The sequence below is a fragment of the Mucilaginibacter sp. genome (genome assembly GCF_035492695.1).
In the GTDB taxonomy this organism is placed as follows: Bacteria; Bacteroidota; Bacteroidia; order Sphingobacteriales; family Sphingobacteriaceae; genus Mucilaginibacter.
The window spans coordinates 346,029-458,621 of sequence record NZ_DATJJC010000033.1 but is presented as its reverse complement, the minus strand read 5'-3'; the positions used below and the strand labels follow the sequence as shown (position 1 = coordinate 458,621).

Here is a 112,593-nt window from a genome sequence, read left to right as displayed (position 1 = left end):
GCAGTTACTGAAAGCGAAGCAGGAGGGATGCCGTGTAGATGGCTACTTTGTATGGACCCTGACCGATAACTTTGAATGGGCAGAAGGGTATCACCCCCGTTTTGGGTTGATCTATGTTGATTTTGAAACGCAAAAACGCATTATCAAAGCATCGGGGCATTGGTATGCCAATTTTTTGAAAGATGTTTAGTGACGGGCCAGTTCTTTACCGGCCGGCAATTGATCCTGGTCAATATCATCCTTTATGGATCGCGGCAGGCTAACATAAAAAGTCGTTCCCTTTTTAGGTTCGCTTTCAAACCAAATTTTACCGCGGTGTTTCTCGACTATCTGCTTGCTGATGGAAAGGCCCAAACCAAAGGATTTTTCGCCCATTGTACCCGGCCTTTTAGCATCAGTAAACATATTGAACACCTTGTCCTTCATATTATCCGGAATGCCAATACCGTGGTCGTTAATTGAAACAATAACTGTATCACCCTTCTGGAAAGTTTTAACTTTAATCGTCGCATCGACCGGGCTGAATTTTATAGCGTTGCTAATGAGGTTGCTGATAACCCGCCATATTTTTTCACGGTTTATGCTGAGTTCCACCGGGTGATCAAGTCCTTCGAGCACAATCTGCTGATGCTTTTCAGCCGCCTTAAACCGTAATAATTCCACGCTATTGGTTACCAGGGCATTCACATCAACCGATTGTTTTTTTAATTGGGACAAAGAGTTGTTGGTAGCTTCCAATATCTCGTTAATGAGTTCGAGCGTATCCGCAGCCGTTTGTTTGATAAGAACCAGCTGGCTTTGCAGGTCCTTGTCATGTTCGCTTTCTTCAACCATCATACTTGTAAGCGAAGCAATACCACCCAGCGGGTTTCGCAGATCGTGTGCAACCGCACGCAGGATGCGGTCCTTTTCGCGGCTGCTGAATTTTACTTCGTCAAGGGCTTTTTCAAGGTCGGCCTTTTGCTGGTTTATTTGCTTGTTGAGCATGATAACCATAGCTACGTCAAATTTCGATTGCCTCCAGTTTCTCCAAACAAGGAATACAATAGCAGCAAGCAGCACCGCGCTAACGATGGCGATATCGAGATACATACCCTGCATTTTATTATTATTACTGAGGTTTTCTATCTCATATTGTTTTTCAAGATTTGCCAGCTGCTGGTTTACGTCACTTTCTTTTAACAACGTGAGCCGTTTGATCGTCGAGTCCTTAAGGGCGTTATAATTTTGAGTGTAAACTATTGCCTTTGCCAGGTCGTTCTTTTTAAGATAATAATCCCCCATCAACCTATTCCAATCGGCTTCGGCGTCATCATTTTTTATAACATCCAGCTGTTTGCGTAAATCTGAAAGCAAAGACCTGAGGAGGCCGCTTTCGCCCTTTATTGAATATATCTGTGCAAGCTTAAGTTGGGCTAATTCGGCGTCACCGTTGTCAGCTCCTTTTTGAATATTAATAGCTATGCTTTTTTTAAGTAACTGTTCAGCTTCATCATATTCTTTTAGGGCTATCAGCGCCTGGGCCTTGTTGTTATAGATGACACCCCGCGCAATATCAATATACTGGCTCTTTACTTTGAATTTGCCGTCGTTTTCATTTACATACTTAAGTGCTTTATCAAAATAGCTTATCGCACTGTCAATATCACCGCTGTAGGTATAACTCTCTCCAATGTTATCCAGTAATTCCTGCCGGCGATAGAACCAAACGAAGCCGTGATCGTCCTTTACTAAAAGGCTTTTTGCATAGCTTTCTTTAAAATACCCCGCTGCAAGTTTGTAATGCCCTTGTTTGAACATGATCATGCCCATCCGGTAAGTATAGTCTGCCGCAGAAGCCTGGTTGAGATAGTTTTTACCCATCAGGTAGCCCTGGAAGTAACACTGGTAGGCATCGTTATATTGATTAAGGCTGAAATAAGTATCGCCTTTGGCGTAATTGGCCTCGGCGAAATTGGTTATATATTGTTCTTTGGTAACACTTTTATGCGCCATCATCAGCATGCTGTCGGCATACGGCATAGCTTTTTTATAATCCTGTTTAGCTTTTTGCCAATAAACGTAATGAAAGCCATAAAATCTGAACCGGTCGTTTATAGTTGGGTTATTAACGGTATGGAAAGACTCATCGAGGTAAGCTATCGCTTTATCGGGCTGGTTAATATCATAATAGTGAGTAACCGTTTTAGATACCACTTTGAAAGCCCCGGAGTAATCAGCCGAGGCATTATCCTTTTTGGCACATGAAGTTAAAATAAGAGGCAGGAGAAGAGATGGAAATATCTTTAAATATTTTAATTTAATATCGTAGGTGATGCTCAGCAAAAACTTCCAAAAAAGGCCCATAAACATTTGCTTTATACGATAATATATAAAACGATGTTATAGCGGGAAAATTCTTTTTTTGTAATATTTATGGTACTTATTTAAAGGCGTCTTCACCAGTGATATCCATGCCCGTTATCAGTAAATGAATATCGTGGGTACCCTCGTAAGTAATTACCGATTCCAGGTTCATCATGTGCCTCATGATAGGATATTCGCCGGTTATACCCATACCGCCAAGCATTTGACGAGCTTCGCGGGCTATCGTGATCGCGGTTTCGACGCTATTCCGTTTAGCCATGGAAATTTGTGCCGGAGTGGCCCTGTTCTCATTTTTTAAAGTACCCAAACGCCAAACCAATAATTGCGCTTTAGTTATTTCTGTAATCATTTCGGCCAGTTTCTTTTGCTGCAACTGGAAACCCGCTATTGGCCGGCCAAACTGCACACGTTCTTTGGAATAACGCAGGGCAGTATCATAGCAATCCATCGCTGCGCCTATGGCGCCCCATGCAATGCCGTACCGGGCCTGGTTCAAACAACCAAGCGGACCTTTTAATCCCGAAACGTTAGGAAAAATATTTTCTTTAGGAACTTTTACATTATCAAAAACCAGTTCGCCTGTGGCCGATGCGCGCAGCGACCACTTGTTGTGTGTCTCAGGTGTTGAAAAACCATCCATGCCACGTTCAACCACCAGGCCGCGTATTTTTCCGCTTTCATCTTTGGCCCATACTACAGCGATATCCGCAAAAGGAGAGTTTGAAATCCACATTTTAGCGCCGTTGAGAATGTAATGATCACCTGCATCTTTGATATTAGTGGTCATACCATTTGGGTTCGAACCATGGTCGGGTTCGGTCAGACCGAAGCATCCCATTAATTCACCACTCGCAAGCCCGGGCAGATATTTATGTTTTTGCTCTTCGGAACCGTAGGCATAAATAGGATACATCACCAATGAACCCTGAACAGAAGCTGTCGACCGTATGCCAGAATCGCCCCGCTCTATCTCCTGCATAATAATGCCGTAGGAAATGTAATCAAGGCCGGCGCCGCCATATTCAACAGGGATAGTAGGCCCGAAAGCGCCTATTTCGGCAAGGCCCTTTAGCAGCTGTTTCGGAAATTCAGCTTTTTGCGCATAGTCCTCTATGATCGGACTTACTTCTTTTTTCACCCAATCGCGCACACTTGCGCGTATCAGTTTATGCTCGTCAGTGAGCAGTTCATCTACTAAATAGTAATCAGGAGCTTCAAAGAGATCAGTTTTTGCCATTGAGAAAAATAATTGGTGCGGCAAAGATAGAAGTTTAGTCCGGAAGTCCGCGTAAGTCGGAAAGTCCGAAAGATGGCATTTTCATAGAAAGTCTTTCGGACTTATGCGGACTTTCCGACTAAAAAGACAACTCAATCAACTAAATTTGACCCATGATCAACGTAGCACTACACGGCGCCGAATTTTTTGGCAAACACGGCTTTTACCCGGAAGAGCAGTTATTGGGAAGCAAATTTGTAGTGGACATATCGGCTGATTTTGAGCCGCAGGGCGCTTTGCAAAATGATAAGCTGGCCGATACCGTAAATTACGAGCACCTGTACGAGCTTACTTTCACACAGATGCAGCATCCGCGAAAATTGATTGAAACGCTTTGCCAGGCCATTATTGACGATATTGTAAAGCATTATCCCTATGTAGCCGTCGTTTCCGTCACCATAAAAAAGCTAAACCCGCCATTGAGGGGTAAAGTAGATCATTCGAGCGTTACCATTACTTATAACAAACCTGAAAATGGAATTTAATAAAATCACAGGCGAGGTAGTATCAGCCATCAAGGCTATTGTTGGCGACAACTTTGTTGTGACCGACCATGCCGGGCTGGAAAAATACAGCCATGATGAAACCGAGGACCTTACTTATTACCCTGAAGTTGCCGTTAAGCCAAAATCTCCCGAGGAAATTTCGGCTTTAATGAAACTTTGCAATCAGCAGATGATCCCGGTAACGGTACGGGGAGCGGGCACGGGGTTAAGTGGCGGGGCCTTGCCGGTTATGGGCGGCTTGCTCATCTCGATGGAACGCTTTAACCATATCCTGGACATCGACGAAGATAATTTGCAGGCTACGGTAGAACCTGGCGTAATAACCGAGGTATTTATGGATACCGTTGCCGAAAAAGAGTTGCTGTACCCGGTAGACCCGGCAAGTAAAGGAAGCTGCTTTATCGGGGGCAATGTTTCTCATGGTTCCGGCGGGCCAAGAGTGGTGAAGTATGGCACGATAAGGGAATATATTTTAAACCTCGAGGTAGTTTTACCCGATGGCGACATTATATGGACAGGGGCTAATACGCTGAAATATGCAACAGGCTACAATTTGACCCAGTTGTTGATAGGGTCGGAGGGTACGTTAGGCATTATAACCAAGATCGTAACCAAGTTGATACCGCGCCCTACACAGGATGCGCTTTTGCTGGCATCCTTCGAAACACCTGACGCGGCTTGTGCTGCGGTTTCCGCTATTTTCAGGGCGGGTATTGTTCCTTCAGCTTTGGAATTTATGGAGCGGCGCGGACTGGAATGGGTGATTCAATACGATGGCCTGAACTTTGAATTGAAAGAGGGTATTGAAGCTTACCTGTTAATAGAAGTTGACGGTAATAATATGGATGTGATCTTTAGCGATTGTGAAAAGATCAACAGTGTATTGGAACGGTTTGATTGTAAGGATGTGCTGTTCGCAGATACTGCGGCCCAGAAAGAAGAACTGTGGCGGCTGCGCCGCACAATGGCTGTTTCCGTTAAATCCAATTCGATATTTAAAGAAGAGGACACGGTTGTTCCGCGGGCCAATCTGCCGCAATTGTTCAATGGTATTAAAGAAATTGGCGCCAGGTATAACTTCGATTCGGTTTGTTTTGGGCACGCCGGGGACGGCAACTTACATGTTAATATCCTCAAAGGCAATATGAGCGACGATGACTGGCATAATAAGCTGAAAGATGGCATCCGCGAAATATTTGAGCTAACTGTATCGCTTGGCGGAACACTCTCGGGCGAGCATGGCATCGGCCTGGTACAAAAGGAGTTTATGCCGATAAAATATTCCAACGTTCATTTTGAGCTTTGGCGGGGCGTAAAGAAGGTGTTTGATCCGAAGGGAATATTAAATCCCGGGAAGATATTTTGAATTGGATTGCATCGATTTATCTGATATGATTACACGGATTATAAATAAATATAAGTTGTAAATTTAATCTGCCGGACTAAATCAACAGCCATGCCTCTTGAATTCGGGATAGCCACCCACGATGTTATCAAAATACTGATTGCCGTTCTCTGCGGCGGCATCCTCGGTTTCGAGCGCCAGTATAAAAACAAAACAGCCGGTTTCCGCACGATTATCCTTATTTGCCTGGGCTCGACCATATTCACCATGATATCGCAACGGGCAGGGCAGGGTGTCAACATCAACCTGGTAACAGGCGTAGGTTTTATTGGTGCCGGCGTGATATTTAAGGATAAAATATCTGTTAATGGCTTAACTACCGCAGCGGTTATTTGGGTAGCGGCAGCAATTGGAATGGCTAATGGCGCCGGGAACTATATGCTGGCTATTGCATCAACGTTCCTGACGATCATCGTACTGGTATTATTTAACCTGTTCGAGAACTATCTTGATAAAATTCGCCATGAAAAACTGCTGAACCTGGTATTTGACAGTAATAATTTCGATGAATTACTGGACCTTGAAAATATCATCCGCAAACATAAACTCACTGTACAACGCAGGCTCGTCAACAAAAAGGATGGGGTTATGCATGCCGCCATTTTTGTGTCGGGTCATAAAAAGAATATTTCCAAATTGGATGAGCAGTTGCTTTCAATGCGAGGTATAAGGGCATTTTAATTTGCAAATGTGCTAATTTCAGATGTGCAAATGCTTGTCAATTCATTAATAGATACATGCATGCCTTATCATCCGCACATTTGAAATCTGCACGTCAATTCGTATTTAATATCATTCCCGGCTCATCATAGGCTATCATGCGCGCGCGCTGGTCGGCGGGAATTTTGACGGGTTTATTTATGCTGTAATCATAACTAATACAAACCGTTTTGCCGGTGGTGCATATTTCCTCACCGTTTTCGGTCACCTTTACCAGTACATGCATCACATCAAAGCTACTGTTGCCGATGCGTGTGGTACGGACGTAACAAGCTATCTCGTCGTTGCGGGTAATTGGTTTTAAATAATTCACTTCTGACCGGGCGAGGATGATCCCATTGTTATTCCAGTCCCACTTCACTACATCGCGCCAGTAGTTGGAACGGGCTATTTCAAAATAGGTGAGATAGATGGCGTTATTCACATGCCCGTAGAAATCCAGGTCCGAAAAGCGGATGGGGATAGGGGTACGGAACTTATAATCTGCTATATTTTCGCTCATTTGATGACATTGTGTCTGTAAGAATTTAAATCAAAAGGACAAATTGTCCGAAATAGGGGCTTTTTTCTCCTTGGTATAAGAGTTGATTTATACCTGCCGAAGTTAATAAAACAAAAAATATAAAACTCTGGAGGATATAAAAATGACATTGGTAAAATTTAACAACGGACAGAAAAGAGAAGTAAATCCCTGGTTTAATGATGTATTTGATTCATTGATCAATGATTCAAGACTGGCAGACAGGTTCGTAAACAAAATTCCTGCGGTAAACATCGCCGAAACTGAAAACGAATTTCATATCGAACTGGCTGTTCCCGGCCTGAAGAAGGAAGACTTCAAGATCAGCCTTGACAAAAACGTACTGAGCGTATCTGCTGAAAAGAAAACCGAAAATGTGGACGAAAGCAAGAAATACAGCAAACGCGAATACAGCTACAATTCATTTGCAAGATCGTTTACCTTGCCCGAAACAGCTGATTATGCCAAGATAGATGCCGAATATACCGACGGCGTGCTGAAGCTGAACGTGGCTAAGAAAGAAGAAGCTAAAATTCAATCGAGAGAGATCTCGGTAAAGTAATTTGACCGGGCGCCGAGAGCTGTGAGATTAAATATTGTGATTTGGTAAAGGCTCGAGGCCCCGGAAGAAATTAGTTAAGTCCGAAAGACCGGAAGTCGGAAAGTCCGAAAGGATCCGTCAGTTGATGGATGAAAATGAACATCCGAAATCCGAACTATAAAGACTGTTTTCATAATAAGTTGTTGGTTTAGTTTGATGAAGGCCTCCCGAATATCAGGGGGCCTTCTTTTTTATATATCTTTTGCCAACGGAAAATCGATAGGTATTTGTGTCAACCGGTAGGTATAGTTGGTAAAGCTCATCACATTGATGAGTACCATCAGGTCAATTAGCGCTGTTTTATCGTACCCCAGCGCGAAAAATTCATCCAGCAATCCGTCACTAACCAAACCTTTTTGTTCGATAACGGATTTGATCACTTTGTAAATGACCTGCCAGCGCGCATCAGGATAAGTACCTGCACGCAGGGACAGGGTTTCATCCTCCGTCCATTTATTTTTAATGGCCGATTGTGTATGCGATGCCAGGCAATACTCGCACCCATTAAATTGGGACACGATGAGGTAAATAGCCTCCCGTTCTTTTGCATGAAAAGTGCCGCGGGCCTGCTCGTTCACGTATTGCAAATAAGAGTTAAGCGCATTGGCCGAATAACCAATAGTGGCATAAAGGTTCGGCATTTTGCCTGTTAATTTAATAAAACGGTCGAAGGCTGGGCGTGCCTCTTCGGCAACCTGGTCATAGGAAGGTACTTCAAATGGTTTCATGGGTATTGGATTTGGAAGCGTAAATTTAGGAAATTTACCTGCCGGAAGCATAATTTAAACCAATAATTGAAACCATACACATCACCATAAACGCTGCGGTAAGCCAATCGATCCTGGTTTTTAAGTATAGTACATCCAGGCCGATAGTAAGCACCAGCGATACACCGCTCCATATCATCACAGCCACACCGAGCGGTATGATTTTGAGGGATGTTTTGAACATGATGATGCCGGTTATCATAAACAATATCCCCGGCCCCATAACTTTCCAGTCGGTAAAACCGGTTGATTTTTTCAGGCAAACGTTCCAGCACGATTCGGTAACAGCAGATAACAGGAGAAGCAGCATTGCAACGCGTGAGTTCATCATAATTTATTAGCGTAATACGACAAAAGAAATAGAGAGGCCCCAAGGAGGGTTATATCCTTGATCAGGAACGATCCGGTGTCGGAAGGTACCCACATACTGTCTACTTTAGCAACTATTCCAGGTGTGCTAAGTAAAAAAGTACAGGTGACCACAAAAATAATTACAGCCAAAGCGCTGCCATATAAACCTGCACGGGGATAAAATATACCTATCGTAAGGCCAACCGCCGATAATATTTCCAATACACCAATAATGCCCGACACTACGTTTAAGCTAAACAACTTGTACATCCAGCTCACTAACGGGCTATTACTTACCAGGCCTTCAATATTATGAGCTTCGGTTCCAGTAAATTTAAAAATGCCGAACCAAAGCAAAACAATGGCTAAACCTAAAGTGGTAACTACAACGGCAGGAGTATTGTTATATAATAAGTTAGATGTTTTCATTCTGTTATTTTTAAAGATAATTTCAATTTTTTCCGGTAGAACAGGTAGGAACCTGTAACCAGCACAAGGCCTATGAATGCAGGCATCCAAATGGTTGGCGGATCCCCATTCAACAGGTGTGATGAAAGCGCACCGGTCACATCAAAAGCGAGTCCGGCATAAGCCCATTCTTTAACTTTAGGTATGCCCGGGGTAAGTATCGCCGCTATGCCCAATATTTTCAGCACACCTATAAACTGCGGGAAATAATCCGGATAGCCCAGGTGTTTAAAAAACGCAAGTACATCTGGGCCTTTCAAAATATCCAGGATGGCCCCCGAAACAATAAATGCCGATAAAAGGACGGTGAACGTCCAGTAAATGATCTTGGTTGATTTCATGATTTGTCTATATCGTATGTTTTTTTAATGTCTATGCTTATTTCCTTCATCGCCTGGTCTATCCTTTCGTTTTGGATTTTGAACATTCTGCAGGGTTCGCAGATAAGCAGGTGATAAGCCAAAAAAAGCTTCCTTGAAAAGGAAAGGGCCTTGCCCTTGTTTTTTAAAATATACAGTGTAGCCTTGCGACAGCTTCCCCCGATTCTTTTCATGTAAAGTTCCGATCGATATAAAAGAATTTTTACCGGTTTGTCGTATGGAATGGGTTAACCTTACAGTTGGTCGGTAAAAAATGGTTATCCATCTTTATCCTCATCTTTTTCATCTATTACATTCGGTTTATTTCAATCAATTATATACCTTTAGTTTGTGTCATTATAACACAATAGATTTTAAACCGATTATCTATATTCTTTATGAAAAAACTGTTTACCCGCCCCGCGCTTTATTACGCTGCAGGCTCATTATCATTATTGGCCCTGGCTACGGCTGTTACCAGTAATAAGATAGACCACAAATGGACCGCCACCGATGAAGTCGATGGTATTACACTGGTAAAAAACGTGAACGGGGCCACGCTGGGCTACTCGTCCAAATCCGGCGTAAAAATATTGACGGTGGATGGGTTGGCCTTTAAAGACCTGGACAAGAACGGCAAACTGGACAAGTATGAAGACTGGCGCTTGCCGGTAGCCGAACGGGCGAAAGACCTTGCCTCGAAATTATCGGTTGAACAGATAGCAGGCTTGATGCTCTACAGCGCGCACCAAGCCCTTCCCGCTATGTCGCCGCGCGGATTTGGAGCAGGGACTTACGACGGTAAACCTTATGCTGACGGCATGGACGCATCGGAACCAACCGATCAGCAAAAGGATTTTTTGATCAAAGATAATTTGAGGCACGTGCTCATCACGTCGGTGCAAAGCCCGGAAGTTGCCGCTAAATGGAACAACAAAGTGCAGGCGCTGGTTGAGGGTGAAGGATTTGGCATACCAGCTAATAACAGCAGCGATCCGCGGCACAGCACCAATTCGGGTGTGGAATATACAGCAGGGGCAGGCGGCAAAATATCACAATGGCCCGACCAATTGGGTTTGGCGGCAACGTTTGATCCCGCAGTGGTACAGCAATTCGGCCATATAGCCGCGCAGGAATATCGTGCACTGGGTATATCCACGGCTTTATCACCACAGATAGACCTGGGTTCGGAACCGCGCTGGGTGCGTATTAACGGTACTTTTGGTGAAGACCCGCAACTGGCAGCAGCTATGGCAAGGGCCTATGTGGATGGTTTCCAAACTTCAACCGGCAGCAGCGAGATCAAAAATGGCTGGGGATATCATAGCGTTAACGCCATGATGAAGCACTGGCCCGGTGGTGGACCTGAAGAAGGTGGCAGGGATGCACACTTTGCTTATGGTAAGTTTGCAGTTTATCCGGGCAATAATTTTGATGAGCATTTGATCTCATTTGTTGACGGTGCATTGAAGCTGCACGGCAAAACGGGCATGTCGGCAGCGGTTATGCCTTATTATACAATTTCGTACGGAAGGGATACCAAAAATAAGGAGAACGAGGGCAACAGCTATAACAAATACCTGATAACCGACTTGTTGCGCACCAAATATCACTATGAAGGTGTTGTTTGTACCGATTGGGGCGTAACAGCTGACGAAGGTAAAACACCAGATATTTTCGCGGGGAAATCGTGGGGAATGGAGACGAAGAGTGTTGCTGAAAGGCATTACAAAGTACTGATGGCAGGGGTAGACCAGTTTGGTGGTAACAATGACTCAAAACCGGTTATTGAGGCTTACAATATGGGGGTAAAGGAACATGGTGAAGCTTTTATGCGAGCCCGGTTCGAAAAATCAGCGGTGAGGCTGTTGACGAATATCTTCAGGACAGGGCTTTTTGAGAACCCTTACCTGGATGTGGAGGCTTCCAAAGCAACTGTGGGCAAACCCGAATTTATGACTGCGGGCTACAACGCGCAATTAAAATCGATCGTGATGCTGAAGAACAGCAACCATGTTTTACCGTTGAAGAAGGATATCACCGTGTATCTGCCTAAAAAATACACGCCGTCGATGCAGGGCTTTTTCGGGCCGCCATCTAAAGAGCGTTGGGATGAAGCCGTGAAACCGGAATTGCTGAGCAAGTATTTTAAGTCGACCGATGATCCGTCCAAAGCGGATTGCGCTATTGTTTTTATCAGTAGTCCGTACGGAGGTGCAGGCTATGACAAGGATGATGTGGCCCGTGGAGGCAACGGCTATGTCCCGATCACGCTGCAATATGGAGAGTATAAAGCAACCCATGCCAGGGCACATAGCATAGCAGCCGGCGACCCTGTTGAACCGGGTATTGATAACCGATCCTACAAGGATAAAACGATCACGGCGGGGAATTACGCCGATCTGAAAGCCATCCGCGAAACCAGGGAAGCGATGAAAGGCAAACCGGTTATTGTGGTAATGGTGGCCAGTAAGCCTGCCATACCCGCTGAGTTTGAAAAGGACGCCAATGCCATTGTGGTCAGCTTTGGCGTGCAGAACCAGGCGATACTGGACATTATCACCGGCGCGGCAGAACCGTCGGGTTTATTGCCGTTCCAGATGCCGGCGAATATGAAAACGGTAGAACTGCAGGACGAGGACATCCCGCACGATATGACCTGTTATACCGATGCCGACCATCACACGTATGACTTCGGCTTCGGGATGAACTGGAAGGGTGTGATACATGATGCCCGCACGGCAAAATATGTAGGTATTGTAAAAAAACCAGCCATAAGCACTAATGGAGGCACTGTTACTATCGCCTGCGCTACCCCGGGAGCTAAGATATATTACACAACAGACGATTCGACGCCATCGTTTACGGCGGCACATTTGTACACCAAGCCGGTTGCTGTTGGAAAGGGGAAAGTGGTAAAGGCGATAGCGAAGATCTATGGGAAGGATAATAGCAGTTTGGCGGAGTTGGTTATAAAGTAAAACCCAAATTGCTTGCCGACGGTGAACGATACACTAAGGGGAATGCTGAATTTCCCTTAGTGTATCCATTTTCAAAAAATACCTATTCAAGTACCGCAGGTTTTTCCCACCTACAAGCAACAAAACGGGTATAGCTGCCTGGCAGGAGAAGATTATATTTGTCCATTTTGGGTTGTTTTCGTCTTTTTTGGCTTTTTTTGGCGTTTTGAAGATCTATACCGAAAAAAATGGCAGCAAAATGAGGGTACCCGTGAACAGTATAACCAATTGAAATACAGCGTAATAATCAAAATAGTGTTCACGGAAATGTTAAAAATGGGGCACTTTTTGCGATTTCTGACTTATGAATAGGTTGATAATGAATGACTTACAATTTTACGCGTTTGGCAAAGGGTGGCGGCGTGAACACTTAGTGTGTTGAGTTAAGATTCCTCCTCGTTAATGAGCGGGACTGAAATGATATTTTTGTTGATGATGTTATTTCTTTGATGATTTCGCCTTCGGATTATAATCCAGCGCCAGCTGGATCCAACGGTTAAAATCTTTTTGGTTGCGGAAGCGTTCTTCGCTGATATAAATAAAACCTTTCATGTGTTTACCACCGTGCACCATGGGGCGGGTACCGGGCTCTTCAACCAATTGTTCGGTCAGGCCGGGATCGAGGCGAAGCATCAATTCATCCCCGCTTACGCTAACGCACATTTTATCGTTTACCATAAAAGTAACACCGCGGAACATCTTCTTTTCTTCCACCCCTGGGATACCAGCTAATACTTCGCGGACACGGTCGGCAAGTTTTTCGTTGTAAGGCATAGAGCTAATTTATTAAAAATGTCATTTCGAACGAGCGGAGCGAGGAGAAATCTTAAACAGGCGGATGGGTCGGTACCGGGCGTTTAAGATCTCTCATTATCATTCGAGATGACATGGTTTTTTAAATCAAATTTTCAACTTCTCTATTTTCTTCCTGATCACATTTTTATCAGCGATGGGCTTAGTTAGTTTCAAAGCTAAATTAAAGTGATCAATGGCCTTTAGTTTGTCAATGTTAGTGTACAATTCACCTAATAAAATATGATATAAATGGCTATTAGTAAGGTGAAGTTTTTCAGCCTCGATGATAGCGGTTTCATTTCCGTATACTTTAGCCAATGCATAAGTGCGGTTAAGCGCTGCGATAGGCGAATACTCGACCATCAGCAGGCGATTATACAAACTGAGTATCTTTTCCCACTTTTCGCTGCTGTCTCTTTCGCCGGTATGCCAGTAGGCAATGGCCGCTTCAATATGGTATTTTGTGATCTCATCGCCCTTAGCTGAAAGATTAAGATAATATTCGCCTTTTTTTATTAACTCTTTGTCCCACAAATCAATATCCTGCTCATCATAAAGTATAAGTTCGCCATCTTTATTGGTGCGCGCATCAAAACGCGATGCGTGGAAACACATCAGGGATAATAACGCATTTACGCCTGGCTGGTTGGTACTTACGTTTTCGGTGAGCATGTGCGTAAGGCGCATTGCTTCCAGGCACAGATCCTTTTGCAACACGGTATTGCGGTTGGATGAATAATATCCCTCGTTGAAAAGCAGGTAAAGGGTGGTTAACACATTTTCTATCCGTTTGCCGATCTCCGTAACCGATGGCATCTCGATCTTTACTTTTACCTGCTTCAATTTTTCGCGTGCGCGGAACAGCCTTTTGTTAATGGTTTCTTTGTTGGTTAAAAAAGCATCTGCTATTTCGTCGATACTGAAACCGCAAAGGATGCGGAGCGATAAGCCTATCTGCGACTCCGGCGGAATATCCGGGTGGCAAATAGCAAACATCATTTGTAACTGGCTGTCCCTGATATTGGTGCTGGAAAGATCGACATCTATCTCAAACGATTCATCAGTATTGCACTGAAGTGCCGGCGATACTTTTTCGTTATATATCGTATTACGTTTAAGAAAATCCTTTGCTTTGTTTTTAGCAACGGTATACAACCAGGCGGGTGGGTTTTGCGGAACTCCTTTCAATCCCCAGGTTTCCGCAGCCAGCAGGAAAGTATCGCCTACAATGTCTTCGGCTATGCTGATATGCTCGATACCAAACAGGCGGCATAATACGGCTGCTATCTTTCGGAACTCGGTACGGTATAAGTGCGGTATCAGCTCTTTGTCCTGCATAAATAGAATAAACTTCTGCCGGGTATGTTTACCGGCAGAAGCATGGCATAAAATTAAATTTAACTGTTCATCGGAATGATCTCCCGAACTTCCACATTTCCGCCTACGTTCAGTATAGGGCAGTTTTTGGCAATTTCAGTAGCTTCCTCCATTGATTCGGCCCGGATGATACTGAGGCCGCCGAGTATCTCTTTTATTTCGGCATAAGGGCCATTGGTAACTACAATACCCGGCTTAAGGCTGCGCCCTTCGTTTCCTAAGCGTGCACCGTTGGATACCAGTTTATTTTGTGCGGCTATACCGCCCATCCAGTTTTCCCATTCTTTTGAAACGGCCATTGTGCCTTCGGGTGTCATTTTAATTTCTCCCAGGGGTTCCGACCGGTACAGTAATACAAACTCTTTCATTTTTTTTCAGTTTAACGGTTTATAATTAACGGCTCATAGGGACAATATCCCTTACTTCAACATTGCCACCAACGGTTAATATAGGGCAGCCTTTAGCTATATCAGCAGCTTCATCAATGGTATCTGCGCTTACAATAATATAACCGCCAACAATCTCTTTTATTTCGGCATAAGGTCCGTTGGTTACCAAATTGCCCGGTTTTATGGTTTTACCTTCGGCGCCAAGCCGGTTGCCTGTGCTGGCCAGTTTACCGTCAGCGGCTATACCACCCATCCAGGCCTGCCATTTTTGCATAATAGCCTGCATTTCATCCGGCGAAAATTTTAGCTCGGGCCGGAAGTCATTTCTGAAGATCAATACAAATTCGTTCATGTCTTTAATTTTTTGGTTTTATAACTGAATGACGACCGGCCGGGCGCTTATTGGACAGGTTACGGCATCTTTTTATTTATCACCCGCATAAATTCCCCGAACCTCGATGGTACCCTTGCCAACGATAGGCGCCTCTTTCACAATTTCGGCGGCTTCGTCAATCGAGTTTGCCCTGATAATGATATAGCCGCCGATGATCTCGCTCAATTCGACATAAGGCCCTTTGGTGATCAATTTTTTATCCCGGATAACACGGCTTTCTTTACTTAATCGGTTGCCCCGGCTAACCAGGATGTTTTTGGCGATGATGCCATTAACCCAATTTTCCCACACGCCCATTCGCACCTGCATTTCTTCGGGCGGGAAATTAGCTTCGGGTAATTCTTCCAGTCTGAAGATCAAAACAAATTCTTTCATAGCTTTTTAATTTTGGTTTTGACCGATTGACGAACTACTTAGGGTTTATTGGACAAATGGATATTTTTATTTGAATGAACAATTATCGGCAAACAATACTTTTATATAAACTTGATCTGGTAATAATTTATACTTTTATTTTCCAAACCGACTACTATGAGAAAATATGTCATTGTCCTGTTATTAACGATCATCAGTTTCCAGGTCGTATACGCCCGAAAAAAAGTTGACCGTGATTCTGTTCTGCGTATCATGGATAAAGTGGCCGGCTGGCAATTACGCGAATGGCAGGAGCATGGGCGCAAACACCCCAAATGGTATTGGACAATGGGCGCCGGTTATGCCGGGTATATGGCTCTGTATAAAATAGGGGATAACTCTATCTACCTGCATGAGATGAAAAACATTGGCGACAGCCTGAAATGGAACACAGGCCCCAACCGCTTTATGGCCGACGACTATTGTGTGGCGCAAATGTACTCGCAGGTTTACAGCAACTATAAAGAACCCGGGATGATAGCCCATTTTAAAGCACTGGCCGATAGTATTATAGCTAAACCGCATACCGAATCACTGGAATGGAAAAACAATATAGCAAGCCGGGAATGGGCCTGGTGCGACGCCCTGTTTATGGGCCCGCCCGCTTTGGCATATTTGTACACGGTTACCGGCGAGAAAAAATATCTTGATATAACCAGTAAATTGTGGTGGAAAACAACTGACTATCTTTTCGACAAGGACGAAAATCTTTACTATCGCGACAGCAGGTTCTTTACCCAGAAAGAAGCTAACGGCAAAAAGGTATTCTGGTCGCGCGGGAACGGTTGGGTAATGGGCGGCCTGGTGAGGGTGCTGGATAACATGCCTTCTGATTACCACGGGCGCGCGAAGTTTGTTGAGTTATATCAAAAAATGGCTGAAAAGATCGCTTCGCTGCAAAACCGGGACGGAACGTGGCACGCGGCGCTGCTTGATCCTAAAAGCTACCCGGTTAAAGAGGCCAGCGGTACAGGGTTCTACTGTTATGCTTTGGCCTATGGTATAAATAATGGGCTGTTGCCTTATGATAAATATCATAAAGTGGTTGAAAAAGCGTGGAAGGCGCTGATGGGCTGCGTTCAACCCGATGGCAAACTGGGGTATGTACAGCAAATAGGCGAAAAGCCCGAAAAGGTAACAGCCGAGGATACCGAAGTTTACGGGGTAGGCGCCTTTTTACTGGCCGGATCGGAAGTTGCTAAGATGGTGGCAGCGCATCATTGATCCCTCGTACAACAAGATAGCGTCACCATCTTACGGGCTCGATAGCCCTTTAATTTTTCCTATATTGTCCGGGTACATCTAAAGTTGCAAATGAACTTCAGTCAAATACTTGCTACGACAATCGTGCTTGCCGCGGTATTCGCCTACGTCAATCACAGGTTCATCAAATGGCCGCCGACCATAGGCATTATGATACTGTCGCTGGGAAGTTCGTTAATACTTGCGTTCGCCGGGCATTTATATCCTTCGCTCACATTGAGGGCAAAGCAACTTGCCGAATCGATCGATTTCCGTGATGTGCTGATGAATTTCATGCTTAGCTTCCTTCTTTTTGCCGGCGCAATACATATCGACGCCGCTAAATTAAAAAAAGAGGCCTGGCCTGTGCTGGCCCTGTCTACCATAGGTATATTGATCTCAACAACTATTGTAGGCGTCGTCATGTGGGAGGTGTTTCGCCTGTTTAATTTCCCTGTACCTTTTATCTATTGCCTGCTTTTTGGTGCAGTGATCTCACCGACTGATCCTATTGCTGTACTTGCCATATTGAAGGCAGCCAGGATACCTTCATCACTTGAAGTCAGGATATCCGGCGAGTCGTTATTTAACGATGGCGTAGCCGTTGTTATTTTCGTCACGCTGCTTGAGGCCGCTCAGCCGGGTTCGGCAAGTGTCAGCCTTATTTCGGTGGGTAAACTTTTCCTGCAGGAGGCCGTGGGTGGCCTGTTATTCGGGGCAATATTAGGTTATATAGGCTACTACGCCCTGCGGTCAATCGATGATTATAAAGTGGAAGTGCTGATTACACTTGCCATTGTATCCGGCGGTTATTTTCTTGCAGGCTACCTGCATATTTCCGGTCCGCTGGCAATGGTAGTTGCCGGACTAATAACCGGCAACAAAGCAAAAGCCGAGGCACTTTCAGAAACAAGCCGCGATTACCTGGGCAAATTTTGGGAGTTGATAGACGAAATATTAAATGCCATACTTTTCCTTCTTATCGGGCTCGAAATGCTGGTCATTAAAACGAATACAACTATCTTCGTTATAGGTATAATCGGCATTTGCGTAGCTTTATTTGCCCGATGGGTATCGGTGTTTTTACCGATCACGCTGCTGCGTTTCAAGATCAAGTTTGAAAAGAATACGATAGCCATATTAACGTGGGGCGGGTTAAGAGGAGGATTATCGGTAGCGCTTGCGCTTTCGCTAAGTTCTGAAATGTATCGGGATGAGTTTGTGCTGATAACTTATGTCATCGTAGTTTATTCTATTCTTGTTCACGGGCTTACCATAGGAGGGTTCGCCAAAAGGCTTCTTAAGAATGCAGATAATTAAAAAGAAATAATAACATTGCAGAAACTCAGCATAATCACAAACGCCAAACAACCTGATGTCATGACCAAAACCAGCCATACCGTACTGCGCGTTATCGCCTTATGTGCATTTGTATTTTGTTTTTCAAACGGTTTCGCACAAAATGCAAAACATAAAACCTTTCATGTCATTGCGTTCTATCACGAATATCACGACCTGGCGCACATCAGTTTTGTGCACGATGCCAATAAGTTTTTTCCGGAGATGGCTAAGAAATACAACTTCACCTACGATAGCACAAAGGACTGGACCAAACTGAATGCGGAATTTTTATCCAAATACCAGGTTATCCTGTTTTTAGATTCGCGCCCCGAGGACCCCGCGCAACGTAAGGCCTTTCAAACTTATATGAAAAACGGCGGCGGCTGGCTGGGGTTTCATTTTGCGGCGTTTGCATTGACGCCATCCGAATACAATGCTGACTGGGACTGGTACCATAACGAGTTTTTAGGTTCAGGACAATATGTGAGCAATACCTGGCACCCTACATCGGCCATATTAAGGAACGAAGGCGGAGACCACCCGGTAACTAAAGACATGCCGCCGACCATAAAAACCACCCCGAACGAATGGTACCGGTGGGAAAAGGACCTGACCAAAAACCCGGATATTAAAATACTTTTTTCTATCGACTCCAGCAGTTTCCCGCTCGGTAACGGGCCAAAGCAATCAGAAATATGGCACAGTGGTTATTACCCGGTTGTGTGGACCAACAAAAACTATAAGATGGTTTATTTTAACATGGGCCATAACGATATGGATTACGACGGGCATACCAACGCCACGCTGTCGCATACTTTTGACAGCCCTATGGAGGCTAAGCTGATACTGAATGCTTTGATGTGGGTGGCGAAATAGGGATTGGTGATTAGAGATTAGTTAACTGGTGAATAGTTAATTTGTAGTCGGCAGCCAGATTAAAAGAGTTTTTCCTGATCTCTAATCACGGATTAACTAATCTAAACCAACCTAACACTTTTTTTACAATTGCTATTGCGATTTGTAGAAATCAAAAAGTAACTTGGTAAATTAGTTCATTAAACCAACCATTTACCAAATTATGAAGGATCATAATATTTCGCGGCGCCGTTTTATCGGCAGCACCGCTTTGGCCGCAGCAGGCGTTGCGTTTGTGTCAAAATCGTCACTGGCCGCATCATTTTTCCAGGCAAAACCCAATTCAAAGATCAATGGTGTACAGATAGGCGTGATAACCTATTCGTTCAGGAGCATGCCGGGCAGCGCCGAACAGTTGCTGCAATATATCCTGCAATGCAATATCAATGCCATTGAACTGATGGGCGATGCTGCGGAAGCATATGCAGGCATACCAAAACGCGAAAGCGGCGAAGACTGGCCGACGCACTCGAAGAAAGTGGCGGAATGGCGTGCAAGCGTTTCGATGGATAAATTCAAAGAACTGCGTAAAATGTATAATGATGCAGGCGTTACTATTTATGCCTGGAAACCAAACGCATTGGGATCTAAAAATACCGATGCTGAAATAGATTATGCCTTTAATGCGGGCAAAGCGCTGGGTGTTACCCATGTTACGGTGGAACTGCCTACCGATGACGCGCAAACCAAACGCCTTGGAGAATTTGCTGAAAAGCACAAAATTTACGTGGGTTATCACGCCCATACACAAGCCACGCCAACTTTATGGGATACCGCGCTCAGCCAATCGAAGTATAATGCGATCAACCTGGACATCGGCCACTATACCGCCGGTACCAGCAGCAGCCCGGTTGACTTCATATTGAAAAATCACGAACGCATTATGAGTATGCACCTGAAAGACCGTAAATACCATGACGGTCCGAATGCGCCGTGGGGGCAGGGCGATACACCTATTGCCGAGGTGCTTAAGTTGATGAAAAAGAATAAATATAAATTCCCGGCCACTATTGAACTGGAGTACGACATACCGAAAGACTCGGATGCTGTAAAAGAAGTAATGAAATGCAGGGAGTTTGCGGTTAAAGCACTTGCTTAGCCGGTTGGCAGTTAATCAATGACCGCAGCAATAAAACCTGTAAATTACCATTTAACAACTGCCAGCTTTTACAAAGTGTTAACGTGACGCAATGATAGTTGATTGAACAATATTTTTTCTACATTAGTTTATCAAACCAATTATAAAATAAGATGTCAGATACCAATACATACGATGCCATTGTGATCGGCTCCGGAATATCAGGCGGTTGGGCAGCGAAAGAGCTTACGGAAAAGGGCCTCAAGACCATTATGCTGGAACGGGGTAGGGATATAGTACACGTTAAAGATTACGTAAATGCCAACAAGGGCCCATGGGAATTTCCGCACAGGGGAGGGAGAACGGTGCAGATGGAGAAGGACTACCCGGTGCTGAAACGCGATTACCCATTAAACGAAACCAACCTTGATTATTGGGTGAATGAAAAGGAAAGCCCTTATGTAGAGATCAAACGTTTTGATTGGTTTCGTGGCTATCATGTAGGTGGACGATCACTGATGTGGGGCAGGCAAAGCTATCGTTGGGCCGATGTGGATTTTGAAGCTAACTTAAAGGATGGCATCGCAGTAGATTGGCCCATCAGGTATAAAGACCTGGAACCATGGTATAGCTACGTTGAAGGCTTTGCCGGCATATCCGGCAATCGTGACGGGCTCGACATTCTTCCCGACGGCAATTTTATGCCGCCGATGGAAATGAACTGCGTCGAAAAGGATGTGGCAGCAAGGGTGAACAAATATTACAAAGGCTCGAGGCACATGGTTATTGGCCGTACGGCCAATATTACCAAGCCGCTTCCGGGTCGTACCAATTGCCAGTACCGTAATAAATGCTGGTTGGGTTGCCCTTTTGGCGCCTATTTTAGTACACAATCTTCCACCTTGCCGGCCGCTGTTGCAACCGGCAATCTGACGGTGAGACCCTGGTCGATAGTAACAAAAATCCTTTATGATAAAGATACCAAAAAGGCAAAAGGCGTTGAGGTGCTTGATGCTGAAACGAACAAAACCTACGAGTTTTATGCAAAGGTGATTTTCCTGAATGCTTCGACTTTGAATAGTGCGTGGGTATTGATGAACTCTGCGACGGATATCTGGCCTGATGGGTTGGGTAGCAGCAGCGGCGAACTTGGCCACAACCTGATGGACCACCACCTGGGTGTAGGTGCGAGCGGGGTAGTTGAAGGTTACGAGGACAAATATTATTTCGGCCGCAGGGCAAACGGCATTTACATACCACGCTACCGTAATCTGAACGGCGAAAAACGCGATTATATCCGCGGGTTTGGGTACCAGGGGCGTGCTTCGCGCCAGTCGTGGAGCAGGGATATTCCTGAACTTGCAATTGGCGCCGATTTTAAAGACTCGCTGAGCGAACCGGGCCACTGGTCGATGAATATCGGCGGCTTTGGCGAGACGTTGCCATATCACGAAAATAAGGCAACCCTTGATAAGAATACTAAAGATAAATGGGGATTACCAGTGCTGGCTATCGACGCCATTATCCGCGATAATGAACTGAAAATGCGCATTGACATGATGAACGATGCGAAGGAAATGCTGGAAGCGGCAGGGGTGAAGGATGTGAAAACCCGTACCATGGAAGGTGTATTAGGCCGTGGTATCCACGAAATGGGAACAGCACGCATGGGCCGCGACCCGAAAACATCGGTACTGAATGAATGGAACCAGGTTTGGGACGCGAAAAACGTGTTTGTGACCGATGGCGCGGCAATGGTGTCGACCGCCTGCCAGAACCCATCGCTTACTTATATGGCCATGACTGCCCGCGCTGTCGACCACGCCGTTAAGGAGTTGAAAAAGGGAACGCTGGCTTGAGATAGAGTTTAGTTAAAAAAAGGAATGTCATTTCGACGAATTGTCGGGTTAGCGCCGGACAATCAGGAGAGATCTTATACATTTTGCATGGTTCGCCTTGCATGTTCAAGATTTTTCACTATCGTTCGAATGACATTTTTTATTTATTATTATAATCATGATGAATCTCTTACCTAACAAAGTCAAAATATTGTTCGTATGCTTTTTCTTGCCTGGCTTTCTTTTTGCACAATCAGTCAAGATCGTAACCAATCATGTGGGTTATGAATCAGATGAGGCTAAAAAGGCCGTCATCGTGTCGGATGAGAAATTGGCATTTTCATCATTCTCATTGATCGACGCCAAAACTGACCAGCAGGTATTTAGCGGCCAGCCAATATCAACCGGAGGGGTAGATAAATGGAAGCATTGGCAATTCTGGACGATGGATTTCAGCGATTTTGCTATCAAAGGCAACTATAAATTAAGGGTACAAACGCCCAAAGGGTATATTTACTCATACCCGTTCGTTATTGGAAAAAATGTATTGGAGCAGGCTACGCTGTCTGATGTGATCTATTATTTCAAGGGGCAAAGAAGTTCAGGGCTATTGGATAAGGCGGACAGGCATTCTCATTTGCAGGGCCGGCCCGATACCGTGGATGCCCATGGCGGATGGTATGATGCTACCGGCGATTATGGCAAGCATCTCTCGCATCTGACATTTTCATCCTATTTCAATCCGCAGCAAATATCCTTTACAGCCTGGAGCCTGTTCAAAACGTATGAATTGCTAAGCAAACGCCCGGGTACAGACTTTCGCCAGTTCGACAGGCGGCTGCTGGACGAAGCGATGTACGGGGCCGATTACCTTTGCCGTATGCAGGCTAAGGGCGGCGCGTTCTACCGCTCGGTGGGCGCACCCGGCCCGGGGAAATTGCCGCAGGACCGCGCTATTGGCCCGGAAGGGAAAAGTTACCGTATCAAGGTATCGAAAAACGATGATTCGTTTAAAAACCATTCGTTGGATACCAATTGGCGCAGTTACCAGTGCAGTTATCGCTCAGGCGGGGGTGTAGCTATTGCCGCGTTAGCCATGGCTTCAACTTACAAGGTCTCCGGTGATTACACGAATGCCGACTATTTGAAAGCCGCAGAAAATGCCTTTGATTTTCTCGAAAGGAATAATATCGCGATGACAAATGACGGCAAGGAAAACATCCTGGATGATTATTGTGCCCTGATGGCAGCAACCGAATTGTACAAGGCTACCCAAAATGAAACGTATAAAGCCGCTGCCGAAAAAAGGGCGAGCAGCCTAATGGGCAGGTTCGTTTCATGGAAAAACTACAGGGACTACTGGCGTGCCGATGACAAGGACAGGCCATTCTTTCACCCGTCCGATGCCGGTTTGCCGGTTGTAAGTTTGCTCGAATATTACCCTTGCGCTTCGGAAGCGACAAAAAACCGCATCAAAAATTCGGTTAAAAGATCTTTTAAATTTGAGCTGGCAATAACATCAGAAGTAAATAATCCTTTCGGATATAGTCGCCAATTGACGCAGGACACATTGGGGAACCGTAAGAGCGCCTTCTTTTTTCCGCATGGCAGCGATGCTTCGCCCTGGTGGCAGGGAGAAAACGCCCGTTTAAGTTCGATGGCTGCGGCCGCACGAATGGCTGCGCCTTTATTTAACAATAATAAAATATTTCACGATCAGCTGGAACGCTTTGCAACCGACCAGCTGAACTGGATATTGGGGCTTAATCCATTCGATTCGTGCATGCTGGAAGGTGTGGGGCATAATAACCCGGCTTATGGTTTTTTCGGAACGTTTGAATATACTAATGCACCGGGTGGTATTGTCAACGGTATTACTTCAGGGTTGAACGATGAAGACGATATCGATCTTAATTTACCTTATTCCCAAACCGGCAAGGATAACGACTGGCGCTGGGCCGAACAATGGTTGCCACACGCATCGTGGTATATGGTGGCTGTGGCGCTAAGATAATAAACGGATTTTTCGTTATCATTGATAATCTAATTGAAAGCTATGCAGGAATTTACCCCGGTTGTTAATAAATCTCAAAAGCCCGCTATATTTAGCCCGATCGCTATTATTGGCGCGCTTTTTTTCATATTCGGGTTTGTGACCTGGCTCAATTCAGTTTTGGTGCCTTATCTGAAGATCGCCTGCCAGCTAAATAACCTGGAATCGTATTTGGTGGCATCTGCATTTTATATAGCTTACTTAGTTATGGCTGCGCCATCAACCTGGGTGTTGAAAGTGTTTGGGTTCAAAAAGGGCATGGCCATTGGGCTGCTCATTATGGCGGTGGGTGCGGTGATATTTATCCCGGCAGCTTTAACACGCACTTACATGTTTTTTCTCGCCGGCCTTTTCGTGCAGGGCGCCGGTCTTTCAATATTACAAACTGCTTCCAATCCTTATGTGGTGGTTTTAGGCCCAGTTGAAAGCGCGGCTAGGCGAATCAGCATTATGGGTATTTGCAATAAGTTTGCCGGTGCCATAGCGCCTATTGCACTGGGTTCTGTCGCCCTGAAAAACGTTGATCAACTTAAGATCACATTGACGACACTTAGTCCGGCCGGTAAAATTCCGCTGTTAAACGAACTTGCATCGCGTGTTATAGTACCCTATATCTGCATTATGGTGGCGCTGGTCGTGTTGGCGGTACTGATCTACTTTTCAACTTTACCCGAGATCAATACTGAAAAGGAGGATGAAAGCACAGCTTTAGCTAATACCAATAAAACCAGCATTTTCCAATTCCCGCATTTGCTTTTGGGAGTACTGGCCCTTTTCTTGTATGTAGGAGCCGAAGTACTGTCTGCGGATTCTATTATCGGTTATGGGTCGTCGCAGCATATCCTGTTATCGACAGCAAAGTTTTTTGCTACCTGCACTATGATATGTATGATAGCGGGTTATTTCGTGGGCATTTTCTGCATTCCCAAATATTTCAGCCAAAACGCCGCGTTGGTTGTTTCTGCCATATTAGGATTTGTTTTCAGCGTGTTGGCAATTGTTACCAATGGTTATGTATCTGTTTTCTGTATTGCTTTATTAGGGCTTGCCAATGCACTTATGTGGCCTGCTCTTTGGCCTTTAGCTTTGAACGGGTTGGGTAAGTTTACCAAAGTAGGTTCATCGCTGCTGGTGATGGGTATTGCCGGAGGCGCAGTTATCCCTTTGCTTTATGGGCATCTCATCGATGTTTTCACAGCCCGTACAGCTTATGTAATCCTGCTGCCCATCTATCTCTTTATTCTGTATTATGCGGCCTGGGGGCATAAGCTAAGACGATAATTCGATTTGAAAAAAGATGTATTATGCACGTAATCAGGTGCGTAATCATTAATTTTGTCTCGCCCTAACAATAACATCCACTATGACAGATATTACACACAGGGCACTGCCGCATGGCAGTGCTGTTTGCGATTCCATGTGCAATAAGCATACAGCCATAGGTGATCAGCGAAATCTCAGCTTTTTTGGACAAGTGAAGGAGTTCTTTGTTAAAATGTTCAGTACCATCGACTGGCCACCGCGATGGCATTGCGGTACCTGGACCGATTTTCATGGGTGGCTGTATATACTATCGGACCTTTCGATATGGGCGGCATATTTTGCCATTCCTTTCCTGCTTTACAGGATGGTAAAAAAACGAAAAGATATCCCATTTCATACCGTATTCTTTTTATTTATCGCCTTTATTTTGTTGTGCGGTACCACACATTTGTTAGATGCTATTATATTTTGGTGGCCAGCTTACCGCCTGAGTGCGTTTGTCAGGATGCTAACAGGGATCGTTTCTATTTTCACGGTGTATGCTTTGTATAAAATATTGCCAATGGTTTATAACCTGCGGACATTGAGTGACGTGGAGGCCGAAATAACCGAGCGGAAAAAGGCGGAACAGGAGGCCGAAACGCGGCTGATAATGCAACGTGCTGCAGAAGAACTAATGGCCCGGAAAGATGAGTTTATGAGTATTGCCAGCCACGAGTTGAAAACACCGATCACGAGCGTTAAGGCTTCACTGCAAATTATCGAGCGGATGGCAGATAAAAACGAAAACATGCTGGAGGCGGCTCCATTTATTGGCAAGGCGATAAAACAAGTAAACAAACTGACGGAGATAATTCATGATCTTATGGATGTAACCAGGATACAGGGAGGAAAACTTGAACTGGTAAAAACTGATTTCGATCTGATGGAAATGGTTGGCGAAGCGGTGGAACAATGCGCAGTGGATGACAGGCATGAGGTAAATATAGAAGGCGACAAAGTAGTGATGATACATGCCGACCGGAACAGGCTTGAACAGGTTGTATGCAATTTATTGACCAATGCTTTCAAGTACTCGGATGAAAGTAAGCCGGTTACAATTGCCGTTGCCAAACTGCGGGACGGCAGCGTAAAAGTAGAGGTGATAGACCGCGGGATTGGCATCCCAACGAATAAGATCGAACATATTTTTGATCGTTTTTATCGTGTGGATAATTCCTCAAAATATTTTACCGGTATAGGCCTTGGGCTGTATATCTCTTCGGAGATAATTAAGCGGCACAATGGGGAAATAGGTGTTAACAGTACCGAAGGAGAAGGATCAACGTTTTGGTTCATTGTATAGATTTATTCACCCAGGCCGTTATTATAATACTGCGCCGGTGACCGTAATTACGATGCTCGCAGAGGTAAATGCCTTGCCACGTACCGAGAGCCAAACGGCCATTGCGAATAGGAATGCTAACAGAGCTACCCAACAAAGCAGCTTTGAGGTGTGCGGGCATATCATCAGGACCCTCATCATCGTGCAGGTAATCCGGATCGCCTTCGGGCACAGCTTTATTAAAGTACATTTCAAAATCCTGCCTTACTGTAGGGTCGGCATTTTCGTTAATGCAAAGTGATGCCGAAGTGTGTTGAATAAAAATCTGGCACATACCTGTTTTGATCTCGACGACTTGCGGTAAAGCATTTATTACCTCAGTTGTTATTAAATGAAAACCCCGCCTGCGTTCGCGCAGACCGATCTCCTGTTGAAATATCTTCATTATTGTTTTATAATGCTTTTGTTGTAGCCGGTAATAAACCTTACCGACAGGCGAACATAGGGGTATTTTTTATCCGTATCGTCAAAATCAGCATAATTGCCGTGCAAATTGAAATAACCGGCCTCGGCAGCAAGGGAAAATCCATGCAGCAGGGTGTAAATAAATTCATTGGAAATAGCATGCAGGAAGTAATCGGACTTGTTACCGTTCAAGGTTTTCATCCAGCCGCCCCGATAATTAACGCCAAGCGAGATCCTGGAATCGAAACTTACCCTGCCACCGGCATTAACGGCAAAACCCGGGCCATAGTCATAATTACGGCCGTTATAAAGATGAGGATCGGGCACAGCGGCCAAAAGAACTGGCCCTAATCCAAAAGAAGTGTTAAGTACAAACTTGCCGGGAAGGTTGAACTGGGAATACAAATTCATTTTTACACTTTGCGCCCCGAAAAAAAATGCGGCATTATGGTAATAGTCATAATTTGCTGAAAGGATAGCGAGATGTGTATTGTTTTTGCCATATATTTTCCAACCGGTTAACGAGCCATAAACGCTTACGATGTTTAGTTTGGTGCTGTCATCCTGCCCAAATTCGGTAAGGACAGTAATATTGGTAAATGGCACTTTAAAATTTTCGTTAGCATCTCCATATAATAACTTGATACGGCCATACCAGCCAAAATGCCCATTCTGAAAGGGGCTTTTATTGTTCACACTAAAATTCCTTAAGCCTGCGTCAAATTCTACCTGGAGGCGTGAAGAATCATGATCGGTAGAATTGCCGTAGATTTTGCCCCATTTGCCGTCGAGCAGACGGTTGATACCATTTACCGGATTAACCAGCAATGCAAGTACTTCGCTGGCCTGACGCTTAAGTCCGCGCGAACGGTTATTGACAATTTTATTGGACAGGCGGTAGGTCATTTCGCCCAGGATTATTCCCCCAAAGCTGGTATTAATAAAATCATTGGGGGCAGGTGCCTGGTTTTCGGCAGTGGTTTCCCAAATATAACTCCCCACAAAGGCTGCCGGGGCCGACTGCCAGAAGCTGTAGCCATTTGTTCGAAATGTATTGAAAAAATAATTGCCATGATAAGGATGACCGAACTGGTTGGTTTGAAATTCATCGTTATCCCATGCCCAATTGTTAAGGCTCAAATTATGGCCCACCGTTTTGAAAGATATTTTTGCATAATCAGCTTTCCGGATATAACGATCAATTGTCCAGGGAACTATCTCAGCCAGCACCAATTCGGTAGCGGCGCGGCCAAAATGTTTTTTTGGAATATCGGGCTGCAGGTAGTGATAGGAGGAGTCTTTAAGGTGCGTGGGATACGGATTGAAATACCGCTGCGCGCCGCCGTTAAAAGGAAAGGCAAAGGTCATTAAAAGCACGAGGCTTAAATATGCATATAGCTTGAATTCAATTATATAGGACAGAGGATCAGCTTTCATCAACCGGTAATAATTCTTTTATAAAACAACTTTGCAGTAGGATGTTTTAATATACAGGATATAATTATAAATACAAAAGGGAATGAAAGTGCAGCAAAGCGAAAAGGGGAGCGCCGGCATGCAAGGCAAGCCGACTTCGGACAGGGGTTTCTCAAATCACGCAGAAGCCATGAAATCAAGAGGAATAAGTAACGGTGGCGGACAACGACCGGACCAAACCTCGAACCGCGATAATGACAGGAAAATCGCCAATAAGCGACGTTCCATTTTATAATACGGGATAGCCGCTATTGCGGCTATTTTTTTGACATAGCTTTTACCTCATTCTCCTGCATTCTTGCCCTCAAAATTTTCTCTATAAGTGTAACAGGCAACGACGCACCTGGTGGAAAATGAATAGTTGCGCCGGAAAGCTTTATTCCTTTCAGGTCATCCTTCATTTTTTTTACCAGCGGCGGGCTCATAGTATATAAACTGCAGAAATTTTTATTTACCCCAATACCGACGAGCATATAGTGATATTTAAAACACGGCACCTGGTAGCTGATCGATTCGATAACCTGTGGCGCCAGGGCCTTTATAATGGACCGAAGCTGATGCAGCGCCGGCTGAAAAGCTTCGGGCTGCATAGCTATGTATTCGTCAATGGTGTGAGGTGTAACCTCGTTATGCCTGCTCATAAGCCCGCTCTAATTTTGCTATGTCGAATTTAGTCATTTGCATCATAGCCTTCATTACAGAGCTCACCTTTTTAGGGTCCGGATCGTTGAGATACCTACCCATGATATTAGGCACCACCTGCCAGGTAACACCGAATTTATCATCGAGCCAGCCGCACTGATTGGTTTTGCCGCCATCACCCAATTTATCCCAATAATGATCAATTTCCTCCTGTGTTTCGCAATGAATAAAAAAAGATATGGCCGGCGAGAATTTAAATAAAGGTCCGCCGTTAAGCGCTGCGAAACCTACCCCGTTCAATTGAAATTCGACATACATTACATCGCCGGGCGTACCGGGTCCGGCTTCGCCGTATCGGTTTATCCGGGTAACTTTTGAGTCTTTAAATACGGAAAGATAAAAATTCATGGCTTCCTCGGCCTGGTTCTCAAACCAAAGGAAAGGAGTGATCTGTTGCATAATGTTTTCTTTTAAGTTTTTAACTGATGCTTTATATGGTCAAAGATACATGGCGTATACGGCCAGATGTATGGGCTGTTTGCGACATTCGCGGGGGGCGGATGAGGCAGGGTTATTCAGCCTTTTTAAATACCGAAGCTATCCTTAAATTTACGCTCATGAATGATAGTTTGCTTTTGCGTATCGTCCTGACGGACCCGCCGGCAGGTGTTGATTTTGGCCTGCAATCGGGTTCGGGCAACAATTATGAAACCGTACAAAAACAAGTGTCGGGCGGCGGCAACCTGCTGTTTGACTTTCCGGTCATGATAAGAAAAGACAAGAACGGCATTACCGACTTTGCCGGGCCTTTTGTACAGGGCAATAAAGGCGACCGGTTTATTTACCTTGACATTGGTACTTATGCCGGCAACCCGGAATCGGAATGGGGGCGGCGGCTAAAAATTCCGTTAAGAGAGATATCAGAAAGTGTTATTGAAAATGTAAGGTTTGACGATAAACTAATACTGGAAGCAAAGGTGCCAGGAAAGGGAAAGGACGGCGGACCGAACTGTGCGACGGTGAAACCTTTTGCAGGATGGCATCCAATGCCGGTATAGTTATAATGAACACAAAGATAGTACCCGTATTCAAGATTCGCAACCTTAAACAGGCCATGGCGTTTTATACAAAAGTGCTGGATTTTGAATTACCATACGCAGAAGAAGACGCCCATAGCTGGGGAGGTGCCGACCTGGTAAGAGGTGGCGCAGAACTACAACTAACCACTTATGAAAGCGAAAGCCTGTTTGGTTCAGTGGTAAATATTTGGGTGGATGATGTAGATGACCTGTTCCAAAAATATATTGGCCGGGGTCTTGATACATCCCGCAAAAAAGAATCGCCCGTGCACCAGGGGCCGCTTGACCAAACCTGGGGAACACGGGAGTTTTACGTAACCGACAGCGACGGCAACACACTGCGGTTTTGTAAGGTATTGTAATTAACCCTTAATTATTTCCTGGCCGGTTTTGCGGCGCCATTTTTAGCTGCTTTTGGCACAGCAGGTTTTACGGTATTTTTTGGTGCGGGTTCGACCTTTGCAGGGGCGGGTTTTGTAACAGCTGCCTTAGCAAGAGTTTTTTTAGTTGCACGCGCCGGTTTTGACACTTTGGTTGGCTTTGCGGCCGCATCAGGCGCCGCGTTAGCAATTGCTTCTTTAACAGGCGCAGCCTTAACCGGTTTAGAAGCTTCTTTCAAAGCCAAACCCTTAACCAGCTTTTTAGCCAGTTTTTTGGATTCCTTTTCAATGTCGATATGTGTTTTGTCGCCGAGTTCACCTGCTATTGTCGTGAGGAATTTTTCGAGGCGATTTTGAATGGATTCTTTAATCTGTTTTTTGGCGCCTTTTCCCTGTGCCTGAGATTTTTCTTTTTTCATAACGGAGTTTGATGTCAAATGTAAGTTACATAAATATAAATCAAATATTATCTTTATGTTAAGTGTTTTAAACTGTGTCGGTTGGAATAAACATCAGATTAAACAACAAAAGCCGTAAAATCAACTATCTCCCATTAAATGGCGGAGATACGCAGCTGGGTTATCAAGAAACGATTTCGTGAGATAAAAATGCTCAGTATCCTGATAATTTGTTTCGCGCACGCCGGTTTCATCAAACTGATAAACAGTTGCGCCGGGATAACAGATAAGCATGGGCGAATGGGTTGCTATCAGAAATTGGGCGCGGCCGCCGCGGTCAAGCTGGTTCATAACCGACATAAAAGCAAGTATCCGGGCCGGTGACAATGCAGCCTCCGGTTCGTCAAGGATATAGATACCGGATTCAAATTGATTGTTGAACAGGGAAAGGAACGACTCACCATGTGATTGCTGATGCAGCGACCGCCCGCCGTAAGCCTGGTAGATGCGTCCATCCTCAACCGCCAATTCATCAATGTAGGACGCGAAATTGAAAAAGCTTTCGGCCCGCATAAAAAAGCCCTCGGTGATCCTTTTTGGTGTCCAGGACAATTGCAGGTGTGCTGCCAGTGCCGATTCATAACCTTCAAACCGGTAGCCGGTATTCCTGTTATGGTTACGGTTGCCCCCGCGGAGATTGAACCCGCATTGTTCAGCTATACCTTCGAGCATGGTAGATTTACCCGATCCGTTCTCGCCTACAAAAAAAGTAACATTGTTTTTTAAAGTGAGCTGCAGGCCTTTGGCAAGGCTCGGAATATGCTGTACGTAACCGCCATTCTGCATAGGAGGAAGCGATATGCGCGATAAAAATGGCATGTAGCGGGTTTGTTTTTCATAACAAACTTAATACCTATTTTTCATAATTTTAGAAAATGAACCATAACGCTAAATCAATAAGGCCGTTTATCGGCGCAGAGAATTTTGAGCTTTCGCGCAGTTTTTACCGTGACCTGGGGTTTGAGGAGAAAATACTGTTTCCAAACATGTCGCTTTTTAAAAGCGGGGACCTGGGCTTTTACCTGCAGGACGGCTATGTAAAAGATTGGATAGATAACCTGATGGTATTTATGGAGGTAGATGATGTCGACCGTTTTTGGGGTGAACTGGTAGCGCTGGACCTGCCATCGAAATATAAAGGGGCACGGATAACACCCATCAAAAGTTACGATTGGGGCAGGGAATGTTTCGTGCACGACCCATCGGGAGTACTCTGGCACTTTGGGGAGTTTGCAAAGTAGCCGGGCGGTTGTATCAAAATCGTATTAATTACGTTATATTTCCATGCGCGCTGCTTGCTATCTTTTGTCGCTTACAGCACTTCTATTTCCCTCGCTGGCATTCTGCCAGGAAAAAAAGCCGGTTATAGCTTTTGCCAGCGATACACAGGAACCGATGAAGATAGAAAAGTTGTTCCTGAAGGCTGATCATAACCTGGAGGCCACAAGACTTATTTTTGAGGATATTGATCATTTGCGCCCGTCGGCCTTTTTTATCCTGGGCGATGTAGTTTCCCTTGGCAAAAGCAATAAGGCCTGGAAAAACATAGACCGGTATATCCGGCAAACTTCGCAAGACTCAATACCCGTGTATGCGACGCTTGGCAACCACGAGGTAATGTTCAATACTAAAAAAGGGACAAAGAACTTCCAAGTAAGGTTCCCAATGTACAATCCTGCCGGCTATACCGAAGTTGTAGATTCGGTGGCGGTTATACTGCTCAATTCCAATTTTGCGGCGATGACAGAAGAAGAAACCGGTAATCAAAATACATGGTACCAAAATAAACTCAAGGCGCTTGACAACGACCCGGCTATCCGGTTTGTTATTGTCGGCTGCCATCATTCGCCATATACTAACAGCCGTATCGTAAAGCCTTCCGAGCCTGTTCAAAAGAACTTTGTTCCGCCGTTCGTTAGATCTAAAAAGTGCGTACTTTTCCTTTCAGGTCATTCACACAATTTTGAACGCTTTAAGGTTAATGGCAAGGATTTTTTAGTAATCGGTGGCGGTGGCGGGCTGCATCAGCCGCTTAACAGCAATAACGACCGGACGCACGACCTTGCTGAAAACTATAAACCGGCGTTTCATTACCTTGAAGTAAAGCGATTTGGGGATACATTACACATTACATCGCGCGAGCTTCGTGCCGACTTTTCCGGATTTGATAGTGGTTTGAATCTCAGTGTTTCTGAATAGAGGTTTTCCAAATAATAATAAGGCCTTAAAGAATAGCTAAAGAATAAAAAGTTCCACCGACACTTTGAAATGCAAAGTTCTTTATTTTACTTTGTAATACAAAGAACTTTTTAAGCTTCCAGATATTTCATCGTATGAAAGTTTCAAGAACAAAATTCGTAATTATTTTCGTCGTCTCGGCGTTCGTCTTTATTGGTATCACCAACTTACTGTTGCACCCCGTAAACGGCGACTGGTTTGCCGGCACTAATTCGCCAATAGCCTGGCAGCGCACTTTAGCCGGCATTATATATCCTGTCAAAGTTGTTCTGGTTGGGCCACTGGCTCCAATATTAAACGACCCCGACCCGGCGCCCCCGATCCGGGGGCTGGCCTGTGCCTTATACTGGAGTGCCATAGCATTGCTGCTTCATTTTCTCCTGACCCAATTAATTCCCCGAAAAAAAGCATGAGCAGGATTGAAGAAATATACTACGAGGCAAGGGCAGACCTATGGTTTAAGCGGTTTGCCATATTTTGCCGCGTGGCGCTGGCGGCGAGTTTTATACCGGCAGGTTATATCAAGATCATTGGTGAAAGATTTGCCGCCGGCCTGCCCGCCAACAACCCCTTAGGGCATTACTTCGAGGCTTTACACCTGACAGGATATTACTATACCTTTATCGGAATTGCCCAGATCATAACCGCTATATTTCTGCTGATCCCGAGAACTTCACTGCTTGGCGCACTGATGTATTTTCCCTTCGTGCTCAATATTTGCGTGCTTACTTATGCTACCCGCTTTGACGGCACCCGGGGTGTTACGATGATGTTATTGGCAAGCTTGTTTTTATTGGCCTGGGATTATGACCGTTTAAAGCACGTTTTGCCATTTAAGCAGTCTGAAAGTGTTCCTCCTGCATTAAAAAAGCCCCTGGGTAAACGACTGCGGTTTGTGTTTTTTGGCGGCTCTTTTGCAGTCGTGGCCCTTATCATTGCAGGTACTTTCTATCTGTACGAGATAGTGCCGGGTAACTCTGAAGCAGAATGCCGGAACCAATGCGCTTCCAGCAAAAACCCCGCGGCTTGCCAGGTTTTCTGCGATTGCATTTATAAACAAGGTAAACCGCTGGATACTTGTTTAGCAAATTTCGATAAGGCGAAAAATATCCGCATATCCGGCGGGAAGTAACGCCCGTGTGTATTTCATAATTATTACTTAGCAACCGCCTTTGCGTGGGGCGCGTTTGTAAATTATTTTACTATCGCGTTCAACATAGTCGCCGGATACGATTGGATAGGAATACTTGGGCGCGTACGATACGTTATGGCTTCTTATAGTTATCCTGTCGTTAACCTGCAGGGTATGCAATTGCTTAAATTCATTGTTAACGTTCAAAAAATTGCTGTCAAAGTCTTCCAGCCCAAAACTAAGGATATAATCAACGTCGTTGATCTTCACCATCACTCCGAAACCTAATCTTGAGCCTGGCGGAAGAGAAAGAGAAGTTACAACAGCCTCCATATTGGTACTATCCTTAGTGTGCTTCCATATTTTGGCAGCGCCGGCATACACTTTTTTACCTTCGGGAGACGCTTCCCATTCTTTGTACTTTATACCGTCACGGGTAGCCTCCCATTTTTTCAAGGCAGCTTTCCGTTCGGCAGCAGAAAGAGGCTTTGAGATTGATTTTTTAGAAGCTTCATTTTTTACTTCACGATTTGCAAATACCAGTCCGCTTACCACAACCAGCGGTAAGATCAGCACATAAATAATTTTTTTCATGTTTTTTGCAGGTTTAATAGATGACGTAGCTTTATCTCCTTTTAAAGTTTATTCAGCAAAATTACTTTGATATATTTCAGCCTGAAGAACTTAGATTGTAAATAAAATTGTAAACTTTGTAAATAAATTTTATCAATATGTGGAACCGCCTGAATCTACTATCCGGGAAACGCAAATACCTTTGCGGATTAACATTGCTCTTGCTTGGTGGTGCGATCTGCGCGGCTTTCAGTATGACCGGCAATGACGATTTTAATATCGCCAGAAGGGAAATTTTGCTCCGCAACATCGGGCACGAGCTGCTCTTAAAGTCGGGCGATAGTACATCAAGGGTACTCCCTGTAGAAAAGATATCAGAAAATGAATACCAGGTAAGGTTTGAGAAGGAACTTACTTTTCAACCGGATTACCTGGTGAACACTACCAGGCGGCTTTTAGCTAAAGATCCGCTTGCAAACAATTATGTGGTTAACGTTCTGAACGGCGGCAACACAAGTGCAACCTACGGATACGCTATATCCCCAAATAAAAAAGACGATATTGTACCCTGCAGAGGGAGGGTGCAGCCTTCGGCACGTTACCGCATCGATTTCAAATTTAAACCTGCGGATGTAATTGCTGCAAAGAACGGGTATATCCTGGGCAGCCTGCCATTTTTAGCATTTGTTGGCTTTATCTTTTTTAGATCTGTTAAGCTGAGAAGAGTTTTACCTGACGGTCAACATACCAATACCTTCACTTTGGGTTCGGTGCTGTTTGATGCCAAAAATCGGAAGCTCATCATAAATGGAAAGACAATGGAGCTAACCGGTACGGAAACGCGCCTGCTGCATATTTTCGCGTCATCGCCTAACCAGACCATAGAGAGAAGCCGCCTGCAAAAAGAGCTATGGGAAGATGAAGGTGTTATCGTTGGGCGCAGCCTGGATATGTTTATATCAAAACTCAGAAAAAAATTAGATTTTGATCCGAATATCAACATTGTAGTTGTACGCGGCAAAGGATACAGGCTTGACATTAGATGTTAAGATTATAGGAAGTATCTTTATAAACCGATGGCACATGCCTATAAAAAAAAGCTTCAGAAAATCTGAAGCTTTTTTTTCGGTACCCAGAGCCGGGGTCGAACCGGCACGGCCTTGCGACCACAGGTGTTTGAGACCAGCGCGTCTACCGATTCCGCCATCTGGGCCAGTTTTAATATGAACGGTGGATTAATTCGTTCAAAACCGGGCTGCAAATGTATTTAAACTCTCTTTAATCCGCAACAAATATTTTTGGCGATAGTAAATATCCAGTATTTCGTTCAGTCGGCTTTCTTTGGCGGTGTCGTCAAGCGTGTGATAATCAGCGGTTAGCTTATGCAGTTGGGTGCTTATATCGTCATCCACCGCCATTACTTCGTTGTTAATAGTTGCAAGTTGTCCGGCATCATCTACCTCCATCAGGCGCTCGTTAACGTCCATCATCTCCATCAGGAAGTCGGCCGGGAGCTGGGGTTTGGCGCCGTCGACTAATAGTTCGTGCTGGCGAAGGATATACTCCAAACGCTTTGCCGGGTCGGACAGCGTTTGCCAGGCTTTGTTGTTTATGGTGGAAAGCTCCAGTATTTCCTGCTGCTTTTCGCCGGACTCGTTGGCATAAAAATCGGGATGATATTGCTTGCTTAATTCATAAAATTTCTTTTTGAGCGAAGCAACATCGGGATGAAAAGACTCAGGAATATTGTAGAATTCGAAGTAGTTGATCATGATGCAAAGTTAGCTATGCCTCACCTAAATCCTCTCTAAAGGAGGCGACTTTTTATAATAATACTAAATTTGAGCCGCCGTCTACCGGGGAGGGCTTGGGGTGAGGCTAAAAATTACCATCTTTGCACATGAATTTGTTTGAACAGATACGGCAGAAGCCGTTCTTTATATTAGGTCCTTGTGTAATGGAAAACCAGGACCTGCTTTATACCGTGGCCGAAAAAGTGGCTGAAATAGGGCAGAAGTACCCGGTAACCGTGGTATTTAAATCTTCGTTCGATAAGGCTAACCGCACGTCGATACATTCGTACCGCGGGCCGGGCATTGAAAAGGGAATGGAAATGCTGCAAAATGTAAAGGAGCGTTTCGGCTTGCCGGTAATTACGGATATTCACGAACCCGGGCAGGCTGCCATAGCTGCCGAAGTGGTTGATGTTTTGCAGATACCGGCGTTTTTGTGCCGCCAGACCGATCTGCTGGTCGCGGCAGCAAAAACAGGAAAAATAGTAAATGTTAAAAAAGCACAGTTTCTTTCGGGGCAGGACATGTTTTACCCGGCCCAGAAAGTTGTGGAAGCGGGGAACGAGCAGGTAATACTGACCGAGCGCGGTAATATGTACGGTTACAATAACCTGGTAGTTGATTTCAGGAATATTTATGATCTTAAAAAATTTGGGCACCCGGTTTGTATGGATTGCACGCATTCTGTACAGCGGCCCGGCGGTGCCGGAGGCAAAACCGGCGGCGACCGTACTTTTGTGCCCATGATGGCGCTGGCAGCCAAAGCTTTTGGGGCAGACGGTTATTTTATGGAAACACACCCCGACCCAGATAACGCGCTGAGCGACGGGCCTAACATGGTGAAGCTGCATGAACTGGAAGAGGTTATAAAGCCGTTACTTTAGCCCCCTCTAAATCTCCCCCGGTAGGGGAGATTTTTTTAATTAAAAAATGTATTAAAAGCTGCTCTCTACCGGAGAGGGTTTGGGGTGATGCCATGAAGGAAATAGCCAAAAGAGTATTTGATATCGAGATTGAGTCGCTGAAGTATGTGGCGGCATCGCTGGATAATGATTTTACCGGGACAGTAGAAGCTATACTGGAATCGAAAGGAAAGCTGATCGTGGCGGGCGTTGGAAAATCAGGTTTGATCGGCAGAAAGATTGCCGCTACTTTGGCTAGCACGGGTACCCCGAGCTTCTTTTTACACCCCGGCGAGGCTTTTCACGGCGACCTGGGGATGGTGGAGAGTAATGACATCGTGATCCTGATATCTTATTCTGGCGAGACCGATGAGGTACTAAAGATAATCCCGTTCCTGAAATGGAACAATAACAAGATCATCAGTATTACAGGCAACCCAAATTCGACCATAGCTAAAAACAGCGACCATCATCTGAACGTGTGCATTACGCGTGAGGCCTGTCCGCTGGAACTGGCACCGACATCATCTACCACAGCTACTTTGGTTATGGGTGATGCACTGGCGATGGCCCTGATGGAAACCCGGCAGTTTCAGCACGAGGATTTTGCGAGGTTTCATCCAGGGGGCAGCCTGGGCCGCAAATTAGTGGTTAAAGTGAAAGACCTGATGCGCAGGGACAACCTGCCGTTTATTGATAAAAATGCTTCGTTTACGGAGTTGTTGCTGCGGATGTCGGAAGGAAAGCTGGGGTTGGTGATTGTAGGGCACCCGGGCTTAATTGAGGGCGTAGTAACAGACGGCGACCTGCGCCGCGCATTGGTACGTAACCCGGACACGTCACAATTGCATATCCATGAGATGATGACCGCGCACCCGATCATTGTCGATCCGGAGGAATATATCAGCCAGGCCGAAAACCTGATGATCGAGAAGAAGATAGCCACCATACTTGTGGGCTCTGCCGATAAACGCACAATAGCGGGGGTGTACCAGATATATAACGGGTAGTTAAAAGGTTATCCATGCCTATATTTTACGACCAGATGAACAGGGCGGTGGAATTGGCTTCCATTCCCAAAAAGATAATTTCTATCGTCCCTTCTCAAACCGAACTATTGTTTGACCTGGGACTGGATGAGGAGATCACTGGCATTACTAAATTTTGTATTCACCCGGCTGCTACGGTTAAACAAAAAGTAAAGGTAGGTGGAACTAAACAACTTAATATCAGATTAATAAAAGAATTAAATCCTGACCTTATCATTGGCAACAAGGAAGAAAACGAGCAAACTCAAATAGAGGAGCTAATGGAACTTTTCCCGGTGTGGATGAGCGATATAAGTGATCTTGACGGAGCATTGGATATGATTGGAAAAGTGGGAGCGTTGGTTGGCAAAAGCGAGAATGCCGGGCAGTTAAGTAATCAGATCAAACAACAATTCAGCTATATAACCAGTCAACAAATCAATCTGCGTGTGGCTTACCTGATATGGCGCAAACCATACATGGTTGCAGGTAATGGGACGTTTATTGACGATATGCTGCAGAAATGCGGCATGGTAAACGCCTTTACTGCGGAAAGGTATCCGGAAGTAAGTAACGAACAATTGTTGGCTGCTAAGCCGGATGTGGTATTGCTATCGTCGGAACCTTACCCGTTTGGAGATCAACATATCCGGGAGTTTGAGTCCCTTCTCCGAGAGGCCAAAATTAAACTTGTTGACGGTGAAATGTTTTCGTGGTATGGGAGCCGGTTGCTGCGTGCTCCAAAATACTTTAAAGAATTGGTTAACAGCCTTCAAGCGGTGTAATTACAAAAAAAAATCGGTGGAATCATTTTAAATATTATCTTTGCCGACTCTTAAAAATCCTAAGATGCGGAAGTGGCGTAATTGGTAGCCGCACCAGACTTAGGATCTGGCGCTTCACGGCGTGGGGGTTCGAGTCCCTTCTTCCGCACAAATGGGAACGGTTTGAACACCGTTCCCATTTTTGTTTAGCGTTGATTATCAATTATTCAATGCCTTTTTTTGGAGAAAAGAAATAATATAGGCAGCTATCTCGCGGTGATATTCAACCAGGGCGAAATGTCCGCCATTTAATAAATGGATTTCTGCACCCGGTAGATCTTGTCTATAAGCGTTCGCACCGGGTGCTGTGAAAATCGGGTCGTTTTTACCCCAGACAATCAGTGCCGGTGGCTGATGTTCTTTAAAATAACGCTGCCAAACCTGGTATTGAGTTAAATTGTTGTGGTAATCGTAAAACAGCGTTGCCTGGATATCTGCATTACCGGGACGTTGTACATAATAAAAATCCGTTAGATAGGTTTCGGGCGCAATATTGTCAAGATTTGCAGCGCCTTGCGTGTACTGCACTTTAATACCGTCCAATGAAATGATTTGGTGAAGGATATTTGCTACGCCTTTTTCATCGCCGGCCTGCTCCATTTTCATAATTTTATTAAAACCGTCGCCTAATCCAGCTGTGTAAGCATTGGCGTTCTGGATAATCAGCGCATTAATTTTGCCGGGGTACGCAGATGCTATGCGAAATCCAATAGGCCCTCCATAGTCCTGCATGTACAGACTAAATTTCCTGAGGCCTATGGTTTCAATGAAGTGAACCATAATTGCAGCGATGTGATCGAAGCTGTAAACAAAGACGCTGGGATCAGGCTTGCTGCTATTGCCAAAACCGGGATAGTCAGGCGCAATTAAATGATATTTGCCGGCCAGGTCGTTTATTAACCCATCATACATGTGTGAGGTTGAAGGGAATCCATGTAGCAGCAGGATTGCTGGCTTAGCCGGATTACCGGCTTCGCGGTAAAAAATAGTTAGTCCGTCTACTTTAGCGGTCCTGAACTTCAAATCCCCAATTCCTGTTCCGGGTTGAGCTGCCATCGCCCCGCTGCTGAAGCTCAGCACGGCGCAAATCAGTAAAGTTAAATTTGCTTTCATAATGAAATAAATAGTTAAAGAGCAAATGCTCCAAAATATTGCAAATCTATACTATTGGATCAATTGCTCCAAAATTATTTTATTATTTTAAAATGGCAGGAATTTCAGCGCGGAATGGATAATATGATCTATTTCCGCAACGGAAGCGTTGCCTTTGACCATCGCACGCAGACCGGTGGTAATCATCATAAGGTATTGCGCTATTTGAACGCTGTCGGATTCGATTGGCAATTGTTTGCTTTCCCTGGCCTGGTCGGCGGCAGTGCAAAAGGCTTTTTCAAGTCTTAGTTGAATGGCAGCAGTTAATGTAGAAATGGCTGCGTCATGGATACCACTATCAACCGAACTATTGAAAAAAAAACAGCCTTCGTAATCATCTGTAGCAGAAACTTTTTTTGCAGTGCCTTCAAACACCTTTTGTATTTTTTCTTTGAAAGGAAGTTCAGAAATGAGCAAACTTTCAAGTGCTGCAATGTATGTAGCGTTATATTTCTGAAGGCAGGCCAGGTATAGCGTTGTTTTATCACCAAAGCTGTTGAATAAACTGCCGTTACTCATACCTGTGGCCGCAATCAAGTCACGCGATGAGGTGTCAGAAAACCCCTTTTTCCAAAACACCGATAGTGCTTTATCAATTACCGCATCTTCATCGTATTGTCTTGGTCGGGCCATTGTAGTTTTGGAGTGACTGATGCAAAATTATCATTTTTCTGGTAGGTTACAAAATCGTCCATCAGCTTCTGGAATTTGGGATTAACATTGACGAATTAAAAAAAAATCGCAGGGCTTTTGCCAAACCCTGTCTTGACTGGAGTGAAAGAAAGCACCATCTTGCCGGTTCTCTCAGTGCTGCATTGCTTGATAAGATGTTAGCGCTTAATTATATCCGAAAGACAAAAAACTCACGGGTAATTATTATTACGTCAAAAGGGCAACAATATCTATACGACAAATTTAAAGTTTCAGCATAATCGCGATAACGTCGTTTAATATCACTATAATGATATTAAACAAATTATTCATTTTCTAACAGAATATAGCGTAAAGTTTATCGGCAGATATAGAACCGAAAAGAGCTACTTCTCTGTTTCCTTAATTGACTTGATTATCAGTAAGATATCTTCAAGGTGTTCAAATGCAGTTCCGCGTGGTGCGCAACGTATAAAAGCCCCTTTCGGGGCTTTTTGCATACACATCAAGGCGATCTTATATGGCCGAAAATTTTTTGGGCTTAATCCCGATGTGCTTTTCAAACACTCTTGAAAAATGGCTGAGATTGGTAAAGCCCAGCCTGTAACCTACGTCTGAAACAGACAGCTTTTCTTCTTTCAGCAGCCGGGCCGCTTCTTTTAGCCTGAACCCCTGGTAGTAGTTAAAAATGCTGTTGCCAAATACCTGGCTGAATACACGCTTTAGCTTGGTTGGGCTCATGCCGGCATTAACCGCCAATGTTTTGATGACGGGCGGAGTTTCTATATGTTTAAGCATTTGCTCTTTTATCTTGTAAATAATTTGTATATCGCGACTATTTAAAGAGAGCAAATGCTTTTCATCCCGTTTTTCCAATTCCATTAATAATCTGCAGATCAATTCTTCTGCCTTTATCCTTAGGAAAAACATTTCAAAGGTTTCACCTATTGGTTCAGTCACAATTTCATCCACAATTTTTTGTAAAGAAGGATAAACTATTTGCTCGAACAGTAAGGGTTGATTGTTCTGTAACAGGCTTTGTAAAACCGGCGATTTTTCGGGCAGGTCGAAAAGTCCGTTTAAATAACTGGCATCTACTTCAATATTAATAGTGGCGGTGTTTGTATGGATCGAAATAACCTCGTCGGTATTTATCCGGCTTGTCGCGATCAAAACGGAAGGCGTTTCAATTAACTGCCTCCCTGTTGCTTTTTTTAGGAAGATATTTTGAAACTTGAAAAATATCATTTTCCCGCGTGCATTGATATCCGGATTGCTAACAGCCACGTCCTTATGCAGCTTATAATCGCTGATAAGCATACGCATGTGCTCATTAAGAATGAACCCGGCACAATAACCCGTACCAAATTTTTCCGGAATTTTTAACCTGCTGTTTTTTATTTCGGCCCCCATCAAACGGGCAAAACTTAACAGGATATTAGGTACAGTTTGTTTTTTATTGATCTTCATAAAGTCTTTTACGCCTATTTTTAAGTCAAAATTTGCTATTTTATCCCTATCTAAATTATCAATTTTGCATTGTTAACAATTTAAAACGATGTTATTAAAAGATAAGAAAGTGGCCATTATTGGCGGAGGGCCTGTCGGACTGACCATGGCCAGGTTATTACAACAAAAAGGAATAAACGTAACCGTTTACGAACGGGATAAGAGCCCGGAGGCCAGGATATGGGGCGGGACGCTAGACCTGCACAAAAACTCAGGGCAGGAAGCTATGAGAAGGGCAGGATTGCTGGAAAGGTATTTTTCGGCCGCGATACCTATGGGGATCATCATGACTGATGAAAAAGGTGAAGTGATATACACCAAAAAGATAACAACTGGTAACCGGCACGACAACCCGGAGATAAACAGGCACGATTTAAGAAAAATACTGCTTGACAGTGTAACAAACGATACAGTTACCTGGGACAGCAAGTGTACAGGACTGGAAGAACGCCACGGAAAGTGGTTGTTGCACTTTGAAGACAAACCCGATACGACCGCAGATATGGTAATTGGCGCAAATGGCGGGATGTCCCAAATAAGGAACTATGTAGCGGACACTGAAACCGAAGAGACCGGAACTTTTATTATCCAAGGTGATGTGAGCCAGCCTGAACTCAGGTGCCCGGAATTTTATGGGTTATGCGATGGACACAGATTAATGACTGCCTTTGAAGGGAACTTATTGGTTGCAAACCCTTTTAATGGCGGCGTCCTTACCTATGGCGTAATTTTCAGAAAGCCTTTGGAGTGGACTAACGGCAACGGGCCTGACTTTGATAATGCAGAAAAAGTAGCATCGTTTCTTTCAGGCAGATTTAGAAAATGGGACGAAAGTTACAAACAGCTATTCCGGTCGACATCACTTTTTAAGGGTTTGCCGACAAGGAAATTACCATTGGATAAACCATGGAAAAATGACCGCGCCTTGCCGATAACACTTATTGGAGACGCCGCACATCTGATGCCGCCATTTGCCGGCCAGGGTGTAAATACCGGGCTCGTAGATGCATTAATTTTATCCGATAACCTGACCGGGGGGAAATTTGAAACAATCCGGGATGCTATTGGTGACTATGAACAGCAAATGTTTGTTTATGCCAGAGCAGCGCAGCGTGAGTCCAGCCAAAATGAATTAGAAATGCGTTCTCCCTATTTTTCTTTCCAAAAATTTTTCAATTAGCCGGGCGGCGTTCGGATCCCTTTGAAATCGGTTTTATCGGTCGTATCCAAAAGACCCACGGCCTAATTTACTTAAACCCCCACCAGGCTGAATCCCTGGGTGGGTCGCCCAGCGTATAGGGCTCACCAATACGTGGCACATTTACCCGGATATCGAGTTTTTCGGCAGCGGGAATCAGCTTTTCGATAGGCTCGTTCCATGGTTGTGCAGCTTCAACAAACTTGCCCCAGTGAATAGGCTGCAGCAAGCTTGCCCGCAGGTCGACAGCAGCCTGGGCAGCCTGACCAAACCACAGGTGTGTCCAAGGCCAGTTCGGGCTGTACTGCCCGCATTCCAGCAACGCCAGGTCAAACGGGCCATATTGCCGGCCTATTTGTTTAAAGTGTGGCCCGTAACCGCTGTCGCCACTGTAAAACAACCGGTAATTACCTGCCTGTATCACGTAAGAGGCCCACAGTGTTTTGTTTTCTTTACCATAAGTGCGGTTACTGCGGTGCTGTGCTGGCGTGGCCGTGATCTTAAGGCCTCCGGGCAGCACTGCCGACCCGTTCCAGTTCAATTCGATGATCTTCTTAGGATCAAATCCCCAGTATATCAGATCCGAACCTACGCCCATGGGTACTACCGCCATTTTAATACGGTCCTTCAATTTTTTCAGTGTCCGATAGTCGAGGTGGTCGTAATGGTCATGGGAAATGATCAGCACGTCGATAGGAGGCATATCCAGTGCATGGTAATGCGTAGTGCCGGGAAAGGCCGTAATTACTCCGGGTACAGGCCCTGCATGATTGCTGAAAACAGGATCGATGAGTATATTACCCTGCCCGGTTTTGATAAGCACGGATGAATGGCCAAACCAAACGATAGTTGGTGCTGGCGCGGCAAGTGCCTTCAAATCGGTTTCAACCCATGGCAGTGAGTGGGAGGGCCGGGCTGTTTCGGGGCGTCGATGAAACATCAGGTTGTGCCTGACTGTCGAGTCGGCACGTTCAGCCAGGTTCTCGAAAGAACCGTTCTTGTAGTTGGGCAAGGTGTCCAGCCGGCTAAGTTCTTCTCCCGATGGATCTTTACCGACCGATCTTACTATGCCGCAGCCGACTACAGCTATTTGTAACAGCAAAACTATTCCGATCCCACAAAAGCACCTATTCATATCCTAAAGAGCAAGAACGTGAAAGGCGGCGGATTATTTCGTGGGACTCTTTGTAACTAAGCCACTTTTGGAATGATGTGGTTATAAGACTGTCCATAAACTGAAGATAAATTATTCCAAAAAATCTTCATCAGCTATTTTGAAATCAGGTTTAAAAACAACAGATGTGTTTCCTTCCAATATGTCTAATTTGCGCTTGGGATATTCACCCGGTATTTGGGGCAGAAAATAGCCTACAATTTCTTTTTTCTTACCAAAAGTGATCGCTATTTTCCACCAGCTTTCACCTGCTCTATAACTTTAGAAAGATGAGTTTGGAATTCACCGACTGTCCATCGTTTTCATATCCATGTGTTTATGTAACAAATATTAATTTTATTTGGCAAGTTGTCAGGTAAAATTAATCGGACGATATTACTTAGAAGTTCGGTATCCTTTTTTGACATAATCAGTTTTCTTCCCGTATCTTCCTGATTTTCTCCAGTTCCAAAACGTCAATCTGATCCTTAGGCCGGTTAACTGCTTTTTTATTTGCAATGAGCTGGTTGATATGCAAAAAGGGTACAAGCAGACCATCCAGGTCGGCAATTGACGCAAGCCCAAAGCATTCATCAAAAGTATGATCTTCCAACCCTTTCATCCGCGTCATGATGTCTAATTCTACAGCCTGGCCCACATAAAAGCTTGTCCAGCCGGGTACGAATTCCATTGTTTCAAGCGAAGGAAAATCCCCATAGTCCAAATCAATAAAGCTTTTTCTTAGATTTTTCCGATTTTGCAGCGTGTCCTCCAGCCAAAGATCAATATCTTCGGTATTACGGTTAAACCCATGGAAGCGGGTGGCAAATCCGCCTACCATAATATACCTGACATGATGGTTATTAAGACTGCGCCAAAATTTCAACAGTTCGTCATCTGAAATATCCATAGCGTTATTTGTGACGAATGACAGCCTTTTTTAATAACGCATTTCTGCGAAGCATTTGGGTAAATAGCTGTAGTTTTTCCATGTCGGGGCGGTAAATATCCCGTTTAAGCCGTTCGGTTTCGGTTAATAATTGCAGGCTTGCGGTTTCCTGTACGGGTTTTTCTGCCTTTGCCATGGTTCAATAAAGATACGAAATTACGATAAAATACTGACGGGCATCAGCAAATTTGAGCCATACACTACATACGAGTAAAAGTGTCAGCAGGATATAAAAATATATATTCACCCCTACAACCGGAATTATTATTCAGACCTTCGCCATATGAAAAAGTTAGGGCTCATAGGCGGCATCAGCTGGGTATCTACCATTGATTATTACAGGCTGATCAACAAAGGAATCAATGAAAAGCTTGGAGACCTTAATTTTGCGGAGTGCATCATTTATTCGTTCAATTACCAGGACATAAAAAACAACAATGACAACGGCGCCTGGGATAAAACCCTGCAAATGCTGAGCGATGCGGCCATGGGTATGAAAGGTGCAGGGGCGGAGGCTATTGTATTATGTGCCAACACTATGCACAAGGTAGCCGATGAACTGGAGCAAAAAGTGCAGTTGCCGGTCATCCATATTGCAACTGTTACCGCTGATACCATTGTTACACAAGGCCTGACGAAAGTGGGGCTGCTTGGTACAAAATTTACGATGGAACAGCCATTCTTCAGGGATAAACTGACGGACAGGGGCATCGATATCGTTATCCCTGACGACAAGGACCGCGATTTTATACACTACACCATATTTGAAGAACTGGGCCGTAATATTTTAAAACCCGAAACCAAAAGCTTTTATATCGACGTGATCAATAAACTGGTAGCGCGAGGCGCACAGGGAATTATCCTGGGCTGTACCGAAATACCTTTACTCATCAACAACACGGATTCTGATATCCCTTTATTTGATACAACAGTTATTCACTCTAAAGCTGCAGTGGAATTTGCGTTGAGTTAAGCGTCAGGTTTTATATAATTCGTCCTGTGGCCGGTGCGTGTCGCCGCTGTCGTCCTTTTCGATCTTTAGTTCGATATCCGGAAATAGCTTCCTGTCCTTAGTTAAAACAGGCGCGACACCAAATATGCCAATACCTGCTACGGCCAACGCCATAAAGAGTGCCAGGCTGCAAAGCCGGAGCAATCTTTTAAATTTCTTCATGTTTTATAAGTATGAAATGGCTGCAAATGATCCTGCAGCACATGATAACCTGTGTTAATTTGAATTAGTAAATGATGGGAAATTAAACCAGGATGGCGGGGGAGTCGGCGGCGGTCTCGGTTATTACCTTGTAATGAAGAAATGATGATGCTTGTGTAATAACGTAAGGCGCGCTGTGTTTTATTAACCGTATTTTTACCGATTGGCTATGGATGAAACTTAACCTGTTTATATAGATCAGGTTATCAAAACAGGCATTTGCCGCATAAGGCTGATGAAAAGAGCGGTAATAGGTAACGCACTTTTTTACCGCAGGGTTAGAATTTACCGTTAATGCGGTGTGGTAGATTTGCGACTTTTCCTGGCCGGCGGATGAGACACCAGCATAACTGAAAAGGCTCAAAACCAAAACGGTCGCGAGGAGCCATTTGGTGAGTTGATGTTTAGAATATATACGCAGCGGTGTCATGTTCATCCTTAACAAATATACAGATATAATTTAACCTGTGTATGACAGCGAAAAATGCCTGCCAGGTAAATAAAGACCTTATATTTGTATTGCTAATAAACATCATCTATTCTGCATTCACTTTAAAAACATACAACCATGAAACCCAATATTGGCATTACCGACGCAAACAGGCAGGCAGTATCAGAACAGCTTGCAAAATTACTGGCAGACGAATTTGTACTTTATACAAAAACCCGCAACGCGCATTGGAACGTAGAGGGACCCGATTTCCATTCGATGCACCTGTTTTTCGAATCTCAGTACGAAGCTTTGGACGAAACGATGGATAGCGTGGCCGAACGCATAAGACAGCTGGGGCATTATGCGCCTGCTACTTTGAAAAGCTTTTTACAGCTTACCCACCTGGCCGAGCTTACCGAACGCACCAATGACAGCCTGGGTTTTATCCGCGAACTGGTAGAAGACCATAACAGCATTATCGAGTTCATTCGCGGAAATATCGACCCGATCGGCAATAAATACGGTGATATGGGCACGAGCGACTTTATTACCGGGCTGATGGAAGAACACGAAAAAATGGCCTGGATGCTAAGAGCGCATTTGAAATAAACCGAATACCCCAGCCCCTTAATGGGGGCAATATTACCTGGGAATCGGGCAGAGTTGCAGCGCCAGCGGTTCACCCTGTCGACTGCCGTTACAAACAAAATCCAGCTATGTGATATTGGTCATTTTTGGAACCAGCCTTAGCCTATACTTTGGTTCGACGAATATGCTATTATGCCGAATCCAAAAAATCAGATCAAATCATTTCAACAACTACCTTACCGTTCCGTTTTTGCCTGGCGCTTTGCTCAGTCCTTTGTCTGGCTTGGCGGCATAGCTATTTTGTATTGTCTTTTGTTTTTTCCATCAACTGGTATCATGTTATTTTGGAACATCCTGATACCCGCTGCGCCAGCCCTATTGGTTTTATTTGCAGGGCTGTGGCGTAATGTGTGCCCTTTGGCCACTACTAATTTATTACCGCGGCATTTGGGTTTGTCGAAACGAAAGAAATTATCAGCAAAACAAACCGGGATACTTAACCTGGCAGCAGTTTTGGCTTTGTATATAATAGTTCCCTTACGGCATATAATATTTAATACAAACGCTTTAGCAACCGGAATATTAATCATCTCGGCGACCGGCGTTAGTATAACGGTAGGTTTATTTTATGAATGGAAAAGTGCCTGGTGTTCCGGTTTATGCCCAATTCATCCAGTTGAAAAACTGTACGGAGGCAACGTTCTTATAACAGCGCCTAACGCGCATTGCGATAAATGTATGAATTGTGTGGTACCATGCCCGGACTCCACTCCAAACATTAACCCCGGATCGTCTGTAAAAACTATTTATCACCGCCTAAGCTCAGTGCTTATCATTGGCGGGCTGCCGGGCTTTATCTGGGGATGGTTTCACGTAGCAGATACCACCGGTGTAAGAACCTTAAATGGGTTATTGACAGCTTACGAATTGCCGTTAACAGGTTTGTTGACGACATTGACCATTTACATGATACTCTCAAACATTACCAAACATAAATTTGAAAGAAAGCTTACCGGTTTTTTTGCTGCCGCCGGGGTGACTTGTTATTATTGGTACAGGTTACCGGCCTTATTGGGTTTTGGAAATTTGGGTCGCGATGGGTTATTGATAGACCTCGGCAAAACATTACCGTTATGGGGTATCTATTGCATGATGGCAGCATCCGGCTGCTTCTTTTTTTTCCGGCTGTTTATCGGATCAAAAAATAAAAAAAGCTGGCTGAAACGACCCGAATTTGCTAACTTTTCCTCCAAAAAAAAGTCATTATAAAGGGGAGGCAGCCCTTTACCACCATTTAAGCGGGAAACGTATTTTATCTACCGAACCTACAATCACATCGGGCTTGAAAGCATAATGGCTTAAGTTTTCCTTGGTTGCGATACCTGACAGCACGAGTATCGTTTTGTAACCCATTTGTACGCCGCCCTGTATATCGGTTTCCATCGTATCGCCTACAACCGTTGTTTCAGCGGTTTCAAGGCCCAAATATTTTCGCGCCGAACGCATCATCACCGGGCTTGGTTTGCCGGTTACAAAGGCTTTTCGGCCGCTTGCTTCTTCAATCATGGCGGTGGTTGCGGCGATGCCGAGGTTGTTCCATCCCGGTTTTTTGGGCGATGGGTCGCGGTTGGTGGTGATGAATTTGGCGCCACCGAGTATCATATCCACGGCACGCTGTACCATTTCCAAAGTAAAGTTCCTGCCTTCACCTAATACAACAAACTCGGGATCAGAATCAACCAGCGTAACGCCATTCTCGTGCAGGCTCGTCAGCAAGCCGCCCTCGCCTAAAACATAGGCGGTAGTACCATTAGGGCTTTGGTCGCCCAGGAACTTGCCGGTAGCCATTGCGCTGGTGTAAACATGATCCTCGGTTACCTCGATGCCCAGCCTTTTCAGCTTACGGACCGTTTCCAGGCGGGTGCGCTGGCTGTTGTTGGTCATGAAGGTAAAGGGTATATTATCGTCAAGCAGTCGTTTTATAAATTTATCAGCGCCTTCTATTAGCGTTTCGCCGCTGTAGATAACGCCATCCATATCAATGAGAAGTCCGTGTTTCATAAAGTTTCTAAGTATCCTGTCATTCCAAAGATAGAGAGATGCTGAAACAAGTTGGGCATGACTTTGATCATTAAAATAATTTTTCTCTACTTTTAACCTGCCATGCAACCTAAAAACAATAAACGCACCATACGCGCCTGGGCCTTTTTCGACTGGGCCAATTCGGCCTATAACCTGGTAATTACATCAACGATCTTCCCGGCCTATTATGTGGCCATTACGGCCAACAAGGAGAACGGTAACCATGTAGTATTCTTCGGAAAAAGTTTCGTCAACACGGCATTGCAGGATTATACCCTCGCGGCCGCCTACCTGGTGGTGGCTTTATTACTGCCCATGCTTACTTCCATAGCGGATTACCGCGGCAACAAGAAAATATTCATGCAGTTTTTTACGTGGATGGGCGCCATTTCCTGCGGAATGCTGTATTTTTTCAAGATAGAAACGCTGGAACAAAGCATGATCTTTTTCGGACTTGCGGCGATAGGGTATAGCGGCGGATTTGTGTTCTATAACTCCTATCTGCCCGAGATCGCCAGCCTTGATATGCAGGATAAGGTAAGTGCGAAAGGTTTTACCTACGGCTACATCGGCAGCGTTATTTTACAGCTCATCTGTTTCTTTTTCGTGCTGACGACACCTTTCGGTATGACACAAGGCACGGCTTCACAGCTGTCGTTCCTGCTGGTTGGCATCTGGTGGATAGGCTTTGCGTTTATCCCCTTTATCATATTGCCCAAAGGCAGCCCGAATGCCAGGTCGCACACCCACGACATCCTGCGCGGCGGGTTTATCGAGCTGGGCAAGGTGTGGAAACAGGTAAAGAATATGCCGATATTAAAACGTTACCTGCCGGCTTTTTTCTTTTATTCTATGGGCGTGCAAACCATTATGCTGGTGGCCGCCAGCTTTGCCGCCAAAGAGCTGGGCATGGATAAAACACAGCTCATTACCACCATCCTCATCATCCAGATAGTGGCCATAGGCGGCGCCACGCTGATGTCGCGGTTATCGGATAAGCATGGTAATATCAAGGTACTGGCTTGGGTAGTGGCTATATGGATATTGGTTTGCATCGGCGCGTATTTTACTACCACGAATATTGAATTTTTCATACTGGCGGGCATCGTGGGGCTGGTGATGGGCGGCATACAATCGCTGTCGCGTTCTACGTATTCCAAACTGATACCGCAGGATATACCGGACTCAGCCTCGTTCTTCAGCTTTTATGATGTTACCGAAAAGCTCGCCATCGTAGGCGGAATGTTCAGCTTCGGCCTCATCGACGATATTACCGGCAGCATGCGCAATTCAGCACTGGTATTGTGCGTTTATTTTATAATCGGGCTTATCATATTGCTGTCGCTGCTTAAACTAACGCGCCGGCACGGTGTCGAAAGCAAATAAGTCCGGCTGCATTGCTGTCAAACATTTTCGGCCTTGTTGCGTCTTTTAATATTGAACCTTTATACCTAAAACATACCATCATGAAACGTATTATCCTGGCGCTGCTGTGTATAGCACCTATTGCCGCATTCTCGCAGACACTGAAAGAATACAAAGCCTCCAACGGAAAAACCTATCACCCGGGCGATACCGTGCGCGTAGGGCTGGGGTCGATGCAGGACGGCAGTTTTAAATATGTGCTCATCAACCAGTTATTGCCCGGTCCGCCCGACCCGCGGCGCAGTGGTGGCATGAGCGCCCGCAAGGATATGTCGGGCGGGGGGTATGTGATCAAGAAGATCAAGAACGCCAAACAATTTACCAGCGGGCAGGAGAAAGTGGTTTTCACCATCAAAACCGGCGGACTGCCTACCTGCGATGTCTGGATAGAAGAGGCCATCGCCTCGTGCGAGGTAACGCCCTGCAACGATTCCAAATCAAACGCCGCATCGCCACAATTCAGCGTAGCGGATGAGCTTACCAAGCTGAAAAAGCTGCTCGACCAGGGCGCCATCACCCAAAAGGAGTACGACGCGCAAAAGAAAAAACTGCTGGGGGAATAGGGGGAGTGAGTAGTGAATGGTCAGTAGTGAATGGTAAATGGTGAGTAGTGAATGGTGAGTAGTGAATGTTGACTGGTGCCTGAGGTTTGTTCCGTCCGTTATTTTGTGTGACAGAAAGCGGAACAACCGTGGTTGCCGCTATCAGATTTCCCTGTTTTCAGAACGATCGTACTTCCATATCCTGAAATTAAGCAGGAACTTTTTCTTTTGAATAAGCGAGCGCCAGTCGATGAACAGGACGGCCGACAACAGTATTGCCCCGATAATAAAGCTGAGTATCGACCGCCACGAGATAGAATTTTGCAATATACTCTCGGCGTTTTCAGTCACGTACTTTCCCAAATGTACCGTAATGGCGTCGCTGGTAAACTTGCCCGCCAAAAACATAGGGATAATGTAAACGGCGTTGATGCGCGACATGCCGCTTGCCAAAAATATCGGCGTGGTTGGTAACGGCAACAGCGTATATGCTAATATGGCCATCTGTCCCTTCCAGCCTTGTTCTTTCATTTGGTTGCCAAGAAATTGCACATCTTCGTTCTTCGATTTCCTGAATATTCTTTCGGCCAGGTAGGGGATATAAAGGGTGAGGATATACCGCCCAAAAACCGACCCGATGACCCCGATGATAATTACGGGCCATATATCCAGCCCGAAAACAACCTGCAAAAGTACCATAATGGTAAAGGCAGGCGGAAAGGGAAAGGGCACCACGTCAAACAAAAAAGCGCCTATAAAAACCAAAGCATACTGCCACCACATGTTACAATAAAATTTTATCTAAAATACGTTGTACGCCCGATACATAAGTGACGAATGTCATTTGGTGGGATGAAGGAAGTCATTAATTTTTGGGGGGTTAGGTTGTTCCGTTCCTGCCTGCCGCAAATGGCCCTATTTTGTGTAGCAGGAAGAGGAATAAGACGAAATTTGCCATCATCTACCATACATCATTTTTTCCAATCGACCTTAATCGAACTGTCACCCGGTACTTCAAACTCCAGGTGCCCGCCTGCGACTTTCTTCCCGTTCAGTGGTTCTTTGCTGTCATTGACGGTTACCACCACGTCTGGTAATTTTGATCTGCCTGTTTTCACTATCATCAGCCTGCAGTTCAGCCGCCCGTCGCCGGCCAAGCGAAAGGTAACGGGTCTATGTTTTTTAGGCGAAAATCCGTAGGTAGGATAATCGCTGTACACCATCAGTCCGGCTTTTACTACCTGCATATAATGCCGCGGCAGGATACCGAAGGCATTGCCCGCGCCGTAAACCTCCTGGCCCACCTGGCCGGATTTCTCCCAGCCGTCGTGCAGGTCCTCCAAAGCAATCCACAATTTTGGGTCCACCTCGCCGGTCTTCACTTCTTCCGAGAGCATTTTCTCGGGCAGCATCGTAGGGTAATAATAAACGGCGCGTTCCACCAGGAAACGGATATACTCCGCCATCAGCAACCGGGCGGACGGTTCAATCTCCAGGTCGCGGGCATGCAGCAGGCAGTCGTGAAAAGCACAGAATACTTCCTGCTCTTCATATACTGCTGTGTACGGCGCATCTTTCAGCGGGAAAAGGGCAAAAAAGGTAGGGAAATTATTACCATAACCATAGTTACAATCCCAAAGCTGTACATTTTTAAAAATATTTGCCAGGCATAGATAACTTAATTCCCGGTAAATCTCTTTTTGGGTGATCTTATACAAACGTATTAATGCGCCTGCCGAAAAAGCAGTATTGTTTGCCTGGTAAAAAAGATCGAACCCAAGCCCCTGTAGTTTTTGAGCGGCCTTTTCAGCTTCTGCAAGATACCGCTTTTCGCCGGTCAGCTCCAATGCCTGGAGCATGATATGAGCATATAGCCCCGGCACATCTTTTTCGCCGCCCTTGCCCGGCGCGGTCTCCGCCTTGATAACTTCCAGCGTATCCAATTTATAAAAAACCGGCCATTCGTACTTGAAATGATGCGCCACTTTTATCGCAAACTCCAGTGAGTCCAGGAACAGTTTCTTCGCCAGTTGATCGCCCTTAAGTGCCAGCCGCGATAAATTCAGGAGGGGATGCTGCAAATACCATGCATCCATTACCAGCGGTTTTTTGTGTTCTTCCTCACCCTTCATCTTGTCAGCTACTTTCGGGTGCCAGCGCATAATAGTGCCATATTTTTCCTCAAAGAAAGCAGGCAGGCCTTCTTTTATCTTTTTCATCACTTCCAGCTGTGCATTGCTCCACTCCACATAATCCAGCAGGGGCAGCAGGACGGCCAGTTGCACCATGATCTCCGGCGGCGTGGCATAGTCGCACACATAGGCATTAAAATAGTGGTTACCATACACCTGCGACCAGCAGCCGGGGCTTTCGGTCAAGTCGGTGAGACCGCTTTGCAGTATTTCTGGCCAGTGTTTATAAGATGTCGCAGGCTTTGGCAGGGCAAGATAGATGTTAGCCAGGAAGTCAAGATATTGTTTAACCATCGCGGGCTCGTCTGCCGGCACCGTGTCTGAAAAAGCGACAAATGCATCGCTCAATACATAATTCTTACCGGCTTCAAGCGGCTTTTGCTTCAGCGTAGGCGGCAGGGCGAAACCAATTTCGGGCCACTCACCGCCTACAGTATTGCCGGCCGAAGTTTCTGTGGCCTGGTTATAGTCAGCCAGTGCGGTGAGGTTTTGCAGGTAAAATACCGAGCCCGCTTTGGGCCGGGTAAGACTAAAATATAATTGCCCAGACCGGTTGCCCACCTGGCTTACCTGTACTTTTCCTTCGGCCAGCAGGTTGCTGCCTGCGGCGCCTAATGGCACGATGTCTCTCGGCCAGTACGGAAACAGTAACGGAGCCGATGGGATGAGCGTTGTAGTGTACCGGAGTACCGGCTGCGCTGTGGTTGGTAACTGTATATCGATAGTGTAATTACCAATGAGCGAACCTGCACGCAATCGAATACCGCTATTACTTTCTGACCGATGGGTAATGTTCAGCTTGTCGCCCGGTGAATAGGCCAGGCGGAATGCGATACGGCTGCCACCTGGCCATGAGACCGTTAACCAAAGGGAATCGTCCAGGTTAACCAGTTCAAAATAAAAGCCCGCGCTATCCTTCTTATAAATCGTTTCAAGGTCTTTACGGTTCAGGGCGGCGTTAACATTTAACAGCCAGGGTGATATTGCATTCATAGTACAAATTCAGGTCAGATCAACCCGTATGAGATTAACTTTTCGGTAATAAGATTGTTTTATATTTTCATTCTAAAATAATTTATTAATTAAAAACATAATTTATTGTCAATAGTTGTTAAAGTATCTATTCATCTACTAAAACAAAATCATTATGTTTCACCATGTAAAAGACCTACAATACAATGCCAGGGTATCGCGCCCCGACCCGCGATTTGCCAATTTACTACTGGAGCAATTTGGCGGGGAAAATGGCGAACTGGCGGCCGCCATGCAATATTTTACCCAGGCCTTTGGCGCCAAAGTACCGCACCCGGATAAGTATGATATGCTGATGGATATCGCCACAGAGGAATTCAGTCACCTCGAGATCGTAGGCGCTACCATACAGATGCTGCTTAAAGGCGTAAACGGCGAGCTGAAAAACGCTGCCGACAGTTCTGAGATTATGCAGGTACTCAATGGCAAGGCTGCTAAAGAGGATATCATTCACCAGGCAGTGTTTGCCAACCCGCAGTTCGGCATAATTACCGGTGGCGGCGTTACACCGCGCAACAGCCAGGGAATACCGTGGTGCGCATCATATATCCATTCAAACGGCGACCTGACCGTGGACCTGCGGAGCAACCTGGCCTCGGAATCGAGGGCGAAACTGGTTTACGAGCATTTGATGAAATTTACGGAAGACCCTTATGTACAGGAGACCCTGTCGTTCCTGATGACGCGGGAAATTGCTCATTACAAAATGTTTGAAGCAGCACTGCTCGATATTCAGCCCAATTTTCCGCCTGCCGTGCTGGCGTCCGATCCGCGCTTTACCCAGCAGTATTTCAATATGTCTAACGGTACCGAAGTTCGGGGGCCATGGAACAAGGGCGAAATGCCGGGCATGGGCAAAGAGTGGGAATATATTGCCGACCCTGTTGCTCACGTACAGGAGACAAAGGGCCTGACGGTGCTTGACAATGACCAGGCCGGGGAGCTGAAACAGGCGGAAAAACTGAACAAACAGATGAGCCTGGAAAAGAGCGCCGAAGTGACGAATGCAGAGCCCAAAGGTGTGGCGCAGTGGAGCACCTATGATTATGAAGCAAATTAATTTTATGGACGAACACCTGTTTTTAAAAGGTCAGCGCGTTAATACACCGGAGGGCGAAGGCGAAGTGGTTGATGCCATCGGCGATAAGATCGTGGTTAAATTGGATAGCGGCGCCACGCAAACCTTTCCGGCCGATGAGCTGCAGGACCATAGTAGCGCAGGTTGATACTTACAATAAGCATAACGTGAAAAAAATAGTATTCCCGGCCGTTTTGATAATGTTAACGGTAATGCTGAGCGGTTGCGCAGCTATTGCAGGCATATTTAAAGCAGGCGCCGCCGTAGGCGTAATAGCGGTTATTATCGTGATCGCTGTCATAATCTGGATCATCTCGATGTTCCGCGGCAGAAATTAACAAAAGTACATTAACTAATAAATTATGGCAACCCGAGGAAGTAAAGTGGAAAGGCGTTCGGTTTCTGAACAGCCGCACGAGTTGAAATATGAGGCGCGTAAAACAAAAACCAGTACCTCGAAAGTTGAGGATGCAAAGCAGGCATCCGGATCGAACCAGCGAAGCGCGATAGAAAAAAAATTAAAAAAATGAGCAACGGGCCCCGAAAGGGGTCTTGTTGTTTGTGGGATATTTTTTTCCGTTCCTGCCGCAGGCTGGCTTTATTTGTTGGAACAGGCAAGCGGAACACTTTCCCCCCCGCGACGTCATTGCAAGGAACGAAGCAATCTCCGGTCTGTGCCAGTCAAAGAAATGTACTCCTGATTTGCATTTGCAGGGGTTGCTTCGCTCGCGCCCGCAATGACGTTGGGATTTGCGTTCTGTTCCGTCCGTAATTTTGAAACAGGAAGTGGAACACATTTCCTTACGCATTTAAGAGTTCAGCGCAGCGCTCTTAAATGTTCGCAGTAAAGGCAGCACTCCGTGCGGCTATTCAGGATAATTTAATTGGGCGTTTCCCTCGTACCTCGGGCCGCGCTATACGTTCATACGGCTACAGGCATTAGGCGCAGGGCCGGTATCCGCTGCCATCGCTTACGCAAACAAAAGGCTGTCATGTTGAGGCTCTCGAAACATGAGCGCAGGCATGCCGCTTTTTGTCTGAACCAGGATTTTAAAAAAACGATGTCATTTCGAACGAGCGCAGCGAGGAGAAAACTTAAACGCCTTGTCGCGGCTGCAATTGTCTGAACCAGGATTAAACAGATTAGACGATTAACTTGATGCCCGTACCGCAGATTGCAAATCTTTAAATTAATGAAGTCCGGATTTCAAATCCGGACTAACGGGAATGTACTCCTGATTGGCATGTGCAGAGGTTGCTTCGCTCGCGCTCGCAATGACGGGGTGCTGTTTTGTTCAGTTCTTGCCTGCCGCAGGCTGGCTTTATTTTGTGGAACAGCAAAGCGGAACAGCATCATGCGCCGATCAACCATTTTGTCATTTTGAGCGTAGCGGAAAATTTATTGCGCTATTTTGTCTGAACCGGAATTTTTCACGTATCATTTGTTTTTAAAAGGTGTTCCAGAGGGCTATATTGGCAGTTTACATCATTAGTATAGCTTATTTTAATGAAAGGTCCGAATGCGGATTTTGCAGTTTATAGTTTGGTAGCCTTACATTACGCTTGCCGCACCAACTTATTAACCAGGCCGAGGGATACGTTAAGCTTCTGTTTTATCTGCCGCTGACTGTGGCCGCGGGCGGATAATTGGATAACGCGCGCGGGTAGCTGGGCACGGCGATGATCGGCGGGGGTGGCGAGGTGGTCGCGTTCGCGGGCGGTGCCATGGAAGCGGAAGCGGAGCATACCGCGCAGGGTTGAAGCCGGCACGTATGAACTTGTCGTTAAAGTTGTAATTGCCTTTTTCGTCCCGGTAGCGGGTGTAGAATTGTTGGGTACTCAGCTCAAAGTCGACATACAGCACCTTTTTCGAGCGTGTTTTGAGCGCAAAGGGCCGTATCTGGCTGTGGCGCGAGATGCTGTTGGCAATCTGTACGGCGAGAACGGATTTACCCACATTGGTATCGGCAAACAGGATGCAGATTTCACCCTGGCGCCAGAATTCGCCGAAGAGCATTTTGGGTTCGGGCTCACGTTCGGCCAGTTCCATCCAGCGGTTGCCGGTACAAACGGTAAACACTTCGTGGGCGTCGCTGGGCTCGAGCGGGGGCAGGGCAGGTTTAGGTCGGCGTGCCGGACGCAACGGCGGCCGTGAGCCTGATTCGGCGCGGATCTGTTCGATGAAGAGGGGGCGTTCGGAGGTGTGGTTCATTGTCGTTAGAAGGTTGTAGGTTTTGGGTTAAGTAAGTATTTATTGAAAAATGAAGGAATCACCCAGCTCTCCCAATAGCTATCGGCATGCCGCGCAGTCTTCACACACCCTGTCATTCTGAACGCAGTGAAGAATCTTATACGCGTGACAGGTTTAGGCCGTTATGGTGGCACGATCCGCTGGCCAGCGGACTGAATTGTACCAGTCAAGGAGAACGGCTTTCGTTTAATTGAAGAGTTTACCCCCGCTCATTGCCGCGGAGGCTAGCTACTTTGGCTTGATCCAAAGTAGCGCAAAAATCAAGACAGAAAAAAGCTTCAGCCCGCTCTGCCGGTTCTTTACGCTTTTGTAGCGCTCCGCGCATAGCAAAAGCTAAACCGTCATTCACGCCTTTACCCCGGCCCGCTTTTCTGTCAGGCCTACCCTTTTTGGTCCTCTGCCCCGAGCGCTGATGGGTGCCCACATTGATTTTCAGCACGCACAACAATAAGCTGAGGGAATAATACGGATAATATATTGCGGGACTTCTCTTTCTACCACAATCACTAAAAGACGATTGGAGAGCGGGAATTGACTATTGACTATTCACCATTGACCATTGACCATTGACATTCACAGCTAAATATAAAGATACGGCAATGATTTGGGGAAAGTGGTGACAGTGTTTTGTCAGAGGTTGTTGTCTGTAGGGACACAGACAACGGGTGAAATAACTAATCACAAATAACCCATCACCAATCACCACCGCCAAGTGTTCACGAAAATGTTAAAAATGGGGCACTTTTTGGGGTTGGCGATTTTTGGATGCATTGATAATCAATTAGTTGAATAAGAGGCATGTTTGGCAAGCGGCGGTGGCGTGAACACTTAGTGTATGGAGGTGAATGGTCAATAGGTGAGTGGTGGATGGTTTGCGATGCCTAATTAAAACTGATAACTGATTACCTACAACTCGTAACTTTTTGCCAAATTAGCGCCCAAATGAAAATTGAATTATTTATACCCTGCTTTATGGACCAGCTGCACCCCGATACGGCATGGAACACGGTAAAGGTTTTGGAAAAAGCGGGCTGCACGGTTACTTATAATACCGAACAAACGTGCTGCGGTCAGCCTGCCTTTAATGCTGGTTTCTGGGACGAGGCCAAAGAAGTTGGGAATAAGTTTTTGAAAGGTTTTTCGGAAGAAAGCGTCATCATTACGCCCTCGGCGTCGTGCACCGGTATGGTGAAGAATTACTATAACGACCTGTTCACCAACACCACGCTGCATAACAGGTGCCGCGCCATACAGGGCAATATTTATGAGCTTTCGGACTTTTTGGTGAACATCCTGCAATTTGATTACTTCGGCGCCGAGCTGGACGGTCGTGCTGTTTACCACGATAGTTGCAGCGGGTTAAGGGAATGCCATATCAAAGCCGAACCCCGCCAATTGCTGAGTAAAGTTTTAGGGCTCGAAATGGTCGACCTGAACGATAACGAGACCTGCTGTGGCTTTGGCGGCACTTTCGCTGTAAAGTTTGAGGGAATATCAACCGCCATGGCACAACAAAAGGTTGACAACGCGCTGGCTGCCGGGGCGGAGTATATTATATCCACCGATACCAGCTGCCTGATGCATTTGCAGGGCTATATCGATAAAAACAACCTCCCTATTAAAACCATGCACCTGGCCGATGTACTGGCACATGGGTGGGGGAATGTATGATTTGGGATCACACCGGTTTGATATGAGAATAATACCGCCGCCGCAACCGGGCGAGTATCCGCCTTATGCCATCATGTACATGAAGCTGCTGCCGGCAGATGGACTTATACTGAAACATCTTTGGGATAATTTTTTGGAGGTAAAGGAATTAATTTATTCGCTGCCTGAAGAGAGGTTGTATCACCGCTATGCACCCGGAAAGTGGAGCATTAAGGAGACACTGGTGCATATTGTGGACGATGAGCGCATATTTGCATACCGGGCTTTACGTTTTGCGCGTGGCGAACAAAATAACCTCATCGGCTTTGACCAGGATAGTTATGCTGCGCTGTCTGAAGCTGATAACCGGGAACTGGATAATATCTTTGAGGAGTATGAGGCGGTGAGAAAGTCGACAATAGCTTTATTCAACGGCTTACCCGAAGACTCGCTGATGCGCATGGGGCATGGCACGGGTACTTTTAATGATGCTACTGTACGCGCTTTGGCTTATCACATAGCCGGGCATGAACTACATCATCTGAACCTGATAAAAGATAAGTACCTGGCCTGACGGTTTGGCTGGCAGATATTTTGTGGTGATCTGTTTATGCGGGTTACCACAAATATGCACAGGTACAGCGAAGATGGACATGATACAGGCGTGTCGGCCTATACCTTTGATGACCATAGCATAACCGTACTGTTTAACGAGGGTTGGTACTATTTGTACGACGAAGAAAAGCCGGGTAGCCGCCATATCAGGAAGATGAAAGAACTCGCAAAACAGGGTAGTGGGTTGAGTACCTACATCAGCCGGTATGTAAGAGAAAATTATCATAAAAAATGGCGGAGTGAATAGAGATGGCTTACAGCAATATCTCAGGGTCTAAAACGTATATTTAAAGAAAATATTAATTAATCGTGCCGGGTTTTGTTACAACAACGGCCATTTTTTCGTAACCTATTTTATGAAAAGACAAGCAACTATCATTTGTGCAATTTCAGCATTAACTTTTTTTGGCTGCGGCAAAAGCAAAAGCCCTGATGTTACGCCGACGCCTACCAGCGGCGTTTCCACCTATGCAGGCAACGGCACCCCGGGGTTGCAAAACGGTGGGGCAGGCTCGGCCGAATTTAATGGACCAGTCGATCTTGCTTTAGACCTGAACGGAAATTTATATGTATCGGACCAGGGTAACAATGTTATCCGTAAAATAGATGCCGGCGGAAATGTAACCACCTTCGCAGGCGATGGTACAGCGGGCTTTAAAAATGATGCAGCAGCAAAGGCTGAATTTAACGGACCGCAAGGATTAGCAATTGATAATGTCGGTAATGTATATGTGGCTGATGCGGGTAACCATGTGATCAGGAAAATAGGGGTTGATGGCAATGTCACCACTTATGCAGGTGACGGCACAGCAGGGTATAAAGACGGCACTGCTGCATCGGCAGAGTTTTCCCTGCCTAACGGGTTGGCTGTGGATAAATCAAGAAATATTTACGTAGCCGATTACGGCAACCATGTTATCAGGAAAATAACTTCGGGCGGTACTGTCAGCACTTTTGCCGGAAGCGGCACGCCAGGGTCGGGAGATGGAGCGCCAGGCCAGGCCTCGTTTCGTAACCCTTCCGGGCTCACAATCGATCAAACCGGGAACCTTTTCGTTGCTGAAACAGCAAACAATGATATCCGTATGATAACAACATCCGGCCAGGTAAGCACTTACGCCGGTGGTTTAAAGGGGCCCACCAGGTTGGCAACAGATGGGGGAGGAAACATTTATTATTCCGCTGTCGACAACACCATCCAGTGGATATCGGATACAGGAACAAAAATCACCTACGCCGGAACCGGCACCTTAGGATTTGTTGACGGGCCTTTAATTACAGCACAGTTCAATACACCTTTGGGGGTTATTGTCGACGGATTTGGCCGGCTGGCCGTGGCGGATTACAATAACAACAGGATTAGAATTGTTACCCCATAAGCCCTTAAACCTGTCGTATCCGAAATATTTGTTAGCTTTGCATTAATTCAAGGTCACTTTGTAGTTGACCGAATAAATTACTTTTTGAAAATTAGATCATAGTTGTAGATGATTAACATTACACTTCCTGACGGTTCCGTTCGTCAGTACGACAAGGGAACCACTTCCATGCAGATCGCGGTGTCGATCTCCGAAGGTTTAGCACGAAACGTATTAGCAGCCGAGGTAAACGGGCAGGTTTGGGACGCAAGCCGCCCAATCGAGCACGATTCGGCAGTAAAATTACTAACCTGGAACGATACCAATGGCAAGGCTACTTTTTGGCATTCGTCGGCCCACTTAATGGCCGAGGCGCTTGAGGCTTTATATCCTGGTACTAAGTTCGGTATTGGCCCGGCTATCGAAACAGGTTTTTATTACGATGTGGATTTTGGCGACAGGGCTTTTTCCCAGGACGATTTTAAACAGATCGAGGATAAGATGCTGGAGCTGGCTAAAAATCGCGAGGAGTATATCCGCAAACCAGTTAGTAAAGCTGAAGCCATTGAATATTTTACCGAAAAAGGCGACGAATATAAGCTGGACCTGATCAAAGACCTGCCTGATGGTTCGATAACGTTCTATAGCCAGGGCAATTTTACCGATCTGTGCCGAGGTCCGCATATACCCAATACAGGCTTTGTAAAAGCTGTAAAGCTGATGAATGTTGCCGGTGCTTACTGGCGGGGTGATGAGACACGCAAACAGCTAACCCGTATTTATGCGGTTACTTTCCCGAAACAAAGTGAGCTGACGGACTACCTGCATTTAATTGAAGAAGCAAAAAAACGCGACCACCGCAAATTAGGTAAGGAATTGGAGCTATTTGCCTTTTCGGAAAAAGTAGGTATGGGTCTGCCGTTATGGCTGCCAAAAGGAGCCGCCCTGCGCGAGCGTTTGGTGCGTTTTATGCAGACAGCACAGGTTCGGGCGGGATATGAGCAGGTGATAACGCCGCATATTGGACACAAGAACCTATACGTCACTTCCGGTCATTACGAAAAATATGGCAAGGATAGCTTTCAGCCGATACAAACGCCGCAGGAGGGAGAGGAGTTTTTCCTTAAGCCGATGAATTGCCCGCACCATTGTGAGATATACAAAACCAAACCACGGAGTTACAAGGACCTGCCGGTACGCTATGCTGAATTTGGTACCGTTTACCGTTACGAGCAAAGCGGCGAATTGCATGGATTAACACGCGTTCGTGGGTTTACACAGGATGACGCGCATTTATTCTGCCGCCCCGACCAGGTAAAGGAAGAATTTAAAAAAGTAATAGACCTTGTGCTGTATGTATTCTCCGCTTTGGGCTTTGATGATTACACCGCGCAGGTATCACTTCGTGATCCGGAAAATAAGGCCAAGTATATCGGCTCCGACGAGAATTGGGCATTGGCTGAACGGTCTATCATCGAAGCTGCTGATGAAAAAGGCCTAAAGACTGTTGTTGAGTTGGGAGAGGCGGCTTTTTACGGCCCTAAGCTCGATTTTATGGTAAAGGATGCCCTTGGCCGTAAATGGCAGTTGGGTACTATCCAGGTTGATTACAACCTGCCCGAACGTTTTGAACTGGAGTACACCGGAAGCGATAACCAAAAGCACCGCCCGGTAATGATCCATCGTGCACCATTTGGCTCGTTGGAGCGTTTTGTGGCTGTATTAATAGAGCATTGTGCCGGTAATTTCCCGTTATGGCTGTCGCCGGAACAATTTACTATCCTGCCGATATCAGAAAAGTATGAAGAATATGCAAAAAAACTTTCTGATATATTAAAAGATTCCGATATTTGCGGGCTAATTGACTTTAGAGACGAGAAAATCGGGCGTAAAATACGCGATGCTGAAGTCAAAAAAATCCCTTACATGCTGATTGTGGGCGAAAAAGAAGCTGCCGAAGGCCTAGTTTCTGTACGCAAACACGGTCAGGGCGATTTGGGAAGTATGACGATTGAAGAATTTAAGAAACAAATAATAAAAGAAATAACCGTATAACTTGGCATTAAACAAACCAAATTTCAACAGAGGTCCAAGGCCGCCTTTTAAGAAAAAGGAAGCTGAACACAATATTAATCAATTCATCCGGGCTACTGAAGTACGTCTAACCGGCGACAATGTGGAACAGGGAATTTATAGCTTAAAGGATGCTTTGGCTATAGCTCAAGAGCAAGAGCTGGACCTTGTTGAGATATCGCCGAACGCTGTTCCGCCGGTATGCAAGGTGATAGACTATAACAAGTTTATCTACGAGCAGAAGAAAAAGCTGAAGGAGATAAAAAGCAATTCCAAACAAACGGTTATCAAAGAAATACGCTTCGGGCCGAATACAGATGACCATGATTTTGATTTCAAATTGAAACATGCCATCAAATTCCTGGAGTCGGGCGAAAAGGTAAGGGCTTATGTCCACTTCAAGGGCCGTGCGATCGTCTACAAAGAACAAGGTGAAATTTTGCTGCTGCGCTTTGCGCAAGCCTTGGAAGAAGTAGGAAAAGTGGAACAATTACCAAAACTGGAAGGCAAAAGGATGTTTTTGACCGTAGCCTCCAAGGGAGCGAAAAAATAATGTGCGGATGCGTTTATACGCTGATGTATGAATGAAAATAAAACGTTGAGAAACGTAAATATCTAAACAAAACAAATAGAGTTATGCCAAAAATGAAAACCAATTCCAGTGCTAAAAAGCGTTTCAAGCTTACTGGAACCGGTAAAATTGCAAGAAAGAACGCATACAAAAGCCACATCTTAACTAAGATGTCGACTAAACGTAAGCGCAACCTTACCCACACCAGCCTTGTGTCTGATGCGGATATGGGCAACGTAAAGCGTATGCTTGCTATCGGTAAGTAAATTAACAAATTTTAAAACCAGGTATTCGGGTTTGTAAGATCAGTAGCTAACTGACACCCACTACCAAAAATCAAAAAAAATGCCACGTTCAGTTAACGCAGTAGCGTCGAGAAGACGCCGGAAAAAAGTGATGGACCTCGCCAAAGGTTATTGGGGTTCGCGCAGCAAGGTTTATACCGTTGCAAAAAACACAGTAGAAAAAGGTTTACAATACGCTTACCGCGACCGTAAGACCAAGAAAAGAGAATTCAGGGCCTTATGGATCCAGCGTATCAATGCAGGTGCTCGCCAGCACGGAATTTCTTACTCACAGTTAATGGGTAAGTTAGCCGCTAAAGAGATCGGTTTGAACCGTAAGGTTTTAGCTGACCTGGCGATGAATCATCCCGATGCTTTTAAAGCAGTTGTTGATGCCGTAAAGTAAGCTGATTGTTTGTGAGGACACGAACAATGGAAATATAAAAAGAGACCTGCCAAATGGCGGGTCTTTTTGTTTTATTATATTTGGTTGTGAACAAGTTAAGACTTAACGCCTCCTGTTTTTTTAATATCGAGCCTCGAAGTGCGGGACTGCGGCTCATCGTCTTTAACGGTGATACTGAATGGGTTTGTCATAAGGTAAAGGATAAAGATTTCAAGAATTTTTTACAGGCTGAAGTGGCGCATTTATTTAAAGGCAGATTGCAGTTAATAAAGAACCAGGATAATATTTCAGTGCAAGTAAATGGGGTGATTATCGGGATAATCGGTCGTGAAACTTTTAGAAGTATCCTGCAAAGCGTCAAAAAGCCGGTTAGTAGCTAAACTTTAATTTTTTCAAATCCGGTACATACTTCTTTTCCCGTTTTAACTCCAGTTGGTAAATAGTCTGCGCCAGGTTTTTCATGAAAGGCAGGCAAACCGTTTTATATTCGTACTTATTGTCGTTATAAATGTCGTTATCGTTGGACTGCACCACGGCCGAAAGCATAAACTCAACCTTGTTTTTGTAATCGACGATATAAGCGTTGTCGATATTATACCCGTACGAGTCGCCTATTTTATCGAATATCCTGATATGCGGGTTAATAACCGCCAAGCTATCGCCCCCATAAAACAGCCATTTGCAATAAGCAGGATAATATTCGGGTGGGCTGTAAGTTGGGTATTTGCTTTCGGTCGGCCACATGCTCATGTACTTGTAAATAAACTTATACTGATCGTCTGTAAGATTATATCGCTGGTCTTTCGAAAAAGTTTCAGGAAATAACAATCGTTTCAGCACCATTTGCTGATCGGCAAGCGGGTAGGTATTATTTTTCGAAAAATCAAAAGGTTCCATCATCAATTTATCGTTCTTATCCACGTAACCTTTCCCCATGATCATGTGTTCAGGCGTTTGCGGGTATTCATTCGGATCGTACAAAGCCGGTTTTTGATAAACCAGTTTGCCTTTGTTGTAAAAATTGACCGGGTTGGTGTGTTTGGTGCTCTCGCCCCGGTCGCCGATGGCCAGCCTGCAGACGATGCGGGTATCGTTCAGCCCATACTTCTTTAACTTTTGATTGATCTCCCCGCGCCCAACAAATTCGTAAAGCCTGTTATATGCATCGTTATCGCTTACCAGCAATATCTTTTTAATGTAATTCTCAATACTGGGCAACCCGCTTTTTGAACTTGAATCTTTAGTGACTTTGGTTTGTCCCGCAAAGGCACTGTCTGTTATCATAACCGACTTCATGTCCAGTCCTTTGACATTTAGCTCATTCAATTTCTCGAGCGCAAATATTGCCGTGGGTAGTTTTACCGTGCTGGCAGGGTAGAAGTAGTGATTGGCATTCAGCCTGTAGCTGTACGATTTAAAATGCGGCACATTATGCTCATCACGGTCAATCTGCGTGTATAATATCTGGACTTCGTTATGCGTGGGGTGATTTAAAATATGTTCGAACAGATCGCGATGCGATTCAAGCAGGTTTTTCAGAAAGATAGTATTAGGTTGCTGGGCCATAGAAGAGAGGCAGAAAATGGAGAATAATATGGTCAAATAAAATTTCATTGGTGATTGATTGGGTCGATCAAGTTACAATTTTTCGATAAATCAAGCATTCAACTAATCAACTTGTATTTCCCAAATCCAAAATCTACATTTGCAACGCTTTTGGTTCACGGCTAATACCCGTGATTAAAAGGGAATCCGGTGTAAATCCGGGACTGTCCCGCAGCTGTAAGCTCCAAAACCAAAGCCCATTCATTGCCACTGCCCGCTATACAGCGGATGGGAAGGCCGGGCCCAGGGGAGTAAGTCAGAAGACCTGCCATAGCACAGAACTATTCATAGCTTTCGGGGATTGAAGCTTGAATGTGAAAGCCGCTTCCGGCGTTTCCATTCCAAACTTTCCATTTCTGTATGCTGTGGGATTAAACTCACAACAACATGAAAAAAAATTACTTCAGAATTGTCGCGGGCCTGGGGCTTGTACAATTGGGGCTGCTTAGTATGGCAGTCTACGCCCAGGACACCACCCGGGTACTCAACAATGTTGTGGTGACCGCTACGCGTTCACCCAAAAAATTATCGGATATCGGCCGCGTTGTTACCGTTATTACACCCGACCAGATCAGCCGCTCCCAGGGAAAAACGCTGCCACAGCTTTTGAATACGGTGCCAGGACTTACCTTTTCGGGTTCGGAAAACGCGCCTGGTATATCATCCGCTGTTTACTTGCGCGGAGCTTCAAGCGGTAATACACTTATCCTTGTCGATGGCTTCCCTGTCAGCAATGCATCAGGTATCGACGGCACCTATGATCTTAATGCATTTCCCGTCGATCAGATAGACCATATTGAAATACTAAAAGGCAGCGGGTCGACGCTTTATGGTTCCGACGCCGTTGCCGGAGTGATCAATATCATCACCAAACATGCCAAAGGGCAGGGTGTAAAAGCATCTGTACAACTGGTTGGCGGAAGTTACAACACTTTCAATGAATCGGTGGGGTTGAACGGCAATGTTAATAATACGGGTATCGCGCTTAATTTATCCAATGCCGACTCCAGGGGTTTTGCGGGGGCAACAGATACTACGGGCAATGGAAATTTCCGGAAGGATGATTTTCACCAGCGTTCGTTGAGTTTAAACCTTACCCAAAAGGTTACGGATAAATTCTCCCTCAACGGCAACCTGCAAACAAGTTATAACAAGGGCCATCTGCCTTACGGAGCTTTTACTGACGATCAGAATTACACTTATGCAAACACTTTTCTTTTCGGCGGGCTGGGGGCAAAATTACTTGTTGACAAAGGTGCGCTGAATTTAAACGTTAGCCAGAATACCGTGTGGAACCACTATAACGACCTGCCTAACGACGCCAATTTCCAATCATATTATCATGCAGGTAATATTGGCCGTATAACCAATGCAGAGCTTGTTTTTACTGATAACCTGGGCAAATATTTTGATATTACCAGTGGCGCCGATCTCCGGTACAACAGTACGCACCAGCTGAGCAACTATGATACGATACAATCGGTAAATAACAACATTGTCAGTGCCTACACATCGCTATTCTTTAAATCGGACATCTTCCACATGGAATTAGGAGGGCGGTATAACCACTACAGTAAGTACGGCGATAATTTTACTTATACCATCAATCCGTCCTTTTTCGTGGCTGATCAGCTGAAGATATTCGGCACGATTGCATCTGCGTTCAAAGCACCTTCGTTATACCAGTTATCATCCCAATATGGCAACATCGGACTAAAACCTGAAACGACGACCTCTTACGAAGCGGGCTTTGACTGGACCATCATCAATAACGTATTGACATTTAACACTGTATTTTATAAGCGCGATACTAAAGATGTGATCTATTTTAATTCATTGCCCGACCCACCTTATGGTAAATACGAGAACGGTTCAAAAGAAAATGACAAGGGCTACGAAAGTGAATTGACCTTAAACCTGCCGAATATCACGGCATCTGCCTATGTAGCGCATGTAACCGGGGCTTTAACTAATGCCGACGGAACACGTTCGGACATCCTTTACCGCAGGCCAAAAAACACTTTCGGGGCGAATGTAAATTACAAGGTTATAAAGACTTTATCCATCGGCCTAAACTACAAATATACCGGTGACAGGGTAGACCAGGATTTTTCTACATTTCCGTCAACCAACGCCACATTAAAACATTACAATTTGGTGGATGCACACGTGCAATGGCAGGCATGCAAAAAACTGGCTGTTTTTGGTGATCTTAAAAACGTATTTAATGAAAAATATACTGATTGGCTTGGCTACAACACCCGCGGCACAAATTTTATGGCAGGTTTAAGGTATCAAATCAATTAAGAGTTTTGTTTAAACGGATTATTACTTAATTTTACGCTTCAAATAAGATCATGACACTACAGAAAGTAAACACAAGAAATACAATACTCATCCTGATGATCATTGCTGCCGGGGCTTTTCGCCTTGTGAGCGCCAGGTATCCTTATGTATTAAGTAATTTTAGCCCTATCGGCGCTATGGCGCTGTTTGGCGGCGCCTATTTTACCGATAGGTGGAAGGCTTACGTGGTACCGTTGATCGCTCTTTTTGTGAGTGACATATTCCTGAACCACTTTTACAGCGGGACATGGCAAATAATCGACAGTAGTTCGATCATGGTCTATGTATTTTTTATTGTCGCTGTGTTTATGGGTACTTTCATTAAAAAGGCGAATGTAATGAATGTTACCGTAGCATCGTTATCAGCTGTTGTACTGCACTGGTTACTTACCGATCTGCCGCTTGGCAACCTGTACCCGCATACTTTCGCAGGTTATGGACAATCATTGGTGGCAGCCATACCCTTCGAAAAGAATATGCTTTTTGGCGATATCGTGTTCTGTGCCATCCTGTTCGGCGGTTTTGAACTGGCCAAAAGCAAGTACACTTTTCTGCGCAGCAAAAGAGAGATCGCTTTATAAATATTAAAATATTAGAAATTGAAAAGCGACTAATAGTCGCTTTTTTTGTTTGGCAACAAAATGAAAAAGATCGTCGTTTTAACAGGCGCCGGCATTAGTGCAGAAAGCGGGCTCAAAACATTTCGCGACAGCGATGGATTGTGGGAAGGCTACAATGTTGAAGACGTAGCCACACCCGAAGCCTGGCAACGCAATCCCAAATTGGTACAGGAGTTTTATAACCAGCGGCGTAAAACGGTCTTGGAGGCAAGTCCGAACGTTGCCCATAAAGCTTTGGCCGAACTGGAACAAAAATACGATGTGACCATTATCACCCAAAATATAGACGATCTGCACGAACGCGGCGGTTCGGGTAAGGTGTTGCACCTGCATGGCATTATAACGCGCTCACAGTCGGATAAAAACGCTAACCTGACGTATCCTATAAAGGGCTGGGAGCTGAAGATGGGAGAGCTATGCGAATTAGGCTCGCAATTGCGCGCCCATGTGGTTTGGTTTGGCGAGGCTGTGCCGATGATTGAAGAAGCGGCAAAAGAATGTATGATGGCGGATATTTTTATTCTTGTAGGTTCGTCGCTGGCGGTGTACCCGGCTGCCGGGCTAGTTAATTATGTGCCCAGACAAGTGCCGAAATATATCGTCGACCCTAAAATACCTTATATGCCATCGGACAAGTTTATTAAGATAGAGGAAAAGGCCACGGTAGGGGTACCGCTTTTAGTTTCCGAATTATTGAATGATTAATCAATAATCCTAAACAGTACGAGTCAATAATTCAGTAATTCATTAAATCAATAATTATGAAAAAGTGCATTTTCAACTGGAGCGGTGGTAAGGATAGCTCACTGGCATTATATCATTGTTTGCGCGACCCGGAACTCGACATAAAATATCTTGTAACCACCATAAACGATGCTGCCGACCGCATATCCATGCATGGGGTGAGGGTTGAATTGTTGAAAAAACAGGCCGAAAGCATCGGTATTCCGCTTTACCAGGTGCGCTTGCCCGAGATGCCGGGTATGAAAGAATACGATGCTGTCATGAGAAGCTCAATGGAACGCTTTCAGGCTGAGGGCATTACCCACACCATATTCGGTGATATATTTTTAGAGGATCTGAAGAGTTATCGTGATGCGAGATTAGCTGAGGTGGGGATGACTGGTATTTACCCGCTGTGGAAACGCAATACTACTCAATTAATAAACGAATTTTTTGACCTGGGTTTTGAAACGGTGATAGCCTGTACGCAGGACCGGCTGGAAAGGATCGTAGGGAAGGAGATAACACAGGAACTTATTATGTCGTTACCCGACGATGTAGATGTGTGCGGTGAGAACGGCGAGTTTCACACATTTGCTTTCAGAGGGCCTATATTCAAACAGGAAATTCCCTTCAGAACAGGAGAGAAGGTGTTCCGCGAATACGCCGCTCCAAAAAATGCTGACGATACTTGTTTTTCTTTGGCCCCGGAAAAGCCGGCAGGGTTTTGGTATTGCGATCTGCTGCCGGCATAAAAAAGCTCCCAACCTTAACGCGAAGTTGAGAGCTTACAAAACCTATAAGTTTTTGAACTTATAACTGGTAACAAAGTCAACCGCGAATAGTCTTAATTGTTTTAAAAAAGTCCTTAATCTTATTTTAGCTATCATTTTAAGGTAAAAATCTTCGCAAAATAATATTCTGTTTAGCCACCTTAACAAATTACAATAACTTATATGTCAGATTATTAGCTATTAAATTTTAAATAAAAAGTTTAAGTATGCCTTATTTGCTTGTAGGGCATAAAATAGCCTGGCGGATATGCAAAGGCACACTTTACGACCAAATAAAATTTGGCCTTGTTGTAATAAAATTTATAATATACTAAATTACAGATATTTATATAGATTATATAAATTAATAGTTATACCTAAAATAGGCATCCTTATAATCTTTACGCATCTCGGCAAACCGGGCGGCTACCGTCTTCAGGAAAGCTTCATCCAACACCTCAAACACACTATTCACGCCATCAGTCAAATCCATCTCCGGTATCTTGTAGCTTTGTTCGAAGGTGCCCTGTTCTATCTTCACAATGAATTTTTGATTCATGTTCAGGATGGATATTTTAAACTCGGGGTGCGGCAGTTCGGCGATGATTCTCATGATGCGCCGAATTTACTAATTTATGAGATTGCCGTTATCAAAATTCCGCGCCGCTTATTTACTTTTGTTACATGGCCGAAGATCTAACCATCATCCGTTCAACGGATAAGAAAGCGCAATATGAATCGCTGATACCGCAAATTGAGGCTTTGCTTTACGGCGAATCCGATGTGGTTGCCAACATGGCGAATACCTGCGCTGCGCTGAAGGAACAGTTTAACTGGTTTTGGGTTGGGTTTTACCTGGTGAAGGATGGTGAACTGGTCCTTGGCCCTTTCCAGGGTCCGGTGGCCTGTACCCGTATAAGCAAAGGAAAAGGCGTTTGCGGCGCATCATGGGCGCAAGAAAAAACATTAATTGTTCCGGATGTAGAGGCTTTTCCGGGCCATATCGCTTGCAGTTCTCTTTCCAGGTCTGAGATCGTGCTGCCGCTTTTCAGGGGCAGCGAAGTGGTTGGCGTACTGGATGTGGACAGCGAGCATCTTGATTATTTTGACGAAACAGACGCTAAATACCTGGAGCAGATAGTTAAATTGATCAATTTTTAATGAGCAAGGTAATCCTTATACCCGGCCTTGGCGCCGACTGCCGGATATATAAAAACATTGACCTTGCCGGGTATGATTTAGTAAACATAGGGTGGATAGAGCCAGATAGAAACGACACATTAGCCTCCTATGCTCAAAAATTGATCGATCATTATCATATAACCTCCGGTTCGATAGTCATTGGCAATTCGCTGGGAGGGATGCTGGCTATAGAAATAGCTAAAAAGATCAACCTCGGTAAGACGATACTTATTTCAAGCATCAAAACAGCCGAGGAAATGCCGAAAAGTTTTAAATGGTACCGGCGCTTTCCACTTTATAAATTAATGCCACGTGGCCTGATAGGGCGATTAGGGATATTTGTAAAAGTGGTGATGGGCCAGATGTCAGCAGAAGACCAATGGCTATTTATCGACATGCTAAAACATACACCACCCCGCTTTGCAAAATGGGCAATCGGTGCTATTTTGCATTGGGAGAATCAAACCATTCCCGAAAATGTTTACCATATTCACGGCGATAAGGATAAGGTATTTCCCTATAAACGAGTGAAGGACGCAACCATCATAAAAGAGGGCACCCATATTATGATCCTGAACCGCGCAAAGGAAATCAACCAATGGCTGAAAAATATACTACCGCTTTGAAATTACCACAATCCTATTACCTCGGAACCGACGTGGTTGCCATCAGCAAAGATCTGCTTGGCAAGTATTTATTTACCTGTATCGATGGTTTAATTACCGGCGGCTATATTGTTGAAACAGAGGCATACAACGGCGCAGTTGATAAAGCATCACACGCTTACGAGAACCGCCTTACACCACGCACTAAGATCATGTTTGAAGAAGGCGGCATCGCTTACATTTACCTGTGTTATGGCATTCACGAAATGCTAAACGTAGTGACATCAACAGAGGGCCATGCCCAGGCGATACTGATCCGCGCGATTGAACCAACTGAAGGAATTGAATCGATATTACTACGTCGCGGTATGGATAAGTTAAAGCCGAACATCACCGCCGGGCCTGGGTCTGTTGCCAAAGCGCTTGGAATAAACCGCAAGCTGAATGGCATAAGCTTGCAAAGTGACACACTTTGGATAGAAGACAGAGGGCTGAAGTTCGGGGATGATCAAATTGCTGCCGTACCCCGAATTGGCGTCGCTTATGCCGGCCAGGACGCGCTGCTGCCGTACCGGTTTTATGTAAAAGGGAATATTTACGTCAGCAAGCCCAATAAATAATTCTTCGTAATATTGATTTATGAATTACCAGCCTACCCTTGAATTTGCCGAAAGCCTGGACGCGCAAGATGAGCTGAAAGATTTCCGTAATGAGTTTTTGATCCCGCAGCATAATGGGCAGGATGTCATTTACCTGTGCGGGAATTCGTTAGGCTTGCAGCCAAAAACAGTGACGCAATATTTGGATAAGCAGTTAGGTAACTGGCAACAACATGGCGTGGAGGGTTGGTTCAACAACGATGACCCGTGGCTGCTTTACCATGAGCAAATGAAGTTGCCGCTGGCTGCTATTGTAGGGGCAAAACCGGAAGAGGTAACCATCATGAATTCACTTACAGTAAATCTTCATTTATTGCTTGTAAGTTTCTATCAACCAAACAGTAAAAGGTATAAAATATTAATGGAAGGCGGAGCTTTTCCGTCCGACCAATATGCCGTTGAAAGCCAGGTTAATTTTCATGGTTTTGATCCGAAAGACGCTATTATCGAAGTGTTCCCTCGTGAAAGCGAGTATATTTTGAGGACTGAAGACATCCTTTCTGCAATTAAAAAAAATGCGGATGAACTGGCTTTGGTGCTTTTCAGTGGCATCAATTATTATACCGGGCAGGTTTTCGATATGAAGGCCATTGCTGAAGCCGCACATAAGGCGGGCGCCTATTGTGGTTTCGACCTGGCGCATGCTGCGGGTAATGTGCCTTTGGAATTACATAACTGGGGTGCCGATTTTGCCTGCTGGTGTTCCTATAAATACATGAATTCGGGTCCGGGTGGTATAAGCGGTATATTCGTGCACGAAAAACATTTTGAGAATAAGGAACTGAAACGCTTTGCCGGCTGGTGGGGCTATGGTGTGGGTAAACGGTTTTTGATGACATCCGGCTTTGTACCGGCACGCGGGGCCGAGGGCTGGCAGGTAAGTACCAGCCCGATATTGTTGATGGCTGCACATAAAGCGGCGCTGGATATATTTGAAAAATCCGGCGGATTAGAGAAATTACGGAAAAAAAGCCTTTTGCTGACCGGTTACCTGGAATATCTTATAGGGCAGATCAACCAAAAGCATGGCGAAGAATTGTTCAAGATCATTACACCAAATGACCCTGATTGGCGGGGATGCCAGCTTTCTGTGATTTGCAAACGGGATGGAAAGAAGACGTTTGACCATCTGACGAAAAACGGCGTCATAGGCGATTGGCGCGAGCCGGATGTGATCAGGCTGAGCCCGGTGCCGCTTTACAATACGTTTAAAGACGTTTACAGCGCTTCAAAACTGTTAGGCGAGTCTTTGGCTGCCCTGGGATAATTATTATGCTTAAGATCGCATACGACCCAATTTACGCCCATCCTTTACCCGAAGGACATAGGTTCCCGATGCTGAAATACGAATTGATACCGGAACAATTGCTCCACGAAGGCATCATCAGCCATGAAAATCTTTTCTCACCTGAACCTTTGGAAGAAGAAATAATTGTTTGGACACATGATAAAACCTATTGGCACCAGCTCCGCGACCTCACACTACCCGCTAAAGAAGCACGGCGCATTGGCTTTCCTTTATCAGCAGAATTGGTTGAGCGGGAGATCAGGATAGCTAAGGGGACAATAGACGGCTGTCGCTATGCTTTTGAATATGGCATTGCCTTTAATGTGGCCGGGGGCACCCACCATGCCGGAACCCATTGGGGCGAAGGTTTCTGCCTGCTAAATGACCAGGCTATTGCTGCTAACTATTTATTAAATAATAAATTGGCATCATCTATCTTAATTATTGATTTAGATGTACACCAGGGTAACGGCACAGCGCAGATATTTGAAAATGAGCCGCGGGTTTTCACCTTTTCTATGCATGGCGCCAATAATTTTCCTTACCGCAAAGAACGATCAGACCTGGATATTCCATTGGCCGATGGGACAGGTGACGATGATTACCTTGCTATTTTAAGACAAACCTTACCCGGCCTTATCGAACGGCAAAAGCCCGGCTTTATATTTTACCTGTCGGGAGTTGATGTGCTTAAGACGGATAAACTGGGTAAGCTGGCCCTAAGCATGGAAGCCTGCCGCGAGCGCGACCGTCTGGTATTAGAAGCCTGTAAAGGGCATCAAATCCCGGTACAGGTAAGCATGGGCGGCGGTTATTCAGCGGATATTAAGGCGATTGTCGAGGCGCATTGCAATACTTATCGCCTGGCGCATGATCTGTACTTTTAATCCTGTGCGATGATAATTTCCTGCTTTACCTGGTGTTTCCTGCTGATGGATTGAAATCTGATAAATAACAAAAGCGAAGAGGTAAGCAACCCTAAAACCAACCCGTACCAAACGCCGGTTACGCCCATTTTGAATTGTATACCGAGCAGGTAACCAACGGGCAGACCCACAATCCAGTAAGCGATGAGCGTTATAATAGTGGGCACATTTACATCGCCCATACCGCGCAAAATACCGAGACCCACCACTTGTGTGCCATCAAACAACTGAAAGAAAGCTGCAATGATAAGCAGCTGTGCTGCAATAACTATTACCTGGTTGTCTGAGGTATACATCCAGGGTAAAAGATGGTTGCCGAAGGAGAATAAGAGCGCTGTCATCGACATAAAAACAATGACGATATGATAATTTGATATGGCTGAAAGGCGCAGGTCGCGGTGCTGCTTCGCACCGAAAAAGTTTCCAGACTTGATTGCCGCCGCCGCCGCTATTCCGCTTGCCGCCATATAGGTTAAACCCGCCAGGTTTATAGCTACTTGGTGTGCCGCCTGGGCAACCGGACTTATAGTGCCAATCAAAATTGCTGCTCCGCTGAAGGCGCTTATTTCGAATACATACTGCAAAGCAACTGGCGTCCCTATCTTGAGAATCGACGCACACCGCAGGCGGTCAATATTCTTTAAGGCGAAATGTTTCAAATAGCTTCTAAAGTTTTTGGAGCGAAAGACGTATAAGGCCATAACAAAAGCCATGCTGCAACGGTCGATAAGTGTACTATAACCTACACCGCTGATGCCCATTGGTTTTATGCCGAAAAGTCCCTTCACAAAAGTGATCCCTAATAATACGTTGAGAATATTGCCCGCTATGGATATTACCATCGCCTGTTTAGTAAACCCAAGACCCTCTGCAAACTGCTTGAATGTATTAAAAATGAGCAGGGGCACAAGTGAGATCCCCATCAGGAACAAATAAGGCCGTGCCTGCCGTACAACTTCGGGCGACTGGTCGAGATGACCGATCATTTGCATAGTGCCGAAACTGATAAAAAGGAATAATACTACGCCGGTAATGCTATTGATAAGCAAACTATTGGACAGCAATTGCCCGCATTCGCTATGATCGTTTCGCCCGTTGCTTTGTGCGATAAGCGGGGTAATACCATAGGACACACCTAAACCGATAACCAGCCCGATAACAAAAATGCTGTTAACTAATGATACAGCCGCTAATGAAACAGTACCTGCAAAATGCCCGATAATAATACTATCCGCAGTTTGCACCAAAGTATGCCCCATCTGCGATATCACCACAGGTACAGCAAGCACAAGGCTTTGGCCATAATATGGTTTATATTTTTGGTAAAAACTTTTCATTGCTTGATCTCAGGGCAGGGAGCAAAAATAACAATTTAGGTTGTGACTGATTGTCAGGCAGCGGTATAATACTCCTCTTTTTCGGTGGTATGAATACGCAGCACGCCTGATAGCACCATATTCACTAAAATGCGCTGTGCACTGCGCCTACTAAGCTTTAATAGCTTGCAGTATTCCTGCACATTAATGCGCTGCTTTTCATCAAGGTATTGCAGCAGTGCCTTTTCATTGGTTGAATATTCTATCAGCACGCCTTTGCTATCTGCCTGGTGCCTCAATACATCAACCACTATCTTACTGGCGAGCACACTTTTGTCTTTCACACGCACATACACCCACCACTTGCCATCTTCGGCCAGGGCATAATGGGGTTTGGTATCACTTTCTGGTATCTCCACCACCAGTACCATTTTATCGTCTACATAAATCTCTTCAAACTTAGGTTCAAGAGCTGGTTTTGAGAACATTTGCGCCGCCCGGGTTATCATATAACGTTCTTCGTCCTCAGATTTTACGCCTTTTATGGTACCATCGTCGGCTACACCTATTAATAATCTGCCGCCTTTGTTATTGGCAAAGGATACCATGGTTCTGGCTATCTTCTCGCAACTGGTTATAGTTTTTTTGAAATCAAGTGTTACACCTTCACCCTCAAATATTGTCTTTTTGATATTCATTTTCCGTCTCCCTGGTTTTGCGCGTAAGGTGTATAAACTTCCATCCAATTTTGAGGTTTACTGAGTGGTACAAAACCGAATTGCTGGTATAACCCATGCGCATCCGATGTTGCCAGCGACCAACGTCTCAAACCCTTTAACTCCGGATATTCCCGGATGGTTTGCATCAGCCATTTTGAGAGGCCGAGTCCCCGGTGGGCGTCGAGTACAAACACATCACAAACATAGGCAAAGGTAGCCTTATCTGTTACCACACGGGCAAAACCGGCCTGCTTTCCGTCCTTATAAATTCCGAAACACATCGAATTATCGATCGCTTTCTTAAGCCTTTCGATTGTAATGCCTTTGGCCCAATAAGATTCGTTCTCAAGGTAATTATAAACCGCGTCAAAATCAATAAAGCTTTTGTCGGTGGATATGATATAACCTTTATCCTGGAAGAATTTATCGTTCATGATCACTTTCATCAGATAGATACACTGTCTTTAGTTTCAGACTGATTTAAATTACGAATGTATATTTCGCATGTCATTTCCACGCACAGTTCGCCGTCCCGGTCGTACATGGTTACCGGGTGTTCCCTGATATACTTTTCACCGCTTTTTAGTACCTGTTGCACTTCTTCAATTTCCGTTTCCGCAATGCTGATGGTAAAGAACAGGTCCTTGCGTCCCGGCTTCAGATATTGGATAGCTGCTGATTTCATCCACACGCGTACTTTGTACCCTTTATGCGTCAGCACCTGGTGAAAGAGCAAGGGGTAAAAAGGGTCAGCAGCTGCGAAAATAGTACCGCCAAATATGGAGTTATTGTAGTTATTGTTGATCAGGCTTTTGTTAATTTTTACTTTAACACCTCGAAAATCCTTATCGAACCGGACAACCCAAATGCGTTGAAAAAACAGGGGGGGATAGAGCCGCATTGCCCATTTCAATACATTTTCTGAAACAACCATGACGGCTAAATATCAGAAAATTCTGTATAAACATTAAGTACCGTTGATAATTAGTTCAAATTCTTAACAAAGTATTTTTTACAGACACAATCTTTATATTTGACGCATGAACCACCTCATCTCTCCATCCATCTTAGCATCAGATTTCGGGAACCTTCAACGCGATATTGAAATGCTGAATCAAAGTGAAGCCGATTGGATACATGTTGATATCATGGATGGTATGTTCGTCCCTAATATTTCTTTCGGCTTCCCTATTGTCGAGGTCGCGAAAAAGCATGCTGCAAAGCCGCTGGATGTGCACCTGATGATACAGGACCCTGACCGGTATCTCGAACGCTTTAAGGAAGCAGGCGCCAGCGGTATTACTGTTCATTTCGAAGCTTGCCCGCATTTGAACCGCACGGTAAATGCTATAAAATACCTGGGGTGCAAAGCTGGCGTGGCCCTGAATCCGCACACGCCGGTTGGATTCCTTGAAGACATTATTGAATACCTCGACCTGGTGCTGATCATGTCGGTCAACCCCGGATTTGGCGGCCAGAAATTTATAGGCAACACTTATAAAAAATTGCGTGAGTTAAAAAAAATGAGTTCGGGGCGCAACGCAAAATTGTACATTGAAGTAGACGGCGGGGTGGACGAAAGCAATTCTCTTAAACTGATCAATGCCGGGGCCAATGTGCTGGTAGCGGGCAATTCGGTATTTTCGGCAAAAAATCCCGTTGCCGCGATAAAGACACTGAAGCACCCCCATTAACAAAACTACTAACCGCCTATCACTCTTTGTTTACAAACTATTGTTAATAAAATAGCAAATTGTGATAAAAATATTGCAAATAATCCCCACAAACATTAACAATTTGACTAACTTAGCCCCGGCTAACTGATAAATTTGTCAATGAACCAATAAACATCAAACAAAAAGTTATGAAACACAATTTCGGTGCCGGTCCCGGCATTTTGCCACACGAAGTATTAAAGCAAGCTGCTGAAGGCGTCTTGAATTTCAACGGAACAGGATTATCCATACTGGAAATATCGCACCGTTCGGCTGAATTCGAGTCTGTTCTTGACGAGGCCGTTTCGCTGGTAAAAGAGCTTTTTAATGTTCCCGAAGGGTATTCGGTTTTGTTTATGCAGGGCGGCGCCAGCTCACAGTTTGCTTTGGCGCCTTATAACCTGCTGCCCGATGGGGGCAAAGCTGCCTATGTTGAAACCGGCGTTTGGGCCAACAAAGCACTAAAGGAAGCAAAACTTTTTGGCCAGGTTGAAATTGTAGCAACTGCTAAGGAAAGCAACTTTACCTATATACCTAAAGACTTTACTATTCCGAAGGATGCCGCGTATATTCATATCACATCGAACAACACCATTTACGGCACACAGATGAAAGAGTTTTTCAAATCGCCTATACCAGTGGTTTGCGATATGTCGTCGGATATTTTCAGCCGTAAGGTTGATGTGTCGGATTTTGGGCTGATTTACGCCGGAGCGCAAAAAAATATGGGCCCTGCGGGAGTTACCCTGGTTATTATTAAGAATGACATCCTGGGAAAAGTGGACCGCAAGATACCTTCAATGTTCAATTACCAGGTACAAATTGAGGGTGGCTCGATGTACAACACGCCGCCATGCTTTGCTATCTACGTATCAATGCTAACGCTGCGCTGGCTGAAAGCTAAAGGCGGTGTAGCCGGCATAGAACAAGACAATATTGCAAAAGCAAAGGCGCTTTACACCGAGATCGACCGCAACCCGCTGTTCAAAGGGGTTTGTGCAGTTGAGGACCGCTCACACATGAATGTTTGTTTTGTGGTTGAAAATCCGGAGCATGAGAAACCATTCCTTAAATACTGCGATGAAAAGGGTATTGTTGGCATAAAGGGCCACAGGAGTGTAGGTGGTTTCAGGGCGTCCATATACAACGCACTGCCAATTACCAGCGTACACGTGCTGATAGATGCGATGCAGGAATTCCAGGAGAATAATAAATAATAGTGACCAGTGGTTAGTTAATTAGTGATTAGGAATCACCGGTTAACTAATCGCTAATCACGGATAACTAATCACTAACAACCCATGATAAAGATATTAGCCAATGATGGCATCGATCCGATAGGCAAGCAAATGCTGGAAGATGCCGGTTTTTTTGTTGACACCAAAAACATACCACAGGATGAGCTGCCTGTTAAATTACAGGAATACGATGCCATTACCGTGCGTAGCGCTACTAAGGTGCGAACGGCACTGATAGATGCTTGCCCTAACCTGAAACTGATAGGACGTGGTGGCGTAGGTGTAGATAACATTGATGTGGACTATGCCAAATCAAAGGGCATTAGCGTTTACAATACTCCGGCATCGTCGTCTTTATCTGTTGCCGAACTGGTTTTTGCCAGTTTATGGGGCTGCGTTCGTTTTCTGCCGGACAGCAACCGCAAGATGCCTGTTGAGGGAGCAACCAAATTTAACGATTTGAAAAAGGCTTATGCCAAAGGCGTTGAACTGCGCGGTAAAACTTTAGGCATTGTAGGTTTTGGCCGTATCGGTCGCGAAGTGGCTAAAATTGCTTTGGGTGTTGGAATGGATGTGATCGCTTACGACCTGTACGAGTTTATACCGAATGTGGAAGTTATTCTGGGTGGCGGCATTGTTGTACATGCCAAAGTAAAGGTTGCTACGCTGGAAGAAGTGATCAGGGAGTCTGACTTTATCACCCTGCACACCCCATTTATTGACAAAGCTCTGTTTGGCGCTGCTGAACTGGCCCGCACCAAAAAAGGGGTGGGGTTGGTAAATATCTCCCGTGGCGGATTGATAGACGAACTGGCCCTGATAGATGCATTGAACAGCGGACAGGTTTCTTTTGCTGCTTTGGACGTATTCGATAACGAACCTACGCCACGCCCGGAAATACTGAATCACCCTAGAATTTCACTGACACCGCACATCGGCGCTGCAACTAACGAGGCGCAGGAAAGGATAGGTGTCGAATTGGCGGGACTCATTATAGAGCATTTCAGGCATAATCCATAAAAACGGCCCAAATCAAGAGTTGTCATTCTGAACGCAGCAAAGAATCTACACGGCAGTTATTGTCAATAGATGCTTCACTACGTTCAGCATGACAACTTTTTAGCGTTTATAATATATAACTCACTTCCTTCTCTGGGATTGTCACCGTATAACCTTCTTCCTCCAATCCTTCGGCAAAAGCCTGCATACTGGTATCTTCGCCATGTACCAGGAAGATATTTTTGAGTTTCGATTTATCTTGCTGGCGGGCAATGTTCATCAGGTCCTCGTGATCGCCGTGGGCGCTCAATACATCGGTTTGTTTTATGGTGGCATACACCGATAATTCCCTGTCTTTGATGCGAACGATTGGGTCGCCCCTGAGCAGCCGGTTCCCTAAAGTACCTTTAGCGCAATAACCGATGAACAGGATGGTGCAATAGTAATTCTGGATGTTGTTATACAAATGGTCCTGTATGCGGCCGCCCTCCAGCATACCTGCTGACGAGATGATGATGCAGGGTTCGAAGTAATTGGATACTTGCCGGCTGTCCTTCAGGTTTTGGGTATAAACCAGGTTATCAAACTCAAATTCATCTCCTTGCTTTTGGTAAAATTCGCGCGCTTCCTCATTTACCAGGCTGTGGTGTTTGCGGAAAATTTCGGTGGCCGAAACAGCCATGGGGCTATCGACAAAAACCTTGACCGGCGGCAGCAGGCCCTGGCTAAATATTTTATTAAGTGAATAAACCAATGACTGTGTGCGCCCGATACTAAATGCCGGTATGATCAGCCTGCCCGATTCCTTGATGCAGGCCTGCTCGATTGTTTCTATCAGGGCTTCCTCCACCGTTTTTCCTTTGGTGTGGTGGCGGCCGCCATAGGTCGATTCGCATACCAGGTAATCTACCGGTGGTAATTCTGCGGGATCATTTAGTACCGGGTAGCCCTTTCGTCCCACGTCGCCGGTAAAGGCGATGGTTTTTTCTTCGCCGTGCTCATTGATATTAAATACCGCCGCCGCTGCGCCCAGCAAGTGGCCCATGTGAATAAACGTGAGTTCGATATTGCCGTTGATGCGGAAGGGCCTGTCAAAACCGATGGTTACAAACCGTTCAACCGTATCCATTACGTGCTTTTGCAGATACAGAGGTTGCTGCTGGTTTTGATTGTAGCCCCGCCTTTTGCGATTATGCTTCTGGCTTTTCTGAGCCTTATTCATAAAAATATTAACCGAATCCAGCAGCAAAAGCTCTGTCAGATCAGCAGTAGCAGGGGTGCACAATATCTGTCCCTCAAAACCCAAACGTACCAATGTAGGCAGGTTGCCCGAATGATCAATATGGGCGTGCGTTAATACCACAACATCTATCTCAGCCGGGTCGAACGGAAAATTTTCATTAGATTGTATGCTGCGGTCTTTTTCGTAATCAAGCCCGCAGTCAATAAGTATTTTATATTGGTCAACCTCAAGCAAATGCATGCTCCCGGTAACCTGGCGCGCCGCGCCGTGGATGGTTAATTTCATTCTGTTGGTTCATGATTCATGGTTGATGGTTCATAGCAAGTACCTGAAAAATACTATGAACTATGATCTATCAACCATATGCTATACTTCAAACTGCAATTGGCTCAAATAGCGGTAAAGGCCTTTTTCGTTGCCCAGCAGTTCCTCGTGATTGCCGCTTTCTATCACCGCGCCCTTTTCCAAAACTATGATTTTATCAGCTTCGCGGATGGTAGACAAACGATGTGCAATTATAACAGAAGTTCTGTTCTTCATCAACTCCTCCAGCGCTTCCTGTACCAGGCGTTCCGATTCAGAGTCGAGCGAGGAGGTGGCTTCATCCAGGATCAGTATCGATGGATTTTTAAGCAGGGCGCGGGCAATAGCAATGCGCTGGCGTTGTCCGCCCGATAATTTAACCCCGCGTTCGCCTACCACGGTATCATAGCCCTCGGGAAACGACGTTACAAACTGGTGTGCGTTGGCACGTTTTGCTGCCGCGAGGATCTCTTCTTCGGTCGCTTTTAACCTACCGTAAGCGATGTTCTCGCGTATCGTTCCTCCGAAAAGCAAAACATCCTGCGGTACTATCGCTACCTGGTTTCGGATGTCGGTTAATGAATATTCATCAGCCGGCTTGCCGTCAAAAAATATTGTTCCGCTTTGCGGATGATAAAATTGCAGTATTAATGCCGCTGTTGTTGACTTGCCGGAACCGCTCGGGCCGACGATGGCTACACGCTGCCCGGCTTTTGCTTCGAACGAAACACCTTTTAGTACTTCTATCTCGGGACGGGAAGGGTAGTGGAAGTTGACATTGTTGAAAGAGAGATCACCTTCAATAAGCTGCTTTATATCGTTGTTACTTTCGATGATAGATATTTTCTCGCTTTGCTCGGCCAATATCTCCAATACCCGCTCGCTGGCGCCAACCGCTCGCTGCACGTTGGCATACATTTCTGGAAAGCTGCCCATCGCGCTGCCGACAAAGGCTGCGTATAAGGCGAATTTAAATAGCTCGCCTACCGTAAGTTCGTGATGGCTTACCAGTAAGCAGCCATAAGCAACTACCGACACAATTGCACCAAACATGCCGAATACGATGAATGATGCAAATATGCCCCTGTATTTAGCACCTTTAATGGCGATACTCGCCACGTCGCCGATATTTTTTCCGTAGCGGGTCGCTTCAAACGATTCGTTTACGAAGGCCTTCACGTTGGCTATGCCCTGTAAAGTTTCCTCAACTATGGTGTTCGATTCAGCCAGTTTATCCTGCGCTTCGCGGGATATTTTGCGGATAAACCGCCCAAAGAATACGGCGATAACTACCAGCACCGGCAATACCGCCAATAAGGATAGCGTAAGTTTAATTGAAATGATGGCCAGGAAAGCAATACCACCGACCAACAAAACCAATTGTCTAATTATTTCGGCAAGAGTGGTGGTAAGTGTGTCTTGTATCTGTGAAAGGTCTGCTGATATGCGGCTGTTCAATTCACCAACCCTGCGGTTCGAGAAAAAGTTCATCGGCAGGGTTATCAGTTTGAAATAGGTATCGCGCCTGATGTCGGCCAGCGAACGCTCGGCCACCTGGACAAACCACAATATCCTGAAAAACGAAATAAAAGCCTGGCTGAATAATACGGCAAGCGCTAATATGCCAATGCCCTGTATGGAGCCGGGCAAAAATTTACCGGTCGATTTTCCTTGCGCAGCGTCTATAAGCGCTCCGATAAAAGAAGGGAATGCCAATCCGACCAAGCTCGACAAAAACAGGAAAAGCATTGCAAAAATGAATTTCCAGCGGTAAGGCCTTAGATAGGAAAGCAGCCGCGATATATTGCTTAGGGTTTGTCGTGTTATTTTAGCTTTGGGTAGTTCTTCTTTTTGTTTACCACCACTATTCAAACTGCTTCTGCCTCTTGCCATTTATTAAATATAAACCCGGCAAAACTAAGCAGTAACGTGGCGCTTTCGAAATAATAAAATTAAAATTGACCCAAGCATGAGGGCAAACACAATAAAATGCATCCTGTTAGTGCTTTCCTGCTCTTTTTGAGCGGCCTGCGCATCTTGTTTTAACTTGTCTGCCTGGTCGCGCAGGCGGTTTATGGTATTCATATAACCCAGGCTATTGTCCTGCACGCGGGTGGTTTGCACTTGTGCCTGCTGTTGCTGGTAGGTGCGGTAGTTGAGCAATATCTTTATCTGCTCAAATATGGCCTCGTCGGTTTTAGTGATGTCCATCAGGATATCGTTCGACCGGCGAATGTCTTTTTTTGTTTGCAAACCGAAAATGCCGGTATGTTTTTTCAGGCTTTCACTGTACTGCCCAAACTTCTGATGGCGTTGGTCAAGCATCAGGTTGATCTTATTGCGTTGCAATTGGTAAGCCAGGGAATCGGGATTGTTTTTTGATTGAGCAAGTAAAGGGGCATACCAAAGGCATGCTAAACAGATCAGGGTAAGTTTTTCCATAACTGGCGGGCAGAATTATTCAAAATCCAATATAACGGTGTCGCCGAGGCTTAAACCGAGCAAACCAGCTGCATTGCCTTTGTTAATTGCAATCTCCAAATGGTCGCTTATGCCGAAAAGGCACAGTTTTTCGCCCTCGGGCACTTCGTTATAATACCAGCTAAGATGGTTTATTGTTTCATTTCGTTTGAAAGAGAGCGTAAAGTTACGCCCCTGCTGCACCTGGTTGAAAAACTCCTTGGTGATATTGGTGATCACATTCTGGAAGGAATCAATATAAATGACAGCCCCGCGGATTAAATTCTTTTCGATAACCGGCTGCAGGTTCATCTTCCTTTCAATATTATCTATTGGCAGGCCAATGTCCTTTAGTTTTCCGTTGCCGGCGAGGTGACAGGCCGCTTTTACGAAAATATCAGCCAACGGAAAGTGAAGGAATTTAAGGTCCTGCATAATATTGATCTCAACGATCTCATCCGGGTCGGCGTTGAACATTAATGAAAAAATACCATTATCGGCCCCGACAAAAAAGTGATTTTTATAATGAATGGCCAGGTATTTGGTATCCTTGGTAAAAACGGTATCTATACCGATCAGGTGAACAGTACCGTCGGGAAAATAATGAAAACTATTTTTTAATATAAAGGCCGCCTGCTGCACATTAAAGGCGGAAACATTGTGCGTAATATCGACGATACTGGCAGCAGGCAATAATTTTAGAATACTTCCTTTAAGGGCAGCCTGGTAAATATCTTTGTCGCCCAAATCAGTAGTTAAAGTTATTATTGCCATTAATTTTTCAAATATTTATTGCTAATCTTGTGCAAGCTTAAGAAGCTACAAATATTCAATTTTTAATTCATAAAAATCCCGGAACTAAAAAAACTCTTACTGTTGACCGAACTAAAAATATCCATCGAAAATGTGAACCCGGCTGTATTGTGGGGACCGAATAATGACCACTTCGAGATCATCAAGAAACAATACCCCAAGTTGAAATTAGTTGCGCGCGGCAGCGAATTAAAGGTTTTGGGGGATGATCATGAATTGTCCGTATTCGACGAAAAGTTCAGTCACCTGCTGAACCATGTCGAAAAATTTGAGAATCTGAACATCACCGACCTGGAAAGGATACTGGGATCAAATGCTGCACCAAAGGCAGCGGCCGAGCCTGCGGCAGGCGATAAATCGACCACCGGCGAGGTTTTGGTGTTCGGACCCAACGGTATATTGGTAAAGGCGCGCACGGCTAACCAAAAGCGCATGGTTTCGGCCATTGATAAAAACGATATCGTTTTTGCCATAGGCCCTGCAGGTACAGGAAAGACCTATACCGCGGTTGCCCTGGCAGTGCGCGCGTTAAAGAACAAAGAAATTAAACGCATCATCCTTACCCGCCCGGCGGTAGAAGCAGGGGAGAACCTCGGCTTTTTGCCCGGCGACCTTAAAGAAAAGATCGACCCGTACCTGCGCCCTCTGTACGATGCGCTGGACGATATGATACCAGCCGAAAAGCTGAAGGTGTATTTGGAGAACCGCACCATAGAGATAGCCCCGCTGGCATTTATGCGCGGCCGTACGCTTGATAATTGTTTTGTGATACTGGATGAGGCCCAAAACGCTACTGATATGCAGTTGAAGATGTTTTTGACACGTATGGGGCCGACAGCTAAATTCATTGTCACCGGCGACGTTACCCAGATAGACCTGCCCAAAAAGCAGCAATCGGGCCTGCATACAGCTTTAAGGATATTGACAGATATAAAAGGTATCGAGATCATTTACCTGACCGGTGAGGATGTTGTACGCCACAAACTGGTAAGGAAGATACTGGAGGCATACGGGGATATACAGTAGCTTATAGTTCATAGTTGATGGTTTTTGGCCATCAGGTACTATGATCTATGAACCATGAACTAACACAATGGACGCAATAAAAGAGACGCATTTTCAATTTCCGAACCAAACCGGTTTTTATAAAGGCAAGGTGAGGGATGTATATACAATCGCCAACAAATACCTGGCGATGGTGGTTACCGACCGTATATCGGCATTTGATGTGGTGTTGCCAGAGCCGATACCTTACAAGGGGCAGGTATTAAACCAAATAGCCGCTAAGTTTTTAAAGGATACATCGGACATCGTACCAAACTGGGTGGTAACTGTTCCAGACCCGAGTGTGACTATCGGCAGGATATGCGACCCATTTAAGGTGGAGATGGTGATACGCGGCTACCTTGCCGGCCACGCTGCCCGCGAATATGCTGCCGGCAGACGCGAGGTGTGCGGCGAGAAATTGCCCGAAGGCCTAAAAGAAAATGATAAATTGCCCGAGCCGATCATCACACCGACAACCAAGGCATCCGTAGGGCACGACGAGGATATCTCGCGTGAGCAAATATTGGCAAAAGGTATTGTTTCGGTTGAAGATTACACACAACTGGAAAAATATACTAAAGCATTATACCAGCGGGGAACCGAAATTGCCGCTGAAAGGGGCCTGATATTGGTGGATACCAAATATGAATTTGGCAAGGTTGGTGAAAAAATATATTTAATTGACGAAATACATACGCCTGATTCCTCGAGATATTTTTATAGAGACGGGTATGAGGAGCGTCAAAAAAATGGTGAGCCGCAAAAGCAACTGTCTAAAGAGTTTGTACGGAAATGGTTGATAGAAAATGGCTTCCAGGGTAAGGAAGGGCAGGTTGTACCTGAAATGACGCCGGAAATAGTAGCCTCGATATCGGACCGTTACATTGAGCTTTTTGAACAGATAACCGGTGAAAAATTTATCAAAGGCGACAATGGCCAGGTATTGAAGAGGGTAGAAGGTTCAATTAACACCGCATTAAGGAATTTGTAATTTTTTATTGTAGATAAAAAAATTATATCTTAGTAGCATAATTATCAAAAAATGAAGTTTACTGTTGATAAGCACGAAAAGTATGTCTTATTGAAACTTAATGAATCCAAGCTGAATTCATTAGTTACACCGCAATTGAAGTCTGAGCTGATATTGATGAACACCGAGGGGCAGAGGAATATCATCATGGATCTTTCGCAGATAAAGTTTGCTGATTCATCAGGATTGAGTAGTTTACTGGTAGGGCACCGCCTATGTAAAAACTCATCAGGTACATTTATCCTGGTAGGTTTAAACGACGCTGTATCGCGGCTGATAGCTATTTCTCAGTTAGACAGCGTACTTGCCATCGTTCCGACAACGGACGAAGCCATTGACCTTATCTTCATGGAGGAAGTAGAAAAGCAGCTAAAAAAAGAGGCAAAATAGCCCGGACCTTGTTTACCCGATATGAAGTTTGAGGTAACAATATTGGGAAGCAGCTCGGCAACGCCAATTTTCAACAGGAATCCATCCTCGCAGGCGCTAAACATCAATGAGCATTTTTACCTGGTAGATTGCGGCGAAGGCACGCAACAACAGATGCTGCGCTTTGATGTAAAACCAGGCCGTATTGATCATATTTTTATTAGCCACCTGCATGGCGACCATTATCTTGGCCTTGTGGGGTTGTTATCGTCCATGCATTTGAACGGGCGGACCAAAGCTTTAAGTTTATATTGCCCGCCAGAGCTGAAGGAGATCATCGACCTGCAACTGAAATATTCCGAAACCACACTGCAGTTCGGGATCGACTATGTTTTCACAACCCCTGGTATCGTGGAGACTATACTGGAGAACCAGGATGTTATTGTTGAGACTATCCCGCTTGACCATCGGATACCCTGCACCGGCTTCCTGTTCAGGCAGAAAAAGAGACTGAAGAAACTTATCAAGGAAAAAATTGAGAAAATAAATATTCCAATTGAATATTATTCTGCAATAAAAAAGGGCGCCGATTACACAGCCCCAAATGGCACTGTTTATAAAAACGAAGATCTCACCATCGAGCCGGAGCCGCCTAAAACCTACGCGTACTGTTCGGACACGATATACAACGAACGTTATTTTAAGCAGATAAGCAATGTCGACCTGCTGTATCATGAATCGACTTTCATGCATATCATGATCCAACGGGCGCAGTCTACGTTTCATACCACAGCTCAGCAGGCCGGCGAGATAGCGTTGATAACCAATGCAAAAAAACTGCTTATAGGCCACTTTTCGGCCCGTTATAAAACATTGAATGAACTGCTGGACGAAGCGCGAAGTATTTTCCCGGAAACGGAACTTGCGCTTGAGGGGAAAACCTTTGTTATAGAATAAGTTAGCAGTTAGCAATTTTTATGCGGCAAACCGGCAACTGCAAACTTCAAATTGCACATCAATCTTTCTTTCCTCCAAAAACCGAGAAATGCACGTAGCGTTTAGGGTGGGCCTTCAGATCGATAAACAACTTGTTCAGGTTTGACGATGCGCTATCAAGATGCGCGTAAAGGCGTTGATCATTAATCAGCATACTCAACGACCCTTTGCTGTCGCTGATCTTGCTGATCGTCGCCTGCAAATCGGCGATGGCCTTGTTTGCGTTATCCAGTGTTTGCTTGATATTTGAGTTTGAAAGGTCGCTGGTAAACTTCTCGGCATTGGTAGCGATGTTGTCCAAATGCGAAGTGCTGGTTTTCAGGTTAGCCGAAACTGCCTCTGAATTAGCGAGGATACCATTGATATGGCTGCTTTGCGATGCAACCAATTCATCGATCTTTTTGGTGGTTCCTTCTAACGTTTGCAGGGAATTGGCTATACTAAGGAAACTACGGTCGATATTTTTCTGAAAATCAGGATTCATGATCTTGTTGATGGCCGATAGGGATGAGTCCATTTTCGAGATCAACTGTTCGGCCTTCTTTTGAATAGGCTGAAGGCTTTCGGCAAGGCTGCCCTCGATATCTGCTTTAAGCGTGTCTTTGTCCGACGCGTAAGTTTTGCTGTTGCCCATTTCAAAAACAATTGCTTTTGAACCCAGGAGATCGGTGCTTACCAATTTGGCCAGTGTATTATCGGGCACATTATATTGCGGGTCGATCTTAAATTCAACAATAGTGCGCCCGTCGGGGCGCAGATTCATTTTGGAAACATGCCCGATAGGAAAGCCGTTGACCAACACCGGTTTAGACACTGAAAGCCCCTCCACGCTGTTATAAACGGCGTAAAATCTATCGGACGAGGTAAAAACATCATTACCTTTCAGGTAACTATAACACAATATCAGGATGGCAACGGCCAGGGTGGTCAGTGCGCCAATTTTAGTTTCGTTAGAGATTTTCATAGTATAGACGTGAGATTTGAGATATGAGATCGGAGACCGGTAAAATAAACTAATGCCTGCCTGTTATTTAGCCCCATACCCCACATCCGATTAATTTTTAGATACCGCTTCTGCTTCATCCCTGTATTTTTCTACAGCTCTAACTATCGAAGCTACGATTTCGTTTTGACCTTTTTCAGAATTCAGGTAATCTTCGTCATCGTGATTGTTGAGGTAGCCAGTTTCTACTAATACAGAAGGCATGGCTGTATGATCGAGCACAAATACAACCTGCTCCCTTACTCCGTCGCTGGGGCGGCCATCAGTTTGTGTAAATTCATCATTTATCAGGTCGGCCAGGCGTATGCTTTGTTTGCGGAATTTATTCTTCATACGGTTAAGCATGATCACTGCCATAGGATCCTCGGCTTTATCTTCCACAGAAGTCTCCACTTTATTATCATCCCCAATTATTTCGTTCTCGCGCAAAGCTTCGTTCTGTGGCCCTATCCTGTTGGTGCTATAAACCAGCAGCAGTACGCCTTTGCCTGAACGGTCCGGTACGCTCACCGATCTGTAAACAGGTTTATGGTGTTTGTGACCAACCACCTCGCGTATCGTCCGGTTAGGTAACGCATTGCAATGGATCGAGATAAAAAGATCGCCGCGGTTCGAGTTGGCGATTTCAGCCCGTTTCCCCCATATCACATCGTACTTGTTTGTACGGGTCATCACTATTTTCACATCTGGCATGTCTTTTTCAAATTCAGCCTGCAATTTCTTGGCGATAGATAGCGTTATGTCTCTCTCGAAGGAATATGAACCTTGTGTGCCGGGAGAGTAGCGTCCGCCTTCCGGCGGCCTCTCGCCATGACCGGCATCGACGATGATGGTTCTTATTCTGAAGCTGCTGTCGGCAAGCAGAGGGTCTTTTTTTATAGGTGACGGATGTTTAAACGAAAGCAAAGTAAAGGAGATAACAAATGTTAGTAAACTATAAATCAATCTTTTCAATGCCTTATTTTTCATCTAAATATTTTATTTTTTCTATGGTGAACAATTCGTCAGATTATATTAATCACTATTGTAACGAATAATCTGATGGTTTCATTATTTTTGAACGCTGTTAACAATACCCGCAAAAATACTATTCATAATCGATTTTGAAATTCGTTAGCCTGTTTTTTCTGCCTGTATTCATTTTAATGGCCAACGTAACAGCATCTGCAACATCCCGCAGCTTTTACGGCCACAAGCCCGTTATTGATACCATTATTAAACTGGACACCATAAAAGACAAGAAGTTGCTTAAAGGTAGGAAATCTGCCCTAAAAACTTCGGGAAATAATGCAGCACAGGCAAATAATGACACCACGAATAATAAAAATGGACTGAAATCGATGGTGACAGCCCATGCGGAGGATTCGACCAAATACGATGACGTACACCAGATATTATATTTGTATGGTAAAGCACGGGTTACCTACGAGGATTTCGAGATGGATGCAGATTATATCCGCGTCGACGAAAAGAACAAGATCATTTATGCAACCGGGCAAATAGATCCGTTTACCCATCGGTATATAGGCCGCCCCATATCAAAACAAGGTAAGGACAAACCCGTGATAACCGACTCATTACGTTTTAATTATGAGACAAAGAAGGGTAAGCTATATAATGCTGCGTCGGATCAGGATGGGAATTATATATCCGGCGGGCAGATACGGAAACTAAGCGGCGAGGATGCGGCGTATGATCATGTGATCTTCAGTACCTGCGACCTGCCTTACCCTGATACCCATTTCGGCATTGTGATAACCAAAGGTATCGGCGAAAAAAACCAGATCATATCGGGGCCTGCATTTTTGGAGGTAGAAGGGGTACCGCTGCCATTGGCCATACCCTTTGGCTTTTTTCCTAAACCCAATACCAGGGCGTCGGGCATCATCATTCCAACATTTGGTGAAGACCAGAAGCTTGGCTTTTACCTGCGTAACTTTGGTTACTATATAGCGCTTAACGATTACCTCGACCTTACTACCACCGGTACGTTATACTCCAAGGGTTCGTATGAGGTAAGCACTTCGTCCCGTTATTATAACCGGTATAAGTATAGCGGCACAGTAACCTTAAGTTATAGCTCGACTAATTACGGGCTGCCGGGCGACCCGTCGAACAAGGACTTCCATATCGACTGGTCGCATAGCCAAAATCCGAATGCGCACCCCGGCACCACATTCAGTGCGTCGGTAAATGCGGGTACATCAGGGTTCTTTCAGCATAACCCCGCTACGGAAGGTTATAACCTGAATACATTAACTCAAAACACGTTACGTTCAAGTATATCATACGGCAGGGTGTGGGCCGGAACACCTTTTAACCTTACGGTCAATTTGTCGCACAGCCAGGACCTGACACGCAAGACGGTTACACTGGAGCTGCCGACGTTCAACTTTAACATGTCCACCATCAGCCCGTTCGATTCAAAAGAAAGAGTGGGTCAGCAGAAATGGTATCAGAAGATCACTGTTGGTTATAGCCTGCAGGGAACAAATAAGGTGAACGACGTGCCTGAAGCGCAACTGTTTAAAAGCGCAACCTTGTCAAAACGTTTGCAAAACGGTTTTGAACACCAGATACCGATCGGCTTCAACCAGACAATCCTGAAATATTTCCAGTTCAGCACGAGCGTTAACTATACCGAACGCTGGTATTTTCAACATATAAACGAACGGTACGCCAGGGGCAGCGTACCCGGTAGAGATTCATTGGTATACGATACCATCGGCGGGTTTAAAAGAGCCGGTGAGTACAATGTCGGCGCCAATATATCCACCAAGATATACGGTACGATGTCGTTCAAAAAAGGCAGCATACAGGCCATCAGGTATGTAGCCACGCCATCTATCGGAGTCAGTTTTCACCCCGACTTTGGCGATCCCAGCTATGGCTATTATCAAACTGCGGTGAGCGATGCAACGGTGCCTTACCAGGTAAGTTCGCAGCGTTATTCTATTTTCCAAAACTCGGTATATGGGGGGCCGTCGGCAGGTAAGTCGGCCGCGTTGACGTTCAGTCTTAATAATAGTATAGAAGCCAAGGTGCGCCCTAAAAGCACAGATACATCAACAACAGCTAAGAAAATAAAGATTTTGGAGGGTTTTACGGTATCAACATCTTACAACTTCGCAGCAGACTCGCTGAATCTTTCACCTATATCATTTTCAGGTCACACCTCGCTGTTTAAGGATAAGCTGAATATCAATTTCAGTGGAACTTTCAACCCTTACACTACTTTGGTAAGAGATTCCATTTCGAACGGCCAGATCTATAAATACAGGATACCGATAAATAAATTCACGTGGCAGAACGGCAAATTCCCGACATTGGTCCAGGCCAGCTTATCTGCCAGTGCTTCGCTTAACCCGGCTTTGTTCCACCCGAGTGTACAACCTGCTGCACCGGGATCGACCCTGCAAACTGCAAACCCCGACCAGGCGGCCAAACTGGCCCTGCTTAACAGCGACCCCAGCGCCTATGTCGATTTTAACGTTCCCTGGAACGCTTCTATCAATTACTCGTTTAGTTACAGTAATAATTATACCAACACCTACGTATCAAACACCGTAATGTTAAGCGGCGATGTAAGTGTTACCAAAAACTGGAAAGTACAGTACACCACCAATTACGACTTGCGTAAAGGCCAGTTGAGCAGCGCTACGTCATTCGGCATTTACCGTAACCTGCACTGCTGGGACCTTTCGTTTCAATGGCTTCCATTCGGTTATTACAAATCGTACAACGTTACTTTAAGAGTAAAAGCTGCTATATTGCAGGACCTGAAACTGACCAAACGAAGTGATTACACCAGCAATCAATATTACAACCCTTACCAATAAATGCAGGCGGAAATAATTACCATAGGCGACGAGATACTGATCGGCCAGATCGTGGATACCAACTCGGCCTGGATAGCACAGCAGCTTAACGGAATAGGCATCAGGGTAAAACAAATATCCTCAGTGTCTGACGACAGGCATCACATACTGGCGGCGTTAAAGGAAGCGCATGAACGGGCGAATATTATCCTGATAACCGGTGGCCTTGGCCCGACCAAGGACGATATCACCAAGAAAACATTGGCTGAATATTTTGGGGTTGGATTAGTGGAGAACAAACAGGCACTTGCAAATGTTGAGGCTATATTCAGGCGGCTGCGGGGCACTTTTACCGAATTGCTCGAAGTAAACCGCCAGCAGGCCATGGTGCCCGAAAATTGTGAAGTTATTTTGAACCGGAACGGCACCGCGCCGGGTATGTGGTTCAACTACGACGATACCATTTATATGTCGATGCCGGGTGTGCCGCACGAGATGATGTACATGATGGAAGATTCGGTATTGCCAAAACTCAAAGCATCGCTAAAATTGCCGCATATCGTTCATCATACCATTTTGACGGCCGGCGAAGGGGAGTCGTATTTAGCCGAAAAGATAAAGGATATCGAGGATGATTTGCCGCCTTATATAAAATTGGCCTATTTACCCAAACTTGGTCAGGTACGTTTGCGTTTAAGTGCATATGGCGATAATGAAGCGTTCCTGGCGGAAAAAGTAAAAGATTTTGCGGCCAGGATAACGGAGCGGGTTGGAAATGCAATAATAGCACAGGAAGATATACCGCTGGAAAAAGCCATTTTGAATTTTATGGCAGATCGGGAATTGACCCTGTCGGCAGCAGAAAGCTGTACAGGCGGGTATATATCGCACCTGATAACACAGCATCCGGGTTCGTCGCATGTGTTTTTTGGAGGCGCAGTTTCATACTCCTATGAGTTGAAGGAAAGCATACTCGGGGTAAAGAATGAAACGCTGTGGCAGCATGGCGCGGTAAGCGAGGAAACGGTTAAAGAGATGGTGGAGGGCGCTTTATTGAACTTTAAATCGGACTATGCAGTTGCTGTTACAGGCATTGCCGGTCCCGATGGAGGAACGCCCGAAAAGCCTGTGGGGACCGTGTGGATAGGCGTAGCAAATAATGCGAAAACCGTTACAAAGAAATTTTCATTTGGAAATAAGCGGCAGCAGAATATAGAAAGAACGGCGATAGCAGCTTTGAACATGCTGAATATTTTGCTGAAGGAATTAAACTAATTGACTAATTTTGCCCCGTTATAATACCTGAGAACTATGGCTAAATACCAATTATTACTGCCGAAAATGGGCGAAAGCGTTGCCGAGGCTACCATTATTAAATGGAACAAAGCCATTGGCGACCGCATTGAGGCCGACGAAACAGTAATGGAAATTGCTACCGATAAAGTTGACTCCGAGGTACCTTCGCCGGTAACCGGGACATTGCTTGAACAGCTTTGTAACGAAAATGATGTAGTGCAGGTAGGATCGGTAATTGCAGTGATAGAAACGGACGTAGCCGGGGAAACCACAACACCGGTGGAACCCGCTGAAGTTATTGAGGATATTAATAAAGTTGCTGAAACAGCTACTGAGGAGCCTGTTTCGCCCGAACCCATGCCAGTGCTTGATCAATTAGAGGTTAAAGAATCTATAATTGAACCATCTGCTGATGAAGCTAAAGGAGCGGGAAGATTTTATTCACCTTTAGTGAAAAATATAGCTGCACAGGAAGGAATAACGATTGAAGAACTTGACAAAATACCTGGTACGGGTTCCGAAGGGCGTTTAACCAAGGACGACCTTTTGAGTTATATTCAAAATCCGGCGGCTTATAAAGCGGCTGCACCTCAACCCCACGTCGCCGAACAGCCAAAGGAAGAACCAAAACAGGCTGCGACCACGGAAGCCGTTACTGAACAAAGGCCGGCGGCAGCTCCACCTCAGCCACAACCGGCTTCCGAACAAAAGACCGGCCAGGGTGCATCGGTTTCAGGCGGAGATGAGATCATCGAAATGGACCGGATGCGCAAGCTGATAGCCGACCACATGGTGATGAGTAAGCAAACTTCGCCGCACGTAACGTCGTTTGTGGAAGCGGACGTAACCAATATTGTGCAGTGGCGCGAGAAGATAAAAGGCGCTTTCGAAAAGAAAGAAGGAGAAAAAATAACTTACACCCCCATATTTATTGAAGCGGTTGTAAGGGCCATCAAAGATATGCCGATGGTGAACGTTTCTGTAAACGGGAACCAGATCATTAAAAAAGCAGCCATCAATATCGGTATGGCAACAGCATTGCCAAGCGGTAACCTGATAGTCCCGGTGATTAAGAAGGCAGGCGAACTGAATCTGCTTGGTATTACCAAAGCGGTGAATGACCTTGCCAATCGTGCACGAAACAACAAGCTGCAGCCGGACGATGTTAAAGATGGTACATTTACCATCACCAATGTCGGTTCATTCGGCAATGTGATGGGTACGCCTATTATCAATCAACCACAGGTTGCGATATTGGCCGTGGGTGCTATCAAGAAAAAACCAGCCGTTATCGAGACGCCGCAAGGGGATATGATCGCTATCCGTCATATGATGTTCCTTTCGCTTTCTTATGATCATAGGGTAGTGGATGGAGCGCTGGGCGGATCGTTCCTGCGCCGTATAGCTGATTACCTGGAAGGCTGGGACGTTAATAGGGCAGTGTAATTAGCGACTGGTTAGCGGTTAATTAGTGATTAGTTGATTAATCGGAAATAGACACAAAAAGGCTCCCGTTTGGGAGCCTTTTTAACAACAACTTTGCAAAGTTGTTATAAGACCTCAACTGCCTGCTTTTTCGATTCAGCCAAGCTGACCCCTCTCAGCTGATCGGCAAACGCAATGAACGCCTTACCCGATATACGATGCTGGTTATCGATCAGTTTTTGCAGATTGATCTTCCCGATAACAAATTTGTAATTGCCGGAATAATAGCGTTCATGGATATATTCGAAACCCAGCTCGTCCACAAGGTCGTCGTCCTCGTATCGCAAATAGATGTTTAGTTCGATGTCATTGGTAAAGTTCAGGTCCTTTTTTGCTTTCGCTTTTTTGTATTCGTATTGATAATCGTAGCGAAGCGCCGCAATGTCGGAAAGGACTGCCGAACCGGTAGGGTGACCGCCGGCCCCTTTTCCGAAGAAGAATTGCTGGTCGGCAAAAGCAGCCTGTACAATGACACCGTTATATTCATATTCGACATTGTATAGAAACTCGGTCTCATTCACAAATTTTGGCAATACAAATAAAGCCACGTGGCGGTCGTCCAGCTCTTTCGCTACGGGCACCAATTTTATCTTCAGATTTTTCTCGCGGGCATATTGCAGGTCGTGAGACGAAAGGGTTTGGATTCCCAAATTGAATACTTCTTCCGGCTTTACCACTACACCATAAGCATGCGAGGCAGCTATCACGAGCTTATATTTGGCGTCAAAGCCGCCAACGTCACTTATCGGGTCGGTCTCAGCAAATCCGAGATCCTGCGCCTGCTTTAGGGCAGAGGCATAATCAAGCCCCTCGATAAACCCTTTAGAGAGAATGTAATTCGACGAGCCGTTAAAAATACCACAAATAGAATGCAGCAGTTCGTTGTCATAATACTCCTCCAGGTTACGAATTATAGGAATGCTGCCACACACAGCACCTTCATACAGCAACGAAGTGCCATATTGGTGCTGCAGGTTTATCAGTTCATCCAGGTGTGTGGCAATCATTTTCTTACTGGCCGAAACAACGTTCCTGCCGGTACTTAAAGCTCTCGAAACAATTTCAAAAGCAGCTTCGGTATCATTTATCAGCTCAACAATGGTATTTATCTCCGGGTTGTTAAGCAAATCTTCTTTATCTGTGGTGAATAACTCGGCAGGCAGCGTACGCTTTTTGCTGCCATCCTTGATACAGATCTTAACGATCTCGATATTCAGATTTTTAGTTTTGATAATATCGTGAAGGCCCTGGCCTACAACGCCAAAGCCAAATAGCCCTATAGTTAGTTTTTTACTCATTATGCGGATTGTTGCAGTTCTATAATTTTTCCCTTTACGTCGGTTTTAAAAAATGATATGATGATGTTAGTTAATATTTCAGTTTCGATCAAAAAGCCATCGTGCCCATAAAATGTCTCGAATTCGGCAAATGCTGCCTTAGGTATATGCCGAAACAGGTATTGCTGTTCCTCGAGCGGAAAAAGCAGGTCTGACTTGATGCCGACAACCAATGTTCTTGCTTTGATCAGGCTCAATGCCTTTTCAACACCATGACGGCCACGGCCTACATTATGCGAGTCCATTACTTTGGTCAAATACCAATAGCTGTAAGCGTTAAACCGCTTCACCAATTTATCGCCCTGGTAGTTTTGATACGACGATGCTTTAAACTCATCCACCTTTTTATCGTTATCCTCCTGCTGGGTAACACCGTAAGCTTTGTAGCCGCGGTAGGACAACAGCGCAATACTTCGTGCAGCTTTCAGGCCCTTGGCACCTCCGTCGGGCTTGCCGGCGTAAAAGCTACGGTCGGCTGCGATAGCTAAACGCTGGGACTCGTTAAAAGCAACGCCCCATGGCGAATGGCGGGCATTGGTAGCTATCAGGATCAGGTTTTTAATACGCCCGGGTTCCATGATAGCCCATTCAAGAGCTTGCTGACCACCCAGGGAACCACCTATGACTATTTTAATGTCGCCGATCTCCAAATGCTCTGCCAGCAACTGGTGCGCCTTTACGATATCACGCACCGATATTTGCGGGAAAGCAAGATAAAATGGCAGGCCGGTTACCGGGTTAATGCTCAATGGACTGGTAGTGCCATAATGTGAACCCAAGATATTAGCGCAGACGATGAAATGCTCGTCCGGGTTAAAATGATCGGTCGGCCCGAATAACCCTTTCCACCAGTCAAGCACATCGGAATTTGCTGTCAGGGCATGGCATACCCATACCACGTTATCCTTGTTCTTGTTCAGTTTGCCGTAGGTGTGAAAACCGATCTCCAATTCTCTCAACTCCTTGCCCGACTCCAGTTTAAGTCCTTGCTTGTATTTAAAAGTCTGTGTATTCATTTTAGCCGTTCGTTACATCCGCCGGGCCCTATAACGGGCCCGGGCCTGTAACGTCTATTATCACTTAAAAAACTATACTATACTAATTCAGGCTGCTGCTGTTTCACCTTTGCGAAAGCCTGTTCAAAATCTGCTTTGATATCCTCGATGTGTTCGATACCGACAGCTACACGCAAGGCGTTCGGTTTAACGCCGGCTGCCAGTTGCTCCTCGTCCGAAAGCTGCTGATGTGTGGTAGCCGATGGCTGAATGATCAGCGTTTTGGTATCGCCCACATTGGCCAGGTGACTCACTAATTGCAGGCTGTCGATAAACCGGCTCGCATTTTCTTTGTCGCCTTTTATTTCGAACGAAAGCACGGCGCCGAAACCATTTTTCAAATATTTCTTAGCTAACGCATTATATGGTGATGATGCCAGCCCCGGGTAGTTCACTTTAGCTACCTGCGGATGCTGTTCAAGCCATTGAGCTAAGACCAAAGCATTATCAACATGGCGCTGCACACGCAGTGAAAGCGTTTCCAACCCTTGCAGGAACAGGAACGAATTGAATGGCGACAGGGCAGGGCCAAAGTCGCGCAGGCCTTCAACCCTTGCACGGATGATGAACTGGATATTTCCGAATGGGCCGCCCACGCCAAACACATCTGAAAAAACCAGCCCGTGATAACCTTCGGATGGTTCGCTGAACTGCGGGAATTTGCCGTTGCCCCAGTTGTAATTGCCACCGTCAACAATAACACCACCGATGCTGGTACCATGACCGCCTATCCATTTGGTAGCCGATTGCACCACCACATGCGCGCCGTGTTCCAGCGGGCGGAACAGGTAACCGGCAGCGGCAAAAGTATTATCTACTATCAAAGGCAGATCGTGCTTTTTAGCAAGTGCAGCTATCTTCTCAAAGTCAGGAACATTAAACTCGGGGTTACCTATCGTTTCCACATAAATAGCTTTGGTTTTTTCATCGATATGCTTTTCTATACTTCCTGCCGAATCATCTTTCGCAAAGCGCACATCAATTCCAAGGCGTTTAAACGACACCTTAAACTGATTGTAAGTGCCTCCGTAGATGAAGGGAGAGGTGACAAAATTTTCGCCCGGCTGCAAAATGTTGGTCAGCGCTAAAAACTGTGCAGCCTGGCCCGAGCCTGTCGCCAGTGCCGCAACACCGCCTTCCAATGCTGCCACCCTCTTTTCGAACACATCGGTGGTAGGGTTCATAATACGGGTGTAGATATTACCAAACTCCTTTAAAGCAAACAGGTTTGCGCCGTGTTCAGCATTTTTGAACACGAACGAGGTGGTTTGATAAATAGGTACAGCGCGGCTGCCCGTGGTCGGATCGGGTTCCTGCCCGGCATGTAGTTGTAAAGTTTCGAATCTCAGGTCTGACATAATGTTAGATTTTTAATGTTTATAATTTTTTGATTTCAAATGGTTACCGGCGAAAGTGCAAAAACGTTGCTGGGTCCTTAACGGAACACGCGTATTTTCAGGAAAAAGAAATTAGCGTGACAAACAGGATCAACAAATGCACATGCACATACGCCCGGAAATATGGGCGCGTGAAACCGTGAGACTTTTAGCGGGTCTAAAAATTGCTTGCTCGGAAATATTAAACAGACTTTTCATGGCTATTAATTTATATCTCCCGGAGATCCATTCTCCGGGCCAGGATTTGGCACCTTCTCCACCCTGGAGGGTTGCCAGCGGGTCGCTGAGCCTGATCTCTCGCCGCTTCTTTATAAATCAAAACCTTTTTGAGAGGTAATGATAGAGGTATTACTACCAAATATTGTTGCGAAGATAGGGGATAGAAATGCAATTCTCCAAATAAAATTTTATTTAAGCGAAAAGCTAAACGCAGAAAGTCCAAAGTTTTTTGCTTTTAGCATTATGTGTTCAGCTTAAAAATGGCGCGAATGACACCGTAGTTGGCGCATTCACACCCTACTGGTAGGTTATTTTGCAAGTACTTTTGATAAAAATCAAAAAACATGTCAACCAAAAAACAACTTTTAGCGCAATACGACCTGCACGATGTATTGTTTAACAATGTCATTAAAGACATCAATGATCATGAATCAAATAAAACTATTGCTGACCCTGTAAATAGCGTAAAGTGGCTGGCCGGGCACTTGCTATGGGCCAATGCTAACCTTGCCAATATCAGCGGCGCGCCTGTAGAAGTAAAATGGCGCGATCATTTCCACACCACACAGGGTGGAAGTGCAGAGGACTTTAATGCGCCGCCAAGCCCGCTGCCAACACTGGACGAAATAAAGGATAAATGGAACCATGATACCGTTATTACCAGGCAAGGACTGGAAAACCTATCCGAAGAAACATTGAATAAAGTTATCGATGCAAAACACCCGATACATCCGTTCGATAATACATTGGCCGGGCTGTGGGCTTTTATTAACGACCACCAGGCTTACCATATCGGGCAGATCGGTATAATCAGAAGGGCACTCGGGAAAGAGGCGATGTCATATTCACGGTAAAAGGTGAAAGGATAAAGGTGAAGGGTAATCGAATACAACACCTTTTACCTTTACCCTTTCGCCTTAGTTTAACGCTTGTTCTATATCCTCTATAAGATCATCAATATGTTCAAGGCCGACAGAAACGCGTAACAAATTATGCGGGGTTTTGGTATCTGGGCCTTCCACAGAAGCACGGTGTTCTATCAGTGTCTCCACGCCGCCCAAACTGGTTGCCTGTGTAAATAATTTCAGCTTATTGACCACTTTTTTTGCTTCATCCGAACCTCCTTTTACACAAAACGAAAGCATGCCGCCGAACGCTGACATCTGGCTTTTGGCAGTTTCATACTGAGGGTGCGATAGCAGGCCGGGGTACATTACCGACTCAATTTTAGGGTGTGTCTCGAGATATCCGGCCAATAACTGTGCATTGTGAACATGACCTTTGATACGGTAGGGCAATGTTTTTATGCTCCTGGTGATATAATAGCAATCCATAGGCGAGGGGATGGCGCCGCCATATCCCTGGATGTCCCGTATTTTAGCCCACCATTCACTCTTTTCAGCGGTGATCAAAGCGCCACCCATCAGGTCGCTGTGTCCACCGAAATATTTGGTAGACGAGTGCATCACCAGGTCGGCGCCCAGCGCTAAAGGTTGCTGGCATATGGGGGTCGCGAAGGTATTATCAACCGCTACTTTTATGTTATGCTGCCTGGCGATAGCAACCACTTTTCTGATATCGGTTACTTTCAATAACGGATTTGAAGGTGTTTCGAGCCAGATAAGCCCGGTATTGGGTTTAATGTGATTTTGCAGAACGGTATCGTCATTCACGTCAATGAAATCAAATTCCAATATACCGGCGAACAGGTTTTTGACTTGATTACGAAGCCCGTGGTACATATCATCCGGACCGATAATATGCGTACCCGGCCGGAGAGATTGAAAAACCGTCATACCTGCGGCGTTGCCCGAGGAGAATGCTGCGGCATCGGCGCCGTTTTCGAGTTTTGCAAGCACATTCTCTAATTGCGTCCGGTTTGGATTTGCCGAACGGCTGTAGATATAGCCCGAAGGATAGTTTCCATCGGCCGCCCGTTCGAACGTGGTCGACATTACAATAGGCTGTATGACGGCTTTGGTAGATTCGTCGGTATGATTGCCGGCGTGAATTGCAATAGTCTCGATCTTCATACGGCAAACTTAGTGCTTTGGAGGCAGTTTATTAATGTTTACACATCCATTACAGTAACATTTGCTATTTTTGTCGCAAAGTTTACCTGATGGAAGCTGAAAGTAATTTACAAGTACTAATACAGGATCCCGATCTTTCCGCTGATCTTAAGCAAATTGCCCAAAAAGTACTGGATAGCGAACGTATCACTTTTGATGAAGGCGTTTTGTTATACGAAAAAGGCGAATTGAGTTACCTTGGGGTGCTGGCAAACCATATCCGCAATAAAAAGCACAGCGACCGCACGTACTTTAACCGTAATTTTCATATCGAACCAACCAATCTGTGTGTTTATGATTGTAAGTTTTGTTCGTATTCAAGGATGATCAAACAACGTTCGGAAGGGTGGGAGTACACCATGGACGATATGCTGAACATCGTAAAAAAATACGATAATGAGCCGGTTACCGAAGTGCACATTGTTGGCGGCGTATTGCCGCAGTATGATGTACCGTTTTATTCGGAACTGTTCAGCCGTATCAAAGCACATCGTCCCGAATTGCATGTGAAAGCATTGACGCCTGTTGAATATCATTATATTTTTAAGAAAGCGAAGATCGGTTACGCCGAAGGAATGAAGCTGATGAAAGAAGCAGGCCTGGAATCCATACCGGGAGGAGGGGCCGAGATATTTCATGACGAGATACGCGACATCATCTGTAAGGATAAATGTACAGCCGACCAATGGCTGCAGATACACGAGGAGTGGCACAAATTGGGTATGCGGTCGAACGCGACAATGCTTTACGGCCATATCGAAAAATACTGGCACCGGGTTGACCACATGGAACGCCTTCGCCAATTACAGGACAAGACCGGCGGGTTCCAAACATTTATACCACTGAAGTTCCGTAACCAGGACAACCAGATGTCGGATGTACCAGAAACGACTGTTATAGAGGATTTGCGCAATTACGCTATTGCTCGTATTTATTTGGATAACTTCGACCATATCAAAGCCTACTGGGCCATGATAAGCCGGAATACGGCACAATTATCACTAAACTTCGGAGTGGATGATATTGACGGCACACTGGACGATACCACCAAGATATATTCGATGGCAGGCGCCGAGGAACAGCATCCTGGAATGAGCACCAAACAACTGGTGGAACTGATAAAACAGGTGGGCAGGCAACCCATAGAGCGGGACACGCTGTATAATGTAGTAACCAACTATACTGATTTTGAGTTCCCCGAAGAAGCCAAACCACAGTTTTACAAATTACCGGTGATCAATTAAACCTGAAAGCGAAAAGCGGAAAGACCAAAGCAACAAATCGGTGAAATCAAAAAAGCAATCTGTGGGATCTCCAATATTAAAAACCTTATACATCGTCCGTCACGGACAAACCGATCTGAACAAATTGGGCATAGTGCAAGGCAGGGGACGGGATACCGATTTGAACGACGAAGGCCGCAGGCAAGCCGGGCAATTTTTTGATGCCTACCAAAAAGTTCCTTTCGATAAAATATACATTTCGCTGCTCAAACGCACGCAGCAAAGCATACAGCAGTTTATCGATCTTGGCCTGCCTTACGAAAAACTGGAAGGCCTGGACGAACTGGCCTGGGGCGTGTTAGAGGGTCAGCCGAGCACGCCTGCTAACAAGGCTGCTTTTTTAAAACTGATACGCCACTGGCTGGATGGCAAGCTGGACAGCAAATTTGAGGGTGGCGAAAGCCCTAACGAGGTTAAGGCACGCCAGTTGAAGGCGCTGGAAATTATCATGAGCCATCCCGAAGAAAAGAACGTATTGATTTGCATGCACGGCCGGGCTATGCGCCTGCTGCTTTGTGTACTGCTGGGCAAGCCGCTTACCGAAATGGAAAGTTTCCCGCATCAAAACCTTGTCCTTTATAAAATAACCTGGGACGGATCGAAATACGAGATCGCCGATTTTAATAACGCTAAACATTTGAGATGATGCCGGATTTCGGATTTGGGTCCAAATACATAATATAAAACCAGTGAAAAAGATCAGAATATCTGCTGTAAGCTATACCAACACCAAACCATTTCTTTACGGAATACAAAATACTCCGGTCATCGAACAGATAGACTTGAGCCTGGATATCCCTGCCGACTGCGCCCAAAAATTGATCGACGATAAGGTCGACATCGGCCTGATACCGGTTGCTGCTGCGTTGCAGCTTCCCGAATGGCATATCGTTTCGGACTATTGTATCGGCGCCGTTGGTGCGGTAAACTCGGTGTTCCTGTTTAGTAATTGCGATATCAGGGAAGTTAAAACCGTTCAGCTCGACCCCCAGTCCCGGACATCGAATAACCTGGCACGCGTGCTGCTGAAAAACTTCTGGAAGGTTGAACCTGAACAGGTCACCGATGCTCCGGATTACGGTCAGTCAACTGATGCGAATACTGCTTACGTACAAATAGGCGACCGCACCTTTGGCAAAAAAGTGAAATATAAATTTGTTTACGACTTGTCCGAAGAATGGCAGCGATTCACCGGCCTGCCTTTCACCTTTGCCGCGTGGATAGCCAACAAGCCTATTCCCCAGCAATTTGTTGACGAGTTTAACCGGGCGCTCAAATTCGGCCTCGATCATCGTCCTGAATTATTGAAAGAGTTACCCAAACGTGACGACTTCGACCTGGAGGATTACCTGATGCACAGGCTCGACTTCAGCCTGACCGAAGACAAGAAAAAGGCCCTTTTCCTTTTCCTCGATTACATCAAAAAACTTTGATACACAAAGTGTTCACGCCAACGCCGCTTGCCAAACGTGTAGTCGAACTAAGCTATTGATTATCAATACTTACAGTTATTGACTATTTCAAAAAGTGCCCCATTTTTAACATTTTCGTGAACACCGGAATATGACACTGTAAGCGCTCTGCCGGTCTGCAAACAAAAAATCTTTTCCGGTCATAAACAAACGTTTTATCTGTGTGTTATATCGACACCAATTATAACTAATGAACAAACATGTTCTCATCGTGGAAGACAACGAGGAGTTGCTTTCACTCTACCGCGATCTGCTTGAGCCAGACGGCTACCGCCTGTCCATTTTGGCAGGTTCTGACGATATTATTCAACACCTGGGCGAACTGCAGCCCGACCTCGTGCTGCTTGACTTCCTTATCGCAGGTATCAACGGCGGCGAACTTTGCAGCCAGATCAAAAAGAACCCGGCAACATCCCACATTCCGGTCATTATGGCGACAGCTTATCCGCGCCTGCTGAATTCACTAGGGCACTACGGATGGGACGATTTTATCGCCAAGCCTTTTGAACTGGATGAATTTTACCGCGTTATCCGGAAGCATTCTTTAAAAGCGGCTTCGTAAGTTTTTAAAAGCCGTTGATCAGCCCAAATAATCCGGCGGAAAAACCTTTTGCCCATGCTTTTCTGCTATTGAGATCAGTTTTCCTATGCTTTCGGGGTCCAGGTGTGGCGCGGGTAAAAATTCGTCATACTTTACCGGCTGGCCTATATCCATAAACAGGTCTTCCAATCCGGCGGGTATAACTGTGCAAAGCAGGTGTGCCATTTTATCTGATTTGTTTTTAAAGCAATGTACAATACCGCCTTTCGGGATAACCACGTATGCTCCTTTTTTTGCAATGTAAGCGCCTGCTTCCGACTTCACCTCAACTTCGCCATCCACCACGTAAAATGTCTCCTCAAAATCGGGATGGGCATGCGGACCGGGTCCGCCACCGGGTGGTACCAGCATATCAATGGTAGCAAAAGCGCCGCCGGTTTGCTTGCCGCTAACCAAAATTCGGTACGTATCGCCTACAACAGATAGGCTCGGCCCGTCGTGCGGGCCGGTAATGATGGGGGTGGGGGTGGGGGTGGTGTTTTTCATAAATGGGTAAGTATTTGCTAAAGATAAAGGTTTTAGGGGTGAAATGGTTTTGGGAAATGTAAGCTTTTGGTGACAACACGAGGAAAGGAGAAAGTATTTATAGGTATTGCGTTGTTATTATTTTACGAATAATAATCTGTTGTTTTTTTGTTAATTTAGTATGAATAAATCTTTACACAACCCATAATATAATGGAAAAAAACAAGTTTCAAGGCTTTAAAGATGCAGGCAGACCGACTACCGGATTGGCACTAATCTTTGATATTTCAGGATTTACAAATTTTTTTAATAAGCCCGATTTGCAATTTTATATAACAAAATACATAAATCACATTATAGAGTGTGTCGAAATAAATATATATGGTGGGGATGATTATTGGAATGGCGAATCGGAGAAAACAGAACCCTTACTTACGAAACCATCATTAAGAAAGTTTTTAGGTGATGGTATGTTATATATATGGGAAGATAAAAAGTCTAATAGCTTTAACGCTCATGGATTTAAAACAGTTTTGATTAATAGACTATGGTTGTTCCAAAAAAATATTGAGAAAGTTAATGAACAATTATATGATTACATACCGATCGGTGATTTACCGCAAAAAATCAAATTTGGAATTGCTCAAGGTACCATCTATAAGTTATCAGAAGCAAATGGCAGTTACGATTTTATAGGGCCGTGTATAAATTTAGCATCTAGGTTGGTTAAGTATTGTAATGAAATTAACTTTATTTGTTCTGCTAGGTTAGATTTTGACAATGCAGACTTAGAAAAATATGGTTATTTTAAAGTTATAGCAAAAGAACTAAAGAGTTTTGAGAATGAGATCGTAGTCATTGACGCAAACGATTATTCTGAGCTCACTGACATCGACAAAGGCAGACTTTTTAAAGAGATTAAAAACGGAAAAAAATGAGTAGTCCATGCCAACGATATTAGGCGTAGCCTGTTAGTAAATTAAATTGTAAATAAAATACTAATATCCTTAGATTTATAAAAATTAGATTTTACCCTTTGGCCAAATCTAAATCATTTTATAATTCTATTTAATTGACAATGGATATTTGGTACAAAATTCTGGCCATTTTGGGCGCTTGCGCTTGGCTCCCTCCAATAATACAACTATTTATAAAATACTTTACAAAAGTAAAAATCACTATAATTCCCTATCGAATAATCGAAATAGGATATAACATTAATGGCCCAATAATAAATTTGGCGTTAGCATTATCCGCAGAAAATTCGGAGTGCCTAATTACAAATATCGAAATACAGCTTCATGGGCCTAATCAAGAACGACATAATTTAAAATGGGAATGGTTTGAAGAAAAACTATATGAAATCGAATATGCCGCATCAGAACTAGGATTGACACCAATTAAAAAGCAACAAAATGCTATAGCAATTAAAATATTAAAAGAAGGATTAGTTGAAAAAAAAGTGGGTTTTCACGAAACAGCATATAAAATCAATCACGATCAGGCATACAATGCCATTAATCAGCAATTTGAACTCTTATCAAAAAATAATCAAGATGTGTTTCAATTGAAAGCCACACAAGAGTATGATAAATTGAAAAACCTATTAGAAAATTCGCTAATTTGGAAAGAGGGTACTTATGATGGTATAATCAAAGTTACAACATTAGATAAAAGCCGATTTTTTACAGAAAATATAAAATTTCGTTTGAGTGCAAATCAAATTAGAAGTTTGCAAGCAAATATACTTTCATGTGTAAGAGTTTTAGAAAACGCCTACTTTCCATCAGAAGAATTATATCAGCCTAAATGGAATTGGATAACAACAAACATTCTTGATAATTAATATCTCCACTGAATAGTCTTTAAATCCCCGCCCTTTGTTGTTGATTTAACCCAACAAACCGCGATCTCTTCCTGCCCGCTATCACGATTTAACAGATCAAATTCATCAGGGCCCAAAAACAATTAACCCAACCCGTCCTTTAAATAAACATAGGCTTATTATATTTATACCAAAACAACATCCTATGATAACATATTCACTAAAGGGGCAAAGCGCGCTGGTTACCGGTGCAGACAGCGGCATTGGCAAAGGTGTGGCGCTCGAGCTGGCAAAAGCAGGTGCAAGGGTGATCATCAACCACGTTGATGCGCACGAGGTGGCCCAGCTAACGGTAGATGAAATTACTGCGGCCGGAGGCGAGGCTTATGCCATACATGCCGATGTAAGTAACGAGGCCGAAGTACAGGCCATGTTTGCGGAAATGTTTAAGCAATACGGCACCATCGATATCCTGGTAAACAACGCCGGTCTGCAGCGCGATTCGAAGTTTGTGGATATGACGCTTGAGCAGTGGCAAACAGTCATCAATATTAACCTTACCGGGCAGTTTCTGTGCGCACGCGAAGCGGCACGCGAATTTATACGCAGGGGAGTAGTGGAGGGGCGCAGCAAAGCCGCCGGTAAGATCATTTGCATGAGCAGCGTGCACGAGGTGATACCCTGGGGCGGACACGTAAACTACGCCACCAGTAAAGGCGGTGTGATGATGATGATGAAAAGCATGGCGCAGGAACTTGCCCCGCATAAGATCAGGGTGATGAGCATAGGGCCCGGTGCTGTTGAAACCCATATTAACCAGGCCGCATGGGGCAATCCCGATGCATTGAATAAACTGCTAACCCTGATACCATATAACCGCGTGGGGGTAGCTGCCGATATAGGTAAGCTGGCAGCATGGCTGGCATCGGATGAAGCCGATTATATTACAGGCACCACGATATTTATGGACGGCGGCATGACCTTATATCCCGGCTTTGCTGATAATGGATAAACTTCAAAAAGAATCGCTAAATTCATAATATCCTCCTGTCTTTGGGCAAAGAGTAGGGTGAAAATATAATAAAGATCATCAATCCTAACTGTCCTTCAAATCCGTTAATCGTTTTCTATAAGTGCTTACATAACGTTTTTGTTACGTAAAAACCCCGTTTGTCATAAAATTGCAAGGAAATTGTTAAGAAAAGTACTTAGTGTTAATTTTACAATAAGTACCCATCTGCACCGTTGACATAATGTCAAAAATACACTTATTATTGGGGTGGATTTTTAGGAAAATCAAAAAACGACCTATATTTTATCAAATAATTACAAAAGTTGCCTTAAATTTTAAAATTCGTCAATAGCAGCGTATTTTTGTTGCGGATTTAAAATTTAAGACAATGAAAAAATTATTTATAACAACCGCAATCGCAGCTATGTTTAGCGCAAGCGTTTTTGCCGATGGCACCAAAAAAGCTCACACTGTAACCGTATCTTATACTGTAGTAAACCAGTTTGCAGCTGACTTCTCAAATGCTAAAAATGTAACATGGACCGTTAATGGCAACTTTCAGCGTGCCGACTTCGAACTGGAAGGTATCAAAACTTCAGCGTTCTACAACCACCAGGGCGAGTTTGTAGCCTTGACGGAAGAAGTATCTGCCAAAGCTGTTCCTGCTGCTGCTCAGAAAGAAATTGACGCTCAGTATAAAGGTTACACTGTAGACCACGTTATCGTGTTGCAGAACAACACCGAGCTGAACCCCGACGCTGAGGCCACCGTTTATTTTGCCGATCTGAAAAAAGATGCTAAAGACGTATTGGTACGCATCACTCCTGATTCGCACATTGCATTCTACAAAGAAGTAAAATAACACCGGGGCAAAAGTCTGAAAAAGCTACAAGCCACTCCGTAATGGGGTGGCTTTTTTGTTGCAATATTTTTGTGTTGTCAACATGGCTGCAGCATGTGTTTAATTAACCGTTATTCCTAATAATTTTAAAACAAAAACCCACCAAAACGCCTTATTAAAGGGTAATATTATAAATATGCCCAAAACAATTATTGTATCAAACAGGTTGCCCGTAAAGATAACAGAACAGGATGGCGAG

Annotated in this window: 123 protein-coding genes, 2 tRNA genes, 1 pseudogene and 2 riboswitches (2 of these 128 running past the window's edge); of the genes and pseudogenes, 74 read left to right on the top strand and 52 right to left on the bottom strand. The window is 45.0% G+C overall.

What is annotated here, in order from left to right:
* A protein-coding gene (locus VL525_RS22335; RefSeq protein ID WP_325389906.1) for a GH1 family beta-glucosidase crosses the window boundary here: on the top strand, positions 1-190 show its final stretch. The gene continues 1,154 nt to the left of window position 1, outside the view; the window shows 190 of its 1,344 coding nt (coding positions 1,155-1,344); its start codon lies off the left edge, out of view; its stop codon occupies positions 188-190.
* Here VL525_RS22335 and VL525_RS22330 read toward each other — a convergent pair.
* Together VL525_RS22330 and VL525_RS22325 are read right to left on the bottom strand one after the other, a co-directional pair.
* Entirely contained in the window at positions 187-2,352 is a 2,166-nt protein-coding gene (locus VL525_RS22330; protein ID WP_325389904.1) for a tetratricopeptide repeat-containing sensor histidine kinase, read from the bottom strand. The two genes, VL525_RS22335 and VL525_RS22330, sit on opposite strands and share 4 nt — an antisense overlap.
* 70 nt (positions 2,353-2,422) lie before the next feature.
* Positions 2,423-3,604 (bottom strand): acyl-CoA dehydrogenase family protein, encoded by a 1,182-nt coding sequence (locus VL525_RS22325; protein WP_325389902.1) that lies wholly within the window; start codon positions 3,602-3,604, stop codon positions 2,423-2,425.
* Between the two features lie 152 nt (positions 3,605-3,756).
* Here VL525_RS22325 and folB point away from each other — a divergent pair, with 152 nt between their 5' ends.
* The 3 genes from folB (at position 3,757) to VL525_RS22310 (ending at position 6,235) form a co-directional block, all read left to right on the top strand.
* Complete coding sequence (folB, locus tag VL525_RS22320) at positions 3,757-4,128, top strand: dihydroneopterin aldolase (RefSeq protein WP_325389900.1); 372 nt, start codon at positions 3,757-3,759, stop codon at positions 4,126-4,128.
* Positions 4,118-5,515, top strand: a complete 1,398-nt coding sequence (locus VL525_RS22315; protein WP_325389898.1) for an FAD-binding oxidoreductase — start codon at positions 4,118-4,120, stop codon at positions 5,513-5,515. Before folB ends, VL525_RS22315 begins: the two co-directional genes overlap by 11 nt.
* Before the next feature lie 90 nt (positions 5,516-5,605).
* Positions 5,606-6,235, top strand: coding sequence for an MgtC/SapB family protein (locus VL525_RS22310; RefSeq protein ID WP_325389896.1), 630 nt, complete (start codon positions 5,606-5,608; stop codon positions 6,233-6,235).
* A gap of 94 nt (positions 6,236-6,329) precedes the next feature.
* Here the strand turns inward: VL525_RS22310 and VL525_RS22305 are convergent, their stop codons facing one another.
* On the bottom strand, positions 6,330-6,776 hold the full coding sequence (locus VL525_RS22305) for a thioesterase family protein (protein WP_325389894.1): 447 nt from the start codon (positions 6,774-6,776) through the stop codon (positions 6,330-6,332).
* Positions 6,777-6,918: 142 nt separating this feature from the next.
* Here VL525_RS22305 and VL525_RS22300 point away from each other — a divergent pair, with 142 nt between their 5' ends.
* The gene (locus VL525_RS22300; protein WP_325389892.1) at positions 6,919-7,356 is read left to right on the top strand and encodes an Hsp20/alpha crystallin family protein; all 438 of its coding nucleotides are present in this window, start codon (positions 6,919-6,921) and stop codon (positions 7,354-7,356) included.
* 230 nt (positions 7,357-7,586) lie between these two features.
* On the opposite strand, the gene VL525_RS22295 is transcribed toward VL525_RS22300, so the two are convergent.
* From VL525_RS22295 to VL525_RS22280, 4 genes are read right to left on the bottom strand one after another with little or no spacing between them, the layout of a single operon-like run.
* On the bottom strand, positions 7,587-8,123 hold the full coding sequence (locus tag VL525_RS22295; protein ID WP_325389890.1) for a carboxymuconolactone decarboxylase family protein: 537 nt from the start codon (positions 8,121-8,123) through the stop codon (positions 7,587-7,589).
* Between the two features lie 34 nt (positions 8,124-8,157).
* Positions 8,158-8,493, bottom strand: a complete 336-nt coding sequence (locus tag VL525_RS22290; protein WP_325389888.1) for a DMT family transporter — start codon at positions 8,491-8,493, stop codon at positions 8,158-8,160.
* A complete protein-coding gene (locus tag VL525_RS22285) occupies positions 8,490-8,942 on the bottom strand; it encodes a DUF417 family protein (RefSeq protein WP_325389886.1) in 453 nt (150 codons plus the stop codon). The genes VL525_RS22290 and VL525_RS22285 overlap by 4 nt, the downstream gene beginning before the upstream one ends.
* Positions 8,939-9,322, bottom strand: a complete 384-nt coding sequence (locus VL525_RS22280) for a DoxX family protein (RefSeq protein WP_325389884.1) — start codon at positions 9,320-9,322, stop codon at positions 8,939-8,941. The genes VL525_RS22285 and VL525_RS22280 overlap by 4 nt, the downstream gene beginning before the upstream one ends.
* A gap of 416 nt (positions 9,323-9,738) precedes the next feature.
* Between VL525_RS22280 and VL525_RS22275 the strand changes: the two genes are divergently transcribed.
* Positions 9,739-12,321 carry a glycoside hydrolase family 3 N-terminal domain-containing protein gene (locus VL525_RS22275; RefSeq protein WP_325389882.1) on the top strand — a complete coding sequence of 861 codons (2,583 nt, stop codon included), beginning with the start codon at positions 9,739-9,741 and terminating at the stop codon, positions 12,319-12,321.
* Between the two features lie 477 nt (positions 12,322-12,798).
* Here VL525_RS22275 and VL525_RS22270 read toward each other — a convergent pair whose 3' ends face one another.
* The 5 genes from VL525_RS22270 to VL525_RS22250 all read right to left on the bottom strand — a co-directional run bounded on the left by VL525_RS22270 (position 12,799) and on the right by VL525_RS22250 (position 15,690).
* Complete coding sequence (locus tag VL525_RS22270) at positions 12,799-13,134, bottom strand: TfoX/Sxy family protein (protein ID WP_325389880.1); 336 nt, start codon at positions 13,132-13,134, stop codon at positions 12,799-12,801.
* Between the two features lie 126 nt (positions 13,135-13,260).
* Positions 13,261-14,493 carry an RNA polymerase sigma factor gene (locus VL525_RS22265; RefSeq protein ID WP_325389878.1) on the bottom strand — a complete coding sequence of 411 codons (1,233 nt, stop codon included), beginning with the start codon at positions 14,491-14,493 and terminating at the stop codon, positions 13,261-13,263.
* 59 nt (positions 14,494-14,552) lie between these two features.
* Positions 14,553-14,900 (bottom strand): YciI family protein, encoded by a 348-nt coding sequence (locus VL525_RS22260; protein ID WP_325389875.1) that lies wholly within the window; start codon positions 14,898-14,900, stop codon positions 14,553-14,555.
* Positions 14,901-14,925: 25 nt separating this feature from the next.
* Positions 14,926-15,273, bottom strand: coding sequence for a YciI family protein (locus VL525_RS22255; RefSeq protein ID WP_325389873.1), 348 nt, complete (start codon positions 15,271-15,273; stop codon positions 14,926-14,928).
* 72 nt (positions 15,274-15,345) lie between these two features.
* Positions 15,346-15,690 (bottom strand): YciI family protein, encoded by a 345-nt coding sequence (locus tag VL525_RS22250; protein ID WP_325389871.1) that lies wholly within the window; start codon positions 15,688-15,690, stop codon positions 15,346-15,348.
* Between the two features lie 156 nt (positions 15,691-15,846).
* Here VL525_RS22250 and VL525_RS22245 point away from each other — a divergent pair, with 156 nt between their 5' ends.
* From VL525_RS22245 to VL525_RS22210, 8 genes are all read left to right on the top strand, one after another.
* Positions 15,847-16,953 (top strand): glycoside hydrolase family 88 protein, encoded by a 1,107-nt coding sequence (locus VL525_RS22245; RefSeq protein ID WP_325389869.1) that lies wholly within the window; start codon positions 15,847-15,849, stop codon positions 16,951-16,953.
* 90 nt (positions 16,954-17,043) lie between these two features.
* A complete protein-coding gene (locus VL525_RS22240; protein WP_325389867.1) occupies positions 17,044-18,291 on the top strand; it encodes a sodium:proton antiporter in 1,248 nt (415 codons plus the stop codon).
* A gap of 60 nt (positions 18,292-18,351) precedes the next feature.
* The gene (locus tag VL525_RS22235) at positions 18,352-19,188 is read left to right on the top strand and encodes a ThuA domain-containing protein (RefSeq protein ID WP_325389865.1); all 837 of its coding nucleotides are present in this window, start codon (positions 18,352-18,354) and stop codon (positions 19,186-19,188) included.
* Between the two features lie 202 nt (positions 19,189-19,390).
* Positions 19,391-20,326, top strand: coding sequence for a sugar phosphate isomerase/epimerase family protein (locus VL525_RS22230; protein WP_325389864.1), 936 nt, complete (start codon positions 19,391-19,393; stop codon positions 20,324-20,326).
* Between the two features lie 152 nt (positions 20,327-20,478).
* Positions 20,479-22,164, top strand: coding sequence for a GMC family oxidoreductase (locus tag VL525_RS22225; protein WP_325389862.1), 1,686 nt, complete (start codon positions 20,479-20,481; stop codon positions 22,162-22,164).
* A gap of 157 nt (positions 22,165-22,321) precedes the next feature.
* Positions 22,322-24,157, top strand: coding sequence for a glycoside hydrolase family 9 protein (locus VL525_RS22220; RefSeq protein ID WP_325389860.1), 1,836 nt, complete (start codon positions 22,322-22,324; stop codon positions 24,155-24,157).
* A gap of 42 nt (positions 24,158-24,199) precedes the next feature.
* Positions 24,200-25,477: a sugar MFS transporter gene (locus VL525_RS22215; RefSeq protein ID WP_325389858.1), complete on the top strand. Its 1,278-nt coding sequence runs from the start codon at positions 24,200-24,202 to the stop codon at positions 25,475-25,477.
* An 82-nt stretch (positions 25,478-25,559) separates the two neighbouring features.
* Positions 25,560-26,804: a HAMP domain-containing sensor histidine kinase gene (locus VL525_RS22210; protein ID WP_325389856.1), complete on the top strand. Its 1,245-nt coding sequence runs from the start codon at positions 25,560-25,562 to the stop codon at positions 26,802-26,804.
* Here the strand turns inward: VL525_RS22210 and VL525_RS22205 are convergent.
* Positions 26,794-27,228, bottom strand: a complete 435-nt coding sequence (locus VL525_RS22205; protein ID WP_325389854.1) for a secondary thiamine-phosphate synthase enzyme YjbQ — start codon at positions 27,226-27,228, stop codon at positions 26,794-26,796. The genes VL525_RS22210 and VL525_RS22205 overlap by 11 nt on opposite strands.
* Positions 27,228-28,685, bottom strand: coding sequence for a DUF3943 domain-containing protein (locus tag VL525_RS22200; RefSeq protein WP_325389852.1), 1,458 nt, complete (start codon positions 28,683-28,685; stop codon positions 27,228-27,230). The genes VL525_RS22205 and VL525_RS22200 overlap by 1 nt, the downstream gene beginning before the upstream one ends.
* 82 nt (positions 28,686-28,767) lie before the next feature.
* Here VL525_RS22200 and VL525_RS22195 point away from each other — a divergent pair, with 82 nt between their 5' ends.
* Positions 28,768-28,959 carry a hypothetical protein gene (locus VL525_RS22195; RefSeq protein WP_325389850.1) on the top strand — a complete coding sequence of 64 codons (192 nt, stop codon included), beginning with the start codon at positions 28,768-28,770 and terminating at the stop codon, positions 28,957-28,959.
* Positions 28,960-28,981: 22 nt separating this feature from the next.
* On the opposite strand, the gene VL525_RS22190 is transcribed toward VL525_RS22195, so the two are convergent.
* Both VL525_RS22190 and VL525_RS22185 read right to left on the bottom strand, forming a co-directional pair.
* Positions 28,982-29,365, bottom strand: coding sequence for a DUF1801 domain-containing protein (locus tag VL525_RS22190; RefSeq protein WP_325389848.1), 384 nt, complete (start codon positions 29,363-29,365; stop codon positions 28,982-28,984).
* The gene (locus tag VL525_RS22185; RefSeq protein WP_325389846.1) at positions 29,352-29,825 is read right to left on the bottom strand and encodes a VOC family protein; all 474 of its coding nucleotides are present in this window, start codon (positions 29,823-29,825) and stop codon (positions 29,352-29,354) included. The genes VL525_RS22190 and VL525_RS22185 overlap by 14 nt, the downstream gene beginning before the upstream one ends.
* Before the next feature lie 35 nt (positions 29,826-29,860).
* Here VL525_RS22185 and VL525_RS22180 point away from each other — a divergent pair, with 35 nt between their 5' ends.
* Entirely contained in the window at positions 29,861-30,424 is a 564-nt protein-coding gene (locus VL525_RS22180) for a DUF5990 family protein (RefSeq protein WP_325389845.1), read from the top strand.
* A 5-nt stretch (positions 30,425-30,429) separates the two neighbouring features.
* On the top strand, positions 30,430-30,807 hold the full coding sequence (locus VL525_RS22175) for a VOC family protein (RefSeq protein ID WP_325389843.1): 378 nt from the start codon (positions 30,430-30,432) through the stop codon (positions 30,805-30,807).
* An 11-nt stretch (positions 30,808-30,818) separates the two neighbouring features.
* On the opposite strand, the gene VL525_RS22170 is transcribed toward VL525_RS22175, so the two are convergent.
* Together VL525_RS22170 and VL525_RS22165 are read right to left on the bottom strand one after the other, a co-directional pair.
* Positions 30,819-31,244, bottom strand: a complete 426-nt coding sequence (locus tag VL525_RS22170; protein WP_325389841.1) for a hypothetical protein — start codon at positions 31,242-31,244, stop codon at positions 30,819-30,821.
* A gap of 120 nt (positions 31,245-31,364) precedes the next feature.
* Complete coding sequence (locus VL525_RS22165) at positions 31,365-32,102, bottom strand: AAA family ATPase (RefSeq protein ID WP_325389839.1); 738 nt, start codon at positions 32,100-32,102, stop codon at positions 31,365-31,367.
* Positions 32,103-32,158: 56 nt separating this feature from the next.
* On the opposite strand from VL525_RS22165, the gene VL525_RS22160 reads away from it, so the two are divergent.
* From VL525_RS22160 to VL525_RS22145, 4 genes are all read left to right on the top strand, one after another.
* A complete protein-coding gene (locus tag VL525_RS22160; RefSeq protein ID WP_325389837.1) occupies positions 32,159-32,524 on the top strand; it encodes a glyoxalase in 366 nt (121 codons plus the stop codon).
* A 43-nt stretch (positions 32,525-32,567) separates the two neighbouring features.
* Positions 32,568-33,482 (top strand): metallophosphoesterase, encoded by a 915-nt coding sequence (locus tag VL525_RS22155; RefSeq protein WP_325389835.1) that lies wholly within the window; start codon positions 32,568-32,570, stop codon positions 33,480-33,482.
* A gap of 134 nt (positions 33,483-33,616) precedes the next feature.
* On the top strand, positions 33,617-33,934 hold the full coding sequence (locus tag VL525_RS22150; RefSeq protein ID WP_325389833.1) for a hypothetical protein: 318 nt from the start codon (positions 33,617-33,619) through the stop codon (positions 33,932-33,934).
* On the top strand, positions 33,931-34,653 hold the full coding sequence (locus VL525_RS22145) for a hypothetical protein (RefSeq protein ID WP_325389831.1): 723 nt from the start codon (positions 33,931-33,933) through the stop codon (positions 34,651-34,653). Before VL525_RS22150 ends, VL525_RS22145 begins: the two co-directional genes overlap by 4 nt.
* A gap of 27 nt (positions 34,654-34,680) precedes the next feature.
* On the opposite strand, the gene VL525_RS22140 is transcribed toward VL525_RS22145, so the two are convergent.
* Positions 34,681-35,247 (bottom strand): hypothetical protein, encoded by a 567-nt coding sequence (locus VL525_RS22140; protein ID WP_325389829.1) that lies wholly within the window; start codon positions 35,245-35,247, stop codon positions 34,681-34,683.
* 137 nt (positions 35,248-35,384) lie between these two features.
* Here VL525_RS22140 and VL525_RS22135 point away from each other — a divergent pair, with 137 nt between their 5' ends.
* The gene (locus VL525_RS22135; protein ID WP_325389827.1) at positions 35,385-36,275 is read left to right on the top strand and encodes a winged helix-turn-helix domain-containing protein; all 891 of its coding nucleotides are present in this window, start codon (positions 35,385-35,387) and stop codon (positions 36,273-36,275) included.
* Positions 36,276-36,355: 80 nt separating this feature from the next.
* Here the strand turns inward: VL525_RS22135 and VL525_RS22130 are convergent.
* Together VL525_RS22130 and hscB are read right to left on the bottom strand one after the other, a co-directional pair.
* A tRNA-Leu gene (locus tag VL525_RS22130) sits at positions 36,356-36,439 on the bottom strand.
* Positions 36,440-36,470: 31 nt separating this feature from the next.
* The gene (gene hscB, locus VL525_RS22125) at positions 36,471-36,998 is read right to left on the bottom strand and encodes a Fe-S protein assembly co-chaperone HscB (protein WP_325389825.1); all 528 of its coding nucleotides are present in this window, start codon (positions 36,996-36,998) and stop codon (positions 36,471-36,473) included.
* A gap of 128 nt (positions 36,999-37,126) precedes the next feature.
* Between hscB and kdsA the strand changes: the two genes are divergently transcribed.
* The 4 genes from kdsA (at position 37,127) to VL525_RS22105 (ending at position 39,882) form a co-directional block, all read left to right on the top strand.
* A complete protein-coding gene (kdsA, locus tag VL525_RS22120; protein ID WP_325389823.1) occupies positions 37,127-37,903 on the top strand; it encodes a 3-deoxy-8-phosphooctulonate synthase in 777 nt (258 codons plus the stop codon).
* A gap of 92 nt (positions 37,904-37,995) precedes the next feature.
* A complete protein-coding gene (locus VL525_RS22115; RefSeq protein WP_325389821.1) occupies positions 37,996-38,931 on the top strand; it encodes a KpsF/GutQ family sugar-phosphate isomerase in 936 nt (311 codons plus the stop codon).
* 14 nt (positions 38,932-38,945) lie between these two features.
* Entirely contained in the window at positions 38,946-39,734 is a 789-nt protein-coding gene (locus VL525_RS22110) for a helical backbone metal receptor (RefSeq protein ID WP_325389819.1), read from the top strand.
* A gap of 66 nt (positions 39,735-39,800) precedes the next feature.
* A tRNA-Leu gene (locus tag VL525_RS22105) sits at positions 39,801-39,882 on the top strand.
* A gap of 50 nt (positions 39,883-39,932) precedes the next feature.
* Here the strand turns inward: VL525_RS22105 and VL525_RS22100 are convergent.
* The 3 genes from VL525_RS22100 to VL525_RS22090 all read right to left on the bottom strand — a co-directional run bounded on the left by VL525_RS22100 (position 39,933) and on the right by VL525_RS22090 (position 43,046).
* A complete protein-coding gene (locus tag VL525_RS22100; protein ID WP_325389817.1) occupies positions 39,933-40,886 on the bottom strand; it encodes an alpha/beta hydrolase in 954 nt (317 codons plus the stop codon).
* An 87-nt stretch (positions 40,887-40,973) separates the two neighbouring features.
* The gene (locus VL525_RS22095; RefSeq protein WP_325389815.1) at positions 40,974-41,558 is read right to left on the bottom strand and encodes a TetR/AcrR family transcriptional regulator; all 585 of its coding nucleotides are present in this window, start codon (positions 41,556-41,558) and stop codon (positions 40,974-40,976) included.
* A 534-nt stretch (positions 41,559-42,092) separates the two neighbouring features.
* Entirely contained in the window at positions 42,093-43,046 is a 954-nt protein-coding gene (locus VL525_RS22090) for an AraC family transcriptional regulator (protein ID WP_325389813.1), read from the bottom strand.
* A gap of 88 nt (positions 43,047-43,134) precedes the next feature.
* On the opposite strand from VL525_RS22090, the gene VL525_RS22085 reads away from it, so the two are divergent.
* Complete coding sequence (locus VL525_RS22085; RefSeq protein ID WP_325389811.1) at positions 43,135-44,265, top strand: NAD(P)/FAD-dependent oxidoreductase; 1,131 nt, start codon at positions 43,135-43,137, stop codon at positions 44,263-44,265.
* A 67-nt stretch (positions 44,266-44,332) separates the two neighbouring features.
* Here the strand turns inward: VL525_RS22085 and VL525_RS22080 are convergent, their stop codons facing one another.
* The 3 genes from VL525_RS22080 to VL525_RS22070 form a co-directional block, all read right to left on the bottom strand.
* On the bottom strand, positions 44,333-45,385 hold the full coding sequence (locus tag VL525_RS22080) for an MBL fold metallo-hydrolase (protein WP_325389809.1): 1,053 nt from the start codon (positions 45,383-45,385) through the stop codon (positions 44,333-44,335).
* A gap of 481 nt (positions 45,386-45,866) precedes the next feature.
* Positions 45,867-46,346, bottom strand: a complete 480-nt coding sequence (locus tag VL525_RS22075) for a hypothetical protein (protein ID WP_325389807.1) — start codon at positions 46,344-46,346, stop codon at positions 45,867-45,869.
* Positions 46,347-46,350: 4 nt separating this feature from the next.
* Positions 46,351-46,521 (bottom strand): hypothetical protein, encoded by a 171-nt coding sequence (locus tag VL525_RS22070; protein ID WP_325389805.1) that lies wholly within the window; start codon positions 46,519-46,521, stop codon positions 46,351-46,353.
* A 147-nt stretch (positions 46,522-46,668) separates the two neighbouring features.
* Between VL525_RS22070 and VL525_RS22065 the strand changes: the two genes are divergently transcribed.
* The gene (locus VL525_RS22065; RefSeq protein ID WP_325389803.1) at positions 46,669-47,358 is read left to right on the top strand and encodes an aspartate/glutamate racemase family protein; all 690 of its coding nucleotides are present in this window, start codon (positions 46,669-46,671) and stop codon (positions 47,356-47,358) included.
* A 3-nt stretch (positions 47,359-47,361) separates the two neighbouring features.
* Here the strand turns inward: VL525_RS22065 and VL525_RS22060 are convergent, their stop codons facing one another.
* Positions 47,362-47,559, bottom strand: coding sequence for a hypothetical protein (locus VL525_RS22060; protein WP_325389801.1), 198 nt, complete (start codon positions 47,557-47,559; stop codon positions 47,362-47,364).
* An 82-nt stretch (positions 47,560-47,641) separates the two neighbouring features.
* Positions 47,642-48,034: a hypothetical protein gene (locus VL525_RS22055; RefSeq protein WP_325389799.1), complete on the bottom strand. Its 393-nt coding sequence runs from the start codon at positions 48,032-48,034 to the stop codon at positions 47,642-47,644.
* A gap of 132 nt (positions 48,035-48,166) precedes the next feature.
* On the opposite strand from VL525_RS22055, the gene VL525_RS22050 reads away from it, so the two are divergent.
* Complete coding sequence (locus VL525_RS22050; protein ID WP_325389797.1) at positions 48,167-48,640, top strand: DNA starvation/stationary phase protection protein; 474 nt, start codon at positions 48,167-48,169, stop codon at positions 48,638-48,640.
* A gap of 245 nt (positions 48,641-48,885) precedes the next feature.
* Here the strand turns inward: VL525_RS22050 and VL525_RS22045 are convergent, their stop codons facing one another.
* Complete coding sequence (locus VL525_RS22045) at positions 48,886-49,209, bottom strand: hypothetical protein (RefSeq protein ID WP_325389795.1); 324 nt, start codon at positions 49,207-49,209, stop codon at positions 48,886-48,888.
* Between the two features lie 148 nt (positions 49,210-49,357).
* Between VL525_RS22045 and VL525_RS22040 the strand changes: the two genes are divergently transcribed.
* Positions 49,358-49,888, top strand: a complete 531-nt coding sequence (locus tag VL525_RS22040; RefSeq protein WP_325389793.1) for a hypothetical protein — start codon at positions 49,358-49,360, stop codon at positions 49,886-49,888.
* Between the two features lie 15 nt (positions 49,889-49,903).
* On the opposite strand, the gene VL525_RS22035 is transcribed toward VL525_RS22040, so the two are convergent.
* Positions 49,904-50,680, bottom strand: coding sequence for an HAD-IIA family hydrolase (locus VL525_RS22035; RefSeq protein WP_325389791.1), 777 nt, complete (start codon positions 50,678-50,680; stop codon positions 49,904-49,906).
* A 102-nt stretch (positions 50,681-50,782) separates the two neighbouring features.
* Between VL525_RS22035 and VL525_RS22030 the strand changes: the two genes are divergently transcribed.
* On the top strand, positions 50,783-52,087 hold the full coding sequence (locus VL525_RS22030; RefSeq protein ID WP_325389789.1) for an MFS transporter: 1,305 nt from the start codon (positions 50,783-50,785) through the stop codon (positions 52,085-52,087).
* 80 nt (positions 52,088-52,167) lie between these two features.
* Positions 52,168-52,689 (top strand): SHOCT domain-containing protein, encoded by a 522-nt coding sequence (locus VL525_RS22025; protein ID WP_325389787.1) that lies wholly within the window; start codon positions 52,168-52,170, stop codon positions 52,687-52,689.
* A 141-nt stretch (positions 52,690-52,830) separates the two neighbouring features.
* Here the strand turns inward: VL525_RS22025 and VL525_RS22020 are convergent, their stop codons facing one another.
* Together VL525_RS22020 and VL525_RS22015 are read right to left on the bottom strand one after the other, a co-directional pair.
* Positions 52,831-53,451, bottom strand: a complete 621-nt coding sequence (locus VL525_RS22020) for a hypothetical protein (protein ID WP_325389785.1) — start codon at positions 53,449-53,451, stop codon at positions 52,831-52,833.
* Positions 53,452-53,639: 188 nt separating this feature from the next.
* On the bottom strand, positions 53,640-55,853 hold the full coding sequence (locus VL525_RS22015) for a hypothetical protein (protein ID WP_325389783.1): 2,214 nt from the start codon (positions 55,851-55,853) through the stop codon (positions 53,640-53,642).
* 154 nt (positions 55,854-56,007) lie between these two features.
* Here VL525_RS22015 and VL525_RS22010 point away from each other — a divergent pair, with 154 nt between their 5' ends.
* The 4 genes from VL525_RS22010 to VL525_RS21995 are packed head-to-tail and all read left to right on the top strand — an operon-like array spanning position 56,008 to position 57,500.
* Positions 56,008-56,952 (top strand): manganese catalase family protein, encoded by a 945-nt coding sequence (locus tag VL525_RS22010; RefSeq protein ID WP_325389781.1) that lies wholly within the window; start codon positions 56,008-56,010, stop codon positions 56,950-56,952.
* Between the two features lie 4 nt (positions 56,953-56,956).
* The gene (locus tag VL525_RS22005) at positions 56,957-57,118 is read left to right on the top strand and encodes a hypothetical protein (protein WP_325389779.1); all 162 of its coding nucleotides are present in this window, start codon (positions 56,957-56,959) and stop codon (positions 57,116-57,118) included.
* Positions 57,087-57,308 carry a hypothetical protein gene (locus tag VL525_RS22000; RefSeq protein WP_325389777.1) on the top strand — a complete coding sequence of 74 codons (222 nt, stop codon included), beginning with the start codon at positions 57,087-57,089 and terminating at the stop codon, positions 57,306-57,308. The genes VL525_RS22005 and VL525_RS22000 overlap by 32 nt, the downstream gene beginning before the upstream one ends.
* Positions 57,309-57,332: 24 nt before the next feature.
* The gene (locus tag VL525_RS21995; RefSeq protein WP_325389775.1) at positions 57,333-57,500 is read left to right on the top strand and encodes a hypothetical protein; all 168 of its coding nucleotides are present in this window, start codon (positions 57,333-57,335) and stop codon (positions 57,498-57,500) included.
* Between the two features lie 1,027 nt (positions 57,501-58,527).
* Here the strand turns inward: VL525_RS21995 and VL525_RS22870 are convergent.
* Positions 58,528-58,716, bottom strand: coding sequence for a hypothetical protein (locus tag VL525_RS22870; RefSeq protein WP_414684816.1), 189 nt, complete (start codon positions 58,714-58,716; stop codon positions 58,528-58,530).
* A gap of 58 nt (positions 58,717-58,774) precedes the next feature.
* Positions 58,775-59,020: pseudogene (locus tag VL525_RS22865) on the bottom strand (AAA family ATPase); the annotation flags it as partial.
* Positions 59,021-60,163: 1,143 nt separating this feature from the next.
* On the opposite strand from VL525_RS22865, the gene VL525_RS21985 reads away from it, so the two are divergent.
* From VL525_RS21985 to VL525_RS21945, 9 genes are all read left to right on the top strand, one after another.
* Positions 60,164-60,892, top strand: a complete 729-nt coding sequence (locus VL525_RS21985; RefSeq protein WP_325389771.1) for a (Fe-S)-binding protein — start codon at positions 60,164-60,166, stop codon at positions 60,890-60,892.
* A gap of 22 nt (positions 60,893-60,914) precedes the next feature.
* Positions 60,915-61,445, top strand: coding sequence for a DinB family protein (locus VL525_RS21980; protein WP_325389769.1), 531 nt, complete (start codon positions 60,915-60,917; stop codon positions 61,443-61,445).
* A 54-nt stretch (positions 61,446-61,499) separates the two neighbouring features.
* Positions 61,500-61,733, top strand: coding sequence for a hypothetical protein (locus VL525_RS21975; protein ID WP_325389767.1), 234 nt, complete (start codon positions 61,500-61,502; stop codon positions 61,731-61,733).
* Positions 61,734-61,842: 109 nt separating this feature from the next.
* On the top strand, positions 61,843-62,865 hold the full coding sequence (locus tag VL525_RS21970) for an NHL repeat-containing protein (protein ID WP_325389765.1): 1,023 nt from the start codon (positions 61,843-61,845) through the stop codon (positions 62,863-62,865).
* 108 nt (positions 62,866-62,973) lie between these two features.
* Positions 62,974-64,899 carry a threonine--tRNA ligase gene (gene thrS, locus VL525_RS21965; protein ID WP_325389763.1) on the top strand — a complete coding sequence of 642 codons (1,926 nt, stop codon included), beginning with the start codon at positions 62,974-62,976 and terminating at the stop codon, positions 64,897-64,899.
* Between the two features lies 1 nt (position 64,900).
* Complete coding sequence (infC, locus tag VL525_RS21960) at positions 64,901-65,470, top strand: translation initiation factor IF-3 (protein ID WP_325389761.1); 570 nt, start codon at positions 64,901-64,903, stop codon at positions 65,468-65,470.
* 83 nt (positions 65,471-65,553) lie between these two features.
* Positions 65,554-65,754 (top strand): 50S ribosomal protein L35, encoded by a 201-nt coding sequence (gene rpmI, locus VL525_RS21955; protein ID WP_144249261.1) that lies wholly within the window; start codon positions 65,554-65,556, stop codon positions 65,752-65,754.
* A gap of 79 nt (positions 65,755-65,833) precedes the next feature.
* Positions 65,834-66,178: a 50S ribosomal protein L20 gene (gene rplT / locus VL525_RS21950; RefSeq protein WP_147032897.1), complete on the top strand. Its 345-nt coding sequence runs from the start codon at positions 65,834-65,836 to the stop codon at positions 66,176-66,178.
* 53 nt (positions 66,179-66,231) lie between these two features.
* Positions 66,232-66,558: a hypothetical protein gene (locus tag VL525_RS21945; RefSeq protein WP_325389756.1), complete on the top strand. Its 327-nt coding sequence runs from the start codon at positions 66,232-66,234 to the stop codon at positions 66,556-66,558.
* Here the strand turns inward: VL525_RS21945 and VL525_RS21940 are convergent.
* Positions 66,548-67,792, bottom strand: coding sequence for a serine hydrolase (locus VL525_RS21940; RefSeq protein ID WP_325389754.1), 1,245 nt, complete (start codon positions 67,790-67,792; stop codon positions 66,548-66,550). The two genes, VL525_RS21945 and VL525_RS21940, sit on opposite strands and share 11 nt — an antisense overlap.
* Before the next feature lie 86 nt (positions 67,793-67,878).
* A riboswitch (cobalamin riboswitch) is annotated at positions 67,879-68,070 on the top strand.
* Between the two features lie 100 nt (positions 68,071-68,170).
* Between VL525_RS21940 and VL525_RS21935 the strand changes: the two genes are divergently transcribed.
* Genes VL525_RS21935 through VL525_RS21920 form a run of 4 tightly spaced genes read left to right on the top strand, consistent with a single transcriptional unit; the run spans position 68,171 to position 72,227 of the window.
* Complete coding sequence (locus VL525_RS21935) at positions 68,171-70,090, top strand: TonB-dependent receptor plug domain-containing protein (RefSeq protein WP_325389752.1); 1,920 nt, start codon at positions 68,171-68,173, stop codon at positions 70,088-70,090.
* A 50-nt stretch (positions 70,091-70,140) separates the two neighbouring features.
* A complete protein-coding gene (locus tag VL525_RS21930) occupies positions 70,141-70,710 on the top strand; it encodes a DUF6580 family putative transport protein (RefSeq protein ID WP_325389750.1) in 570 nt (189 codons plus the stop codon).
* Between the two features lie 60 nt (positions 70,711-70,770).
* Positions 70,771-71,454 (top strand): NAD-dependent deacylase, encoded by a 684-nt coding sequence (locus VL525_RS21925; RefSeq protein WP_325389748.1) that lies wholly within the window; start codon positions 70,771-70,773, stop codon positions 71,452-71,454.
* Positions 71,455-71,510: 56 nt separating this feature from the next.
* Positions 71,511-72,227: a diphthine--ammonia ligase gene (locus VL525_RS21920; protein ID WP_325389746.1), complete on the top strand. Its 717-nt coding sequence runs from the start codon at positions 71,511-71,513 to the stop codon at positions 72,225-72,227.
* Positions 72,228-72,609: 382 nt separating this feature from the next.
* Here the strand turns inward: VL525_RS21920 and VL525_RS21915 are convergent, their stop codons facing one another.
* Positions 72,610-72,858 carry a hypothetical protein gene (locus tag VL525_RS21915; protein WP_325389744.1) on the bottom strand — a complete coding sequence of 83 codons (249 nt, stop codon included), beginning with the start codon at positions 72,856-72,858 and terminating at the stop codon, positions 72,610-72,612.
* Between the two features lie 71 nt (positions 72,859-72,929).
* Here VL525_RS21915 and VL525_RS21910 point away from each other — a divergent pair, with 71 nt between their 5' ends.
* From VL525_RS21910 to VL525_RS21890, 5 genes are read left to right on the top strand one after another with little or no spacing between them, the layout of a single operon-like run.
* On the top strand, positions 72,930-73,406 hold the full coding sequence (locus VL525_RS21910) for a GAF domain-containing protein (RefSeq protein ID WP_325389742.1): 477 nt from the start codon (positions 72,930-72,932) through the stop codon (positions 73,404-73,406).
* On the top strand, positions 73,406-74,053 hold the full coding sequence (locus VL525_RS21905) for an alpha/beta hydrolase (RefSeq protein ID WP_325389740.1): 648 nt from the start codon (positions 73,406-73,408) through the stop codon (positions 74,051-74,053). The genes VL525_RS21910 and VL525_RS21905 overlap by 1 nt, the downstream gene beginning before the upstream one ends.
* Positions 74,026-74,652, top strand: a complete 627-nt coding sequence (locus VL525_RS21900; RefSeq protein ID WP_325389738.1) for a DNA-3-methyladenine glycosylase — start codon at positions 74,026-74,028, stop codon at positions 74,650-74,652. The genes VL525_RS21905 and VL525_RS21900 overlap by 28 nt, the downstream gene beginning before the upstream one ends.
* Before the next feature lie 19 nt (positions 74,653-74,671).
* Positions 74,672-75,958, top strand: coding sequence for a kynureninase (gene kynU, locus VL525_RS21895; protein ID WP_325389736.1), 1,287 nt, complete (start codon positions 74,672-74,674; stop codon positions 75,956-75,958).
* A gap of 5 nt (positions 75,959-75,963) precedes the next feature.
* Complete coding sequence (locus VL525_RS21890; RefSeq protein WP_325389734.1) at positions 75,964-76,866, top strand: histone deacetylase; 903 nt, start codon at positions 75,964-75,966, stop codon at positions 76,864-76,866.
* Here VL525_RS21890 and VL525_RS21885 read toward each other — a convergent pair.
* The 4 genes from VL525_RS21885 to VL525_RS21870 are packed head-to-tail and all read right to left on the bottom strand — an operon-like array spanning position 76,863 to position 79,874.
* A complete protein-coding gene (locus tag VL525_RS21885; RefSeq protein WP_325389732.1) occupies positions 76,863-78,242 on the bottom strand; it encodes an MATE family efflux transporter in 1,380 nt (459 codons plus the stop codon). The two genes, VL525_RS21890 and VL525_RS21885, sit on opposite strands and share 4 nt — an antisense overlap.
* 53 nt (positions 78,243-78,295) lie before the next feature.
* The gene (locus tag VL525_RS21880; RefSeq protein WP_325389730.1) at positions 78,296-78,919 is read right to left on the bottom strand and encodes a helix-turn-helix domain-containing protein; all 624 of its coding nucleotides are present in this window, start codon (positions 78,917-78,919) and stop codon (positions 78,296-78,298) included.
* Positions 78,916-79,374 carry a GNAT family N-acetyltransferase gene (locus VL525_RS21875; RefSeq protein WP_325389728.1) on the bottom strand — a complete coding sequence of 153 codons (459 nt, stop codon included), beginning with the start codon at positions 79,372-79,374 and terminating at the stop codon, positions 78,916-78,918. The genes VL525_RS21880 and VL525_RS21875 overlap by 4 nt, the downstream gene beginning before the upstream one ends.
* 11 nt (positions 79,375-79,385) lie before the next feature.
* A complete protein-coding gene (locus tag VL525_RS21870; RefSeq protein WP_325389726.1) occupies positions 79,386-79,874 on the bottom strand; it encodes a DUF4442 domain-containing protein in 489 nt (162 codons plus the stop codon).
* Between the two features lie 106 nt (positions 79,875-79,980).
* Between VL525_RS21870 and rpe the strand changes: the two genes are divergently transcribed.
* The 3 genes from rpe (at position 79,981) to VL525_RS21855 (ending at position 82,913) form a co-directional block, all read left to right on the top strand.
* Positions 79,981-80,634, top strand: a complete 654-nt coding sequence (gene rpe / locus VL525_RS21865; RefSeq protein WP_325389724.1) for a ribulose-phosphate 3-epimerase — start codon at positions 79,981-79,983, stop codon at positions 80,632-80,634.
* A gap of 170 nt (positions 80,635-80,804) precedes the next feature.
* Positions 80,805-81,872, top strand: a complete 1,068-nt coding sequence (gene serC, locus VL525_RS21860; RefSeq protein WP_325389722.1) for a 3-phosphoserine/phosphohydroxythreonine transaminase — start codon at positions 80,805-80,807, stop codon at positions 81,870-81,872.
* A gap of 84 nt (positions 81,873-81,956) precedes the next feature.
* On the top strand, positions 81,957-82,913 hold the full coding sequence (locus VL525_RS21855; RefSeq protein WP_325389720.1) for a D-2-hydroxyacid dehydrogenase: 957 nt from the start codon (positions 81,957-81,959) through the stop codon (positions 82,911-82,913).
* 106 nt (positions 82,914-83,019) lie between these two features.
* Here VL525_RS21855 and VL525_RS21850 read toward each other — a convergent pair whose 3' ends face one another.
* From VL525_RS21850 to VL525_RS21835, 4 genes are all read right to left on the bottom strand, one after another.
* A complete protein-coding gene (locus VL525_RS21850) occupies positions 83,020-84,420 on the bottom strand; it encodes an MBL fold metallo-hydrolase (protein ID WP_325389718.1) in 1,401 nt (466 codons plus the stop codon).
* Between the two features lie 81 nt (positions 84,421-84,501).
* Complete coding sequence (locus tag VL525_RS21845) at positions 84,502-86,331, bottom strand: ABC transporter ATP-binding protein (RefSeq protein ID WP_325389716.1); 1,830 nt, start codon at positions 86,329-86,331, stop codon at positions 84,502-84,504.
* Between the two features lie 24 nt (positions 86,332-86,355).
* Positions 86,356-86,880: a hypothetical protein gene (locus tag VL525_RS21840; RefSeq protein ID WP_325389714.1), complete on the bottom strand. Its 525-nt coding sequence runs from the start codon at positions 86,878-86,880 to the stop codon at positions 86,356-86,358.
* 15 nt (positions 86,881-86,895) lie between these two features.
* Entirely contained in the window at positions 86,896-87,672 is a 777-nt protein-coding gene (locus tag VL525_RS21835; RefSeq protein ID WP_325389712.1) for an SAM-dependent chlorinase/fluorinase, read from the bottom strand.
* 102 nt (positions 87,673-87,774) lie between these two features.
* Here VL525_RS21835 and VL525_RS21830 point away from each other — a divergent pair, with 102 nt between their 5' ends.
* From VL525_RS21830 to VL525_RS21815, 4 genes are all read left to right on the top strand, one after another.
* The gene (locus tag VL525_RS21830) at positions 87,775-88,737 is read left to right on the top strand and encodes a PhoH family protein (protein WP_325389710.1); all 963 of its coding nucleotides are present in this window, start codon (positions 87,775-87,777) and stop codon (positions 88,735-88,737) included.
* 67 nt (positions 88,738-88,804) lie between these two features.
* Entirely contained in the window at positions 88,805-89,749 is a 945-nt protein-coding gene (locus tag VL525_RS21825; RefSeq protein WP_325389708.1) for a phosphoribosylaminoimidazolesuccinocarboxamide synthase, read from the top strand.
* 51 nt (positions 89,750-89,800) lie between these two features.
* Complete coding sequence (locus tag VL525_RS21820) at positions 89,801-90,178, top strand: STAS domain-containing protein (RefSeq protein WP_147032941.1); 378 nt, start codon at positions 89,801-89,803, stop codon at positions 90,176-90,178.
* Between the two features lie 21 nt (positions 90,179-90,199).
* On the top strand, positions 90,200-91,114 hold the full coding sequence (locus tag VL525_RS21815; RefSeq protein WP_325389704.1) for a ribonuclease Z: 915 nt from the start codon (positions 90,200-90,202) through the stop codon (positions 91,112-91,114).
* A 58-nt stretch (positions 91,115-91,172) separates the two neighbouring features.
* Here the strand turns inward: VL525_RS21815 and VL525_RS21810 are convergent, their stop codons facing one another.
* The gene (locus VL525_RS21810) at positions 91,173-92,117 is read right to left on the bottom strand and encodes an MlaD family protein (protein ID WP_325389702.1); all 945 of its coding nucleotides are present in this window, start codon (positions 92,115-92,117) and stop codon (positions 91,173-91,175) included.
* A gap of 90 nt (positions 92,118-92,207) precedes the next feature.
* Positions 92,208-93,125, bottom strand: a complete 918-nt coding sequence (locus VL525_RS21805; RefSeq protein WP_325389700.1) for an N-acetylmuramoyl-L-alanine amidase — start codon at positions 93,123-93,125, stop codon at positions 92,208-92,210.
* 134 nt (positions 93,126-93,259) lie between these two features.
* Here VL525_RS21805 and VL525_RS21800 point away from each other — a divergent pair, with 134 nt between their 5' ends.
* From VL525_RS21800 to VL525_RS21790, 3 genes are read left to right on the top strand one after another with little or no spacing between them, the layout of a single operon-like run.
* On the top strand, positions 93,260-95,995 hold the full coding sequence (locus tag VL525_RS21800; protein ID WP_325389698.1) for a putative LPS assembly protein LptD: 2,736 nt from the start codon (positions 93,260-93,262) through the stop codon (positions 95,993-95,995).
* On the top strand, positions 95,996-97,249 hold the full coding sequence (locus VL525_RS21795; protein WP_325389696.1) for a competence/damage-inducible protein A: 1,254 nt from the start codon (positions 95,996-95,998) through the stop codon (positions 97,247-97,249). It begins immediately after the preceding gene.
* Between the two features lie 36 nt (positions 97,250-97,285).
* The gene (locus VL525_RS21790) at positions 97,286-98,716 is read left to right on the top strand and encodes a dihydrolipoamide acetyltransferase family protein (protein WP_325389694.1); all 1,431 of its coding nucleotides are present in this window, start codon (positions 97,286-97,288) and stop codon (positions 98,714-98,716) included.
* Positions 98,717-98,820: 104 nt separating this feature from the next.
* Here the strand turns inward: VL525_RS21790 and VL525_RS21785 are convergent, their stop codons facing one another.
* The 3 genes from VL525_RS21785 to VL525_RS21775 form a co-directional block, all read right to left on the bottom strand.
* Positions 98,821-100,053, bottom strand: coding sequence for a homoserine dehydrogenase (locus VL525_RS21785; RefSeq protein WP_325389692.1), 1,233 nt, complete (start codon positions 100,051-100,053; stop codon positions 98,821-98,823).
* Positions 100,053-101,108: a homoserine O-acetyltransferase family protein gene (locus tag VL525_RS21780; protein WP_325389690.1), complete on the bottom strand. Its 1,056-nt coding sequence runs from the start codon at positions 101,106-101,108 to the stop codon at positions 100,053-100,055. The genes VL525_RS21785 and VL525_RS21780 overlap by 1 nt, the downstream gene beginning before the upstream one ends.
* 77 nt (positions 101,109-101,185) lie before the next feature.
* A complete protein-coding gene (locus tag VL525_RS21775) occupies positions 101,186-102,505 on the bottom strand; it encodes an O-acetylhomoserine aminocarboxypropyltransferase/cysteine synthase (protein WP_325389688.1) in 1,320 nt (439 codons plus the stop codon).
* A 244-nt stretch (positions 102,506-102,749) separates the two neighbouring features.
* Positions 102,750-102,861: riboswitch (SAM riboswitch) on the bottom strand.
* 246 nt (positions 102,862-103,107) lie between these two features.
* Between VL525_RS21775 and VL525_RS21770 the strand changes: the two genes are divergently transcribed.
* Positions 103,108-103,617, top strand: a complete 510-nt coding sequence (locus VL525_RS21770) for a DinB family protein (RefSeq protein ID WP_325389686.1) — start codon at positions 103,108-103,110, stop codon at positions 103,615-103,617.
* A gap of 63 nt (positions 103,618-103,680) precedes the next feature.
* Here VL525_RS21770 and VL525_RS21765 read toward each other — a convergent pair whose 3' ends face one another.
* Positions 103,681-104,796, bottom strand: a complete 1,116-nt coding sequence (locus VL525_RS21765) for a trans-sulfuration enzyme family protein (RefSeq protein ID WP_325389684.1) — start codon at positions 104,794-104,796, stop codon at positions 103,681-103,683.
* Between the two features lie 89 nt (positions 104,797-104,885).
* On the opposite strand from VL525_RS21765, the gene mqnE reads away from it, so the two are divergent.
* From mqnE to VL525_RS21745, 4 genes are all read left to right on the top strand, one after another.
* Complete coding sequence (mqnE, locus tag VL525_RS21760) at positions 104,886-106,079, top strand: aminofutalosine synthase MqnE (RefSeq protein WP_325389682.1); 1,194 nt, start codon at positions 104,886-104,888, stop codon at positions 106,077-106,079.
* A 61-nt stretch (positions 106,080-106,140) separates the two neighbouring features.
* Positions 106,141-106,764, top strand: a complete 624-nt coding sequence (locus tag VL525_RS21755) for a histidine phosphatase family protein (RefSeq protein ID WP_325389680.1) — start codon at positions 106,141-106,143, stop codon at positions 106,762-106,764.
* Between the two features lie 43 nt (positions 106,765-106,807).
* Complete coding sequence (locus VL525_RS21750) at positions 106,808-107,551, top strand: menaquinone biosynthesis protein (RefSeq protein ID WP_325389678.1); 744 nt, start codon at positions 106,808-106,810, stop codon at positions 107,549-107,551.
* A gap of 229 nt (positions 107,552-107,780) precedes the next feature.
* Positions 107,781-108,152: a response regulator gene (locus tag VL525_RS21745; RefSeq protein WP_325389676.1), complete on the top strand. Its 372-nt coding sequence runs from the start codon at positions 107,781-107,783 to the stop codon at positions 108,150-108,152.
* Between the two features lie 18 nt (positions 108,153-108,170).
* On the opposite strand, the gene VL525_RS21740 is transcribed toward VL525_RS21745, so the two are convergent.
* Complete coding sequence (locus tag VL525_RS21740; protein ID WP_325389675.1) at positions 108,171-108,677, bottom strand: cupin domain-containing protein; 507 nt, start codon at positions 108,675-108,677, stop codon at positions 108,171-108,173.
* A 191-nt stretch (positions 108,678-108,868) separates the two neighbouring features.
* Here VL525_RS21740 and VL525_RS21735 point away from each other — a divergent pair, with 191 nt between their 5' ends.
* From VL525_RS21735 to VL525_RS21715, 5 genes are all read left to right on the top strand, one after another.
* Positions 108,869-109,594 carry a hypothetical protein gene (locus tag VL525_RS21735; RefSeq protein ID WP_325389673.1) on the top strand — a complete coding sequence of 242 codons (726 nt, stop codon included), beginning with the start codon at positions 108,869-108,871 and terminating at the stop codon, positions 109,592-109,594.
* A gap of 140 nt (positions 109,595-109,734) precedes the next feature.
* Positions 109,735-110,502, top strand: coding sequence for a hypothetical protein (locus VL525_RS21730; RefSeq protein ID WP_325389671.1), 768 nt, complete (start codon positions 109,735-109,737; stop codon positions 110,500-110,502).
* A 184-nt stretch (positions 110,503-110,686) separates the two neighbouring features.
* Positions 110,687-111,493 carry an SDR family oxidoreductase gene (locus VL525_RS21725; RefSeq protein WP_325389669.1) on the top strand — a complete coding sequence of 269 codons (807 nt, stop codon included), beginning with the start codon at positions 110,687-110,689 and terminating at the stop codon, positions 111,491-111,493.
* 388 nt (positions 111,494-111,881) lie between these two features.
* Complete coding sequence (locus tag VL525_RS21720; protein ID WP_325389667.1) at positions 111,882-112,355, top strand: hypothetical protein; 474 nt, start codon at positions 111,882-111,884, stop codon at positions 112,353-112,355.
* Positions 112,356-112,530: 175 nt separating this feature from the next.
* A protein-coding gene (locus tag VL525_RS21715) for a bifunctional alpha,alpha-trehalose-phosphate synthase (UDP-forming)/trehalose-phosphatase (RefSeq protein WP_325389665.1) crosses the window boundary here: on the top strand, positions 112,531-112,593 show its beginning. The gene runs 2,142 nt beyond the window's last position; only the first 63 of its 2,205 coding nucleotides appear in the window; its start codon is at positions 112,531-112,533; its stop codon lies beyond the right edge, outside the window.

What these genes read in the sequence shown, in the direction of transcription:
- VL525_RS22330 (WP_325389904.1), bottom strand. Translation starts at nt 2,352, where the DNA reads ATGTTTATGGGCCTTTTTTGGAAGTTTTTGCTGAGCATCACCTACGAT.
- VL525_RS22325 (WP_325389902.1), bottom strand. Translation starts at nt 3,604, where the DNA reads ATGGCAAAAACTGATCTCTTTGAAGCTCCTGATTACTATTTAGTAGAT.
- folB (WP_325389900.1), top strand. Translation starts at nt 3,757, where the DNA reads ATGATCAACGTAGCACTACACGGCGCCGAATTTTTTGGCAAACACGGC.
- VL525_RS22315 (WP_325389898.1), top strand. Translation starts at nt 4,118, where the DNA reads ATGGAATTTAATAAAATCACAGGCGAGGTAGTATCAGCCATCAAGGCT.
- VL525_RS22310 (WP_325389896.1), top strand. Translation starts at nt 5,606, where the DNA reads ATGCCTCTTGAATTCGGGATAGCCACCCACGATGTTATCAAAATACTG.
- VL525_RS22305 (WP_325389894.1), bottom strand. Translation starts at nt 6,776, where the DNA reads ATGAGCGAAAATATAGCAGATTATAAGTTCCGTACCCCTATCCCCATC.
- VL525_RS22300 (WP_325389892.1), top strand. Translation starts at nt 6,919, where the DNA reads ATGACATTGGTAAAATTTAACAACGGACAGAAAAGAGAAGTAAATCCC.
- VL525_RS22295 (WP_325389890.1), bottom strand. Translation starts at nt 8,123, where the DNA reads ATGAAACCATTTGAAGTACCTTCCTATGACCAGGTTGCCGAAGAGGCA.
- VL525_RS22290 (WP_325389888.1), bottom strand. Translation starts at nt 8,493, where the DNA reads ATGATGAACTCACGCGTTGCAATGCTGCTTCTCCTGTTATCTGCTGTT.
- VL525_RS22285 (WP_325389886.1), bottom strand. Translation starts at nt 8,942, where the DNA reads ATGAAAACATCTAACTTATTATATAACAATACTCCTGCCGTTGTAGTT.
- VL525_RS22280 (WP_325389884.1), bottom strand. Translation starts at nt 9,322, where the DNA reads ATGAAATCAACCAAGATCATTTACTGGACGTTCACCGTCCTTTTATCG.
- VL525_RS22275 (WP_325389882.1), top strand. Translation starts at nt 9,739, where the DNA reads ATGAAAAAACTGTTTACCCGCCCCGCGCTTTATTACGCTGCAGGCTCA.
- VL525_RS22270 (WP_325389880.1), bottom strand. Translation starts at nt 13,134, where the DNA reads ATGCCTTACAACGAAAAACTTGCCGACCGTGTCCGCGAAGTATTAGCT.
- VL525_RS22265 (WP_325389878.1), bottom strand. Translation starts at nt 14,493, where the DNA reads ATGCAGGACAAAGAGCTGATACCGCACTTATACCGTACCGAGTTCCGA.
- VL525_RS22260 (WP_325389875.1), bottom strand. Translation starts at nt 14,900, where the DNA reads ATGAAAGAGTTTGTATTACTGTACCGGTCGGAACCCCTGGGAGAAATT.
- VL525_RS22255 (WP_325389873.1), bottom strand. Translation starts at nt 15,273, where the DNA reads ATGAACGAATTTGTATTGATCTTCAGAAATGACTTCCGGCCCGAGCTA.
- VL525_RS22250 (WP_325389871.1), bottom strand. Translation starts at nt 15,690, where the DNA reads ATGAAAGAATTTGTTTTGATCTTCAGACTGGAAGAATTACCCGAAGCT.
- VL525_RS22245 (WP_325389869.1), top strand. Translation starts at nt 15,847, where the DNA reads ATGAGAAAATATGTCATTGTCCTGTTATTAACGATCATCAGTTTCCAG.
- VL525_RS22240 (WP_325389867.1), top strand. Translation starts at nt 17,044, where the DNA reads ATGAACTTCAGTCAAATACTTGCTACGACAATCGTGCTTGCCGCGGTA.
- VL525_RS22235 (WP_325389865.1), top strand. Translation starts at nt 18,352, where the DNA reads ATGACCAAAACCAGCCATACCGTACTGCGCGTTATCGCCTTATGTGCA.
- VL525_RS22230 (WP_325389864.1), top strand. Translation starts at nt 19,391, where the DNA reads ATGAAGGATCATAATATTTCGCGGCGCCGTTTTATCGGCAGCACCGCT.
- VL525_RS22225 (WP_325389862.1), top strand. Translation starts at nt 20,479, where the DNA reads ATGTCAGATACCAATACATACGATGCCATTGTGATCGGCTCCGGAATA.
- VL525_RS22220 (WP_325389860.1), top strand. Translation starts at nt 22,322, where the DNA reads ATGATGAATCTCTTACCTAACAAAGTCAAAATATTGTTCGTATGCTTT.
- VL525_RS22215 (WP_325389858.1), top strand. Translation starts at nt 24,200, where the DNA reads ATGCAGGAATTTACCCCGGTTGTTAATAAATCTCAAAAGCCCGCTATA.
- VL525_RS22210 (WP_325389856.1), top strand. Translation starts at nt 25,560, where the DNA reads ATGACAGATATTACACACAGGGCACTGCCGCATGGCAGTGCTGTTTGC.
- VL525_RS22205 (WP_325389854.1), bottom strand. Translation starts at nt 27,228, where the DNA reads ATGAAGATATTTCAACAGGAGATCGGTCTGCGCGAACGCAGGCGGGGT.
- VL525_RS22200 (WP_325389852.1), bottom strand. Translation starts at nt 28,685, where the DNA reads ATGAAAGCTGATCCTCTGTCCTATATAATTGAATTCAAGCTATATGCA.
- VL525_RS22195 (WP_325389850.1), top strand. Translation starts at nt 28,768, where the DNA reads ATGAAAGTGCAGCAAAGCGAAAAGGGGAGCGCCGGCATGCAAGGCAAG.
- VL525_RS22190 (WP_325389848.1), bottom strand. Translation starts at nt 29,365, where the DNA reads ATGAGCAGGCATAACGAGGTTACACCTCACACCATTGACGAATACATA.
- VL525_RS22185 (WP_325389846.1), bottom strand. Translation starts at nt 29,825, where the DNA reads ATGCAACAGATCACTCCTTTCCTTTGGTTTGAGAACCAGGCCGAGGAA.
- VL525_RS22180 (WP_325389845.1), top strand. Translation starts at nt 29,861, where the DNA reads ATGGTCAAAGATACATGGCGTATACGGCCAGATGTATGGGCTGTTTGC.
- VL525_RS22175 (WP_325389843.1), top strand. Translation starts at nt 30,430, where the DNA reads ATGAACACAAAGATAGTACCCGTATTCAAGATTCGCAACCTTAAACAG.
- VL525_RS22170 (WP_325389841.1), bottom strand. Translation starts at nt 31,244, where the DNA reads ATGAAAAAAGAAAAATCTCAGGCACAGGGAAAAGGCGCCAAAAAACAG.
- VL525_RS22165 (WP_325389839.1), bottom strand. Translation starts at nt 32,102, where the DNA reads ATGCCATTTTTATCGCGCATATCGCTTCCTCCTATGCAGAATGGCGGT.
- VL525_RS22160 (WP_325389837.1), top strand. Translation starts at nt 32,159, where the DNA reads ATGAACCATAACGCTAAATCAATAAGGCCGTTTATCGGCGCAGAGAAT.
- VL525_RS22155 (WP_325389835.1), top strand. Translation starts at nt 32,568, where the DNA reads ATGCGCGCTGCTTGCTATCTTTTGTCGCTTACAGCACTTCTATTTCCC.
- VL525_RS22150 (WP_325389833.1), top strand. Translation starts at nt 33,617, where the DNA reads ATGAAAGTTTCAAGAACAAAATTCGTAATTATTTTCGTCGTCTCGGCG.
- VL525_RS22145 (WP_325389831.1), top strand. Translation starts at nt 33,931, where the DNA reads ATGAGCAGGATTGAAGAAATATACTACGAGGCAAGGGCAGACCTATGG.
- VL525_RS22140 (WP_325389829.1), bottom strand. Translation starts at nt 35,247, where the DNA reads ATGAAAAAAATTATTTATGTGCTGATCTTACCGCTGGTTGTGGTAAGC.
- VL525_RS22135 (WP_325389827.1), top strand. Translation starts at nt 35,385, where the DNA reads ATGTGGAACCGCCTGAATCTACTATCCGGGAAACGCAAATACCTTTGC.
- hscB (WP_325389825.1), bottom strand. Translation starts at nt 36,998, where the DNA reads ATGATCAACTACTTCGAATTCTACAATATTCCTGAGTCTTTTCATCCC.
- kdsA (WP_325389823.1), top strand. Translation starts at nt 37,127, where the DNA reads ATGAATTTGTTTGAACAGATACGGCAGAAGCCGTTCTTTATATTAGGT.
- VL525_RS22115 (WP_325389821.1), top strand. Translation starts at nt 37,996, where the DNA reads ATGAAGGAAATAGCCAAAAGAGTATTTGATATCGAGATTGAGTCGCTG.
- VL525_RS22110 (WP_325389819.1), top strand. Translation starts at nt 38,946, where the DNA reads ATGCCTATATTTTACGACCAGATGAACAGGGCGGTGGAATTGGCTTCC.
- VL525_RS22100 (WP_325389817.1), bottom strand. Translation starts at nt 40,886, where the DNA reads ATGAAAGCAAATTTAACTTTACTGATTTGCGCCGTGCTGAGCTTCAGC.
- VL525_RS22095 (WP_325389815.1), bottom strand. Translation starts at nt 41,558, where the DNA reads ATGGCCCGACCAAGACAATACGATGAAGATGCGGTAATTGATAAAGCA.
- VL525_RS22090 (WP_325389813.1), bottom strand. Translation starts at nt 43,046, where the DNA reads ATGAAGATCAATAAAAAACAAACTGTACCTAATATCCTGTTAAGTTTT.
- VL525_RS22085 (WP_325389811.1), top strand. Translation starts at nt 43,135, where the DNA reads ATGTTATTAAAAGATAAGAAAGTGGCCATTATTGGCGGAGGGCCTGTC.
- VL525_RS22075 (WP_325389807.1), bottom strand. Translation starts at nt 46,346, where the DNA reads ATGGATATTTCAGATGACGAACTGTTGAAATTTTGGCGCAGTCTTAAT.
- VL525_RS22070 (WP_325389805.1), bottom strand. Translation starts at nt 46,521, where the DNA reads ATGGCAAAGGCAGAAAAACCCGTACAGGAAACCGCAAGCCTGCAATTA.
- VL525_RS22065 (WP_325389803.1), top strand. Translation starts at nt 46,669, where the DNA reads ATGAAAAAGTTAGGGCTCATAGGCGGCATCAGCTGGGTATCTACCATT.
- VL525_RS22060 (WP_325389801.1), bottom strand. Translation starts at nt 47,559, where the DNA reads ATGAAGAAATTTAAAAGATTGCTCCGGCTTTGCAGCCTGGCACTCTTT.
- VL525_RS22055 (WP_325389799.1), bottom strand. Translation starts at nt 48,034, where the DNA reads ATGAACATGACACCGCTGCGTATATATTCTAAACATCAACTCACCAAA.
- VL525_RS22050 (WP_325389797.1), top strand. Translation starts at nt 48,167, where the DNA reads ATGAAACCCAATATTGGCATTACCGACGCAAACAGGCAGGCAGTATCA.
- VL525_RS22045 (WP_325389795.1), bottom strand. Translation starts at nt 49,209, where the DNA reads ATGATTAATATTCCGGTTGCTAAAGCGTTTGTATTAAATATTATATGC.
- VL525_RS22040 (WP_325389793.1), top strand. Translation starts at nt 49,358, where the DNA reads ATGAATTGTGTGGTACCATGCCCGGACTCCACTCCAAACATTAACCCC.
- VL525_RS22035 (WP_325389791.1), bottom strand. Translation starts at nt 50,680, where the DNA reads ATGAAACACGGACTTCTCATTGATATGGATGGCGTTATCTACAGCGGC.
- VL525_RS22030 (WP_325389789.1), top strand. Translation starts at nt 50,783, where the DNA reads ATGCAACCTAAAAACAATAAACGCACCATACGCGCCTGGGCCTTTTTC.
- VL525_RS22025 (WP_325389787.1), top strand. Translation starts at nt 52,168, where the DNA reads ATGAAACGTATTATCCTGGCGCTGCTGTGTATAGCACCTATTGCCGCA.
- VL525_RS22020 (WP_325389785.1), bottom strand. Translation starts at nt 53,451, where the DNA reads ATGTGGTGGCAGTATGCTTTGGTTTTTATAGGCGCTTTTTTGTTTGAC.
- VL525_RS22015 (WP_325389783.1), bottom strand. Translation starts at nt 55,853, where the DNA reads ATGAATGCAATATCACCCTGGCTGTTAAATGTTAACGCCGCCCTGAAC.
- VL525_RS22010 (WP_325389781.1), top strand. Translation starts at nt 56,008, where the DNA reads ATGTTTCACCATGTAAAAGACCTACAATACAATGCCAGGGTATCGCGC.
- VL525_RS22005 (WP_325389779.1), top strand. Translation starts at nt 56,957, where the DNA reads ATGGACGAACACCTGTTTTTAAAAGGTCAGCGCGTTAATACACCGGAG.
- VL525_RS22000 (WP_325389777.1), top strand. Translation starts at nt 57,087, where the DNA reads ATGAGCTGCAGGACCATAGTAGCGCAGGTTGATACTTACAATAAGCAT.
- VL525_RS21995 (WP_325389775.1), top strand. Translation starts at nt 57,333, where the DNA reads ATGGCAACCCGAGGAAGTAAAGTGGAAAGGCGTTCGGTTTCTGAACAG.
- VL525_RS22870 (WP_414684816.1), bottom strand. Translation starts at nt 58,716, where the DNA reads ATGCTCCGCTTCCGCTTCCATGGCACCGCCCGCGAACGCGACCACCTC.
- VL525_RS21985 (WP_325389771.1), top strand. Translation starts at nt 60,164, where the DNA reads ATGAAAATTGAATTATTTATACCCTGCTTTATGGACCAGCTGCACCCC.
- VL525_RS21980 (WP_325389769.1), top strand. Translation starts at nt 60,915, where the DNA reads ATGAGAATAATACCGCCGCCGCAACCGGGCGAGTATCCGCCTTATGCC.
- VL525_RS21975 (WP_325389767.1), top strand. Translation starts at nt 61,500, where the DNA reads ATGCACAGGTACAGCGAAGATGGACATGATACAGGCGTGTCGGCCTAT.
- VL525_RS21970 (WP_325389765.1), top strand. Translation starts at nt 61,843, where the DNA reads ATGAAAAGACAAGCAACTATCATTTGTGCAATTTCAGCATTAACTTTT.
- thrS (WP_325389763.1), top strand. Translation starts at nt 62,974, where the DNA reads ATGATTAACATTACACTTCCTGACGGTTCCGTTCGTCAGTACGACAAG.
- rpmI (WP_144249261.1), top strand. Translation starts at nt 65,554, where the DNA reads ATGCCAAAAATGAAAACCAATTCCAGTGCTAAAAAGCGTTTCAAGCTT.
- rplT (WP_147032897.1), top strand. Translation starts at nt 65,834, where the DNA reads ATGCCACGTTCAGTTAACGCAGTAGCGTCGAGAAGACGCCGGAAAAAA.
- VL525_RS21945 (WP_325389756.1), top strand. Translation starts at nt 66,232, where the DNA reads ATGGCGGGTCTTTTTGTTTTATTATATTTGGTTGTGAACAAGTTAAGA.
- VL525_RS21940 (WP_325389754.1), bottom strand. Translation starts at nt 67,792, where the DNA reads ATGAAATTTTATTTGACCATATTATTCTCCATTTTCTGCCTCTCTTCT.
- VL525_RS21935 (WP_325389752.1), top strand. Translation starts at nt 68,171, where the DNA reads ATGAAAAAAAATTACTTCAGAATTGTCGCGGGCCTGGGGCTTGTACAA.
- VL525_RS21930 (WP_325389750.1), top strand. Translation starts at nt 70,141, where the DNA reads ATGACACTACAGAAAGTAAACACAAGAAATACAATACTCATCCTGATG.
- VL525_RS21925 (WP_325389748.1), top strand. Translation starts at nt 70,771, where the DNA reads ATGAAAAAGATCGTCGTTTTAACAGGCGCCGGCATTAGTGCAGAAAGC.
- VL525_RS21920 (WP_325389746.1), top strand. Translation starts at nt 71,511, where the DNA reads ATGAAAAAGTGCATTTTCAACTGGAGCGGTGGTAAGGATAGCTCACTG.
- VL525_RS21915 (WP_325389744.1), bottom strand. Translation starts at nt 72,858, where the DNA reads ATGAGAATCATCGCCGAACTGCCGCACCCCGAGTTTAAAATATCCATC.
- VL525_RS21910 (WP_325389742.1), top strand. Translation starts at nt 72,930, where the DNA reads ATGGCCGAAGATCTAACCATCATCCGTTCAACGGATAAGAAAGCGCAA.
- VL525_RS21905 (WP_325389740.1), top strand. Translation starts at nt 73,406, where the DNA reads ATGAGCAAGGTAATCCTTATACCCGGCCTTGGCGCCGACTGCCGGATA.
- VL525_RS21900 (WP_325389738.1), top strand. Translation starts at nt 74,026, where the DNA reads ATGGCTGAAAAATATACTACCGCTTTGAAATTACCACAATCCTATTAC.
- kynU (WP_325389736.1), top strand. Translation starts at nt 74,672, where the DNA reads ATGAATTACCAGCCTACCCTTGAATTTGCCGAAAGCCTGGACGCGCAA.
- VL525_RS21890 (WP_325389734.1), top strand. Translation starts at nt 75,964, where the DNA reads ATGCTTAAGATCGCATACGACCCAATTTACGCCCATCCTTTACCCGAA.
- VL525_RS21885 (WP_325389732.1), bottom strand. Translation starts at nt 78,242, where the DNA reads ATGAAAAGTTTTTACCAAAAATATAAACCATATTATGGCCAAAGCCTT.
- VL525_RS21880 (WP_325389730.1), bottom strand. Translation starts at nt 78,919, where the DNA reads ATGAATATCAAAAAGACAATATTTGAGGGTGAAGGTGTAACACTTGAT.
- VL525_RS21875 (WP_325389728.1), bottom strand. Translation starts at nt 79,374, where the DNA reads ATGAACGATAAATTCTTCCAGGATAAAGGTTATATCATATCCACCGAC.
- VL525_RS21870 (WP_325389726.1), bottom strand. Translation starts at nt 79,874, where the DNA reads ATGGTTGTTTCAGAAAATGTATTGAAATGGGCAATGCGGCTCTATCCC.
- rpe (WP_325389724.1), top strand. Translation starts at nt 79,981, where the DNA reads ATGAACCACCTCATCTCTCCATCCATCTTAGCATCAGATTTCGGGAAC.
- serC (WP_325389722.1), top strand. Translation starts at nt 80,805, where the DNA reads ATGAAACACAATTTCGGTGCCGGTCCCGGCATTTTGCCACACGAAGTA.
- VL525_RS21855 (WP_325389720.1), top strand. Translation starts at nt 81,957, where the DNA reads ATGATAAAGATATTAGCCAATGATGGCATCGATCCGATAGGCAAGCAA.
- VL525_RS21850 (WP_325389718.1), bottom strand. Translation starts at nt 84,420, where the DNA reads ATGAAATTAACCATCCACGGCGCGGCGCGCCAGGTTACCGGGAGCATG.
- VL525_RS21845 (WP_325389716.1), bottom strand. Translation starts at nt 86,331, where the DNA reads ATGGCAAGAGGCAGAAGCAGTTTGAATAGTGGTGGTAAACAAAAAGAA.
- VL525_RS21840 (WP_325389714.1), bottom strand. Translation starts at nt 86,880, where the DNA reads ATGGAAAAACTTACCCTGATCTGTTTAGCATGCCTTTGGTATGCCCCT.
- VL525_RS21835 (WP_325389712.1), bottom strand. Translation starts at nt 87,672, where the DNA reads ATGGCAATAATAACTTTAACTACTGATTTGGGCGACAAAGATATTTAC.
- VL525_RS21825 (WP_325389708.1), top strand. Translation starts at nt 88,805, where the DNA reads ATGGACGCAATAAAAGAGACGCATTTTCAATTTCCGAACCAAACCGGT.
- VL525_RS21820 (WP_147032941.1), top strand. Translation starts at nt 89,801, where the DNA reads ATGAAGTTTACTGTTGATAAGCACGAAAAGTATGTCTTATTGAAACTT.
- VL525_RS21815 (WP_325389704.1), top strand. Translation starts at nt 90,200, where the DNA reads ATGAAGTTTGAGGTAACAATATTGGGAAGCAGCTCGGCAACGCCAATT.
- VL525_RS21810 (WP_325389702.1), bottom strand. Translation starts at nt 92,117, where the DNA reads ATGAAAATCTCTAACGAAACTAAAATTGGCGCACTGACCACCCTGGCC.
- VL525_RS21805 (WP_325389700.1), bottom strand. Translation starts at nt 93,125, where the DNA reads ATGAAAAATAAGGCATTGAAAAGATTGATTTATAGTTTACTAACATTT.
- VL525_RS21795 (WP_325389696.1), top strand. Translation starts at nt 95,996, where the DNA reads ATGCAGGCGGAAATAATTACCATAGGCGACGAGATACTGATCGGCCAG.
- VL525_RS21790 (WP_325389694.1), top strand. Translation starts at nt 97,286, where the DNA reads ATGGCTAAATACCAATTATTACTGCCGAAAATGGGCGAAAGCGTTGCC.
- VL525_RS21785 (WP_325389692.1), bottom strand. Translation starts at nt 100,053, where the DNA reads ATGAGTAAAAAACTAACTATAGGGCTATTTGGCTTTGGCGTTGTAGGC.
- VL525_RS21780 (WP_325389690.1), bottom strand. Translation starts at nt 101,108, where the DNA reads ATGAATACACAGACTTTTAAATACAAGCAAGGACTTAAACTGGAGTCG.
- VL525_RS21775 (WP_325389688.1), bottom strand. Translation starts at nt 102,505, where the DNA reads ATGTCAGACCTGAGATTCGAAACTTTACAACTACATGCCGGGCAGGAA.
- VL525_RS21770 (WP_325389686.1), top strand. Translation starts at nt 103,108, where the DNA reads ATGTCAACCAAAAAACAACTTTTAGCGCAATACGACCTGCACGATGTA.
- VL525_RS21765 (WP_325389684.1), bottom strand. Translation starts at nt 104,796, where the DNA reads ATGAAGATCGAGACTATTGCAATTCACGCCGGCAATCATACCGACGAA.
- mqnE (WP_325389682.1), top strand. Translation starts at nt 104,886, where the DNA reads ATGGAAGCTGAAAGTAATTTACAAGTACTAATACAGGATCCCGATCTT.
- VL525_RS21745 (WP_325389676.1), top strand. Translation starts at nt 107,781, where the DNA reads ATGAACAAACATGTTCTCATCGTGGAAGACAACGAGGAGTTGCTTTCA.
- VL525_RS21740 (WP_325389675.1), bottom strand. Translation starts at nt 108,677, where the DNA reads ATGAAAAACACCACCCCCACCCCCACCCCCATCATTACCGGCCCGCAC.
- VL525_RS21735 (WP_325389673.1), top strand. Translation starts at nt 108,869, where the DNA reads ATGGAAAAAAACAAGTTTCAAGGCTTTAAAGATGCAGGCAGACCGACT.
- VL525_RS21730 (WP_325389671.1), top strand. Translation starts at nt 109,735, where the DNA reads ATGGATATTTGGTACAAAATTCTGGCCATTTTGGGCGCTTGCGCTTGG.
- VL525_RS21725 (WP_325389669.1), top strand. Translation starts at nt 110,687, where the DNA reads ATGATAACATATTCACTAAAGGGGCAAAGCGCGCTGGTTACCGGTGCA.
- VL525_RS21720 (WP_325389667.1), top strand. Translation starts at nt 111,882, where the DNA reads ATGAAAAAATTATTTATAACAACCGCAATCGCAGCTATGTTTAGCGCA.